Origin of the sequence: Agarivorans sp. QJM3NY_33, from assembly GCF_050870865.2 — a bacterium.
Taxonomy (GTDB): domain Bacteria; phylum Pseudomonadota; class Gammaproteobacteria; order Enterobacterales; family Celerinatantimonadaceae; genus Agarivorans.
Window position 1 is genome coordinate 286,864 of record NZ_CP194039.2, and the last position, 115,343, is coordinate 402,206.

Annotated in this window: 85 protein-coding genes, 3 tRNA genes and 3 pseudogenes (2 of these 91 only partly in view); 43 read left to right on the forward strand and 48 right to left on the reverse strand. The window is 46.0% G+C overall.

The genetic code is table 11. The features are described from left to right. The 3 genes from glnL to glnA form a co-directional block, all read right to left on the reverse strand. On the reverse strand, positions 1 to 1,006 hold the 5' portion of the coding sequence (gene glnL, locus ACRRSY_RS01305) for a nitrogen regulation protein NR(II) (protein WP_432464217.1). 50 nt of this gene lie to the left of the window's left edge; the window shows 1,006 of its 1,056 coding nt (coding positions 1-1,006); the start codon lies at positions 1,004 to 1,006; its stop codon lies off the left edge, out of view. A 76-nt stretch (positions 1,007 to 1,082) separates the two neighbouring features. After that, entirely contained in the window at positions 1,083 to 1,625 is a 543-nt protein-coding gene (locus ACRRSY_RS01310) for a DUF4124 domain-containing protein (RefSeq protein WP_432464218.1), read from the reverse strand. 104 nt (positions 1,626 to 1,729) lie between these two features. Next, positions 1,730 to 3,136, reverse strand: coding sequence for a glutamate--ammonia ligase (gene glnA, locus ACRRSY_RS01315; RefSeq protein ID WP_432455007.1), 1,407 nt, complete (start codon positions 3,134 to 3,136; stop codon positions 1,730 to 1,732). A 340-nt stretch (positions 3,137 to 3,476) separates the two neighbouring features. Between glnA and typA the strand changes: the two genes are divergently transcribed. Further along, complete coding sequence (gene typA / locus ACRRSY_RS01320; RefSeq protein ID WP_432464219.1) at positions 3,477 to 5,300, forward strand: translational GTPase TypA; 1,824 nt, start codon at positions 3,477 to 3,479, stop codon at positions 5,298 to 5,300. Between the two features lie 252 nt (positions 5,301 to 5,552). On the opposite strand, the gene cls is transcribed toward typA, so the two are convergent. Then, positions 5,553 to 7,001, reverse strand: coding sequence for a cardiolipin synthase (gene cls / locus ACRRSY_RS01325; protein WP_432464220.1), 1,449 nt, complete (start codon positions 6,999 to 7,001; stop codon positions 5,553 to 5,555). Between the two features lie 105 nt (positions 7,002 to 7,106). Further along, positions 7,107 to 8,663, reverse strand: a complete 1,557-nt coding sequence (locus ACRRSY_RS01330) for a SulP family inorganic anion transporter (RefSeq protein ID WP_432464221.1) — start codon at positions 8,661 to 8,663, stop codon at positions 7,107 to 7,109. A gap of 194 nt (positions 8,664 to 8,857) precedes the next feature. Between ACRRSY_RS01330 and ACRRSY_RS01335 the strand changes: the two genes are divergently transcribed. Both ACRRSY_RS01335 and dtd read left to right on the forward strand, forming a co-directional pair. Beyond that, complete coding sequence (locus tag ACRRSY_RS01335; RefSeq protein WP_432464222.1) at positions 8,858 to 9,742, forward strand: virulence factor BrkB family protein; 885 nt, start codon at positions 8,858 to 8,860, stop codon at positions 9,740 to 9,742. After that, a complete protein-coding gene (gene dtd, locus ACRRSY_RS01340; protein ID WP_432455002.1) occupies positions 9,739 to 10,176 on the forward strand; it encodes a D-aminoacyl-tRNA deacylase in 438 nt (145 codons plus the stop codon). The genes ACRRSY_RS01335 and dtd overlap by 4 nt, the downstream gene beginning before the upstream one ends. Positions 10,177 to 10,208: 32 nt before the next feature. On the opposite strand, the gene ACRRSY_RS01345 is transcribed toward dtd, so the two are convergent. Then, the gene (locus tag ACRRSY_RS01345; protein ID WP_432464223.1) at positions 10,209 to 11,477 is read right to left on the reverse strand and encodes a hypothetical protein; all 1,269 of its coding nucleotides are present in this window, start codon (positions 11,475 to 11,477) and stop codon (positions 10,209 to 10,211) included. 110 nt (positions 11,478 to 11,587) lie between these two features. Here ACRRSY_RS01345 and ACRRSY_RS01350 point away from each other — a divergent pair, with 110 nt between their 5' ends. The 3 genes from ACRRSY_RS01350 to ACRRSY_RS01360 all read left to right on the forward strand — a co-directional run bounded on the left by ACRRSY_RS01350 (position 11,588) and on the right by ACRRSY_RS01360 (position 14,053). Beyond that, the gene (locus tag ACRRSY_RS01350; RefSeq protein WP_432464224.1) at positions 11,588 to 12,013 is read left to right on the forward strand and encodes a hypothetical protein; all 426 of its coding nucleotides are present in this window, start codon (positions 11,588 to 11,590) and stop codon (positions 12,011 to 12,013) included. Positions 12,014 to 12,094: 81 nt separating this feature from the next. After that, entirely contained in the window at positions 12,095 to 13,027 is a 933-nt protein-coding gene (locus tag ACRRSY_RS01355) for a YiiD C-terminal domain-containing protein (RefSeq protein WP_432454999.1), read from the forward strand. A gap of 90 nt (positions 13,028 to 13,117) precedes the next feature. Beyond that, complete coding sequence (locus ACRRSY_RS01360; protein ID WP_432464225.1) at positions 13,118 to 14,053, forward strand: LysR substrate-binding domain-containing protein; 936 nt, start codon at positions 13,118 to 13,120, stop codon at positions 14,051 to 14,053. 541 nt (positions 14,054 to 14,594) lie between these two features. Here ACRRSY_RS01360 and ACRRSY_RS01365 read toward each other — a convergent pair. From ACRRSY_RS01365 to ACRRSY_RS01410, 10 genes are all read right to left on the reverse strand, one after another. Next, the gene (locus tag ACRRSY_RS01365) at positions 14,595 to 16,859 is read right to left on the reverse strand and encodes a hypothetical protein (protein WP_432464226.1); all 2,265 of its coding nucleotides are present in this window, start codon (positions 16,857 to 16,859) and stop codon (positions 14,595 to 14,597) included. A 128-nt stretch (positions 16,860 to 16,987) separates the two neighbouring features. Next, positions 16,988 to 17,422 (reverse strand): 4-amino-4-deoxy-L-arabinose-phosphoundecaprenol flippase subunit ArnF, encoded by a 435-nt coding sequence (gene arnF, locus ACRRSY_RS01370; protein WP_432454996.1) that lies wholly within the window; start codon positions 17,420 to 17,422, stop codon positions 16,988 to 16,990. Beyond that, entirely contained in the window at positions 17,413 to 17,769 is a 357-nt protein-coding gene (locus tag ACRRSY_RS01375; RefSeq protein WP_432454995.1) for an EamA family transporter, read from the reverse strand. The genes arnF and ACRRSY_RS01375 overlap by 10 nt, the downstream gene beginning before the upstream one ends. Then, positions 17,766 to 19,421: a lipid IV(A) 4-amino-4-deoxy-L-arabinosyltransferase gene (gene arnT, locus ACRRSY_RS01380; protein ID WP_432464227.1), complete on the reverse strand. Its 1,656-nt coding sequence runs from the start codon at positions 19,419 to 19,421 to the stop codon at positions 17,766 to 17,768. Before arnT ends, ACRRSY_RS01375 begins: the two co-directional genes overlap by 4 nt. A gap of 13 nt (positions 19,422 to 19,434) precedes the next feature. After that, entirely contained in the window at positions 19,435 to 20,349 is a 915-nt protein-coding gene (gene arnD / locus ACRRSY_RS01385; RefSeq protein ID WP_432454993.1) for a 4-deoxy-4-formamido-L-arabinose-phosphoundecaprenol deformylase, read from the reverse strand. A gap of 2 nt (positions 20,350 to 20,351) precedes the next feature. After that, entirely contained in the window at positions 20,352 to 22,328 is a 1,977-nt protein-coding gene (gene arnA, locus ACRRSY_RS01390; RefSeq protein ID WP_432464228.1) for a bifunctional UDP-4-amino-4-deoxy-L-arabinose formyltransferase/UDP-glucuronic acid oxidase ArnA, read from the reverse strand. A gap of 39 nt (positions 22,329 to 22,367) precedes the next feature. After that, on the reverse strand, positions 22,368 to 23,366 hold the full coding sequence (gene arnC / locus ACRRSY_RS01395) for an undecaprenyl-phosphate 4-deoxy-4-formamido-L-arabinose transferase (protein ID WP_432464229.1): 999 nt from the start codon (positions 23,364 to 23,366) through the stop codon (positions 22,368 to 22,370). Further along, positions 23,356 to 24,531: a UDP-4-amino-4-deoxy-L-arabinose aminotransferase gene (gene arnB, locus ACRRSY_RS01400; protein WP_432464230.1), complete on the reverse strand. Its 1,176-nt coding sequence runs from the start codon at positions 24,529 to 24,531 to the stop codon at positions 23,356 to 23,358. The genes arnC and arnB overlap by 11 nt, the downstream gene beginning before the upstream one ends. Before the next feature lie 221 nt (positions 24,532 to 24,752). Continuing rightward, complete coding sequence (glpD, locus tag ACRRSY_RS01405; protein ID WP_432460675.1) at positions 24,753 to 26,288, reverse strand: glycerol-3-phosphate dehydrogenase; 1,536 nt, start codon at positions 26,286 to 26,288, stop codon at positions 24,753 to 24,755. Between the two features lie 291 nt (positions 26,289 to 26,579). After that, positions 26,580 to 27,371: a DeoR/GlpR family transcriptional regulator gene (locus tag ACRRSY_RS01410; protein WP_432454988.1), complete on the reverse strand. Its 792-nt coding sequence runs from the start codon at positions 27,369 to 27,371 to the stop codon at positions 26,580 to 26,582. A 203-nt stretch (positions 27,372 to 27,574) separates the two neighbouring features. On the opposite strand from ACRRSY_RS01410, the gene glpK reads away from it, so the two are divergent. Next, positions 27,575 to 29,095, forward strand: a complete 1,521-nt coding sequence (glpK, locus tag ACRRSY_RS01415; RefSeq protein ID WP_432454987.1) for a glycerol kinase GlpK — start codon at positions 27,575 to 27,577, stop codon at positions 29,093 to 29,095. A gap of 59 nt (positions 29,096 to 29,154) precedes the next feature. Here the strand turns inward: glpK and recG are convergent, their stop codons facing one another. Then, positions 29,155 to 31,236: an ATP-dependent DNA helicase RecG gene (recG, locus tag ACRRSY_RS01420; protein ID WP_432464231.1), complete on the reverse strand. Its 2,082-nt coding sequence runs from the start codon at positions 31,234 to 31,236 to the stop codon at positions 29,155 to 29,157. Between the two features lie 196 nt (positions 31,237 to 31,432). Between recG and ACRRSY_RS01425 the strand changes: the two genes are divergently transcribed. The 3 genes from ACRRSY_RS01425 (at position 31,433) to ACRRSY_RS01435 (ending at position 32,873) form a co-directional block, all read left to right on the forward strand. Beyond that, complete coding sequence (locus tag ACRRSY_RS01425; RefSeq protein WP_432464232.1) at positions 31,433 to 31,666, forward strand: zinc ribbon domain-containing protein; 234 nt, start codon at positions 31,433 to 31,435, stop codon at positions 31,664 to 31,666. A 124-nt stretch (positions 31,667 to 31,790) separates the two neighbouring features. Next, entirely contained in the window at positions 31,791 to 32,312 is a 522-nt protein-coding gene (locus ACRRSY_RS01430) for a DUF2058 domain-containing protein (RefSeq protein WP_432464233.1), read from the forward strand. 246 nt (positions 32,313 to 32,558) lie between these two features. Next, complete coding sequence (locus ACRRSY_RS01435) at positions 32,559 to 32,873, forward strand: DUF496 family protein (protein ID WP_432454983.1); 315 nt, start codon at positions 32,559 to 32,561, stop codon at positions 32,871 to 32,873. A 603-nt stretch (positions 32,874 to 33,476) separates the two neighbouring features. Here ACRRSY_RS01435 and pntB read toward each other — a convergent pair. Both pntB and ACRRSY_RS01445 read right to left on the reverse strand, forming a co-directional pair. Further along, the gene (gene pntB, locus ACRRSY_RS01440) at positions 33,477 to 34,874 is read right to left on the reverse strand and encodes a Re/Si-specific NAD(P)(+) transhydrogenase subunit beta (protein ID WP_432460676.1); all 1,398 of its coding nucleotides are present in this window, start codon (positions 34,872 to 34,874) and stop codon (positions 33,477 to 33,479) included. Positions 34,875 to 34,888: 14 nt separating this feature from the next. Further along, positions 34,889 to 36,445, reverse strand: a complete 1,557-nt coding sequence (locus ACRRSY_RS01445; RefSeq protein WP_432464234.1) for a Re/Si-specific NAD(P)(+) transhydrogenase subunit alpha — start codon at positions 36,443 to 36,445, stop codon at positions 34,889 to 34,891. 400 nt (positions 36,446 to 36,845) lie between these two features. Between ACRRSY_RS01445 and ACRRSY_RS01450 the strand changes: the two genes are divergently transcribed. From ACRRSY_RS01450 to ACRRSY_RS01485, 8 genes are all read left to right on the forward strand, one after another. Further along, positions 36,846 to 37,289, forward strand: a complete 444-nt coding sequence (locus tag ACRRSY_RS01450; RefSeq protein WP_432464235.1) for a hypothetical protein — start codon at positions 36,846 to 36,848, stop codon at positions 37,287 to 37,289. Between the two features lie 56 nt (positions 37,290 to 37,345). Continuing rightward, positions 37,346 to 37,507, forward strand: a complete 162-nt coding sequence (locus tag ACRRSY_RS01455) for a hypothetical protein (protein ID WP_432454979.1) — start codon at positions 37,346 to 37,348, stop codon at positions 37,505 to 37,507. A gap of 510 nt (positions 37,508 to 38,017) precedes the next feature. Next, a complete protein-coding gene (locus ACRRSY_RS01460) occupies positions 38,018 to 38,143 on the forward strand; it encodes a hypothetical protein (RefSeq protein WP_432454978.1) in 126 nt (41 codons plus the stop codon). 294 nt (positions 38,144 to 38,437) lie between these two features. Beyond that, positions 38,438 to 38,857, forward strand: a complete 420-nt coding sequence (locus ACRRSY_RS01465) for an Hsp20/alpha crystallin family protein (protein ID WP_432454977.1) — start codon at positions 38,438 to 38,440, stop codon at positions 38,855 to 38,857. A 323-nt stretch (positions 38,858 to 39,180) separates the two neighbouring features. After that, positions 39,181 to 39,438: a GrxA family glutaredoxin gene (locus ACRRSY_RS01470; RefSeq protein ID WP_432464236.1), complete on the forward strand. Its 258-nt coding sequence runs from the start codon at positions 39,181 to 39,183 to the stop codon at positions 39,436 to 39,438. 244 nt (positions 39,439 to 39,682) lie between these two features. Next, complete coding sequence (locus tag ACRRSY_RS01475; RefSeq protein ID WP_432454975.1) at positions 39,683 to 39,880, forward strand: DUF4250 domain-containing protein; 198 nt, start codon at positions 39,683 to 39,685, stop codon at positions 39,878 to 39,880. A gap of 425 nt (positions 39,881 to 40,305) precedes the next feature. Continuing rightward, complete coding sequence (locus ACRRSY_RS01480; RefSeq protein WP_432464237.1) at positions 40,306 to 41,286, forward strand: porin; 981 nt, start codon at positions 40,306 to 40,308, stop codon at positions 41,284 to 41,286. 180 nt (positions 41,287 to 41,466) lie between these two features. Next, positions 41,467 to 43,779 carry a putative bifunctional diguanylate cyclase/phosphodiesterase gene (locus tag ACRRSY_RS01485; RefSeq protein WP_432464238.1) on the forward strand — a complete coding sequence of 771 codons (2,313 nt, stop codon included), beginning with the start codon at positions 41,467 to 41,469 and terminating at the stop codon, positions 43,777 to 43,779. 139 nt (positions 43,780 to 43,918) lie between these two features. Here ACRRSY_RS01485 and argA read toward each other — a convergent pair whose 3' ends face one another. Continuing rightward, on the reverse strand, positions 43,919 to 45,250 hold the full coding sequence (gene argA / locus ACRRSY_RS01490; protein ID WP_432464239.1) for an amino-acid N-acetyltransferase: 1,332 nt from the start codon (positions 45,248 to 45,250) through the stop codon (positions 43,919 to 43,921). A gap of 257 nt (positions 45,251 to 45,507) precedes the next feature. Between argA and ACRRSY_RS01495 the strand changes: the two genes are divergently transcribed. Together ACRRSY_RS01495 and ACRRSY_RS01500 are read left to right on the forward strand one after the other, a co-directional pair. Further along, positions 45,508 to 46,164 (forward strand): TetR/AcrR family transcriptional regulator, encoded by a 657-nt coding sequence (locus ACRRSY_RS01495; protein ID WP_432454971.1) that lies wholly within the window; start codon positions 45,508 to 45,510, stop codon positions 46,162 to 46,164. Positions 46,165 to 46,541: 377 nt separating this feature from the next. Then, positions 46,542 to 47,366 (forward strand): HDOD domain-containing protein, encoded by an 825-nt coding sequence (locus ACRRSY_RS01500; RefSeq protein WP_432464240.1) that lies wholly within the window; start codon positions 46,542 to 46,544, stop codon positions 47,364 to 47,366. Positions 47,367 to 47,436: 70 nt separating this feature from the next. Here the strand turns inward: ACRRSY_RS01500 and ACRRSY_RS01505 are convergent, their stop codons facing one another. From ACRRSY_RS01505 to ACRRSY_RS01520, 4 genes are all read right to left on the reverse strand, one after another. Further along, a complete protein-coding gene (locus ACRRSY_RS01505; RefSeq protein ID WP_432464241.1) occupies positions 47,437 to 50,583 on the reverse strand; it encodes an efflux RND transporter permease subunit in 3,147 nt (1,048 codons plus the stop codon). Between the two features lie 3 nt (positions 50,584 to 50,586). Next, the gene (locus ACRRSY_RS01510) at positions 50,587 to 51,750 is read right to left on the reverse strand and encodes an efflux RND transporter periplasmic adaptor subunit (RefSeq protein ID WP_432460678.1); all 1,164 of its coding nucleotides are present in this window, start codon (positions 51,748 to 51,750) and stop codon (positions 50,587 to 50,589) included. 17 nt (positions 51,751 to 51,767) lie between these two features. After that, entirely contained in the window at positions 51,768 to 53,168 is a 1,401-nt protein-coding gene (locus ACRRSY_RS01515; RefSeq protein ID WP_432464242.1) for a TolC family protein, read from the reverse strand. Positions 53,169 to 53,268: 100 nt separating this feature from the next. Then, a complete protein-coding gene (locus ACRRSY_RS01520; RefSeq protein WP_432464243.1) occupies positions 53,269 to 53,982 on the reverse strand; it encodes a glutamine amidotransferase-related protein in 714 nt (237 codons plus the stop codon). Between the two features lie 135 nt (positions 53,983 to 54,117). Here ACRRSY_RS01520 and ACRRSY_RS01525 point away from each other — a divergent pair, with 135 nt between their 5' ends. Then, the gene (locus ACRRSY_RS01525) at positions 54,118 to 55,614 is read left to right on the forward strand and encodes an aldehyde dehydrogenase (protein WP_432454964.1); all 1,497 of its coding nucleotides are present in this window, start codon (positions 54,118 to 54,120) and stop codon (positions 55,612 to 55,614) included. Here the strand turns inward: ACRRSY_RS01525 and ACRRSY_RS01530 are convergent. Continuing rightward, positions 55,592 to 55,819: a hypothetical protein gene (locus ACRRSY_RS01530; protein WP_432454963.1), complete on the reverse strand. Its 228-nt coding sequence runs from the start codon at positions 55,817 to 55,819 to the stop codon at positions 55,592 to 55,594. The two genes, ACRRSY_RS01525 and ACRRSY_RS01530, sit on opposite strands and share 23 nt — an antisense overlap. Before the next feature lie 719 nt (positions 55,820 to 56,538). Here ACRRSY_RS01530 and ACRRSY_RS01535 point away from each other — a divergent pair. Together ACRRSY_RS01535 and ACRRSY_RS01540 are read left to right on the forward strand one after the other, a co-directional pair. Then, positions 56,539 to 57,639 (forward strand): ISAs1 family transposase, encoded by a 1,101-nt coding sequence (locus ACRRSY_RS01535; RefSeq protein WP_432463064.1) that lies wholly within the window; start codon positions 56,539 to 56,541, stop codon positions 57,637 to 57,639. Further along, positions 57,629 to 58,342, forward strand: a complete 714-nt coding sequence (locus tag ACRRSY_RS01540; protein ID WP_432464244.1) for a hypothetical protein — start codon at positions 57,629 to 57,631, stop codon at positions 58,340 to 58,342. The genes ACRRSY_RS01535 and ACRRSY_RS01540 overlap by 11 nt, the downstream gene beginning before the upstream one ends. A 139-nt stretch (positions 58,343 to 58,481) precedes the next feature. Here ACRRSY_RS01540 and ACRRSY_RS01545 read toward each other — a convergent pair. Beyond that, positions 58,482 to 58,761: pseudogene (locus ACRRSY_RS01545) on the reverse strand (ISAs1 family transposase); the annotation flags it as partial. 424 nt (positions 58,762 to 59,185) lie between these two features. Continuing rightward, positions 59,186 to 60,096 (reverse strand): annotated as a pseudogene (gene speB / locus ACRRSY_RS01550) (agmatinase). A 269-nt stretch (positions 60,097 to 60,365) separates the two neighbouring features. Between speB and ACRRSY_RS01555 the strand changes: the two are divergent. Together ACRRSY_RS01555 and ACRRSY_RS01560 are read left to right on the forward strand one after the other, a co-directional pair. Next, complete coding sequence (locus ACRRSY_RS01555) at positions 60,366 to 61,499, forward strand: efflux RND transporter periplasmic adaptor subunit (protein ID WP_432460684.1); 1,134 nt, start codon at positions 60,366 to 60,368, stop codon at positions 61,497 to 61,499. Positions 61,500 to 61,501: 2 nt separating this feature from the next. After that, positions 61,502 to 64,588, forward strand: a complete 3,087-nt coding sequence (locus tag ACRRSY_RS01560; protein WP_432460685.1) for an efflux RND transporter permease subunit — start codon at positions 61,502 to 61,504, stop codon at positions 64,586 to 64,588. A 108-nt stretch (positions 64,589 to 64,696) separates the two neighbouring features. Here ACRRSY_RS01560 and ACRRSY_RS01565 read toward each other — a convergent pair whose 3' ends face one another. The 7 genes from ACRRSY_RS01565 to ACRRSY_RS01595 form a co-directional block, all read right to left on the reverse strand. Continuing rightward, entirely contained in the window at positions 64,697 to 65,239 is a 543-nt protein-coding gene (locus tag ACRRSY_RS01565) for a cupin domain-containing protein (protein ID WP_432454954.1), read from the reverse strand. A gap of 27 nt (positions 65,240 to 65,266) precedes the next feature. After that, positions 65,267 to 66,112 (reverse strand): ABC transporter permease subunit, encoded by an 846-nt coding sequence (locus ACRRSY_RS01570; protein WP_432454953.1) that lies wholly within the window; start codon positions 66,110 to 66,112, stop codon positions 65,267 to 65,269. Then, on the reverse strand, positions 66,112 to 67,038 hold the full coding sequence (gene potH, locus ACRRSY_RS01575; protein ID WP_432454952.1) for a putrescine ABC transporter permease PotH: 927 nt from the start codon (positions 67,036 to 67,038) through the stop codon (positions 66,112 to 66,114). Before potH ends, ACRRSY_RS01570 begins: the two co-directional genes overlap by 1 nt. Beyond that, a complete protein-coding gene (potG, locus tag ACRRSY_RS01580; RefSeq protein ID WP_432454951.1) occupies positions 67,035 to 68,174 on the reverse strand; it encodes a putrescine ABC transporter ATP-binding subunit PotG in 1,140 nt (379 codons plus the stop codon). The genes potH and potG overlap by 4 nt, the downstream gene beginning before the upstream one ends. A 61-nt stretch (positions 68,175 to 68,235) precedes the next feature. Beyond that, on the reverse strand, positions 68,236 to 69,348 hold the full coding sequence (locus tag ACRRSY_RS01585; RefSeq protein WP_432464245.1) for an extracellular solute-binding protein: 1,113 nt from the start codon (positions 69,346 to 69,348) through the stop codon (positions 68,236 to 68,238). Positions 69,349 to 69,391: 43 nt separating this feature from the next. Next, positions 69,392 to 70,750 carry an aspartate aminotransferase family protein gene (locus tag ACRRSY_RS01590; protein WP_432464246.1) on the reverse strand — a complete coding sequence of 453 codons (1,359 nt, stop codon included), beginning with the start codon at positions 70,748 to 70,750 and terminating at the stop codon, positions 69,392 to 69,394. Between the two features lie 31 nt (positions 70,751 to 70,781). Then, positions 70,782 to 72,116 carry a glutamine synthetase family protein gene (locus ACRRSY_RS01595; RefSeq protein ID WP_432460688.1) on the reverse strand — a complete coding sequence of 445 codons (1,335 nt, stop codon included), beginning with the start codon at positions 72,114 to 72,116 and terminating at the stop codon, positions 70,782 to 70,784. A gap of 233 nt (positions 72,117 to 72,349) precedes the next feature. On the opposite strand from ACRRSY_RS01595, the gene ACRRSY_RS01600 reads away from it, so the two are divergent. From ACRRSY_RS01600 to ACRRSY_RS01610, 3 genes are all read left to right on the forward strand, one after another. Beyond that, positions 72,350 to 73,720 carry a glutamine synthetase family protein gene (locus ACRRSY_RS01600; RefSeq protein WP_432464247.1) on the forward strand — a complete coding sequence of 457 codons (1,371 nt, stop codon included), beginning with the start codon at positions 72,350 to 72,352 and terminating at the stop codon, positions 73,718 to 73,720. A 62-nt stretch (positions 73,721 to 73,782) separates the two neighbouring features. After that, a complete protein-coding gene (locus ACRRSY_RS01605) occupies positions 73,783 to 75,060 on the forward strand; it encodes an NAD(P)/FAD-dependent oxidoreductase (RefSeq protein WP_432464248.1) in 1,278 nt (425 codons plus the stop codon). Positions 75,061 to 75,213: 153 nt separating this feature from the next. Beyond that, positions 75,214 to 76,185: an aldo/keto reductase gene (locus ACRRSY_RS01610; RefSeq protein WP_432460691.1), complete on the forward strand. Its 972-nt coding sequence runs from the start codon at positions 75,214 to 75,216 to the stop codon at positions 76,183 to 76,185. A gap of 19 nt (positions 76,186 to 76,204) precedes the next feature. On the opposite strand, the gene ACRRSY_RS01615 is transcribed toward ACRRSY_RS01610, so the two are convergent. Together ACRRSY_RS01615 and ACRRSY_RS01620 are read right to left on the reverse strand one after the other, a co-directional pair. Continuing rightward, positions 76,205 to 77,545 carry an MATE family efflux transporter gene (locus ACRRSY_RS01615; protein WP_432464249.1) on the reverse strand — a complete coding sequence of 447 codons (1,341 nt, stop codon included), beginning with the start codon at positions 77,543 to 77,545 and terminating at the stop codon, positions 76,205 to 76,207. A gap of 146 nt (positions 77,546 to 77,691) precedes the next feature. Beyond that, positions 77,692 to 78,006: a glucose PTS transporter subunit EIIB gene (locus ACRRSY_RS01620; protein ID WP_432464250.1), complete on the reverse strand. Its 315-nt coding sequence runs from the start codon at positions 78,004 to 78,006 to the stop codon at positions 77,692 to 77,694. Positions 78,007 to 78,285: 279 nt separating this feature from the next. Between ACRRSY_RS01620 and ACRRSY_RS01625 the strand changes: the two genes are divergently transcribed. From ACRRSY_RS01625 to ACRRSY_RS01645, 5 genes are all read left to right on the forward strand, one after another. Continuing rightward, positions 78,286 to 78,362, forward strand: a tRNA-Arg gene (locus ACRRSY_RS01625). A 30-nt stretch (positions 78,363 to 78,392) separates the two neighbouring features. After that, positions 78,393 to 78,468 (forward strand) — tRNA-His (locus tag ACRRSY_RS01630). Between the two features lie 181 nt (positions 78,469 to 78,649). Continuing rightward, positions 78,650 to 78,726 (forward strand) — tRNA-Pro (locus tag ACRRSY_RS01635). A gap of 576 nt (positions 78,727 to 79,302) precedes the next feature. Continuing rightward, positions 79,303 to 80,328 (forward strand): galactose-1-epimerase, encoded by a 1,026-nt coding sequence (gene galM / locus ACRRSY_RS01640; protein ID WP_432460694.1) that lies wholly within the window; start codon positions 79,303 to 79,305, stop codon positions 80,326 to 80,328. A gap of 94 nt (positions 80,329 to 80,422) precedes the next feature. Beyond that, positions 80,423 to 80,968 (forward strand): YSC84-related protein, encoded by a 546-nt coding sequence (locus ACRRSY_RS01645; protein ID WP_432460695.1) that lies wholly within the window; start codon positions 80,423 to 80,425, stop codon positions 80,966 to 80,968. A gap of 142 nt (positions 80,969 to 81,110) precedes the next feature. On the opposite strand, the gene ACRRSY_RS01650 is transcribed toward ACRRSY_RS01645, so the two are convergent. Continuing rightward, entirely contained in the window at positions 81,111 to 81,722 is a 612-nt protein-coding gene (locus tag ACRRSY_RS01650; RefSeq protein ID WP_432460696.1) for a LysE/ArgO family amino acid transporter, read from the reverse strand. Between the two features lie 103 nt (positions 81,723 to 81,825). On the opposite strand from ACRRSY_RS01650, the gene ACRRSY_RS01655 reads away from it, so the two are divergent. Genes ACRRSY_RS01655 through ACRRSY_RS01665 form a run of 3 tightly spaced genes read left to right on the forward strand, consistent with a single transcriptional unit; the run spans position 81,826 to position 85,898 of the window. After that, positions 81,826 to 82,725: a LysR family transcriptional regulator ArgP gene (locus tag ACRRSY_RS01655; RefSeq protein WP_432454936.1), complete on the forward strand. Its 900-nt coding sequence runs from the start codon at positions 81,826 to 81,828 to the stop codon at positions 82,723 to 82,725. 50 nt (positions 82,726 to 82,775) lie between these two features. Beyond that, positions 82,776 to 83,921: a glycerate kinase gene (locus tag ACRRSY_RS01660; RefSeq protein WP_432464251.1), complete on the forward strand. Its 1,146-nt coding sequence runs from the start codon at positions 82,776 to 82,778 to the stop codon at positions 83,919 to 83,921. Between the two features lie 51 nt (positions 83,922 to 83,972). Beyond that, a complete protein-coding gene (locus ACRRSY_RS01665) occupies positions 83,973 to 85,898 on the forward strand; it encodes a DNA topoisomerase III (protein ID WP_432464252.1) in 1,926 nt (641 codons plus the stop codon). Between the two features lie 141 nt (positions 85,899 to 86,039). On the opposite strand, the gene ACRRSY_RS01670 is transcribed toward ACRRSY_RS01665, so the two are convergent. The 6 genes and pseudogenes from ACRRSY_RS01670 to ACRRSY_RS01695 all read right to left on the reverse strand — a co-directional run bounded on the left by ACRRSY_RS01670 (position 86,040) and on the right by ACRRSY_RS01695 (position 97,050). Next, entirely contained in the window at positions 86,040 to 88,208 is a 2,169-nt protein-coding gene (locus tag ACRRSY_RS01670; RefSeq protein ID WP_432460698.1) for a methyl-accepting chemotaxis protein, read from the reverse strand. A gap of 1,378 nt (positions 88,209 to 89,586) precedes the next feature. Next, positions 89,587 to 90,482, reverse strand: a pseudogene (locus tag ACRRSY_RS01675) (IS5 family transposase). Positions 90,483 to 90,832: 350 nt separating this feature from the next. After that, on the reverse strand, positions 90,833 to 92,344 hold the full coding sequence (locus tag ACRRSY_RS01680; protein ID WP_432454931.1) for a CoA-acylating methylmalonate-semialdehyde dehydrogenase: 1,512 nt from the start codon (positions 92,342 to 92,344) through the stop codon (positions 90,833 to 90,835). A gap of 19 nt (positions 92,345 to 92,363) precedes the next feature. Continuing rightward, entirely contained in the window at positions 92,364 to 93,260 is an 897-nt protein-coding gene (iolE, locus tag ACRRSY_RS01685) for a myo-inosose-2 dehydratase (RefSeq protein WP_432454930.1), read from the reverse strand. Between the two features lie 16 nt (positions 93,261 to 93,276). Next, entirely contained in the window at positions 93,277 to 95,130 is a 1,854-nt protein-coding gene (iolD, locus tag ACRRSY_RS01690; RefSeq protein WP_432464253.1) for a 3D-(3,5/4)-trihydroxycyclohexane-1,2-dione acylhydrolase (decyclizing), read from the reverse strand. A gap of 12 nt (positions 95,131 to 95,142) precedes the next feature. Next, on the reverse strand, positions 95,143 to 97,050 hold the full coding sequence (locus ACRRSY_RS01695) for a bifunctional 5-dehydro-2-deoxygluconokinase/5-dehydro-2-deoxyphosphogluconate aldolase (RefSeq protein ID WP_432460701.1): 1,908 nt from the start codon (positions 97,048 to 97,050) through the stop codon (positions 95,143 to 95,145). Positions 97,051 to 97,648: 598 nt separating this feature from the next. On the opposite strand from ACRRSY_RS01695, the gene ACRRSY_RS01700 reads away from it, so the two are divergent. The 4 genes from ACRRSY_RS01700 to ACRRSY_RS01715 all read left to right on the forward strand — a co-directional run bounded on the left by ACRRSY_RS01700 (position 97,649) and on the right by ACRRSY_RS01715 (position 102,446). After that, complete coding sequence (locus tag ACRRSY_RS01700; protein ID WP_432454927.1) at positions 97,649 to 98,656, forward strand: sugar ABC transporter substrate-binding protein; 1,008 nt, start codon at positions 97,649 to 97,651, stop codon at positions 98,654 to 98,656. Between the two features lie 160 nt (positions 98,657 to 98,816). Then, a complete protein-coding gene (locus tag ACRRSY_RS01705; RefSeq protein ID WP_432464254.1) occupies positions 98,817 to 100,310 on the forward strand; it encodes a sugar ABC transporter ATP-binding protein in 1,494 nt (497 codons plus the stop codon). A 58-nt stretch (positions 100,311 to 100,368) separates the two neighbouring features. Beyond that, positions 100,369 to 101,388, forward strand: a complete 1,020-nt coding sequence (locus ACRRSY_RS01710; protein ID WP_432460703.1) for an ABC transporter permease — start codon at positions 100,369 to 100,371, stop codon at positions 101,386 to 101,388. Between the two features lie 230 nt (positions 101,389 to 101,618). After that, positions 101,619 to 102,446 carry a MurR/RpiR family transcriptional regulator gene (locus ACRRSY_RS01715; RefSeq protein WP_432454924.1) on the forward strand — a complete coding sequence of 276 codons (828 nt, stop codon included), beginning with the start codon at positions 101,619 to 101,621 and terminating at the stop codon, positions 102,444 to 102,446. 99 nt (positions 102,447 to 102,545) lie between these two features. Here the strand turns inward: ACRRSY_RS01715 and iolG are convergent, their stop codons facing one another. The 3 genes from iolG to ACRRSY_RS01730 form a co-directional block, all read right to left on the reverse strand. Beyond that, entirely contained in the window at positions 102,546 to 103,529 is a 984-nt protein-coding gene (gene iolG, locus ACRRSY_RS01720; protein WP_432454923.1) for an inositol 2-dehydrogenase, read from the reverse strand. A 118-nt stretch (positions 103,530 to 103,647) separates the two neighbouring features. After that, positions 103,648 to 104,466 carry a 5-deoxy-glucuronate isomerase gene (gene iolB, locus ACRRSY_RS01725; protein WP_432454922.1) on the reverse strand — a complete coding sequence of 273 codons (819 nt, stop codon included), beginning with the start codon at positions 104,464 to 104,466 and terminating at the stop codon, positions 103,648 to 103,650. A 376-nt stretch (positions 104,467 to 104,842) separates the two neighbouring features. Beyond that, positions 104,843 to 107,011, reverse strand: coding sequence for a methyl-accepting chemotaxis protein (locus tag ACRRSY_RS01730; RefSeq protein WP_432464255.1), 2,169 nt, complete (start codon positions 107,009 to 107,011; stop codon positions 104,843 to 104,845). A 1,253-nt stretch (positions 107,012 to 108,264) separates the two neighbouring features. Between ACRRSY_RS01730 and ercA the strand changes: the two genes are divergently transcribed. The 3 genes from ercA to ACRRSY_RS01745 are packed head-to-tail and all read left to right on the forward strand — an operon-like array spanning position 108,265 to position 112,462. Then, complete coding sequence (gene ercA, locus ACRRSY_RS01735; RefSeq protein ID WP_432464256.1) at positions 108,265 to 109,425, forward strand: alcohol dehydrogenase-like regulatory protein ErcA; 1,161 nt, start codon at positions 108,265 to 108,267, stop codon at positions 109,423 to 109,425. A gap of 33 nt (positions 109,426 to 109,458) precedes the next feature. Continuing rightward, the gene (locus ACRRSY_RS01740) at positions 109,459 to 111,153 is read left to right on the forward strand and encodes an ATP-binding protein (protein ID WP_439033343.1); all 1,695 of its coding nucleotides are present in this window, start codon (positions 109,459 to 109,461) and stop codon (positions 111,151 to 111,153) included. Beyond that, positions 111,137 to 112,462 carry a hybrid sensor histidine kinase/response regulator gene (locus ACRRSY_RS01745; RefSeq protein ID WP_432464258.1) on the forward strand — a complete coding sequence of 442 codons (1,326 nt, stop codon included), beginning with the start codon at positions 111,137 to 111,139 and terminating at the stop codon, positions 112,460 to 112,462. The genes ACRRSY_RS01740 and ACRRSY_RS01745 overlap by 17 nt, the downstream gene beginning before the upstream one ends. A gap of 4 nt (positions 112,463 to 112,466) precedes the next feature. Here the strand turns inward: ACRRSY_RS01745 and ACRRSY_RS01750 are convergent, their stop codons facing one another. Both ACRRSY_RS01750 and ACRRSY_RS01755 read right to left on the reverse strand, forming a co-directional pair. Then, the gene (locus tag ACRRSY_RS01750; RefSeq protein WP_432464259.1) at positions 112,467 to 114,203 is read right to left on the reverse strand and encodes an HD domain-containing phosphohydrolase; all 1,737 of its coding nucleotides are present in this window, start codon (positions 114,201 to 114,203) and stop codon (positions 112,467 to 112,469) included. A 403-nt stretch (positions 114,204 to 114,606) separates the two neighbouring features. Then, on the reverse strand, positions 114,607 to 115,343 hold the 3' portion of the coding sequence (locus ACRRSY_RS01755) for a LacI family DNA-binding transcriptional regulator (RefSeq protein WP_432464260.1). Its footprint extends 304 nt past the window's final position; only the last 737 of its 1,041 coding nucleotides appear in the window; its start codon lies beyond the right edge, outside the window — the gene reads right to left on this strand; its stop codon occupies positions 114,607 to 114,609.

A 115,343-nucleotide genomic window follows, 5' to 3' on the forward strand; every position in this document is an offset into this window, starting at 1 on the left:
TTGCGCATTCAATCTTGCCTTTATGTTGATTGATTAAATTTTGTGCGATTGATAAGCCCAAACCAGTGCCGCCTTCTCGTCCCGTGACCATAGGGTAAAATAGGGTGTCGAGAAGTTCGGTTGGTATGCCTGGGCCGTTATCGATGATTTTAATTTCTGCTGCTAATCTAAAGCGCCGGCCCGCAATGGTGGCTTGGTGCGCGGTTCTGGTGATGATATTGATGGTTCCGCCTGCAGAGCCAAGCGCTTGAATTGCATTCTGTACAATATTGAGGAAAGCCTGCAGTAATTGTTCGTGGTCCATTTCAAAATCGGGAATACTTGGGTCGTAATCACGATCGATGGCGATCCCCTCGGGGAGTTCGAAGCCAACTAATTGGCGTACTTTTTCTAATACCGAATGCACATTGTGTAATTCGTGTTGACCGGGACGCTGTGGCCCGAGTAAACGATCAACCAGTTTTCGTAATCGATCCGCTTGCTCGATGATAATGCCAGTGAACTCTTTCAGTTCTGGATTTACCAGTTCTTTTTCCAATAGCTGTGCTGCGCCCCGTAATCCACCTAGTGGATTTTTTATCTCGTGAGCTAAACCGCGCACCAATTCCTTGGCCGCTTGTTGCTGAGCGTGTTGATAAAGTTCCTGTGAGATTTTCTTTTGTTGGCCAATGGCACGCATTTCTAACATTAAGCGATAGGAATGTTGCTCTTGTAATCGGGTCGCCGAGAGCTCAACCAAGGCATGATGGTTATCAAACACCAAGGTGACTTCGTTGTCGGTAAAGCTTTGACCAACCCCGCAGATGCTGCCTAACTTACTTAGGTCTAGTGAGCTGTGTTTAATTTGTAAAGTCAGTGGTTCGTTGATCAGCCGTTTCGCACTTTGCCCGAGTAATTGCTCGGCCGAAGCATTCACATATTGGATATTGAGTTCAGCATCGAGCAACACAATCGCTGTTACCTGATTTTCAAGTACCAAGCGCTCTAGCCCAGAAATCTTCAACACAACTCTCTCCTGAATGGATTGCACCACTTTGGTGCTTCTGCACTAATTTTAACGCTAAATAGCAGAGAATGAGAACTTAGCTTCCCCCTGCTGTAGTGCTTACGCTGCCTGATGTTTTAGCACGGTGCAAAAATATGGTTATTGTTTCGGATGATGCAATAAGCTTGCCCGAACTATCGACTAGCTGCACTTGAATTGTGTGGGCGCCTCGATCAATGTTGGTGAGTTGAAAATGAGCTTGTTTAGATAACTGGCCTTGAGGCAGCTGATCGAGCACTAATTTGTAGCTCATGCTGTTATTTGGTGCGGGTAAGGTAGCGGCTTTGATGGTTATTTTACCTTGATTATCCCTGATTGTTTGTTCATTCAGTGGCTGGCTGATATTTAATTGATATTTGATGGTTTTTTCAGCTTTCTTGACGGCTGCCCGAGGGCTTACCAGTGGCCCTTGAGTTGCTGGAGGGACGGGGTTGACCTCTAATTGAGTGGCACCCGCTTGCGGCTGATCGGAGAAGTGAGTGACACCTTGTGCATCCACCCATTGGTAGACGGTGTTGTTTGCTTGGGCGCTGAACAATATGCAGTGCATCGCTAAAAAGATCGTTAAATATTTACCCATCTTTATTTCCTCTGAGCTAATTAATTAAGGTGGGCAAGATTTACATGAAAAGCAATAAAAAAACCCGCTTAAAAGCGGGTTTTTGAAGCGATTTAACGTTTTGTTTATACGCTGTAGTACAATTCGAACTCAACTGGGTGAGTTGTCATGTTAATGCGTTCAACGTCTGCAGCTTTCAATGCGATGTAAGAATCGATGTAATCATCACTGAATACGCCACCGGCAGTTAAGAATTCGCGGTCAGCATCTAGATTCTTCAGTGCGTCTTCTAACGAAGTTGCAACTTGTGGAATGGCTGCAGCTTCTTCTGCTGGTAGGTCGTACAAATCTTTATCCATAGCATCGCCAGGGTGGATCTTGTTCTTGATCCCGTCAAGGCCAGCCATCAACATTGCAGAGAATGCTAAGTATGGGTTGGCTGATGGGTCAGGGAAGCGAACTTCGATACGACGTGCTTTTGGAGATGGAACCACTGGGATACGAATTGACGCAGAACGGTTACGTGCTGAGTAAGCTAGCATTACAGGGGCTTCAAAACCAGGGACCAAACGTTTGTACGAGTTAGTCGAAGCGTTCGCAAAAGCATTGATTGCTTTCGCGTGTTTGATGATACCGCCAATGTAGAACAATGCAGTTTCAGATAGGCCACCGTATAGGTCACCAGCAAACAAGTTTTCGCCGTCTTTCCAAATAGATTGGTGAACGTGCATACCGCTACCGTTATCACCAACAACAGGCTTAGGCATAAAGGTTGCTGTTTTACCGTAAGCGTGAGCTACGTTGTGGACAACATATTTAAGAACTTGAGTTTCATCGGCTTTTTCAACAATTGAGTTGAATAAAGTTGCGATTTCGTTTTGACCAGCGGTTGCCACTTCGTGGTGATGCGCTTCAACAGTTTGGCCCATTTCTTCAAGTACTAAACACATTGCAGAACGTAGGTCTTGTGAAGAATCGACAGGGGCAACTGGGAAGTAACCACCTTTCACTCCAGGACGGTGACCAGTGTTACCATCTTCGAAGTGCTTGTCTGAGTTCCAAGATGCTTCATCAGCATCAATTTTGTACATAGAACCTGACATGTCAGTTTTGTATTTAACATCATCAAACAAGAAGAACTCTGGTTCTGGACCAAAATAAGCTGCATCTGCAACGCCAGTAGAGCGCATGTAAGCTTCAGCGCGCTTAGCAACTGAACGTGGGTCACGGTCGTAACCTTGCATCGTTGCGGGTTCAAGAATGTCACAACGAAGGTTCAGAGTGTTTTCTTCAGTGAAAGGGTCTAATACGGCGGTAGATGCATCTGGCATCAAAACCATGTCAGATTCGTTAATGCCTTTCCAGCCAGAAATAGAAGAACCATCAAACATTTTACCGTCGGTGAAGAAATCTTCGTCAACCTGGTGAGATGGGATAGATACGTGTTGCTCTTTACCTTTAGTATCAGTAAAGCGTAAGTCAACGAATTTAACTTCTTGCTCTTTAAGCAAAGCTAAAACTTCTGCAGACATGTTTTTAACCTCCGGTGTCATCAAAATTGATGGTTCAAACGATTTAGTAGTATTTATGACGAATTAACGTTGTTGTGTTGCTTCAAGCTAAAATTGTGCCAACACATAAAGCCTTGATATATATGGTGGTACTACGACTAGGCATCAAATTAGTGCAAACTAACGCACCTTGTTGGTGCTATCTTTGTCCATGTTGGTGCATGAGCTTTTGAGCAGATCAATCATACCCTAATTGCTAGTTAGAAAAACCGTGATCAACTTAAAACTATGAGAATTTGTCGTTTATATGTACAATAGCCCACTTTTTGATTTTACCTCATTATATAAAGGGCTAAACGCCGTGCTAGATAAGTTAAGAAACATCGCCATTATTGCTCACGTCGACCATGGGAAAACTACCCTGGTAGACAAGCTATTGCAGCAATCAGGAACTCTAACTACCCGTGGCGATGCTGAAGAGCGAGTCATGGACTCTAACGATATTGAAAAAGAGCGTGGTATTACGATTCTTGCAAAGAATACTGCTATCGAATGGCATGATTACCATATCAATATCGTAGATACTCCTGGACACGCCGACTTTGGCGGCGAAGTAGAACGTGTGATGTCAATGGCTGATTCGGTCTTGCTGTTGGTTGACGCACAAGAAGGCCCAATGCCGCAAACCCGCTTTGTGACTCAAAAAGCTTTTGCTCAAGGCCTGAAGCCAATTTTGGTGATCAATAAAATCGATAAGCCTGGCGCTCGTCCTGATTGGGTGATGGATCAAGTATTTGATTTATTCGATAACCTCGGTGCCACTGATGACCAATTAGACTTTAAAGTTGTTTACGCATCAGCTATCAATGGTTGGGCGACAATGGATTTAGATAATCCATCAGACAATATGGAACCACTGTTCCAAGCGATTGTAGATAACGTTGCACCCCCAGCCGCTGATCCAAACGGCGATTTCCAAATGCAAATCTCTCAGTTGGATTACAACTCTTATGTCGGTGTGATTGGTGTTGGCCGTATCACCCGCGGCAGTGTTGTGCCAAACCAGCAAGTGACCATTATTGGTGCTGATGGTAAGAAACGTAACGGTAAAATAGGCCTCGTGCTAAATTACCTCGGTCTTGAGCGTAAAGAAACTACTCTCGCGGAAGCGGGTAACATTATTGCTATCACCGGTTTAGGCGAGTTAAAAATCTCTGACACCGTTTGTGATACCAATAATGTAGAAGCTTTAACACCTTTAAGCGTAGATGAACCAACGGTGAACATGACCTTCCAAGTGAACAACTCTCCGTTTGCTGGTAAAGAAGGTAAGTTTGTGACCTCTCGAAATATTTTAGAGCGTTTACAAAAAGAAATGGTGCATAACGTTGCATTACGTGTTGAAGAAATGGATGACCCCGATAAGTTCCGCGTATCAGGTCGTGGTGAGCTTCATCTGGGGATCTTGATCGAAAACATGCGTCGTGAAGGCTTTGAACTTGCAGTATCACGTCCAGAAGTAATTCTACGTACCGTTGACGGTAAACTGGAAGAACCCTATGAAACAGTGACCATTGATGTTGAAGAAGCGCATCAAGGCAGTGTTATGGAGCAAATGGGCATTCGTAAGGGTGACCTCACCGATATGGCTCCAGACGGTAAAGGTCGTGTTCGCATGGACTTCCTAATGCCAAGCCGTGGTTTGATGGGTTTCCAAACTGAATTCATGACTCTCACTTCGGGTTCTGGTTTGATTTACCATACTTTCGAGTGTTACGGTCCACACAAAGGCGGCACCATTGGTCAACGTCAAAATGGCGTATTAATCTCCAATGCTAGCGGTAAAGCACTGACTTACTCGTTGTTTAACTTACAAGACCGTGGTCGTTTGTTTGCTAAACATGCTGACGAAGTATACGAAGGTCAGATTGTTGGGATCCATACCCGTGAAAACGACCTAACGGTAAACTGTTTGAAAGGTAAGCAGCTCACCAACGTTCGTTCTTCTGGTACCGATGAAGCTCAAACCCTTACGCCGCCGATCGTGTTAACTCTAGAGCAAGCTTTAGAATTTATTGATGATGATGAACTCGTTGAAGTAACACCAGAGAGTATTCGTATTCGTAAGCGCCACCTTACTGAAAACGATCGTAAGCGTGCAGCTCGGCCACCAAAAGCGCCATAAGCTGTGCTTATGACTTAAAAATTAACAAAGGCAGCGCAAGCTGCCTTTGTTGTTTCTGGAGCCGATTAAATGCAAATGCCTGTTGTATACCAATCTAACTCATTATCTGTTCACTCTTACTGGCCTCAATCACCGCTAACTGCGTGATGTATTTTGTGATTAGAGCCATTAATTACTGCGCTTCATGCCTGGTTATCTGCGGATTTATTCAGCGCAATAAGTAGAGCATATAATTAATCAGCTTGGTATTACTCAAAGCAGGGGACTCACCACGTGTAATAAGTTTTCGATGAGGCGTCGGTAAAGAGGACGTTTACGCCAGGCGATAGGGTCAATTTGGCTGCTCTGATCTAGATAAGCTCGTACAGTCTGATATAAGTTTTGAGCATATTGATGATCATCGATGATGCTGGTGACTTCAAAGTTTAACCAAAGGCTGCGCATGTCTAAGTTAACGCTGCCCACCAGAGCCACTTGTTGGTCGATAAGCAAGCTTTTGGTATGTAACAATCCTCCTTTGAAGCGGTAAATTTTAACGCCAGCATCTAATAATTGCTGGTAAAATGAATGACTGGCATAGCGAACTAAGAAAGAATTATTTCGTGCAGGTAAAATTAGCACCACTTCTACACCGCGATTAGCTGCGCTAACCAAGGCCATTTGTAGACTTTCGTCGGGAACAAAATAGGGGCTGGTCAATATAATTTGCTGTTGTGCGACATACAAAGAAGTCAGCAGCAGTTGGATGATATGGTCTCCAAAGATGCCCGGTCCCGAAGGCATGATTTGCATTGACTGCTGCCCTTTAACTGCAAATGAGGCTTCAAAACTGATGGCCTCAATCAATGGCGTATCGGTTTCCATTTCAAGATCGTAGGCCACTACCGCTTGTAGGTTGATGGCAGCAGGGCCTTCGACGCGTAGCATCAAGTCGACCCATAGCCCAAAGCCACTGGTTTGCTGAAATAACCGAGGGTCCACCAAATTCATTGAACCGGTATAAGCGATTTTCTGATCGAAAGCGGCAATTTTTCGGTGCAAACGTAAGTCGACACGTTGCAGTAACATCCGTATCGGATTGGCGTGCAGCGCTTCCACAACATTGACCCCCGCTTGTGCCAGTTGTTGTCGTTTCACGGAACGCAGAAACTGCCGAGAGCCGACCGAGTCGGCGAGCAGGTAAACGCTGAGTCCTCGGCTTGCTGCAGCGGCTAATGCATCCAGTAAGGGGTCCACTAAACCGCCCTCCTGCACAATGTAAAATTCAAAATAAATACTTTGTTTTGCTTGAGAGGCATCTTCGGTGAGTCGTCGTAAAGTCTCCAGCGAGTCATCTAAATTGGTGAGTTGATTGCCGCCTAGGATCGGTAGGCCTAGCAGTCGTCGGGTGAGTCGATTGAGTGGCTCTGCTTGGGCAGAGCAGGCATGCTCCTGCACATAAGGAGAGCGACTAAATTGATGGATGCTTTGTTTATACTTTACTTCTATTAAGCGTGCGCGTTTCACGCGTAAGCGTCCTAGATAGCGCTCACCAAATAATTGGTAGCAAATAATACCGAGTAGCGGAATTGCGATAATAAGTAGCAGCCAGCTCAGAGTCACACCGACAGGGCGGCGTTTGATCACCACTTGAAAGATCACCGCAATGATCAGCAGGGAATAAATTAGTAGCGCTAAATCAGATAAGACGGTATCTAACAACAGCTTCTCACCCCAGTTCAAATGATAGAGTTTAAAATTAGCATGAATTCAATAAAAAAGCCGCGACCAGAGAGGCGCGGCTTCGGTGAGCGATAATGCTGAGCGTTAACCTAAGGTGTCACTCGCTACTTTATAGCTTGGATCTTCAATCAGATTCACTTCAACCATGCTTCCGGCTTTACTTAATAGCTTACGGCATTCAGGGCTAAGGTGTTTAAGATGCAGCGTTTTACCTGCTTTTTCATAACGTTCGGCCAAGGTATCGATAGCTTCGATAGCTGAGTGGTCACTCACTCGTGATTTAGCGAAATCAATCACGACATCTTTTGGGTCATTCTCGGGATTAAATAGCTCGAGAAAGTTGGCTGTCGAGCCAAAAAATAATGGACCATCTAACAGATAAACTTTGTGTTCTTCATCAACACTCTCGGTGGTGATATAGATGTGTTTGGCATGTTGCCATGCGAAGACCAGCGCCGATACGATCACGCCAATCACTACGGCGATGGCTAAGTCGGTGAATACGGTGACGACCGAGACCAAGACAATCACGAAAAAATCGGCCTTAGGAACTTTATTCATCATTCGTAGACTGGCCCATTCGAAGGTGCCTAATACCACCATGAACATCACCCCAACTAAGGCAGCTAAAGGGATCATTTCAATTAGAGAAGACCCAAATAAAATGAAACAAAGTAGTGCGAGTGCGGCTGTAATCCCAGAGAGACGACCGCGGCCGCCGGAACGAATGTTAATCATGCTTTGGCCTATCATCGCACAACCACCCATCCCGCCAAAGAAGCCTGTGGTCACGTTAGCAACCCCTTGGCCAATACATTCTTTATTACCGTGTCCTCGGGTGCTGGTCATCTCATCAACCACGGTCAGAGTTAATAGTGACTCAATCAGGCCGATCGCTGCGAGTACCACGGCATAGGGCAAGATGATGGTTAAAGTTTCAAGATTCAGCGGAACACTTGGAATGGCAAAGTTGGGTAGGCCACCAGCAATGGTCGCATCAGCGTGTCCGGTCATGCTACGCACAAAATCGACCACCGTACGGGCGTCTAAACCGAGCAGGTGAACCGCTACAGTTACGCCTACAATTGCAACCAGCGAGGCTGGCACTGCATTGCTAAGTTTGGGTAGAAAATGAATTATAGCCATGGTGGCTGCTACTAAAGCTAACATGGTCCACAATTGGGTTCCTTGCATCCATTCTAAGTCACCGAGGGCATTGCTAACTTTAAATTGGCTCAGTTGAGCTAAGAAAATCACAATGGCTAGGCCATTGACGAAGCCTAACATCACTGGATGGGGCACCATCCGGATAAATTTACCTAAATGACATATACCCGCCAGAATTTGCAGTATTCCCATTAATACTACCGTGGCAAACAAGTATTGCACGCCGTGGTCGGCGACCAGTGCAACCATCACCACTGCTAATGCACCTGTAGCACCAGAAATCATTCCGGGTCGGCCACCGATGATTGCAGTAATCAAACCTACCATAAAGGCCGCGTACAAGCCGACGAGGGGCTCGACGCCTGCAACAAAAGCGAAAGCGACCGCTTCGGGGACGAGTGCAAGTGCGACGGTTAAACCTGAGAGCAGGTCATTTTTAACCGTGGCTCCTCTAAATCTTGGAAATTCAAACATGTAGTTAGGATCCGGTGAACAACGAAACGAAATGGGGCAGGATTCTAGCATCAAATGTGATTTAGTTCAAAAAAACATCACCCAAATAAGTATCTATAGTGCTCGATAAAGATACATAAGCCCTTGTTAAACTTGAGTTGCGCCCTTAACTGAGTCATTCTTTGCAAGAATAATTATTTTTGGGGCAAGGGATCATGGCGCAATGGTTAACGGCAAGTCGCTGGCAAGGGCTGTGGGTTGAGGCGCAGGCCTTTAGCGGATTTCTGCTCGAACGGATTAAAGATGGCAAACTGACCATGATCGCCAGTTCTCTCGCCTATGTGACCTTACTCTCTTTAGTGCCTCTGGTTGCAGTGACTTTTTCCATCATCAGCGCCTTTCCGGTGTTTGCTGGTTTTCAACAATTGATCGAAGATTTTGTGTTTAATAATTTCGTTCCCGCCTCTGGCGATGTGGTGCGAGAGAATTTGCGTGGCTTTGTGGATAACGCGTCGAAAATGACCACCGTTGGGATTGTTGCCTTAGCAGTGATCGCACTGATGTTAATTTCCTCCATCGATAAAAGTTTAAATATGATTTGGCGAGTGACGGTTAAGCGTCGCTGGCGCAGCGCCTTTCCTATTTATTGGATGATTTTGACGCTGGGGCCTTTATTGATGGGGGGCAGTTTGGCGCTGAGTTCTTATATTTTCTCGATACAGTTATTTGCCGATGAGACTCTATTGGGGATCTGGAACCAATTGCTACGGGTGGTACCGTTGCTGTTTTCTATTGGAGCCTTTTGTTTGCTTTATTTATTAGTACCGAATAAGCAGATCCGCTTTGTGCACGGTTTTACTGGTGCGGTGGTTGCAGCCTTGTTGTTTGAAGTGTGTAAACGTGGCTTTGCCTTTTACGTTTCGTCTTTTCCTTCCTATCAAGTTATTTATGGCGCACTAGCCAGTATTCCTATCTTGTTTGTTTGGGTTTATTTAAGTTGGATTGTGGTGTTGTTTGGTGCTGAAATTACTGCCGCTTTAGGTGAATTTACTCAGTTGAAAAATTCATCGCCAAATTCTGTTATTGAGGAATCGTCATGATTGCATTGATTCAAAGAGTGCGCCAAGCTAGTGTTAGCATTGAGGGGGAAATGACCGCAAGTATTGGTGCTGGCTTATTAGTATTGCTCGGTGTAGAGCAAGCTGATGATCAGGCCAAAGCAATTAAACTTTGCGAGAAGGTGATTAAATATCGAGTCTTTCGTGACGCTCAGGGGAAAACCAACCTAAATCTACAACAGGCCGGCGGCAGTTTGTTGGTGGTATCGCAATTTACCTTGGTCGCAGAAACCGATAAAGGTTTACGACCGGGATTTTCTAAGGCGGCCACCCCGGATCAAGCTAAATTTCTTTACCAATTTTTCGTGGAGGCTTGCCGGGACCGAGGGCTGGCGACGGAAACGGGCACTTTTGCCGCCGATATGCAGGTTTCCTTGGTCAATGATGGGCCAATGACCTTCTGGTTGCAGGTGTAATTAGGCTGCCACTTGTTGACAGCCTAATCTACTTAATTCACTGCGATGTTATTCATGCTAAATTCACTGTCGTTGAACACTAGCTGACTCTGGTCTCGGCCTGCTTGATGCTCTAAGTAACCCGCCTGACGTAGTGCCAAAATATAGCCAGCCAAGGGGCTGTAGCTAAATAGCTGGTCACTCACATCGATGTTTAGTTTTAAGTCTAAATAACGTAACAGCTGTAAGGGCTTAGATATCTCGGTGAGCTCAAAGGGCAATAGCTTGGCCAGTCCAGAAAGTTGTAGATCGCCCTTTAGTACGGTTTGCGAGTAATTTGAATCGATGTTCACGGCGAGCTGATCAAGCTGCCAGTCGAGTCCCGCTGCGACGACTTGTTGTACCAGTGGATCCAGCGCGCTTGCTTGGGTCTGCTGCTGTTTGAGTTGGCTCAATTGAATTAAACTATCCATTGGCATCCCCCCTAATTGAGAACGTAAGCGCAGTTTCTCCATCGTGAGATGTTGTTCACCTTCTGAAAAATGGAGCTTACCGAGTTCGCCATTAATCCCCAAATAAGCCTTTTGTTGCTGTTCGCTAAATTGGTTGTTGACCTTCAGTTGCTGTAAATCGAAGCTCATATGAGCTTCGGCGAGTTGAAAGCTGAGGCTGGCGACCGACCAGTTAGCTTGCTCGACTAGTGTCCATTGCTGGTGTTGGGTAAAACGTTCACTGAGCTGTATTTGCCCAATCGAGATGAAATCGCCTTGCTGTTGGTGGTCAGTTAAATGCATTCCTTGCCAATCGAGATTCAACTCTCCTTGCTGCATGGCTAAGTCGCTGGTGAGATTAAGCTGTAAAGGGGCTACGTTTAGTTCGACTTGTTGCAAGGTTTGTTGAAAGCCCTCTAGCTTAAATTGCTGGGTCAGTCGTTGTCGGATAATATTTGCCTGCCAACGCCCTTGATGCGCGAAAGGTGCGAGTTGGTAATGTTGCAGTAGCGCTTGATAGTCAGCTTGCTGCGGGTCAAATTGCCATTCTCCAGTTAACCACAGCGGCCAAAAGGTCACTCGTTGTTGAATCACTAGGTTCACGGCTTGGGGAGCTAAACCCAATTGTTGCAAATCGCCTTGAAGTTGCCAGGTTTCGTTCTGCTGCCACCAGTTGCTGTTGTCGATTTGCCGACTCAGTTGCCATTGCTGTTGCTGTGCGAGTTGAGTGAGCCATTGGCTGACTTGCTGCTGATATTGATAATGGCCGAGGCCTTGAGCAAGTCCAAGTAAGCCGAGTAGTAACAGCGCGCAGAGCAATAATTTTTTCATTTCAGCAGGTCCATTGATGGTAACTAGCGATGCAAAGTCTGGTCATTCTATATGGATTTGCTAAGGAATGCTGTAGGCTGAGCTGTGCTTGGATTTGAGGAACTGAGAGTTTGGATGATTTATTTGCGGTGCTTGCTGATCTTTATAGCCCCCTCCAGGCATTACTGTTGCTTACCGCATTTTACGCTAGCCATCGCCTGAATAGGCATTCTTCGGGGGACGTTTGGTGGCGCTTAGGTTTGAGCCTGGGGATGACTTATGGGCTGATGTTGGCTGACAATTATTATTCGTGGTGGCCAAGTCTGGGTCTTGATTACAGTACCCATACCGCCTTGGCCTTTAGTCTTCAAACTGCGTTGGCGCAGCTGTACCCCCGTTGGCGGGGACTGAGTTGGCTGGCCTACGGGGCTTATCTTTGGTTAATGTATCACTTGGCTTATCACAGCCTGATGGATATGTTAACGAGTATGTTGATTGTTGGTTTACTGTTGTATTTAACTGTAAGATGTAAAACTTGGCTTCATTTGACAAAATAGTTAATCATCAATAGTGGTTGGCGCGAGTCGCCGCCTGTGTTTAGCTTACTTGTTGGTTGATAAGCGATAAGGAATGAGTTTATGTATAAGGTCGTTTGCCCAGAAGCTCTCGGTGAAATGGACAAATACTACCAATTTCGCTGGGAAGTATTAAATAAACCCTTACAACTCCCTTTAGGGAGTGAACGTGATGCTTATGATGCGCATAGTATTCACCGGATGATCCATGACCGTAATGGTGAAGCGCTGGCTGTCGGGCGTTTGTTTCTGAGCGACAATAAAGAAGCTCTAATTCGTCATGTGGCGGTTGCTCCTGAACAGCGGAAAACCGGTTTGGGAACGCTATTGATGTTAGCCTTGGAAGCGGCGGCTCACGAAGAGGGGGTGCAGCGTATCGTGGTGAATGCTCGGGGTGAGTCGCAAGCATTCTTCCGTAGTTGTGGTTTTGAGCCGGCAGGGAGCCCAAATTTTGATAAGGTAAAAGTTAAAGTTCAGCAAATGGTGAAAGAGCTTTCTGCTGAGCATCGTTTTGTTCGTCAACCAAAGTTGTGTACAGCCTTACAGCAAATGTTTAATCAGCAGATCCCAATGAGTGAAAAAATGGGCTTGCGTTTACACCAGTATACCGGAAAGCAGCTTACCACCAGGCTCGCGCTGGCGGGTAATAGTAATCCGCATTCGACCATGTTTGCTGGCAGCATCTATAGCCAAGCGGTGTTGTCGGGTTGGGGAATGATTTGGTTAATGTTGGAAGAGCATGGTTTTGCTGGTGATATTGTTTTGGCAAAGGGGGAAATTAAACACCGTAAAGCGATTAGTGACGATGCTCTCGCAACCGTGAATAAGAGTCAAATGAAGGGTAGTTTACTGCCTTTGTTAGACGCTAAAAAATGTAAGATGACGGTCACTGTTGAAGTTTACTGTGAGAAAAAATTGGCCGCTGAATTCAAAGGATTTTACATCATTTTGCCTCGGACCGAGGCAAATCATGAAGCGTCGACGGCTGCGATTTGATGATTGTTCGCTGATTTATTTTTGCTTCGCGGAATTATTGTTATATTAGCTGCGTAAATAGATCTTCATCGATTCATCTGGAAAGCTTATATGCAACATCTTTATCGCTTTAGCCTCAAACAGTTATCGGTTTTTGTCACCATCGCTGAAACTCAAAGTGTGAGTGTGGCGGCACAGCAGCTTGCGATGAGCCAGTCAGCGGCCAGCATGGCATTAAGCCAATTAGAATCAGGTTTGGGGCAACGTTTATTTGAACGTCAAGGGAAGCGCTTACGCTTGAATCATTGGGGCCATTGGTTACGTCCCCGAGCGAAGCGGATATTGATGGAAAGTCAGCATGTGATGCAAGGATTTGCTGGCCAGCAAATTATTAGTGGAGAGTTGGCTGTGGGGGCCAGTCAAACCATTGCTGAGTATTTTCTCGCTCAGATCATTTCTCGTCTCGACCAAGACTATCCGGATTTAGTGATTAGCCCACAGATTAGTAATACCGAATCGGTGCTGGGGGGCTTACTCGATTATCGACTGCAGTTGGGCATGATAGAAGGCCACTGTGTGGATAGCCGGATTGTGCAACAAGTTTGGTGTGAAGATCATCTGGTGGTGGTGGCGGGTCAGCAACACCCACTAGCAACCAAGTCGCAGGTGAACTTAGCCAGCTTAAGTCGGGCCCGTTGGGTATTAAGAGAAGGCGGTTCGGGGACTCGAGAGATCTTTAACGGTGCGATTCATGGCAAAATTACTCGACTGAAGGTATGGCGGGAATACAACCACGTCCCCAGCTTGATTGCATTGGTGGCGAATGGGGCTTACTTAAGTTGTTTGCCCTGGCGTAGCGTTGAGCAGGCAGTGCAGGCGGGCCAGCTTGTGCGCTTAACGACTCCCGATTTAGATATGCGTCGTAGTTTCAATTTTGTGTGGCGTAAAGATAGTAGCCAAAACCCATTGCGTGACTGTTTGATTGAACAGGCGCTGGCCCTAAATACCGGTTCTATTCCACATCCCTCTTTAGATTTACTTAGCTAGGGCTGTACTTGGTTGAGAGGATAGCGACACGGCGGTACTTGTGGCGTTTGGACAAATTGATGTTGTTCTACAAGATAACAGCGTTGCGAACGGTGATGCTCGAGGCTCATCGAAGGGGCACCGCAAGCTTAGCTAGGGTTGTACTTGGTTGAGAGGATAGCGACACGGCTGTACTTGTGGCGTTTGGATAAATTGATGTTTGTTCTACAAGATAACAGCGTTGCGAACGGTGATGCTCGAGGCTCATCGAAGGGGCACCGCAAGCTTGGTTAGGGCTGTACTTGGTCGAGAGGATAGCGACACGGTTGTACTTGTGGTGTTTGGATAAATTGATGTTGTTCTACAAGATAACGGCGTTGCGAACGGTGATGCTCGAGGCTCATCGAAGGGGCACCGCAAGCTTAGCTAGGGCTGTACTTGGTTGAGAGGATAGCGACACGACTGTACTTGTGGCGTTTGGACAAATTGATGTTGTTCTACAAGATAACGGCGTTGCGAACGGTGATGCTCGAGGCTCATCGAAGGGGCACCGCAAGCTTAGCTAGGGCTGTACTTGGTTGAGAGGATAGCGACACGGCTGTACTTGTGGCGTTTGGACAAATTGATGTTGTTCTACAAGATAACGGCGTTGCGAACGATAGTGGTCGAAGCTCATTGTCGGTGCGCTCCAGTGACCATCAATGGTATGCACTAAGCGCCAACAAGGCTGGTCGGCGACCACAAACTGTAAATTGTCGAAGCGTTGAGCGGCTAAATCGATATCACCTTGGAGGGTAAGTTGGTAGCGCAAACCGGGTAAGCGTTGGGGGGCAAAACTTAACTTCCCTTGACCAATGGTGGCGCTAAGCGCCAGATTAGTAAATTGAGTCAAGCCCTTTGGTAAGCTGTTCGGTGCTTGCCAAAAAACAGCGAGTCCGTTGGCAATCAAGGGATTGGGATCTTCGAAGTATTGCCGGGGGCTTTCGATGATTTGGTCAAGGGTGACTTCCAGATCGACACCGGGGAGTTGCAATAACTGACTATGTAAATCGATACTACCGTCGATATTATGATTAAAGTCTTGCAGCTTGCCGTGTAGTTTGCCGCTAAAGGTCAGATCGCCTAATAACTTGAAATCGCGATTATTGGCTAACCTCGCCAATGAGCTTAAGTTGAGTAACAATCCTGAAATTTCAGCTTTCCAAGGTTTGTGCTGTTGATCTAATAAAGCTTGTCCCTGTAATTCAAATTGGCCCAGCGGTAGTTCCCCGTATAAATTGAAATAGCCTAGTTGTTGTTCTGCTCCGACATCCATGCTGACATGGCTCAGCGCGATCCCTCGAAAGGCCAGTTCTGGCGCTTCAATGAATAATTGAGCACTGGGTTGCCAGAGTTGCTCGATATTCTGCCATTGACCATCTTTGAGCAGCGCTAAATGACGTAACTCAACATTTAAGCCTTCAGCCGAGAATGGAAACTGATCCAAATAAGACAGCAGTTTTACCTGTTGTAAATTGACCTGCTCAATATTAAGTTGTTGTAATCGAGGGCTTGTCGTCAGTGCTTGGGAGACTTGTTCAGTAGCATTGTCCTTCGTTTGCATCAGGCTTAGCCAACTAGGTTGAATTGGGATTTCACTATTGCTCAAGGTGAGCTGTTGGATGTTTAGCGCCGCTTGTTGCCAATGGTAGTCTAGCGCTAAGCTCAGTTTTCCTTTAAAGACATCGCTGCGGAAAGCATCGAGGGTAAAGCGCCCTTGAGCGACCGCCCCGCTGGCGGTGAGTTCACTTAATTGAAATTGGTCGAAGGTGACCTCATCAGCGATAAAGGCATAGTTAGCGGTGACTTGCTCTTGCTTGAGAGGCCAGCGGCTGTGAATATTTTCCAACTCACCGGTAAAGTGGTTGAGCACCAGATTATGCCCCGAAACTTGCGTGGCCATACTGATTTTATTGAGCAAGATACTATCGATATCAATTTGCTCAAGCCAACTGAAAGAAGGGAATTGTTGGCCCTGAGTGGATGCTTGGTTGGCTAATGGTGATTTATCTTTAGGCTGAGTAAAGTGCTCGATTCGAGCATTGTTCAATACCAGTTGTTGAACTTGTAAGTGTTTGTTGCTCAGCTCTCCTGAACCATAAAATGAACCTTGCCAGAGGTCGGCTCCAAGATGTGTGATGCTTAGCTTTTGGTTGCTATATTGAAGGTTGAGCTGTGGCAGTTGCACCTCTTGATAGGGGTTGTCCAGCTTTTCGGCACTGGCTTGTAAGCTAAATTGCCAATCGCTGGGGGAAGGATGAGCTAAGTCTACGGCAAAGTCTTCGATGCTTAATTCAAGCTGTTTTAGGTGATAACTTTGTTGGCCTTGTTGCCATAGTACGTCGCTGTCTTTGAGTTGTAATTGTTTGATCTGTAATTGATTTATCCAAAGCAGCGAAAAGTCTTGTTGGGTTGAGTGACCATCCGCGGGCTTGCTTGCTTGCAGCAGCTCGGGCCTCATTGCCAGTTGAGCATTTTCTAGAGTCACTAATTTTAAGCTTAACTGGCCCTTTAGAAGTGGTAGGGCTGCAAGCTCTAGCTGAACGCTTTTCGCCATGAGAGCGGCTTGCTCTGATTTGGCGAGTTCTAGACCGTAGATTTCAATACTCAGCGGATCAGTCAAAGACCAGTTACTACTTTGGTAAGTTAACTGCCAGTCACTTTGTTGATTGAACCAACCCAGGAAATCGCTTTTGTAGCGATCGGGGTGAAAAGAAAACAAGAAAAAGACTGAAGTTGCCAGTATTAGCAATAAAAAAATGGCAAATAAGTCAAGCAGGCGTTTCATGTAGGCAGCGTTTCCTTGCGACTAATTAACGTAATATTAATAAGTTGGCTATGTAGCTACAATACTTGAGTCTGCTTATTATTCATAGCCGCTTAGCCCTAGCTTAACTAAAACTGAGTCTTTAATCGTTAATCACCTTTATCTTTGCGTTTAGAGCTTGGCACAACCAAGGCTATTCCGCATAAGATAAAGACGATGCCAAGCGCTTTTAGCCCGCTAAATGTCTCGTCTATCCAAGGCAGGCTAACAGCCGCTATATAGACCAAGACATAACTTAAACTCAGCAAAGGGTAGGCTAATGACAGGGGGAGATGTCTTAAGGCCATCACCCAGCAACACATCGACAGCCCATAACAGCCAAGTCCAAATATCACCGCGAGTAAGTAGTGGTAGCTCGCGCTGAATAATAAGCCCCATTGCTGCTGAAGCCAAAGCTCGCTCAGTGATGAAAAATGCAGGTTGAGTTGGCTCATGCCCCATTTCATGGCCAGTTGTGCTAATGAAATAAATAGCACACTGAGTAAGGCCAGGCTGAGGTTATATGGGGGCGCTTTTATAGCCATTGACTGGCGCCTCCTAAAATAGCTACGCCGATCACAATCAAGAGCACGCCCCACCACTGGCGAGTATGCACTTGTTCCTTAAAGGCGAACTTGGAGACCAACAACATAATCACAAAGTTGCTGCTGAGCAGCGGATAGGCCACTGAAACATCCCATTGGCTGAGCACGCCTAGCCAGGAGATGGCCCCGAGCGCCAGAAACACGATCCCCAACAATAGCGGTTTTGCCAATAGTTTGCTGCGGATCCCCATATTGGGCTGCGCAACGAATAGTAGCGCGGCTCGTTTCTGCCAGTATTGGCTCAAGGAACTACAGGCGATTGACGTCAGTAATAAAAAAATGCTCACGGCTGACTCGGCAAGGCTTGATAGTAAAGTACAGTGTAGCGGCCGCGTTGAATGCGTTGGTCGGTGGCAGGAAGGGTATCGCCGAAATGGGGTTTATCACGAAAGTAAATCAATACTGGTGCTACTTTACGGTGTTGTTCAATGAATGTCGCTAGCGCAGCACTGGGGACAAACCGTTGCTGTGCATCGGGGTAGCTTAGACCATATTCGAGTTCACCTTTGGCGCTGGTTAAATACACATCACTGCGTTTGAAATACCAATTAAGGGCTGACATGGTATCGGGGTAATCGGCAACCAAAACGGTGTTAGCATCGACCAAGTGTTCAATTTGTTGAACAAATTTGGCCGGCATTTTTGAATAAATACTGAGGTTGGGGAAAGTCGCCCAAGCCAGCATAAATAGCGCCAAGGGCATCAGCATGTAACTGGCTACCTTACCATTTAAACTGTTGGCTTTAACTGCGACGACCGCCATTGCTGACCAAAAGGCGAAGATGCTAAATAGCAGCCAAGGTCGATAGCTTTCATCGGCGTCTAAGGGTAACTTGCCACTGAAATTAAGAATTAAAGTTGCTATTGCCAAGAGTGCGAACAACAGCGCATTTAGCCAGGATCCCCAATTGAGCCCACGACAGGAACGCGCAAAGGCTTGCTGAATGCCAAAGGCAAACAAAATCGCCAAGGGTGCCATAATAGGCAGAATGTAGGTGGCCAATTTACCCTTTGCTAGGGAGAAAAACAGCAAGGGTAATATTGCCCAGAGAAGGGCATAGCGTAACAGGGGAAGATGCATTTGCCCTTTTAAGTGACGCAGTGCGCTGGGGGACCAAAATAGCCAAGGTAATACTCCGGCGGCAACAAAGGGCAAGTAGTACCAAATTGGCGCCGAGTGCTGGGCATTTTCCGCAGCAAAACGCTGAATATGCTCAATCCAAAAAAAGTAATGCCAATAATCGACCTCGGCAGCATGAATGGCCAAGGCCCAAGGGAGGCAAGCCAGCAGTGCCAGTAACATCACCCACCAGCCCCATTTAATAATTTGTTTAAATTGCTGACTCCACAGCATATAAGGCACGACCACCAGCACCGGTAGCGCTAAGGCCAGAAAGCCCTTGGTGAGTACCGCAAAACCACAATATAAACCGGCCAAACCATAATATTTAGCGCGTTGCCGGGTCGTGTCACTGCGGATGGCAAAATAGAAAGCGGTAAAACTGGCGGTGAGCCAAAGGTTTAACATGCTGTCGAGCACACTATAAGTCCCTATCCCAGAGACCATGAACATACTGAGATAGATCCCACTAGCGAGCCAGGCAATTGAGCGTGAAGCAAACCGCCAGAGTAATAACCATAGGCAGAAAGCTGCGCCAAGCGCGCTAAAGGCTGATGAGGCTCGCACTGCAAAATTGTTTTCGCCAAATACCAGCTGCGCCAAAGCGTTCATCCAATAGCCCATCACGGGCTTCTCGAAATAACGTAGACCATTAAAGTGCGGTACGATCCAGTCGCCGGAGGCGACCATTTCTCGTGAGATTTCGGCATAACGTAATTCGTCGGGAGACCAGAGATCGCGCAGCCCTAAAGGCAGTAAATACAGTAGGATAAAGAAAATGGGAACCCAGCTAGATAATTTAAGTTGTGTGTGACGCATGTTTGTTCCTAGCTTAGCTACTGATTGGTCTCACAAGCGAGGCTTGGTGACTCAGCCAGCCCTCACGACCCTCTATTTCAATGTTTAAGATACTGTCCTGCGGCCAAGTCTCGTAATGCTGATCGAGTAGGTCGCTCAGTGGCACAAACTCAATGTTGTGCTGCTTCGCTTGGATCAGCAATTGCTCAAACATTTCCGCACAAACAATGCCTTCCACTTCAGCGTGGATGGTATAAACATTGAGTGCATCCGGTTTAATTTTGTCGAGAATGGCTTGGTTATAGTTATGCTCGTCTACGCCTTCTTGACCGATCAGTTCATCATAGGTGGGTAGTGTCACTGGAATTTGGGGGGCCATGCCCGACTTGGGAACAAAGATCGACTTGCCTCTACAATCACTATTGTAACGAAATGGGAAGGCTTCCTTTTCATCGAGGGTCGTTTCGGTGCAGCGCCAGCCAGCAACGGCGCTGCAGCTGATCTCTTTGCCGATAATATCGGAGAGCATCTGGTAGCCTTTGCTGAGCTCTTTGGCTAACTCGGTGGGTGACATACTGTCGGTTTTCATTTGCCACTTGTGATGATCCCAAGCGTGCAAGCCAATTTCATGGCCAGCCAAATCTGCTTGCTTGATGACTGACGCGAGCTTGTGACCGATCACTGGCCCTGGCCAAAATGTGCCACGCAGAATGATATCCCAGCCATAAAGGCTGGCGGCCTTAGAGCGTAACATCTTCTTTAAGAAGGCTGGACGCAGCAGCCGCCAAATATGGCGGCCCATATTGTCTGGACCAACAGTGAAGAAGAATGAAGACTTAATTTGGTGCTCTTGGAAGATGTCTAATAGCTTGGGTACGCCTAAACGCGTGCCTCGAAAGGTATCAACATCGATCCGTAGGCCAACTTTAATCGTATCTTGGACACTCATGGTTATTCGTCAACAGCCGTTTTTAGGAAGAAATCGAGGGTTTCTTCGATGGTATCTCCCATCTTGATGGTCGGCTCCCAATCGAGTAAACGCTTGGCGTTGCGAATGCTAGGTCGACGGTGCTGAACATCTTGGTAACCATCCCCATAGAAGGTTTTACTTTCGACTAAATGGTAACCCGCAAAAGGAGGGAAGCGATCGCGTAGTGGATGCGCGGCAAATTTTTCAACCAGAGTTTCCGCCATTTGCTTAATACTTGCCTCGTTGTCTGGTGAGCCAATATTAATGATTTGTCCGTCACACAGACCATCCTTATTTTCGATAATCCGAAATAAGGCTTCAATGGCTTCGGAGATATCTGTGAAGCAACGTTTTTGCTCACCGCCATCAATCAATTTAATTGGCGTACCTTCTACTAAGTTTAAGATCAGCTGAGTAATCGCCCGGCTGGAACCCACCCGCGCCGAGTTTAAGCTGTCTAGGCGAGGCCCCATCCAATTAAAGGGACGGAACAGGGTAAACTTCAGGTTGTCTTTTTTACCATAGGCCCAGATCACTCGGTCGAGTAGTTGCTTAGAGGTTGAGTAAATCCATCGTTGACGGTTAATTGGACCGGTAATTAATGGCGAACTATCTTCGTTAAATTCTTCATCGGTACACATACCATACACTTCCGAAGTGGAAGGGAAGATGATGCGTTTGTTGTATTTGACACACTCGCGAACAATTTTGAGATTCTCTTCGAAGTCTAATTCGAATACGCGCAGTGGATTACGGGTGTATTCGATGGGCGTTGCGATGGCGACTAAAGGTAACACGATGTCACACTTCTTAATGTGGTATTCAATCCACTCACTGTGAATGGTGATATCACCTTCGACAAAGTGAAAATCGGGGTGGGTTAAATGTTGTTCTATCTGGTTGGCGCTCATATCCATGGCGTAAATTTCATACTTGCCATCGTCGAGTAAGCGTTTAGTTAAGTGATTACCAATGAAACCATTGGCTCCTAAAATGAGTACTTTTTGCCGTTTTTTGGCGGCGATCAGTGAACTGGCTTGTGGGCCAAAGCGCATGCCTGCGACGAGGTGTAACTCGCTGGCGAGTTGCTGGCCATTGAGATATAAACCCTGTTCACTTTGGCCAGTATTGACTACGATGGAGCCTTGAGTGCAAGCAATGGTTAGTGGCGTGGTCGCGACAATGGTTCCTGGGCTTGCATCATAATCTTGCTCGCTGATGCTGGTGCTCCAAAAAATCACCTTGCGTTCACCTAAGAAGGTAAATGCGCCAGGGTAAGGTTCGGTGACCGCGCGACAAAGATTGAAAATGGTTTGGGCGTTATCGGACCATTTAATTTCACCGTCGGCCGGGGTTCGGCGACCATAACAGCTGGCGAGGCTTTCATCTTGGGGGATTAAGCAATGACTACCCTCGATAATACTGGGCAAGGTTTGTGCGAGCAACTCACCACTGAGTTTGGTGAGTCGTTGGTGCAAAGTGGCAGCCGTGTCATCAGCATCGATGGCCAGTTTATGCTGTGCCACAATGTCGCCAGCGTCTGCTTTTGCGGTCATGGCATGGAGTGTGACTCCGGTTTCGGTTTCGCCATTCACTAGGGCCCAATTTACTGGCGCGCGGCCACGATAAGCCGGAAGTAAAGAACCATGTAAGTTAAAGCCACCTTTGGGCGCAATCTCGAGAAGCGATTGGCTAAGCATTGAACGGTAATAGAACGAGAACATCACATCGGGCTGTAGCGCCTTAATTTTTTCCAGCCATAGCGGGTGATTGACGTCTTCAGGTGCAAATACCGGGATCCCCTGTCGTGCAGCTAATTTGGCGACCGAGTCAAAAAATACATTTTCTTGACTGTCGTCGAGGTGGGTAAAGACTGCGGCAATATTGATCCCCGCATCGAGAAGACTTTGAATGCCAATACAACCAATGTTGTGATAGGCAAATACCACTGCTTTCATGGGTTATTCCTTAGAAGTAATCGCTAAATTTAGTTATTGCTATTGTTTTTTTTGAGTTTCATTGTGGGTCCGCGGCTGCTTAGTCGCTTCACCTAGTAGTACATCTTGCACATAGTAACGTGGTCGGGCTCTCACATCAGAATAGATCCGGCCGATATATTCACCCAGTAAACCAAGGCCTACAAATTGTGCCCCGACAAAAATAAATAGCAGTGCAAATAAGGGGAATACCCCATCTACGCCCCATTCCGCGCCATAGATAAGTCGCATTAATAACAATACCAAGCCAAATAATCCGCCGAGGGTGGCAATGACCCCACCCATAATGCTGAGCATTCTTAACGGTGCGGTGGTCATACTAGTGAGTAAATCAAACATCAAGTTGATTAAGCCCATTACGTTGTACTTCGACTCTCCCTGTTGGCGTTCACTATGCTCTACGTCGATTTCAACGGTGCGTCGAGCAAAACCATTGGCTAAGATGGGAATGAAAGTACTGCGTTCGTGACACTGTAACATTGCATCAACCACATGTCGGCGATAGGCACGCAGCATGCAGCCGTAGTCGTTCATGGCTACGCCAGTAGAGCGTTTGACTATTTTGTTGATCAGCATCGAGGGGTAACGACGAAGTCGGCTATCTTGACGATTTTTACGTACGGTCCCTACCGCATCGTAACCTTCTTCGGCTTTGGCCACCAAGTTAGGAATTTCTTCGGGAGGATTTTGTAAGTCGGCATCTAGTGTGACGATTAGATCACCGCGTACATGCTCAAAGCCCGCCATAATTGCGTTATGTTGTCCATAATTACGGTTGAGGATGACGCCCACCACGTGGCTGCCTTCTTCGGCTGCGGCCGCTTCAATTTGTTCGGCGCTGTTGTCTTTGCTGCCGTCATCGATCAGTAGTAATTCATAGTCCTTGCCCATGCTATCGGCTGCGGCACAGGTGCGCTTAATTAGTTCTGGTAGACTTGCGGCTTCGTTATAAACCGGGATCACAATGGAGACGAAGTGAATCTCTTGCTTATGTTTCATTAGAAGTTCCAATAAAGTGGGTGATGGCGTTTACCACTCGTTCGACATCGCTCAGTTGCATATCGGGGAATAGGGGTAAGGAGCAGATCCGCTGACTGTTAAACTCGGTATTTTGTAGATTAGGGTTTATTTCACCGAAGCGGCTCAGGTAATGGTCTCGATAGTATTTCTGGCTATGGCAGGCTTTGAAGTGAATGCCAGCGCCGATGTTGAGTTGTTTTAATTGGCTAATTAATTGGTCACGGTCAAAGCCACAAAGATGAGGCTCGACTCGGATAATCATCAGATGGCAGCAGTGTTGGTGGTCATATTCGGGGACTTGCAGAGGGCGAATGCCGGGCAGCTCAGCTAACAATTGACGATAATGGGCGACCAGTTTTTGGCGTTGTTGAGTGATCCTTGTTAAACGTTGCATTTGTCCGAGGGCAAGTACAGCGCAGAGATCCGGCATGTTGTATTTGAAGCCGGGTTCGATCACTTCGGCTTGGGGCGCGCGGCCTTGGTTCTCGCGATCAAAGGCGTCAACACCAAGGCCATGAAATTTAAGACGGCGGATCCGTTCTGCCAGCTGCGCATCGTTGGTGGTGAATATCCCACCCTCCGCTGTTGTGACATTTTTAATGGCGTGTAAGGAAAAGATGCAATGTCCTGTTTGACCGATGGGGCGGCCTTTATATTCACAACCGATGGCATGAGCAGCATCTTCAATTAGCGGGATTTGGTAACGCTCTGCCAAGGCATAAATGGCATCCAAATCTAAGGGGGCGCCAGCATAATGCACAGGGATGATCAACTTGGTCTTATCGGTGATAAGGGACTCGATCCGCTCTGCGGTGGTCATCAAGGTATCGGCATCTACATCCACAAAGACTGGTTTGGCTCCGACGAGGGTAATCAGGTTCACCGTCGATACCCAAGTCATGGATGGGGTTATTACTTCATCACCGGGGCCGATCCCTAAAGCGACTAAGCTCAGATGAAGACCCGCCGTCGCACTGCTTAAAGCCACTGCGTGTTGGGCACCAGTATGGGCTTTGATTACGTTTTCGAGCTCAGCATTTTTGGGGCCAGTGGTTATCCATCCCGATTTTAATACCTCAATTACGGCATCGATTTCTGGTTGCTCGATCGCCGGGCGACAAAGAGGTAGAAATTTTTGTTCCATCGGTTTCTCTCTAAGCGTTTTAATATTTTTATTTAACAATTACTGTTAAAACGCAGAAAGTCTAACCGCCTAGCCTGCTTAAAGAAAGCGCCAAAGACTTGCTCAGGCTATTGTTTTGTTAAAAACAATAGCCTGAGCAAGTAATTAAAAGAAAGTTTGCAGCTTGATTAGAAGGTCGATCCTGTGCGGCCGTCTGTTTATAGCATTATTGGGTTTTAACACTACAGTGTGACTACATTTTTAAGGTCGTGATAGGGGACGTTTCGAGACTCTTGTAAATAGTCCGCTAAAGCCTGTTGTTGGTCAGCATTAAGCTGTAAACCCTGTTTGGTGCGTCGCCATAAAATATCTTCGGCGGTGAAGGCCCATTCTTCAGCTTGCAGGTAGTCTACTTCAACTTGGTAGAGCTGGCCGCCAAAGTGTAGGCCTAGACCATGATGTTTTACCGCCGCAAGTAATGTTTGAATTTGGCGACCAAATTGGTGACACCAACGTTCGATTAAGGCTGGGTCGAGCTCTGCCGCGAGCGCTTGTTGTTGTGCGATAAATTCTGCGAGCGGTTGTTCTAATTTGCCGCCAGGTAAGGTCGCTTTACTGGTCCAGGGGGCTCCCATCGCTGATAGGCGAGGGGCCAATAAGGCTAAGGCTGCCTCGGCGAGTTTACGATAGGTGGTGAGCTTACCGCCAAATACAGACAATAGTGGCGCACCTTGTTCGGCTTCGCTGAGTTCTAAGGTGTAATCGCGGGTGACCGCAGAGGGGTCGTCGGATTCATCCTGACACAGTGGGCGCACCCCAGAGAAACTATGGATAACATCGTTGCTGGAAATTTGCTGCTGAAAGTGCTGATTTACCACATCGCACAAGTAACTTATTTCTGATGTGGAAATTGCCACTTTGGCGGGATCGCCGTGATATTCAAGATCGGTGGTGCCTATCAGCGAGTAGTCTTGCTGGTAGGGGATTACAAATACGATCCGTTTATCGCTATTTTGTAAGATGTAGGACTGGCTTTGGGCATGAAGTTTGGGCACCACAATATGGCTGCCCTTGACCAAACGAATACGACGTGGCGGCATGAGGTGCATTGCCTGCTCGATGAATTGTTGTACCCAAGGTCCTGCAGCGTTGACCAGACTATCACAGCGAAGTTGTTGGCGTTGATGGGTATTCTGGTTGAGTACTTCAACCAGCCAGTGCTGTGCTTCGCGTTTTGCCGAAATGACTTGGTGGCGAGGTGCGATATAGGCGCCCTGTTGCTTGGCTAACAGGGCATTACTAACCACTAGGCGGGCATCGTCGACCCAGCAATCGGAATACTCGAAGCCCTTGCTGATGTCGCTTTTTAGCACGCTGTCTTGGCCAAAGTACAAGCCCTTACACGCTGCTAAAGTACTGCGTTTGGCAAGATGATCGTAGAGAAATAAACCCATGCGAATCAATAGCCAAGGGCGAAGATGAGGTCGATGTGGTAGGCGAAAGCGCATCGGCTCAACTAAGTGAGGCGCCATGTTTAATAATACTTCTCGCTCTTTTAATGCTTCGCTTACTAAGCGAAACTCGTAATATTCTAAATAGCGTAGCCCGCCATGAATTAACTTCGAGCTGGCTGAAGAGGTGGCGCTGGCGAGATCATTTTGTTCGAATAAAGCGACTTTGAGGCCACGGCCTGCCGCATCTGCGGCGATACCGACACCATTGATGCCTCCGCCAATCACGATCATCTCATAGTGACTTTCAAGCTCAGTAGTTGGCATGGCTGGCCTCTTGAATGTATTTTCGTTTATGTTCGTTAACGAACATAATAGAACACATTTAGTTTAAAAAACAATCAACAAACGACATTTATTGATTAAATTAAGAACAATTTTATAGATGCTACAGCTTGGGCGCTATCGGAGCAGGAGTGGTGAGATGAGACGCTCGCTTTGCGCGATTGAGGTTCTGGGGATGGCGGACTGCTCCAGTTGAATTTCATGGCTGATAGGCTGCGCTTTTATGCGCCGTATTTAAGCCATGCCGAAAAAGTAGGCAGGGCATCAATAGGGTTAAGTTTCAGCAAGTAAATTAATCGGGTCTGGACATAGCACCAACGGTATTTGTGCTCGCTTTAAGATATCTGCGATGGCTTGTGGCACGGCTCTGTCACTGTAGAACTGGTCTACTTGGGCGATATTGCCGATGTTGATCATCGCATTACGACCAAACTTGCTGTGGTCTGCAGCAAGGATCACCTTGCGTGAGCAAGCGATGATGGCCTGAGTGACCCGTGCCTCATGATAATCAAAATCGAGTAAAGAACCGTCTAAATCAATGCCACTGACGGTGATCAATCCATAGTCGAGACGAAACTGATGGATGAAGTCAGTGGTGGCTTCGCCAACAATCCCTCCATCTTTATTGCGCAGGGTGCCGCCCGCCAGAATGACTTGAAAGTCATCTTTAGACATTAATATGTTTGCCACATGAATGTTGTTGGTGATGATGCGTAAGTCGCGGTGTTTAAGCAGAGCCTTCGCAAGGGTTTCCGAGGTGGTGCCGATGTCTAAAAATAGCGATGCGCCGTTGGGGATCTGTTCGGCGAGTTTACGTGCAATACTTTGTTTTTCTGTCGCTTGTTTAATTTTTCGCTTGGCGTAAGAGTCGTTCACGACGCTGCTACTGAGTAAAGAGGCCCCACCATGATGGCGATGGATGAGTTGTTGCTCGGCTAAGTTATTCAGATCACGGCGAATGGTTTGTGGGCTGACGGCCAGCGATTCAACGAATTGCTCGGTCGCTACAAAACCTTGAGTTTTTAATATTTGCAATATTTGCTGGTGGCGTTGGGTTTGTTTCACGACACGTGCTCTCATTTTCTTAGGAACATGCAGTTTAGCTTTTATTTGTGGCTTTGACGGAACTGCAGCGTTATTTGACTTAAAACTTAGCAATAAATGTAGCGAGTAAATTGAACCGTAGTCACGGAAACTTGCCAAATATCAGCTTAATGTTCGATTTCGAGCATAATATACAAATAATTCCTCAATATAGTGGAGTCTTTATGGAACCGGCACGTTATATCGTGGCTCTCGATCAAGGCACAACCAGTTCTCGGGCGATCATTTTTAATCATCAATCTGAAATTGTGGGTAGTGTACAACGCGAATTTACTCAGTATTTCCCGAAACCAGGCTGGGTAGAGCACAATCCAATGGAGATATGGGCTAGCCAAAGTGCGGCTCTTACTGAGGTGATGGCCAAAACTGGCATCACCAGCGAGCATATCGCCGCGATTGGTATTACCAATCAGCGTGAAACGACCATTGTCTGGGACAAACACAGCGGTCAGCCAGTGTATAACGCGATTGTTTGGCAATGTCGCCGAACCACCGAATTGTGCGAACAATTACGAGAGCAAGGCTGGCAAGACTATGTGCAAGAGAATACCGGTTTGGTATTAGACGCTTACTTCTCTGCTTCAAAGTTGAAATGGATCCTCGATAACGTTGTTGGTGCGAGAGCTAAAGCGGAAGCGGGAGATTTATTGTTTGGGACCGTAGATACTTGGTTACTCTGGAAATTAACTGGTGGGCGAGTGCATGCCACCGATCTGACCAATGCGTCCCGTACCATGTTGTTTAATATTCATAGCTTACAGTGGGATGAGACTTTACTGGCGCTGTTTGATATTCCCAGACAAATGTTACCGGAGCTAAAGTCTTGTTCCGAGATCTATGGAAAAACCAATATTGGGGGGAAGGGAGGAACTCGGATCCCAATCGCCGGGATCGCTGGCGATCAACAGGCTGCTTTATTTGGTCAGCAGTGTTTGCACCAAGGAATGGCCAAAAATACTTACGGGACTGGTTGCTTCTTGTTGATGAACACGGGTGATAAACCGGTGAAGTCGAGTCATGGTTTGCTCACCACCATTGCGATGTCCCTGAATGGTCAATTGAGTTATGCCTTGGAAGGCAGTGTCTTTATGGGGGGAGCTACTATTCAGTGGTTACGTGATGAGTTGGGCTTGATCCGCGAAGCCGCCGATACCGAATATTTTGCTGCTAAGGTCGCTGATACAAATGGCGTTTATTTGGTGCCTGCCTTTGTGGGTTTAGGCGCTCCTTATTGGGATCCACATGCTCGTGGCAGTATTGTCGGTTTAACTCGTGGGGCCAATCGTAACCATATAATTCGAGCAGCACTGGAGTCGATCGCCTATCAAAGCCGTGATTTATTAGATGCGATGCAGGCCGATGCCGGGATCCGTTTACAACAACTGCGAGTGGACGGTGGTGCCGTGGCCAATGATTTCTTATTGCAGTTTCAAGCGGATTTGTTGGCTACGGAGGTATTACGCCCCTCATTGATCGAATCAACCGCTTTAGGTGCGGCTTATCTTGCTGGTTTAGCGGTGGGCTATTGGGATGGCACTGAGAGTTTGGCTGAGATTAACTCGACAGAGCGTTGCTTTACGCCGAATATGCAAGCGCAACAGCGTCAGCAGTTGTATCAAGGCTGGCAGCGGGCAGTAGACAGTTGTCGTTCATTTTCTAATCTAGATGCGGAGCAGCCAGCATAGCGCATATTCTCAGGACATGGTGCGGTATGTCCGAACAGTGATTGTAAGTTTGGCTGTTGTTAGGCTTGGGCAAATTGCTCGCGTTCGGCTAACCAGCGGCTAATGAGTGGCGTAACACTAGCACTGTGTTGTTGCAGTAGTTGTTTGGCGAGGCTTTGCGCCTCGTGAATTAGTGCTTGGTCTCTGACTAAGTCGGCGATTTTGAACTCGGCAAGGCCAGTTTGTTTGGTGCCGAGTAGTTCACCGGGGCCTCGTAATTCCATGTCTCGCTGAGCGATCACGAAGCCATCGGTACTGTCGCGTAAAACACTTAAGCGCGCGCTTGAAGTCTTTGAGAGCGGACTGTGGTACATCAATACGCAGTGACTTTCTACCTCACCTCGTCCCACCCGGCCACGAAGTTGATGTAATTGTGCTAAACCCAGTCGTTCTGGGTTTTCAATAATCATCAGACTGGAGTTTGGCACATCGACACCGACTTCAATGACCGTGGTTGCGACGAGTAGATCGAGTTGGTGGTTTTTAAATTGCGCCATCACCCATTGCTTTTCTTGGGCTTTCATTCGTCCATGTACCAGCCCAATACGCAGATCCGGTAATTGTTTTTGTAGGGTTTCGGCGGTGTCTTCGGCAGCTTGACACTGTAATACTTCCGATTCTTCAATTAAGGTACAGACCCAATAGGCTTGACGACCATCTTTGTGGCAGGCTTGGTAGACTCGCTCAATCACCTGTTCCCGCCGAGTATCGGGCAGTGCTACAGTGGTTATGGGAGTCCGCCCCGGCGGTAATTCATCGATGATCGAAAGCTCTAAATCGGCATAGGCAGTCATCGCTAAAGTTCGCGGAATTGGAGTGGCGGTCATAATTAACTGGTGAGGTAGGGTATTGCTGCCTTCGATAGCTGCACCTTTTTCCCGTAGTGCCATCCGTTGATGCACCCCAAAGCGGTGTTGCTCATCAATAATCACCAAAGCCAGTTTGTGGAACTGGACTTGTTCTTGGAAAATCGCATGGGTGCCCACCACCATTTGCGCTTCGCCTGAGGCGATCTCGGCGAGTGCTTGTTGGCGTGCCTTGCCCTTTTGTTTTCCAGCGAGCCAGGCCAGCTTAATACCTAAGGGCTCGAACCAGCCTTGAAAGTTAAGCGCATGTTGCTCTGCCAATATTTCGGTGGGAGCCATGAGAGCCACTTGGTAGCCATTGCCCAAGGCCTGTATGGCTGCCATCGCTGCGACCAGTGTTTTACCACTACCCACATCACCTTGCACTAGGCGCATCATCGCATGGGCTTGTTGGGTATCTTGCTTTATTTCGGCGGTGACCTTCTGCTGGGCCCGAGTGGGTTTGAAAGGCAGCGCGCTTAGAAATTGTTGTTCGAGTTGGCTCACCAAGGGTAGGGCAATAGCCGCTTGGCGTTGCTGTTGTTGGCGTAGCTTAAGCATGCTGAGCTGGTGAGCGGCCAATTCCTCTATAATTAAGCGTTGCTGGGCCGGATGACGGCCTTCTTCCAATAGACTGAGTTGGCAATCTGGTTCCGGGCGGTGTAATAGCTTTAAGGCCTGGTTCATGTCTAAACCGTGCGGGCGCAGGTGGCTGGGGAGCCAGTCGACCAGCGGATATTGTTCTAGTAAGGCGAAGGCCTGCTCGCTAAGTTTACGTAGATTGAGTTGCTTGAGTCCTTCGGTGGTTGGGTAGACAGGAGTGAGTTTTTCTTCAACTAAGGGGGCGCTAACATCGCTCACAATGCTGTATTCGGGATGAATCATCTCCCAACCGTGCTTGCCGCGTTTCACTTCACCAAAGCAGCGCATCCATAAACCCTGTTGCATGGCTGCTTGCTGGGCGTTATTGAAGTTAAAAAAACGTAAGGTGATACTGCCACTGCCATCATTGATGCGACAGGTGAGCATACGGCGACGTGCATAGATTAATTCGGTTTTAGTGATCTCGCCATGAACAGAAACATGGCTGCCATGCAATAAGTCGTGAATAGGCCAAATATGGGTGCGATCTTCGTAGCGCAGGGGTAAATGGGTGAGCAAATCACCGACGCTACGAATCTCCAATCGTAATAACTTTTCGGCGAGTCTATCGCCAACACCTTTCAGGGCCGTTACAGGCAGGCTGCTAAGTTCCACGGGAAACCACTGTAAATATGATCATGTAAGAAGTATATATGAATTTTCTCATGAATATTACTTGCTTGCTCAACTTGCTTGCTCAACTTGCTTGCTGCTCGCTTAAGTATTGTAGAGGTTTAATATTTGCCAAGATCATATTTACCAATAATGGCATATGCTATATATTGGCGAAAAAATTCAACAGGAGTCGATTATGAGTGCGAATAATGACTGTCCCGATTGTGGGAAAGCGCTGGACTGGGATGGGCAATACTATTGCGCAAGTTGTCAACAGCATTATCAGAAGCTGGCCTATTGCCCAGACTGTGACGCAGCGTTAGAAAAGCTAGCAGCCTGTGGGGCTGCCAGTTATTTCTGTAATTCTAGCTCTTGTAATGAACTTAAGTCGAAATCAAGAGCCAGAGTTGAATTTAAGCCGATCGCCTAAAGCCGATAGCTTGTTTGGTTTAAGTGACTTCAAGGTTCAATTTACAAGTGGCTTGGCGTATCATTCAGGCCTACGGCGGTACCGCCATTTTTAATTCCAACTTAGTGAAGGTAGTTCAGTTCTCATGGCCAAATTATCACTGCAAGAGCAAATGCTTAAAGCAGGTTTAGTTGACAAGAAAAAAGCTAAGAAAGTCGGTAAAACCAATAAGAAATCACGCACTTTGGCTAAAGAAGTGAAAGCTGCCGCTGAACAAGTCAAAATAGAACAACAGCAACGGGATGCCGAATTAGCTCAGCAGCAAAATGCTGAAAAAGCAAAAAAAGCGGTTGCCGCACAAATTAAACAGCTGATCGAAATGAATATGATTGATCGGAAGCGCGGAGACGAAGGCTATAACTTTACTCACAACGGGGTGATTAAAAAGATTTTTGTCACCGAAGAGTTGCGCAAGCAGCTGAGTAATGGTCGCTTAGCCATTGTGACTTTGGGTGAGGCATACGAAGTGGTACCGACGATCGTGGCTGAAAAGGTTGCCCAGCGTGATGAAAACGTAGTGGTGCTGATCAACGATCCTAGTCAGGATGTGATTGACGAAGATGATCCTTACGCCGATTACCAAGTGCCTGACGACTTGATGTGGTAAGCCAAATATAGCGCCTTGAGGAGCTTTATTTTTATTTGTAACGGATGATATTGCGCTCAGGTAGCGACATTGGACTGGTTTGTGTGGTTAATCAGGGCCACCTATCAGATGATTCAGCACTGGTATTATTTTGATCTAGCTAAAGTCGAATAGACTTTTGTTGAAATAAACGTTGCTGAAAAAACTTAAGCGGGTAAGTTAGGCTTAGAGTGTGCATTTGTGAATTCTCACCACTTAGGAGTAGTAATGGAAAACAAAAATGTAGAAAACGTAGCGCTGGTTTTGGAGTTTGTTTCTATGAGTCGTCGACGTAACAAATTGAAGCGTGAAATGGCCGATGTGGACAAAAAAATTCGCGATAACCGCAAACGGGTTGAGTTACTCGATAACCTAAGTAACTACATTCAAGCGGGTATGAGTGTCGAAGAAATTAAATTGATTATTGAAAATATGCGTGGCGACTATGAAGATCGCGTGGATGAATATACGATCAAAAATGCTGAATTGTCGACAGAACGTCGTGTATTAGCGCAAAAGCTGAAAGAAACTAAATTCTCATAAGTTCTATTTTGGTGATTGGCTTGATGTGATTGATTGGAAGCTCCCTCGGGAGCTTTTTTGTTATGGTTTGGGGGGCTTATTTCGCATTAGTTCTTATGGTGCGTTTGGGTTTCACCTTGACGGCGATACACGAAGCTTTGCTGGTTAAAGCTTCGTACACAGAACAAAGGTCACCCCGTATTCCCTTAAATCTTGCGTTTCTCATCAACCAACGCGCCTAAGGAAACTTGCTACGCCCAAGTCGTCTGCTCCCTAGTACTCCACTTCATCGCTGATTGACTGCGATACTCCGTGGGCATGATGGTGATTAAAGAGTGAAGTGAAAGCCTTCGCTTGATGAGTTGAATTGGATCAGCGTTAAAATCAGGCCTTATAGGTTGCGCTTTGCATTGCTCTAATTTAGCGGAGTAAAGCTTAATGCTGTCCTTTAGCTTCCTGTCTAGCGAAGATTCATAATTATCGGATATTTCTTCGTAAAATATTTGAATCCTTTGGCTGAAAATTTCAAACCAAACGATAATGATTGAATCATGAACAGTGTTTGATTTGACAATCAAAAAAGCCGCTCTAGGAGCGGCTTTGTTTCATCAACACATTATCTGCTTAGATATGAGAAAGGATCTTCTGTACCGTTTCTTTAGCATCCCCAAACAACATGTCGGTGTTCTCTTTAAAGAATAATGGATTTTGTACACCCGCATAACCGGTGGCCATTGAACGTTTAAATACTACCACCTTCTTGGCATCCCATACTTCCAGTACTGGCATACCTGCAATTGGGCTACCAGGCTCCTTCGCAGCAGGATTCACTGTATCGTTGGCACCAATCACTAAAACGACGTCGGTAGCGGCGAAGTCTTCGTTAATTTCATCCATTTCCATCACGATGTCGTAAGGGACTTTGGCTTCGGCTAACAACACATTCATATGGCCCGGTAAACGACCAGCAACGGGGTGGATCGCAAAGCGAACCTTAATGCCTTTCGCTCGTAATTGCTTAGTAATTTCAGCCACCGGATATTGTGCTTGTGCGACGGCCATGCCGTAACCTGGAGCAATAATGACCTCGTTGGCTTCTTTCAGCATTTCGGCGACGTCTTCGGCCTGAACTTCGGTATGCTCGCCTTGGTCTACATCGGCAACCACGGTGCCGCCTTCGGTGCCAAAACCACCTAAGATCACGCTCACAAATGAGCGGTTCATCGCCTTACACATGATGTAAGACAGGATTGCACCAGAGCTACCCACCAAAGCACCGGTGACGATCAATAGGTCGTTGCCGAGCATGAAACCTGCGGCGGCTGCAGCCCAACCAGAGTAGGAATTGAGCATTGAAACCACGACTGGCATATCTGCACCACCAATCGCCGACACTAAGTTATAACCAAATACAAAGGCAATGAGGGTCATGAACACCAGCGCCCACATTGACTCTGAGTCCATGAAGATACTACCTAGGTAGATTGAGACCACAATCATGCCTAAGTTTAACCAGTGTGCGCCTGGTAGCGCTTTAGGGGCACTACTGATCAAACCGCGAAGTTTACCAAAGGCAACCACTGAACCGGTAAAGGTGACCGCGCCAATGAAAATGCCAAGGAAAACTTCAACGTCGTGGATTGATTTGGCGACAGGGTCGATCAGGCCTGTGACTGTGTCAATTAACGAGCTGTGGTCGATAGCGCTGGAAAAGCCAACTAATACCGCAGCCATACCTACGAAGCTGTGCAAGATGGCAACCAGCTCTGGCATTTCGGTCATTTCAACTTTAAGCGCTAAGCGTATACCAATGGCCGCACCAATCGCCATGGCGATGGTGATAATCCAACTTCCACCGGTAACTTGGGTACTGGCGAGGGTCGCGAGTACCGCGATTACCATCCCTACGATGCCAAAGATGTTGCCGCGTTGAGCGGTTTCTTGCTTACTGAGGCCTGCCAGGCTGAAAATAAATAATAAGGCAGCGACTAAATAAGCGGCTGATACAATACCTTGAGACATGTGACTATTTCTCCTTAGACGTCTTTACGGAACATTTTCAGCATCCGCTGAGTCACAGTAAAACCACCAGCAATATTGATGCTGGCAATCAGTATGGCAATGCCTGAAAGTAGTAAAACTACCCATGAGGTATCGGCTTTCATTTGCACCAAGGCACCCACAATAATAATACCGCTAATGGCGTTGGTGACACTCATTAGAGGCGTATGTAGTGCATGGCTTACATTCCATACCACGTAGTAACCCACCACACAGGCCAGCATAAACACCGTGAAATGTTGTAGGAAGTCACTTGGAGCAGCATCGGCTATCCAAGCAAACGCCGCCGCTCCGGCAGCTGCAATCAATGGCTTAAGCCATGGCTTGTTGGGTTTCTCTTCAACTGCTTCGACTACGGGAGTCGGTTCGGCAGCTTTCGGTTGAGCGCTGACTTGAATGGCTGGCGGTGGGAAGGTAATCTCACCGTCTTTCACTGAAGTAACACCACGTAGTACTTCGTCTTCGAAGTTGATGTTAATTTCGCCGTTTTTCTCTGGGCTTAATAGCTTGAGTAAGTTGACTAAGTTGGTGCCGTATAGCTGGCTAGCTTGTGCCGGTAGGCGACGCGAAATATCGGTTAGGCCAATGATCGTCACACCGTGTTTTACTGCAATTTCACCGGGTTCGGTTAATTCACAGTTCCCGCCAGTCGCAGCCGCTAAGTCGACAATTACACTGCCGGGCTTCATTAACTCAACCATGTCGGCCAAAATAAGTTTCGGTGCAGGGCGTCCGGGGATTAAAGCCGTGGTAATGATGATATCTACGTCTTTGGCCTGTTCACGGAATAGGGCCATTTCGGCTTCGATGAAGGCGGCGCTCATTTCTTTAGCGTAACCGTCACCACTGCCAGTGTCTTCTTCTTCGTATTCAAGTTCGAGGAATTCGGCGCCCATCGAATTGATCTGCTCTTTCACCTCAGGACGGGTGTCGAAGGCACGTACAATCGCTCCTAGACTACCTGCTGTGCCGATGGCGGCCAAGCCCGCGACGCCAGCACCAATAATTAGTACCTTTGCAGGGGGAACCTTACCTGCGGCGGTGATTTGACCGGTAAAAAAACGACCAAAATGGTTGGCCGCTTCGATGACTGCGCGATAACCATCAACGTTGGCCAACGAGCTACGAGCATCAAGAGATTGAGCGCGAGATATCCGTGGCACCATGTCCATCGCCAGCAGGTTTACTTTTGCGGCTTTAAATTTCTCAAGTAACTCTGGATTTTGGGCTGGCCAAGCAAAGCTCGCTAAGGTTGCGCCTTCCTTTAATAGGGCAATTTCATCGGTGCTGTTATCACTGCCATCAAGCGGAGCGTTCACCTTAAACACCAAGTCAGCTTGAAAAGCTTGCTCTGTGCTTACAATTTCTGCGCCTGCTTCTATATAGGCCTCGTCATTAAAGCTGGCTGCTGTTCCAGCGCCGCTTTCCACTGCCACAGAAAAGCCAAGTTTTAATAGCTGTTCCACGGTTTTTGGGGTGGCGGCTACCCGGCTCTCCTGGTCGAAGATCTCCTTAGGTATTCCGATTTGCATAGTGTGTTCCTGCTAATGGTTGTTTTGTAGAGTTGCGATTTAACAACATCTTTTTACTTATTGAATAAATGTTAGCGATTGCCAAATGGTGAATTTTATCCATTTGGTCTGATATGAAAGAAAACTACGGGCCAACAGTCAAGTAACTTCGCACAAAACTTGAAGTTAGTGCCAATGGTAGACGCTCTTTTGTAACAAACAAGGTTTTAGGTGTTATCTGGAGGTTACATTAGGTTGCGGAAATGTAATGCGAGCAGCGTGCTGGCATGAAAATAGCACTAATCAGTAGCGTCAACTATTCTTAAGTATAGGTATTAGCCTCTTGGTGATGAGTCGTTGGTTAAGCATTGCATAAGAATAGTCAGTTGTTGAATGTTTAATTCACGGGGGAGAGCTGGTTATGGGTATTATATTATCGATATTAATAGCGGTATTATTGTGGGCTAGTAACTTACAGGCTCAATCTAAAGTTGGGTTTGATTTTAGTCTCGAAAATCAATTGAAACAGCCGCCATCTACTGGTGATTTATTTAGCAATATTAACTGGTTACAAGAGCAACAAAGGGTCGCATTTCGAACTAATAAAGTCTTGGAACCGAGTCAGGATTATCAACAAAAAGCCTTATTACAGTACCAACAAGTGCCGCAATGGCGCTCTAGTTGGCGTGGAGGCGTACGCTGGCAAGCTCAGCAAAATTTGCTCTTTAAAGTGAAAGGGAACCGTATATCGGGTCACTTAAGCTTGCCAACTCGAATGCTATGTGCAATTTGCAAAACGCATTTAGAGACGACAGTTTGGAAAGATGGTTATGTCCAACTACAGTTGAAATCTTATTTCGAATAAGCTTTCTACCGCATTCCCAAGTCGATATAATAGCAACAAAAAATAAGGGGGATCCTGTGGGCTATTTGCTGTTGGCCTTATTGCTAGTTGTTGTACTTCCTTTGGTGAGTTTTTTACTGGGTTATATCGAAATATATATCAATTATGGTGCCTCCGTGTCAGCGGTTATTTTGGCGCTATGGTTACTGATGGATATTACTCGTATGAAAAAGCGTTAGCCCTTTTGGTTAGGGGCTTACAGCAGAACTTTGTTAAAGCCTTATTTGTTAGTAACGATTTTTGTGAATATCTATTCACGCCTCATCTGCTTATTGTATTCTCACAGTAAGTGATTGATTCAATTGTTCTTATTTTTATCATCATGATTTCATTTCCGCAGTGTTTGCTGTTGTTGTGCTTGGCACTGCCGGAGTGGGCGTTTCTGGTCGATTTACACTTTACCCAGTATTTCTAATGCTTTGTTTTTATTGGGTATTTTTTTATTTCTGGTTTTGGGCAAATTGAAGCCTATTAAATTAGCACTTCACATTTTGGAAAAAAACCTATAGATTAGTCCCCGCAAGACTGAGCTAGATCAAGAAATCATAAGCAAAGGAAGCGCTTTTCATTTTATTTCTTGTGTAATTTTTATTCACTAGCTAGCCTTACTTTCGCAAGTGGCAATAACGAAGAATGAACCGAAAATTTGTCTTTTTACACTTGTAATAACTTTAGGAGGTATATCCATCATGGAACAAGAACAGCAACCAACGATGCGTTGTTTTGCCACGGGCAAGGGCTTTTTTGTCCGCCTGCCCATCACTGAAGAAATGGAAGCAAAAGAATGCGACTCAGATGTTGAAGCGGCCGAGTAAACTACTTTGGTAGTTGCCTTTTAACTCGTGACTTAATATAACGCTATTCACATCAAAAACCGCTAGGCTAATCCCTAGCGGTTTTTTTTATCTCTTGTTTGCAAGCGAACGCCTCTCTGGATCATTGGCATAAACCGTACCGATTACTCTCTCTTGGTGACCTTGTCTCTGCACAACTTGCGGCATATCAAATCTGACTATTTTGCAAGATCTATGGCCTATCTAAAATTAGCGTAATGGACTAGATTTAAACTATGGATCGGTTCTGTTAATCGTGTGACTAAGGAGGTTGACATGAAACTCGTTCCTAGAGACCGCTGGTTTGATTCTGACCATTTTTGGAATGAGCTTGTCGGGTCTGATTTTTTTAATAGTCGAGATGGGTTTTTTGAACCGCGTGTCGATATCATCGACAAAGATGATAGTTATTTGTTTGTGGCTGAGTTACCCGGCGTCGCGAAAGACGACATTGATGTTGACTTAGAGGGTGGTGTGTTGACTATCCAAGCGAAGATAGCTGAACAGCATCAATCTGATGTCGATAACGTATTGCGTAAGGAACGTCGCTCCGGTTTTTTTAGTCGCAGTATCAATGTCGGGAAGTCTATTCAGGCAGATCAAATAAGCGCCGAGTTAGTCAATGGTTTATTGATGCTCAGAGCACCCAAAGTCCAATTAGAGGAGGCAGAAAAACATAAAATCAAGATCCGTTAGTCTAGCCTTGGCGTTTAATCGCTAACCAATAGGTGTTTACCCAACGCCCAAATTAAACCAAGTCTCGTGCTTGGTTTAATTATATAGGCCTAGGCTTATTACACGGAGGCTTTTGTTGGCAGTACTTTTTGTAGTGGCACACTAGATTTTAGTCTCGCTCAAATATACGTCAGCTTGAATGACTTCTTCGCCTTAAGTATTTGCCATAAAGTGAGATCGTTGCTTTGATAGCCGTGACCTATCACTGTAAAAGTAAGATACAATTTTTATTTATGTTTGAGCCGTTATAGTATGATTGCATCTTGTTCTCATGGAGTTTAACAATGTTTGCTGTAATTTTTGGTCGTCCAGGTTGCCCTTTTTGTGTTCGTGCTAAACAGATTGCTGAACAACTTAGTGAAAAACATGAAGATTATAAATTTCGTTATATCGATATTCATGCCGAAGGGATTTCTAAAGCAGACTTAGAAAAAACGGTTGGTAAACCTGTAGAAACCGTGCCGCAGATCTTTGTTGATGAAAAGCATGTTGGCGGTTGTAATGAATATGAAGCTCTCATGCGCGAACAGTTTGAGTTTTAAAGCTAAGTTTGAAGCCAGAGGCCACTCTGGCTGTTAGCCATAAGCCTGTTATGGACACACGGTGCAGATCATTTTGAACAGTATTTAATAACAGTCGGCTTCGTTAATCATGGCTTAAGGGCTTGTTTGCCCCTTCTTATTCGCTTGTTCTCGCTCAAATCCTATAATTTTTTACTTGTTCAGCATCAATTGTTTTATTTTTGGCTAAGCTCAAACAGAGAGGTACGTTGCGAAAAAGGAGCCGATGATGGACGCCAGTTATTTGCTTAACTTAGATGCGAGTATTTTGTTGGGCATCGTGAATGAAAAATTACGTTTGGAATGTCATAGTTTAGAAGACCTTACCTTAACCTTGGGTTGTGAGGAGCGCTCTTTGTCGCGCCGCTTAGAAAGTATTGGTTATCACTATGATGCGATCAGTAATCAATTTAAGGCGATTTAATTCGTCCTATTGAGTGGTTTAGTGGACCATCGCCTATTGAGTCGTTAACCGTGACGACTCGAAGGCCCTGCTGCGCTGAATCGTTGTTTTCCCTTCTTGGAACTAAAGTTCGATGGCGAGTGATGTGGAGATTGAAACTGCAGAGAATCAAATCTGATTTTCTGCTTTAATTTTATAGCCGCAGTGTTTGTTATTCGCTTCAAAATTAGGCATTCACGATGGTTTTCCGTTGACTGGCGTTATCCACCTAGTCATTTTTAAACCTGGATTTCCAATAAAGTTTATTATTATCAATTACTTACATTTATCCATGAATGGTTCCTATGTCATAAATCTTTAATTTTTCAGTCACCTGCCTGTCATCCGTCAACCCTAATATTTGCTCAACTTTTAGTTGATGTAGTTCACATTTTTTAGGGAATAAAATGAAAAAGCTAACTCTTATTGCACTTGCGGTTGCTGCCGCTGCTGGTTCTGCTAACGCTGCTAAAGTATACGAAGATGATACGCATGCGGTCGATATTTATGGTCGTGTATATGCGGGTTACATCTCGGGTAGCGAAAATTCAGATATCGGCCAAGATGGTGAAAATGATTCCTATGTTCGCTTCGGGGCGAAATTAAAATCGGCCATGACCAGCAATTTGAATGCCATTGCTCGTTACGAATTACAGCATGACATTACCGATGGCGATGCCACCGATGATAAAAATGGCAATATTAAAACACGCCTAGCTTACGTGGGCTTGGGGGGTGACTTTGGTAAAGTCACATACGGTCGTCAAAAAGATGCTTTAGACCCTATCTCTGGTGATATCACCGATGTATCTTTTACGAACCAATATGGTTACGTAAACAATGGTGGTAAGCGTTTAAGCAATGTCCTGAAGTACCAAGGTAATTTCGCTAATATAAACATCGCTGCCGATTATCAACTTAAAAATAATGACTCTCAATCGGATGATATTAAAGCCGACTCATCTTATGGCGCGTCTTTGGTTTATAACTCTGATTTTGGCCTAAATGTTGGTGCTGGTTATCGTGCGCAAAACAACAGCGCCGATGGCGTAAAAGATGGTTCTTTATGGATTATTGGTGCTGATTATTCAATTGCTAATGCTTATATGATGGCGGCCTACAGCGAACGTGAAGCTTATCGTGGTAAAGATGATAAGTTTAAAGCAACAGAAGCCGCATTGGGTTACAAATTTACCAAGGCATTACGCGCCCAAGTGGTTTATCAAAACGATAAGAATGATACCAAGAATAAAGATGCAAAAGATCGGGTGATGCTTGAAGGTCGTTACGACTTAACCAAGCAAGCACGTGTTGTTGCTGCTTACGCGCTTGATCAAATCGACGGTGCAGATGATGAGTTTACTTTAGCGGTACGTTACGACTTCTAAAGGTTTGTTCTTGCTAGATTAGCAATATAATAAACGACCTTTTCCTGTTTACTTCTCAAGGCTCCTCTTAAGGAGCCTTTTTTTGTTTTTTAGCGATAGCACACAAGTAAAATAATGTTGAATTAGTGAAGGGATCGGGTAAGGTAAATTTGTCATTAATTAGTATATTGGGAAATGGGATTGCTTAGTTCAGTCGGTTTATGGATAAAGGCTTGGCTGTTGCTTGACGATAGTGAGCAAGTCCATCCAGTGATTGAAAATTGGAAAATTAGCGCACTTCGGATCATTTTGCTCGCTTGTCTGATTCTTACTGCTGCGATTGTCGTTGATAGTTCTCGTGTGGCTTATGCCCTTGGCTATTATCATATTTTTGTCATTACTCTATTTTTCTATACCTTGCTTATCCTGCAGTTAATATGTAGTTGGCGTTATTATCATCAAGTTTCGTGGCTGTTATTACTGACTATTGGCCTTTCTGGAATATGTATTCATCTATTTATTTCTGATCCCCATTTGGTGTTATTCGGGTCTATCGTGGTTTATTCGTTACCGATGGTGGCCTTGGTTTTATTGGGGATGCGAGCAGCGATAGCTTGTATGCTATTTAATCTATTTCCTTTATATATCTCTGCCGAAGGGATTACGTTTTACCAATGGCTTCCTTTTGATATAGTTTTAGAAAATACCAATTGGTATTTAAATAGCTTGATTTTTTTGGTGTTTAACATCTGTTTACCTTTAGCGGCTGCTCGAACCATTGCCGCCGCAGCTAAGCTTGGCAAGCAACAGAGATTTAAAAATGAAGCTTTATCGATGCATCATGATCTATACCGCTCCTTGTTTGCCGATGCCGCAAATGCGCATATTATGTTGGATCGACATTGTTGCTTGGTCGACTTCAACCAGGTGGCCAGTCGTTTATTTAAGCTGAACAGCGAGCAGATAAAGAAAAGTGAAACCATTAGCCGCTTGTTACCCCAGCTCAATATGGCAAATAAACGAGGCATTATTCATCTTAGTCAAGCAGGGTCTGATATCACGTTACGTTATAGCGTGAAAAGTATGTCGCGTAAGTATTATAGTTTGGTGAGTTTTGAAGATGTATCGAGCCAAATTGCCCTCACTAAACAGTTAGAGTCGGAACAAAAAAATAGCGAGCAAATGAAGTCTTTGGATGCCTATTCTGGCTTACCCAATAGTATGTGGTTTCGGCAGCATATCGAGCGATTAATTGAACGTTACACCACCGGCTTATCGATCGTGGTGGTTGAGTTGGCCAATAGCCAATATATTAAGCAAAAATGTGGCTCAACAGGTGTATCTTTAGCCTTGCAGACCTTAGCTAAAACTATACGTCAATTACCTATTGCCCCCATGGCTGTGGCGCGGGTGGGCGAATTTAGTTTGGGTTTTATTTGCATTGGCGATAGTCAGCAGCAAATTGTAAACAAGATGAATCTACATCACCAAAGTTTGTGTGCCAGTTTTATGTTCGAGGACAAGCCAATTAAGTTTGAGGTGAAGTGTGGTATTGCTCTGATGCCACAGCATGGGCAAACACCGAACGAGCTAATTAGCGCGGCCATTTACGCTTCATCCAACGCGTTTCCTAAACATGCTTGTGTGTTTAACCCTCAGGAAATGAATTTGTTTTTTGCGCGTCAGGAAATCGCTGATGTATTGGCGGATATGCTTCAGAGTGAGCAACAGCAGCTGTACTTAGTCTATCAAGCGAAGGTTAATCAACGCGGCGAGCTGATTGGTTTGGAAGCCTTGTTACGTTGGACTTCACCGCAATTAGGCCCGGTATCGCCAGCGGTGTTTATTCCGATTGCTGAAGAGCGCGGTTTGGTGGTCGCTGTTACTCGTTGGGTCATCGAACGAAGCTGCAAACAGATCCGGGAATGGCTGGATAAGGGCTTAACGCCAGTATCGGTGGCAATCAATCTTTCGGCGGTAGATTTAGAACAAGCTGATTTTGTAACTTTTTTATTGAACCGTTTGACTAAGTATAAGATCCATCCGCGCTTTATTGAACTCGAATTAACTGAGTCTGCCTTAGGTATGAGTACCAAGCGAGCCAGCGAAGTGGTTGAGGTGCTATATAACTGGGGATTCACCATTACTATTGATGATTTTGGTAGCGGCTATTCTAATCTGTCACGCTTGGTTCTTTTTCCAGTGACTCGCTTGAAAATTGACCGACAGTTTGTCGTTAATATTCATCAAAATAGCAAACACGCACAAATGGTCAAAACTATTATTGCCATGTGTGACAGCCTCGATATTGAGGTATTAGCGGAAGGGATTGAGCTAAGAGCGCAACTCGACCAATTGCTGCATTTAGGTTGTCAGCAGTTTCAAGGTTTTGGCTTTGCTAAGCCTTGTTTGCCTGAGCATGTTGAAAAATGGTTAGCCTCGCCAGCCACGGAGTTGAAGTTTAATCCGGTCGAGCTGCTTGTGCAGCAGCCAATAATAGGCGAGAAAGTCTAACCTTGGGATTTGTTGTGCTTCTGTGGTTCATTTATGGCTGCAGCTCGAGTATTCATTCATCGCGGTGAAAGAGCGGGCGTTTGATGTTCTAAGTCAATACCGCTCAATTTTCCTTGAGCGGTATTTACCCGGTGTGTGATTAAGCGGTAATGTCCATCAATAAAATCTTAGAACGGCGTTGCAAATTATAGATAGCCTGTTTTTCTGCGGGTAGGTCGCTGAAATCGGCAGGCGAAAATCCACGCTCTCTAAACCAGTGAATACTTTTGGTGGTGAGTACAAACAATTGATTTAAGCCTTTGCTTCTCGCCCGCTTAATAATAGCTTGGAGCAAGCGGTCGCCGCGGCTAGATTGACGATATTGTGGATGGCTCACCAGACAAGCAAGCTCTCCCATACTCTCGCCAGCAAACAAATATAGCGCAGCACAGCCGATAATCATGCCATCGCGTTCAACAATGGTGAAACGCTCTATTTCCATTTCTAATAATTCTCTAGAGCGCCTTACCAATATACCTTGTTCTTCTAAGGGGCGGATCAGTTCGATAATACCATTAATGTCATCCAGCTTTGCTTCGCGAACTCGCTCGTAACTGTATTGGACCAATTGAGTTCCACTGCCATCTCGAGTGTACAATTCGTTTAATAGCGAGCCATCTTGTTGATAGCTGACCAGATGACAACGTTGGATCCCTCGGTCACTGCAGCGAATGGCTGCCGCTAAATAACGAAGTGTGTCTTTATCTGTTGCTTTGAGAAACGCCTCAGAACACATCAGTTGATTGGCGGCATCGGGAAGTAGCTCACTCACTAGCTGGCCGTCTTCGTCATGGATCCCTTGTTCTGGACAGAAATAGATGACTTTATCGGCGTTTAAGGCGACCGCGATTTCAGTGGTGATATCTTCAGAGCAAATATTAAACAACTCGCCAGTAACCGAGACTCCCAGCGGTGACACCATGAGAATTTCACCATGATCGAGCTGGCGCCTAATGCTTTGATGGTTAATTCGTCTAACCTTACCAGTATGCAGGAAGTCGATGCCGTCTTCTACGCCGATCGGTTGTGCGACCACAAAGTTACCACGAACCACATTAATGTGTGCTTGATGTAAAGGTGAGTTAACCAAGCCCATCGATAATTGCGCTTCGATGTCCATTTGGATCTGACCGACCGCCTGCTTAATGATGTCAAGGCTGCGCTCATCGGTGATACGCTGCTCGCCTGCAAACTCACAACTGTGGTGATGTGCTTGGATTAATGCGTCGATTTGCGGGCGTGCGCCACACACCAGAACGATTTTCACGCCAAGGGTTTTGAGCAGAGCAATGTCTTGAATAATATTGCTAAAGTTGGCACTGCTGCTGGCTTCACCACTGAGCATGATGACAAAGGTTTTACCGCGATGGGCATTGATATATGGGGCTGATTGGCGAAACCAGCTAACTAAATCTTCGGCCGAGTGGTCCAATGTATTCTCCGCGAATAGCTATTTATAAAATTCGATTAAAAAATCAAATATATAGTTATTGTTGCATATATGCGTACATTGTCGAGAATAAAGTTTGTCAATTTTACTAAACTTATCTCGCAATGAGTTAAATCACGGTTGTTTCGTAAGGCGAGGTGGAGTATAAGCTGCTGTAAATATTTTAAGGAATATTTCATTTAATCTTAATTTTAATTTTGTCAGGCGTTGAGCTGTTTTTATAGAAGAAAGAGGTAATTATGGAAAACTATGTCGTTCCTGAGCATTTGGCGATGCGTAAGCAGCCACGCCAAGAGCGTACTAGACGACTAGTCGAGCACATTTTAGATAGCACATTAACGCTAATTAGAGAGCAAGGCATGGCTGCGGTGAATACTAATTTAATTGCTCAGCATGCAGAGATTGACATTGCCTCTTTATATCGTTTTTTTCTGAATAAAGAGTCGATCTTTTTTGCTTTAGCTCATCGATGGTTTGATAAGGTGCTGGTGGTGCTTGATGAAACTAATTTTCATTTGGCTTCCGGCGGTATTAAAGATTACTCAGATAGTGGTCAGCGTCGCGTGAATGAGTTGCCAGAGACGGCTGTGATGTTAGTCAGCTTTCATGAATTATTTACCCACGATAATGACTTCAAGGCGCTAGAGGACTGGTATCGGGGAATTATGATTACTCAGGCAAAACAATCTTTTGTCGAAAAAGGGTCCGCTTGGGATGATGAAGCGCTGACTAGCGTGTGTATCTATTTCTATAACTTTACGCGAAACTTCATGGCAGGCACCATTGGCATGAGTCGGCAAGAACACTTACAACAATTTAACTGGTTTCAGGTGATGTTAGATAAAATTCGTTTGATGGTATTGCAGGATCCTGTTCCGGCGAGCTTCTTACGTTAAGGTGTTATTAATCATTTGGTTTTGCGGAACGCTGGGATATTCTTGGGAATCGACCAGTTGTTCAGCGCCTAAACAATCTAGCCAATGGCTGTAGTCTAAAGTTCTGTTTTCTATAATTAAATTTGTAAGTCGTTGATCTGACAAATGTTGTGACGCGAGCTTATCCTTGGCCCAAGCTTTCCTGTCATTTTGTGCAATAATCACTATGTTTTCCATATTTATCAGGTCAAACTAGCTGTTGATATAATGTTCAGTTTGGGTCAATTTAACAATTTGAACCTTCGCTAGCTTACAGATTGTGAATTAGGGCTTAATATTTGAGTCATCGGGGTGTGAAAGCAGGGCGCGCTTCACACTTATTTTTGGGAGAGCCATACATGGAACTGGAAGCCTTTTTCCAGCAAGTAAAGAAACTGCCAGTGATGCCGCAAATCATGCAGGAATTGCTGATGAGCATTAACGATGAAAATGTCGACTTGCATCATTTGGGAAGGAAGCTTGCGACCGATCAATCCCTCGGGGCGAATGTATTAAAGATGGCTAACTCGGTCGCCTTCCGCGGGATCAAGCAAATTGATTCAATTGAGGCTGCTGCCATTCGCTTGGGCTTAAAAAGGGTTCGCTCGTTAGTGGTTGCGGCGGGACTGAACGGCATGATGCCGCATAAAAATTTCGATCAAAAACAGTTTTGGACACAGGCGATGTACGTAGCGATGCTGGCTCAAGCCCTCGCTAAATGTACCGATGTTGATCCAGATACAGCCTTCACCTGTGGCATGCTACATAATTTTGGTGAGCTGATGATTGCCATTGCGACTCCCGAAGAAGCGGGCCTGATTGAGCTGAGTTTAGAATCGGGAGAAACTCGGGTATCGGCGCAGCGCCAAACTCTCGGTTTAGATTATGCCCAGATCGGTGGTGAATTGGCGCAGCGTTGGAACTTCTCTCCGGTGATTACCGATGCCATCGAACAGCAGTTGAATCCGGTGGATTTTGATCCAGTATCAAAACCAGCGGTGTTGATCCGTTTAGCTATTTTTGCTCATCATGCCCTTGATGCCGGTTTAAGTGCTGAGTTGGTCGCGAATAATTTGCCAGCACCGCTTTGTGAGTTAATCGCACTGAATAAGAGTAAGGCACCTCGCTTGCTTGAAGAGGCCACCGAGCAAGCTCATCATGCGGTGACCATGAGTAACATCTAAGAGCATAATTGTCGCGAGCCCGGTTTGCTTGATTGCTCAACTTTGTGTGCGTGGGCTGGTACGCCGTAGATTAATTCTTTGGTTTTTCGAAACCAGCCAGCCACCACCTTTTGGCCTTCGTTCCTGCCTGACGAGCATCTTCGAGTAACAAATAATTTACTGGTACGATCAATAGAGTCACGATGGTGGCAAAAATAATCCCAAAACCAAGTGAGACAGCCATTGGAATTAAAAACTGTGCTTGAGTACTCTTCTCGAAAATCAGAGGCATTAAACCAGCAAAGGTGGTTAACGAGGTGAGGATTACAGCTCTAAAGCGAGCAACCCCAGCCTTAGTGACCGCACTGAACAAGTCGATTCCCTTGGCTCGTTGCTGGTTAATGTAGTCGACTAGCACAAGGCTGTCGTTGACTACAACGCCGGTTAAAGCCAGCATGCCCATCATGCTCATAACCGTTAGCGACATACCCATGATCATGTGGCCGAGTACCGCGCCGACTAAACCAAAGGGGATGATCGACATCACCACCAGTGGTTGCAAATATGATCGGAAAGGAATGGCGAGTAGTCCATAAATTACAAATAGCACAAATGCTAAGCCAATCGCCAGACTGGTAAAGGATTCGCGCTGTTCTTTGGCTTCACCTTCTAAACTGAAGTTAACCTCTGGATAGCTGGCAAGTGTTTGAGTGAGCCATTGTTGGAGCTCGCTCTTAATCACTTCGATGTTGGCTTGCTGTTTGTTGACGTCGGCGCGAATATTTTGGGTACGCAAGCGATCGATCCGGGTAATCGTGGCTGGGCTTTGTGAAGGGCGCAATGTGGCAACTTCATCGAAGGGCAGTTCAGCGCCGCTGGCTGTTCTAATTAGCATTTTATTGAGATTATATTGCGAGTGACGCTCATCCGCTGGATAACGGACATAAACTTTGACATCTTCACGTCCTCGCTGGATCCGCTGTACCTGATAGCCAAAAAAGGCACTCCTCACTTGTTGGGCGAGCTCGTTTAAGCTTAAACCTAAGGCTTGTGCTTGTGGCTTTATGTTTAGTTGTAGTTCTTGTTTGCCGTTGGCTAGACTATCTTCAACATCAAATACCGCAGGATATTCGGCTAATTTTTTTCTAGTCAGTTCGGCAACTTGTGACATGGCCGAAAAGTCATTGCTACTCAACTGAATGTCTAAAGGTGAGCCGCCTCGGCCGATTTCAGCTCGGAAGGTAAGGCTCTCTGCTCCGGGAAGTGGGCCGATGAGTTGCCGCCACTGACGCACTAAATCGGCGCTGGTGACTGGGTTGGTTCTGCTCTCGGGGGGTTCAATTTCAAACATTACACGGCCAGTATTGCTTTGGCCGCTACCAGAGCCGCCGCTAGAGCCACTAGTGGCTAAAATGTTGAGAATGATGCTCTCGCCACTTTCTGAGTCTCGGTATTGATCTTGTAACTGACGGGCGGCCTCAAAGATCCGTTGAATATAATTATCGGTGATATTAAAGCTTGTGCCTGCTGGTAGTACTAAGCTGGCCCGTGCCGTTTCGCTTGGCACTCTTGGAAAGAAAACAAAGCGTACCCAGCCAGAGGTTGCTAAGGATAGCACGACTAAGAAGATGCTGATGGCGAGACTGAGGGTTAATAAACGGCGGGATAGTGCACGTTTCAAGAGTGGCTGATAGAAGCGTAAAATTGCATTTTCAAAGCCATCGGCGATGGCATGTTGCCAGCGATTAAAGCGGCTAGAATGATTCTTATTGAGTGGTTTGAGGTGCTTCAGGTGGGCTGGTAAAATTAGTTTTGATTCGATCAAAGAGAACAACAAGACCGGGATCACAATCATTGGGATTTGCGCAAATATCTTGCCTCGAACCCCATCAATCATCAGGAGTGGCAGGAAGGCGGCAACTGTAGTTAAGACGCCAAAGGTCACTGGAACTGCGACTTCTTGGGTCCCCTTAATCGCTGCATATAGTGGTTCTTCGCCAGCTTTAAGGTGAGTATAAATATTCTCCCCAGTGACGATGGCATCGTCGACCAAAATTCCCAGTACCATGATGAAGGCAAATAACGAGATGATGTTGATGGTGACATCGAGGGTAGGCATCACCAGTAAACCGCCCATAAAGCTTAGCGGAATGCCAACACAGACCCATACTGCAATGGCCGGACGTAAGAAAATAGCAAGCAGTAAGGCGACCAATAAACAGCCTTGCAGGGCGCTGTTCTTGAGCGTATTGAGACGGGCTTTTACCACGCTGGAGCGGTCGCGCCAATAATTGACCGATACCCCTGTGGGCAATTGACTCTGTTTTTCAAGGATGTAGTTTTTCACAGCGTCAGCCACGACAATGGCGCTTTGATCGCCGACTCGATAGACTTCAATCATCACTGCGGGTTGTTTATTAAATCGATTCACAATCGGTGTTTCTTCGAAACCATCCACCACTGTGGCGATATCAGCGAGTTTAATACGAGTACCATCGGCTTGACTGATGATTAATAAATTCGCGAACTCTTCGCCAATGTAAGCTTGGCCTTTAGTGCGCAGTAAAATTTCCCCTCCCTGTGTTTTTACCGAGCCTGCAGAAAGATCTAAGGAGGCGAGTCGAATGGATTCGGCGACCTTACTTAGGCTTAAGCCATATTCACGCAGCTTTCTTTCGGAGACTTCGATAGAAATTTCGTAGGGGGCGACCGCATCCAGTTCCACCTGACTTAGTTCCGGGAGTTGCAATAGTTCATCACGGATCTGTTCCGCCAGTAGCCGCAGTTCTTTGGTTTGAAGGGCACCAGAAACAGCTACCGAGATGGTTTCACGTTTGCGCTGACTGAGGCTGACGACAGGGCGCTCGGCATCACTCGGGAAGGTATTAATTGCGTCGATCCGAGATTTAATGTCGTCCATCACATCACGAGTGACGTAGTGAGGATTTACTTCGGCACTGACGCGCGCGGCACCTTCCTGAGATATCGAGGATATTTGGTCAATGCCTTCGATATCGCTGATCGCTTCTTCAATGCGGATCGCTAAACTTTGTTCACTTTCTTCGGGACTTGACCCGGGCAAGGCGATACTCACGTTCACCATATCCAGCTCAAATTCAGGAAATACCTCCAAAGGTAAACGGTAGCGGGCGGAGTATAAACCCAAGCCGACAATCAGCACCATCAACAGGTTGGCGGCTACGTGGTTACGGGCGAACCAAGCAATTAGACCATGCATCGCTTAGTCTCCTATGACTCTAGCTGGGGTGCCACTGATCACCCTGCCTAGCGGGGTGGTGACTAACGTTTGACCAGGATTTAAGCCGCCATCGATGATATAACTTTGTGGATCTTGCCAGATCAGTGAGACTTTTTTACGCTGTAATAAACCATTTTCCAGGATGACTACCTGCTGGTCTGGATATAAGGCGCTACGAGGGATCACATAGACTTGTTTTAAGGTTTTCCCTTGAATATTGGCGCTGACAAATTGACCGATTTTTAGAGGCGGTTTATTTTCATTGTTGGGTCCGTAGGGGTCGTCGATTTTTGCCACTAAGTAAAGTTGGCGGCTGGTGCTATTGAGTGCTGCCTCGCTACGTTCGATTTGAGCTCGCCATTGGTATTGTTGCGTTCCTAATTGAGTATAAAGCTTGACCAAGGGTTTGCTGATGCTGCTGTGACTTTGGCGAAAGTTCTCGGGAATGTTCAGTACCGCTTGATCGCTTAAGCTAAGCGGTAAACGCAGTTCTAGGTAGTCGATGGCATAGCTGCTTGCCAGTTGTTTGCCGCTGCTCACGTATTCACCAAGCTCGACATTCTTGTCGATCACCCGTCCCGCGTAAGGGGCTCGGATCACGGTCCGTTCTAGTTCCAATTTGGCTTTACTTAACTTGGCTTGAGCAGAGGCTAAAGCGGCTTGTTTGGCGGCGAGTTGTGGTTTGCGTAAAACCAAATCGTTGGCTGGTTTACCTTTCCCTAAACGCTGCCAATCGCGTAATGCTTGGACGACTTTGGCTTGCTCTTCGGCGAGTTGTAGTTGCGTGGTTTGTAGTTCGGCAGCGGCAATGGTGATCGCATTTTGGTAATCTCGCTGATCTATTTTGAGTAATTGTTCGCCTTTTTTAAAAAACTCCCCTTCCCGAAAATTATCGGAAACATTGGTGATGGTACCCGCCACCTGAGCGATCAACTTGGTTTCAGTATGGGCTTGAATACTACCATAGGAGGCAATCCATACCTGATAATCCTGCGGTTGCAAGCGGCTGACTTCTACTGCTAATTTGGTTTGTTGTTGGACAGTTTTTTTCTGAGCTTGTGGTTTGTTTTGTTTAATATACTGGCTAAGCAAAATACCCAAGATGATGATCAGTACTGGCAAGCTAAGTCGTAGTAATTTGGCCATATTGGCAGTACTCCTGGTTAACGTAAGTCGTCTGAGGAAAAGGTCTGGCGGCGGGTTTGTGAATGATTGAGGTCGCCGCCTAAGGCGAGGTAGAGTTCAATACGATTTTGTAACTGCGAATTGAGTGCACTAATTGCGCTGCTACGGGCGTCGAAGGCACGCCGCTGCGATTCCAGTACCGTCACGTATTCATTGAGGCCTGCCAGATAACCTTCGAAGGCTAACGTCTCGGCTTGCATCGAATCCTCCGCTGCGGCAGCCAGCAATTGAGCACTTTGATAGAGACTTGGTTCCAAGCTGAGGCTGTTTTCCACTTCGGCAAAACTATTCAATATTTTCTCTAAGTAAGACTGATTCAAAGCTTGCGCCTTGGCATATTGTTGCAGTTGTATATTTTTCCGTTGGCCAGCATCAAAAATGGGGGCTGTCAGGCCTGCAAACAGCGACCAAATAAGTGACTCGCCATTCACTAATTGCTGCAATTGTGGGCTTTGACTCCCGCCGCTGGCGGTGAGTTTTAGGCTGGGGAAGCGATCTCGATAAGCCGCATAAACGCGCAGATCGGCGGCAGCCAATTGATACTGCGCAGCTTTCAAATCATGACGACGTAGTAACAGTTCGGAGGGTAAACCTGCAGGCATCGCTGGTAGTGCTTCGGCCAGTTCGCCTTGCACTTTGATGCTGCCACTTGGGTAGCGACCGAGTAGTAATTCCAGTTGGCGCTGGGCTTTGAGTAATTGTTGTTGGCGGTTATTTTGCTGTACTTGAGCTGCACTTAAGTCGGCACGGGCGAGGTAGACGTCGAGCGCACTGTTGAGGCCGCTTTGGTAGTTTTCTTGAATGATTTGCAAGTTAGCACCAAGGTTTTCGTAACGTTGATTCACCAAGGCGAGTTGCATTTGTGCTTCAATAAGGCTGTACCACTGCTTTGCGGTGGTCGCTGCTAAACTAATTTGTGCCTGTTGCCATTGCTCAAAGCTGACCTTAGCATCCAGAATAGCGGCTTGTTGGCGCGCATCGAGCTTTGCTAACCAATCGATTTCCCAATTGAAGTTAAGTCCCAGTTTAAATTGAGCATTGCTGGCTGCATCAGTACCACTGCGTTGTCCTGAAATAAAAGCTTCAATATTGGGCCATTGCTGAGCTTGTTGAATTTGGATCTGGTAGAGCTGTTGATCGAGGGCATAGCCGCTTTGCTGTAAATTGGGATTATTCTGAAAGGCTTCTTTGAGCAAGTTTTGTAGCGGTGCCGGGAGCGCTTGTTCAAAATGATGATCGGCAAAGGTTCCTTGCCGATAATGGCTACTCCAGTGACTGTTGGCCACCTGAGGAGCCTGCTGAGGTGGCGATGCCTTAAGGCTACAGCCGAATAACACTGTGCTTGCCAAGATTGGCCAGATCCATAAAAGCCGCAGCATCTTATTCCTTGTGACTTAACTATCCATTTATTAAGTGCTATTTAACGTGGCTAGCTGGCTTATGTCGAGTGTTGTCGCATAAATTTTACGACTATTTGCGCTAGCACTTAGCATGGCGATACATTTGTAATATCCAATTAAACACTAAATCGGCATCAAGCGCTTGCTGTAGGCTCTGCTTGGCGCAGCTAAAGGCTTCGGGAGACAATAACTGCTGTCGTTTGTCGATCAGCGCCTCAGCGTAGCCATATTCAAACTCTGGATGACCTTGAATTGCCAATATATGCTGCCCAATCTGAAACATAAAGTTAGGGCAAAAATCACTGCTGGCTAAGCGTTCGGCATGTTCGGGAAGTTGCAGCACTTGGTCTTGATGGCTGACTAAGATATGTAGTCGTTCTGGAGCCGTTTGTTGTTCAGCCCAAGACGGAGCCTTGATGAGTTGATTATTCGCAACGCCTAAGCCCCAGCCTTTGTCTGACTTAGCGACTTCGCCACCCAAAGCGCGCGCGATCAGTTGGTGACCGAAACAGATACCAGCTAAGGGCGCCTGTACTTGCTCACACTCTTGCACCCAGCGAATTAACGCGTTGATCCAAAGGTCTTGGTCATAGGCATTATGACGGCTCCCGGTAATCAGATAGCCGTCGAAATCAGTCAAAGAGGGCAGCTGTTGCTCTAAGGCATTGAATACTTCAAAAGTTAAACTGGCGTCTTGGGCACCGAGGTGGGCAATAAACATATCAGAATATTCACCGTAGTGCTTGGCTAAATTGGAGTCAACTTTGTCGCAATTAATAATGGCTATATGCATGTTACCAGTCCAATGGTTAATTTAAATTTAAAAGTTCGCTGTTAAATAAATCGTATCAAGTCTGGAATAATATGCAATATTTGTGTAGTTTTGTTAATTATTAAACAACGAATGATGATTTAGCCCGGAGGGAACATGGCTCAGTATGATTTGCAGTATTGGCAGAAACAGGCACTCGAATTAGATTTTCCAACACAAGCATTTATCAACGGAAAGTTTGTCGACGCGCAATCAGGAAAAACGTTTACGAGCATTAATCCGGCCAATGGTCAGCCCTTAGCTGAGGTGGCCGAATGTGATGCCGCCGATGTGGAACTGGCGGTGAGCGCCGCTCGAAAGGCTTTTAGCAGTGGTTCTTGGTCGGGTAAGGCCCCATCCGAGCGCAAGCAAGTGATGCAAACCTTTGCTCAATTAATTGAACAACATCAGCAGCAGTTAGCATTGTTAGAAAGCTTAGATATGGGTAAGCCAATTGGCGATGCTTTATCTTACGATGCCACGGCAACCGCCCGCTGTATCGCTTGGAATGCTGAGGCTATTGATAAGATTTATGATGAAGTGGCCCCCGTCACCTCAGACGCTTTGGCCCTGGTCACCCGTGAAGCTTTGGGTGTGGTTGCCGCGATTGTGCCGTGGAACTTCCCTTTGGTGATGGCCTCATGGAAGCTTGGACCGGCATTGGCTACGGGCAATTCGGTGATCTTGAAGCCTTCTGAAAAATCACCATTGAGTGCATTATTTTTGGCAAAATTAGCTCAGCAAGCTGGGATCCCCGATGGCGTCTTTAATGTATTGCCCGGTTATGGTCATACTGCAGGACAAGCGCTGGCCTTGCATATGGATGTGGATTGCATCACCTTTACTGGCTCTACCGGCGTGGGTAAAAAACTGGTGGAGTTCTCAGGACAATCGAATTTGAAGCGGGCCTTCATGGAATGTGGTGGCAAAAGCCCTAATCTGGTGTGTGCCGATGCGGCAGACTTGGACAAGGTAGCCGAAACTGCGGTGGGATCGATATTCTATAACCAAGGTGAAGTCTGTACCGCTGCTTCGCGCTTGCTGGTTCATCGCAGCATTCACCAACAGTTGATTGAGAAAATGCTGCCTTTAGTTGAGCAATGGCAACCGGGTCATCCGCTGGATCCAAACACCAGTATGGGCGCAATGGTTGATCAAACCCAGATGCAACGGGTATTAGCGTTTATTGAAGGCGCGAAAGCTCAAGGTGCTAAATTGTTATGTGGTGGCGAGCAGGCGCTGCAAGAAACTGGTGGTTATTATGTGCAGCCCACTATTTTTGATGATGTAGCGGCTGACTTAGATATTGTGAAGCAGGAAATATTTGGTCCAGTGCTGGTGGTGCAAGTATTTGATGATTTGGAGCAGGGCATTGCACTGGCCAATGATACCGATTTTGGCTTGGCTGCTGCAGTATGGACCGCCGATCTGAATACTGCAGTGCGTACCTCTCGCGCTTTACGAGCCGGAACGGTATTTGTGAATAACTGGGACGGCGGGGATATGACCATGCCCTTTGGTGGTTTTAAACAATCCGGCAATGGACGTGACAAGTCATTGCACGCGCTTGAAAAATATACCGAACTTAAATCTACTTGGATTGATCTGACTTAAGTTCTAATGAGCCTGAGTTGCCCGACTCGAGAGAGTCGGGCGTTTCAATAAAATGATCTAAAATGAACTGCTGGTCGAGCGGATTCAAGTCGAAACGAAAAGCCACCTCGTTTAGCGAACGATAATCATGGCAATGGTGTTCTCCGATGTACTTCACCGCACGGATCAGATCTGTTCCTTTGGGCAATAAGCAGCAATCACTCATGTTAGGCACCTCTCTAACAACCGCTTTAAGTATAGTTTGTTACTTCTATTTATGTTTTGTGGTTAAATTTTGTTTGATGTTGATGTTGATGTTGATGTTGATGTTGATGTGTTTTGTTTGCGGCGAAAATCGTGGGTTATTGTGGCAATTTGTCATCGAATAAGGCAGCAAGTAACTGCTACGCAGCCTTGCCAGTCGTTTTGAGTGGTTTTTTAAGCGAGCGCCGGAAGATAAGATAGTTTGATCGCTAGGGTAGCGATTTAAAGTAACGCTGACCACTTTTATTATTTTTGTTAATACGGGTTCACATGGTGACCCTGAAGGGCCATATTCAACGAGAGAGACCATTAGCGGTCCAGAAACAATTCAGGGGAGCTGTAGTGATGGCGAGTTCACGGAACATGAATTAAACACACTCAACGTCACGCAAGTTCTTAGCTTGCCGCCAAGAGGGAATAGTAGCAGGTCTCTTGCTATTTACTCGAAAACAAAACATCGAAAATTTACAAAATACAATTCTGACAGAACCAAACCGAAGTTGTACCATTATGAATATACGGATTGGAAACCATCCCTTATTGTTAATGTGGTTAATTTTACTTTAACACTTGTTTTCAAAATCCCTAAACTTCCAGACCTTAGTGTTGCCGTCAGGGCGGGATCGCACTTTGTTAACAGATATGATCTAATACCTCTAAACCCTAAGCTACATAGTTATTTTGAACATAATTGAACATTTATCAGTCGTCGAGGATACTCGATCTGACATCAATCAAAAGCATGACCTTATTGACGTGATTTTCCTTGTTATCAGTGCTATCGCATCAGGATGTGAAGGCTGGCAAGACATTGAATATTATGGAGAAGAGAAGTTGGGCTGGCTGAGGAAATATAGACCATTTGAACACGGGATCCCAAGACGACACACGATTGCACGCATTTTGCGTTCTGTTGTCGCGGAGTCTTTGCTTGAGGCATTAGCTCTGTGGATTAACGAGCAGCGAACGAATCAAAACAGAGCCATCATCGCATTTGACGGAAAAGTACTGCGTGGTTCGTACCGAAATAACAAGAAAACAGCATTACAATTGGTTACAGCCTATGATACTGAACGTGGTCTCGTTCTGAGTCAGAAACCGACAGCGAACAAGAACGGCGAGATTAGCGTTGTGCGCCAAATGCTTGATGTTATTAACGTAAAAGGCTGTGTTGTCACCGTTGATGCTCTACATTGTCAGCGCGATACACTAGAGAAAATCGCAGAAAAGAAGGCTCATGTTGTCGTTCAAGTAAAAAACAACCAACCAAAGTTGAGAGCGGCTGTTGTTGAGCAGTTTCAAGCCGTCTTTGATGCTGGTAAAGAGAAGGTCGTCACTGAAATTAAAGAAAAACACCATGGTCGTAGCGAAGAGCGATACGTCTTTCAACTAAAGGCCAAGTTGCCCGAAGAGTTAGCAAAGAAATGGCCAACGGTAAGAAGCATCATAGCAGTGGAACGCCACCGCGTGATAAATGGGAAAGGCACTGTAGATACCTCGTATTACATAAGCTCAATGTCACCGAATCACAAATTGTTAGGCCACTATATTCGTCAGCATTGGCGAATTGAAAACAGCCAGCATTACGTATTAGATGTTGTTTTTAAAGAGGATAACTCTCGCATTACTTTAGACGGAGCGGTGGAAAACATAGCTCTATTTAGACGTTTTGTGATGAACATGCTCAAACAATGCGATTGTGGAGCGCCAAGTCACAAAGTGAAGTTGAAGAAAGCGGGATGGAGCGACGATTATCGGGCACGAGTCTTCTTTGGGTTATAAATCCATCAAAGTATGCTCCCGCCCTGGTGTTGCCGTTGGTCTACCTGACTTTATTGGTTTCCGTAAAAAGTATACGTGGAGATATAAAGTTATTACAGAATTTGACGAGACTGAACATTACGTAGGGGGGACTTATATAGGTTCAACTATGGAAAACAAATATTCTCGTGAAGTTCCTGAACATTTAGAGTCTGTCAATATGGTGTTTGTGGGGGAGGAGGCTGTAGTGCGTTTTAAAATATTACTAGTACTTTGTGTATTATTAAGTTTCATTTTATCTTTGTTTTTTTTCCCTGTTTCGGATGTTGGACTAGAATTTGAAAGTGGTGAGTGGATCGCGCTTAAAAGAAAAGATGTGATGGATGATAAAACCTACTATGCTGCGTTTAATATAAGCAAGGTTGATTTAATTAATAAAGAATTCACTTATGATTGGATTATACCTAAGTGTGTTGATACTCCTGTTGATGATTTTGATGAGCGGTGTTTTACATTGGGAAGTTCGACGGATAGTATGGTCGGTGAATCCATTTTGTCTTTTGAAGGGTTTTTCTCTGGCATTGCTTATAACGGTAAAGATTGGAAATTATTAGTCGAAACTAAGCATGACATCAGAGACTATTATGCTGTTGGTGTAAAGACCAAGGTTTGGGGAAGCTATATTGACATGAGGGGCTTTATTATAGAATCAGCTTTTAACTGAAAATATGAGGCCGTTTAGCTTAAAGATATAAATAAGAAACAGTACCCCCATTCTAACTGGCGATAAATTAACCAGCGATCTGCGGTTAGTTTGTTTTCATTATACATTGTAGTGGCCAGGGCCTTCGCATGAATGCTTAAGATTCAGCTTTGAGCATGTTTAGCGCCTTGTGTCTTAATATCGCCCAGTTTTCCGTAGCATTCTCTCGGTAAATCGGTAAATCTGGCACGTATCCTCTCGCATTGTCACATCTAACACCCAGTGAATGGACTCAATGCCCCTGTGGACTCTGATAGCATTGCTAGCTTGTTCTGGCGTCACCACTGCTGAACTGATGTAATAACGATACTCCAGCTCTGCTTTTTCCCCATGGCCGTGCGGTAGTGCTCGACCATCAGGATGTTGGTCAACCCATTCCAATTATAAGCTGGTTTTTCGGGAGATTGCTGAGACTTGTCGTAACACAATGGGGTATGGGTATGTCAGCTTTCGCTTGCCCCCCTAGTTTCATTATCGCGGAGTTGCGCAGGCGCGCTTGGCGCTGAGCTAGGAAGGGTAAAGATAATGCGGGGCGAGCTTTCTTTTTGCTTGGTCAAGCTTTGGTCGTTAAAGCTTAATGAGGTCGCCAAGAGGCGAAACTCGAGATAGCAGCCAATAAACAAGGGGAATTTTGGCCTTGCGGCTTACGATGTGCTTGCTATAAATGGTGGACTCATTCACTACAGATTTTTTGTTTATTGGGTCTGTCACCTAGGTGATTTCCCAATTCATATGAATGAGTTGGCAGGAAAGCTTCATTAATAAAGGCGTAGATTTGCACCTTGAATGTGTTTGGGTAAATCTTTAGCGGGGTCTCACGGCCCATAGATGCAATAGCTCTAGGCCGATAGTGGCTGCAGCAAGTGCGGTTACATCACTTTGATCGTAGGCGGGCGCAACTTCCACCACATCCATTCCAACCAGATTGATGCCTTGCAAGCCCCTTAGTATTTGCAAGATCCGATTACTGCTTAAACCGCCGCAGACTGGGGTACCAGTGCCGGGGGCGTAAGCCGGGTCAAGACAGTCGATGTCGAAACTGATGTAGACGGGGTGGTTGGCCACTCGTTGGCGAATTTGTTGAATCATTAGCTCAAGACTTAAGTTATTAGCTTGATCGGCATCAATCACCATGAAGGGATGATTATCCCGTTCGTAATCGGTACGAATACCTAATTGTAAGGAATGCTCTGGGTCAATGAGCCCTTCCTTCGGTGCATGATAGAACATAGTGCCATGGTCGTAGTGACTGCCCTGGCTATAGGTATCGGTGTGTGCGTCAAAATGCAGTAAGGCGAGTTTACCGTGGTGTTTGGCGTGGGCTCGTAATAGCGGTAGGGTCCGCCGCCCAGACTTAACATGGTTTTTCCTGCTTCGAGTAGCTGCTTGGCATAACTTTCTAAGCGCTGGGTAAACTGTTGCTGTTCACCGCAATCAAATACGAGGTCACCAGCATCGATCATTGTTAATTGTTCGAATAATTTAAAATGCCACGGCCAACGGGTTTCTTCCCAAGCCAAGTTGACCGAGGCGCGACGCACTGCATCGGGACCAAGCCTGGCGCCGGGGCGACCCGTGGTGGCTAAATCGAAGGGCAGACCAGTGACCACCACATCGGCATTACTCTGAGCTGGTTTATGATCCAAAGCTTGGCGCAGAAACGTGCTGGCATTGGAATATAAGGAATAGTCGGGGTGGTCTGCGAGGGTACTCATGGCTTTCCTTAAAGGAATATATTATTTGCTGGTAATTTTCTATGAGCGCTAGGTGAACTACAAGTGTTTATATTGGATTGTTCCAAGGCGGGGTGCCCTTTGGCTATGTTACTTACAGCTTTGTTATGATTTATCACTTATTATAGCGAGCGATTACTCGGTAGAGGAGCGGTTTGCCGCTAGAATCAACAAACCGACTCTAGACAGTGAACCACAGTCTTTCTACACTGAGTAATGTATTTATCACTTTAGTCACACGGAACGTTACTATGCTTAGGTCGTTATTTTCATTAAATTTTTCAATTCTACCTTGGCTAGCCTTGTTGGCTGTGACAAGTGCCGTGACCTTGCCTGCATATGCGCAGGGTAGTGAATCCCTCCCCCAAGATGAACAACATGTCGCACCGGTGAAGTCGTTTCCCCCGCAGCGAGTTGAGCATTATGCGATTGAGCGGCGCTTTGTGGGGCAGGTGATCGCCAAGCAGCGTGCAGACCTCGGGTTTGAGCTCGCGGGTAAAATTTCGAAAATCTTTGTCGATGAAGGGGATCGGGTTGAGCAAGGTGCTATCTTGATGCAGCTCGATACTGAATTACTAGAGATTGAGTTCATCGATTTACAGGCTCAATTACAACAAGTCGCCGCCGATGCCGCCTTAGTCAAAGCCAATTTAAAACGAGTGAAGTCGCTCAAAAGTGATGGTTACGCCTCCGCTCAGAGTGTTGATGAATTGGTTGCACAACAAAAATCGCTCAAAGCCAATAAGGCAAGAATTGATGCTTCAATTAAAGCCAACCGAACTCGCATTGAAAAATCTACTTTAATCGCCCCCTATACTGGCATCGTTGATAGTCGAACCGTGTCCGAGGGCGCGGTGGTGGGCGCTTCTCAGCCAGTTTTAACGGTGTTACAGCTGGGCGGCAATGAAGTGATCGTTGGTGTACCGGTGCGCTTATTAGCGCAAGTAGATTTGGCTAAACCTAGTTCTGTCACTGTGGCTAAACATGATTATTCAGTGGAGTTAGTGGCTTCTGGTGGACAAGTTGATCCAGTTTCCCGCACCGTTCAATTGCGTTTTGCGCTCCCTGAAGATGATCGCTTGGTGAGTGGGCAATTAGCTTATTTGCATGTGGTTGAAAGCGTTGAACAGCCGGGCTATTGGGTGCCGGTCAGTGCGATTGTTGATGGTATCCGTGGCTTATGGAATGTGTATGCGATTGTTGAGCAAAGTAATGGTGAATTTGTATTAGAGCGGCGCGATGTAAGCGTTCACTATGCGACCCAAGAGCAAGCTTTTGTGACTGGCGCCTTACAACCCGGAGAGTCGATTGTAGCGACCGGGATGCATCGCTATGTCCCGGGGCAACGAGTTCTACCCAGCTCATTTGTTGATGAGGCTAAATAATCATGATTGCCGCCATTTATAACAACGGACGTTTAATTGCGCTGCTGATTGCGTTGATTGTGGTTTCGGGGATTGGTGCGATTAGCACTTTACCGCGCAGCGAAGATCCTAAAATTACTAGTCGTTTTGCTAGTATTATTACCCAGTACCCGGGGGCTTCGGCAGAGCGAGTGGAAGCCTTAGTGACCGAACTCATCGAAAATAAAATTAGAAAATTGCCAGAAATAAAACTAGTGCAATCTTCTTCTCGACCTGGTTTCTCGGTGCTACAGGTGGAATTGAAAGACCAAGTGATGGAAGTTGTACCTGTATGGGCGCGGGTTCGTGATTTGGTTAGTGAATTGGCACCACAGTTACCGCTTGGTAGTTCGACTCCGCTGGTGGATGAAGACCGAGGCTATGCTTTTACCACTTTAATTGCACTGCGCTGGCAGGGGAAAAGTGAATCTGATTTAGCAATATTGGGGCGTTATGCGAAAGAATTACAGAACCGTTTGCGTAATATTGCGGGGACCGATTTTGTCGATGTGCAGGGGAATGGTGAAGAAGAAATTCTGGTCGAAATAGACCCCTATCAAGCTAGCGCTATCGGACTGAGTACCGAGCAAGTGTCGCAAATGATTGCTGCCGCTGATGCGAAAGTGTCGGCTGGTGAATTGACCAATAACAATACCCTGATGCAACTTGAGCTGGAAGGTGAGCTCGATTCTTTAGAGCGGATCCGCAGCATCCCTGTCGGCGCGAGCGCGAATGGCTTTGTTTATCACTTAGGCGATTTGGCGGAGGTGAGTCGACAGCTGAAATCCCCGCCGGAGCAAATTGCTGTGGTGGAACGCCAAGATGCGGTGGTGATCGGTGTTCGGATGTTGTCTGAATATCGGGTGGATCGGTGGAGCTCTCGAGTCAATCTGGCCTTGGAGGAATTTCAGCAGATACTACCAAGCAATGTAAGCGCCGAGGTTATTTTTGAGCAAGATGGCTATACCTCGACTCGTTTAGGGGAGTTGGTGATTAATGTATTGATCGGTTTTGCTATTATTGTGGTGGTTCTTTTACTTACCCTCGGTTGGCGTTCGGCCCTTATTGTTGGTTTATCTTTACCGCTCACGGTGATGTTTACCCTTGCGTGCATGAAATTCTACGGCTTGCCAATTCATCAAATGTCAGTAACCGGTTTGGTGGTTGCTCTGGGGATCATGGTTGATAATGCCATTGTTATGGCCGATACCGTTGCGCAAAAGCGCCAGCAAGGTAAATCGGGTTTACAGGCGGTAAAAGAATCGCTTAACCATCTTTGGCTGCCTTTACTTGGTTCCACCTTAACCACCATTTTGGCCTTTTTGCCCATCGTATTAATGCCGGGACCCGCCGGAGAATTTGTGAGTGGCATTGCCTTAAGCGTGATCTTCTCACTAATTGGCTCTTATTTTATTTCTCACACTTTAGTGGCCAGCTTTTCCGGACATTTTCTACCTTCTCATCAAAGTGCTGACCATTGGTATAATAAAGGGGTTCAGTTTGCTTGGTTAAGTAGAGCCTTTCAGGCCCTTTTACATGGCTGTTTGCGTTTTCCTAAATTGACTTTATTACTGGTTTCAGCCTTGCCTATTTATGGCTTTTACAGCGCTGGCGGTTTGACTGAGCAATTCTTCCCACCGTCTGATCGCGATATGTTTCAGATAGAGGTGTACATGGCACCACAGTCCAGCATTTATGCCACCGAGCATTTAACCGAGCAGTTAACTGAACATATGTATGCCAAGGACGGGATCAAATCTGTGAGTTGGTTTGTGGGGAATAATGCACCGTCGTTTTACTACAACTTAATGCCGCGTCAATTAGGGGCAAAAAACTATGCCCAAGCAATGATTAAAACCGATGATTTTCGTGCGGCCAATCGTTTGATCCCGCTCTTACAAGAAGAGTTTGATGCACAGTACCCACAAGCGCAAATTTTGGTACGCAAGTTAGAACAGGGGCCTCCTTTTAATGCTCCGATTGAATTGCGTGTATTTGGTCCCAATTTAGACCAACTTAAAGAATTGGGTGATCACTATCGGCGGATCCTCTCCGAGGTGCCAAACGTGACTCATACTCGTGCAACGTTGCTGGCCGGAACACCTAAGGTATGGCTTAAAGTCGATGAAGAAGCCTCGCGTTTAAGTGGCATGACCTTAACCCAAATAGCCAGTCAGCTACAAGCTAGCTTGCAAGGACTAATTAATGGCAGTGTTTTGGAGGGCAGTGAGTCCTTACCGGTAAGAATTCGTTTAGCCGATGAGCAGCGTAAAGAATTAGAAAATCTAGGCGATATTACTTTAACTAGTGAGATGGCTGGCAATATCCCTTTAGCTTCCCTAGCTGAGCTGGAAATTCGCCCAACTCGGGGTGAAGTGCCTCGACGCGACGGACGGCGGGTGAATGTGGTAGAAGGTTATTTACGCACCGATGTACTGCCCGAGGAAGTATTAGAAGCATTTAAGGCGAGGTTAGCGCAGGAGCAGGTCTTATTGCCCGTTGGTTATAGCTTAGAGTTTGGTGGGGAAGGTGCTGAGCGTAACGAAGCGGTTAATAACTTGCTCGCAAGTGTAGGTATTATCGCGGTGTTGTTGGTGACGGTGGTGGTTTTGTCATTTAACTCTTTCAGGTTGAGTTTTTTGATTATGGTGACAGCGATTCAAGCCGCAGGTTTGGGGCTGTTAAGTGTGTTCTTGGGCGGTTATCCTTTTGGCTTTACGGTTATTATTGGTTTATTAGGACTGATCGGTTTGGCGATTAATGCTGCTATTGTGATTGTGGCGGAACTGAAATCGGATGCTAAGGCCTGTGATGGCGATGCTGAAGCAATTTGTTTCGGGGTTCTCAGTTGTACTCGACATATTAGCTCGACCACCATTACAACGGTTGGTGGCTTTCTTCCTTTGATTTTAGAAGGGGGAGGCTTTTGGCCACCCTTCGCGGTTGCGATTGCTGGCGGCACGGTACTGACTACCATGTTGTCATTCTTTTTTGTACCCGTGGTATTTTCTATGATCGCCAAGGGAAAACGTAAGATCCCTTCCGTGGGTGAACCAACTATTGCCCATTAGTCTTGATTTGGATTAGGCTGTGATTGCTTCGATTTAGCCCGCATGAGAAGGGCTTTTCACAAATAACAAAGCCGCTATATAGCGGCTTTGTTATGAGAGGGCTTCGGGTTAAAAAGTGGGTGGGGTGGCGGCACTAATCAGTTCACACACCTCTTTGCTTTTATTGCGAAAACGATGTGGTTTGCGGGTTTCAAAATAGTAGGAGTCACCAGCTTTGAGAACCTTAGATTTGCTACCCACGGTGATTTCGATTTCACCACGGATAATAATGCCACCTTCTTCCCCTTCGTGTTGAATAAACTCGGTGCCAGTATCTGCACCTGCTGGATAGATCTCGCGTAAAATCGCTAGTTGTCGGCCAGTGTGTTTGCTCCCGACCAGTAGCATTTTAACTTTCCCATCCCCCAGATCCGTGAGTTCTTCAGCACTATAAAAAATCTTATCTTCGCTTTCCATTTCTAAGGTAAAGAATTCACCCATTGAAATCGGAATAGCGTCGAGGATTTTTTTTAGCGAACCCACTGAAGGATTCACTTGGTTTTGCTCAATTTGTGAAATCATGCTGTTGGTGACACCGCTTAATTTGGCTAATTCCCGCTGGGAAATCCCACGCATTAAGCGGATGCTTTTCAATCGTTTTCCAACATCCATTATAGCTTGTTCCTTGGTTGGTACCGATTAAGCACTGTTGCTCGCTCTCAAGTCGAGCAAACGACGTTTCTCGGCTCTGGCCATAATCCACCAGGCAATAAGAGTAGCGACAGATACTACACCAATAATCAGGGTAGCAAGTGCATTAATTTTGGGACTTACCCCTAATCTTACACTAGAAAACACCACCATCGGTAAGGTGGTTGCACTCGGGCCCGACACAAAGCTGGCAATAACTAAGTCGTCGAGCGACAAGGTGAAGGCGAGTAACCAACCAGCCACAATCGCTGGAAAAATCGTTGGCAGAGTAATCAAAAAGAATACTTTCAACGGCGTTGCGCCTAAATCCATGGCAGCTTCTTCGATGCTTTGATCGAGCTCCCGTAGCCGAGAGCTTACCACCACCGACACATAGGCAGTACAGAAGGTGACGTGAGCAATCCAAATGGTGAGCATGCCACGGTGACTAAATAGGTCGAATACCTGACTCAAAGCAATGAACAGCAATAACAAACTTAAACCAGTAATCACCTCGGGCATTACTAAGGGGGCGGTAATCATAAATGCGAAGCTGGTTTCACCTTTAAAGTTACCGAAACGGGTCATCGCAAAAGCGGCCATGGTACCAAGCACCACTGCTGCGCTCGCGGATAACACGCCAATGGTTAAACTTAGACTGATGCCATGCATTAGCAAGTCATCTTGGAAGAGTGCGCCGTACCACTTGGTGGAAAAGCCACTCCAGACCGTAACCAAGCGGTTGGCGTTAAATGAGTAAATGATTAGGCTAAGAATTGGCAGGTAGAGAAAGGCTAAACCAACACTTAAAATGGCCCATTTCCACTTGCTTTTGTAAACCGGAATCGCGTTCATTAGCCGGCCTCCATTTCACGTTTCTGATAACGATAAAAGAATAATATTGGCACCATTAGCAACAGTAGCATCACCGATGCAACTGCCGAAGCGACTGGCCAATCTCGATTGTTAAAGAACTCTTGCCATAAAATTTTGCCGATCAAGATCGAATCTGGCCCACCGAGTAATTCTGGGATCACAAATTCACCAACTGCAGGGATGAACACTAACATTGAGCCGGCAACAATGCCCGACTTGGTCAATGGTAATAGGACTTTAAATAATACCGTGGCGGTCGAGGCACCTAAGTCTCTGGCGGCTTCGATGAGCGAGTAGTCGACTCGCATTAATGCGGTATAAAGTGGCAAAATCATAAACGGAAGATAGGTATAGACAATACCGATGTAGACCGCGGTATCGGTGTGCAATATGCGTAAGGGTTCATCGATTATACCGGTGTACAGCAGAATATTATTCAGGAAACCATTGTTTTTTAAAATCCCGATCCAAGCATAAACTCGGATCAGAAAGCTGGTCCATGAAGGTAAAATAATCAACATTAACAAGATATTGCGATTCGCTGGATTGGAGTGAACAATCGCCCACGCCATCGGAAAACCAATGATCAAACACAGCAGGGTGGAAATGCCTGCAATTTTTACAGATTGCAGATAGGAGCTTAAATAAAGGCCATCATTGACTAAATAGAAATAGTTACCGACATTGAGCAATATTTGGACCTGCTCATCGACCATCGTCACCAGTTGGCTATAAGGTGGGATCGCGATCATCGCCTCGGAAAAACTAATTTTAAAGACGATGAAAAATGGCAGTAAGAAAAATAGGAATAACCAAAAATAAGGCACGGCCAAGACCATGCAGCGACCTTTGGGAATCAATCGAGCGATACGTTGTCTGGTTTTGGAGGTGGCTAAAGTACTCATATTTTCAGTACCACGCAGCTGTCTGCCTGCCAACATAGATACACTGGGTCATTCCAAGTGGGCATATTGTTACGATGGCGACTGCTATTTGGCATCGCGGCGGTCACTCGTTTACCGCTAGCAAGACGCACATAATATATGGATTGGTTGCCGAGATAGGCGATGTCTTCGACCTTACCCTGACAAAGATTGTTGCTGCGCCCTTTGAGAGTCTTAAAAATACTTATTTTCTCGGGACGAACCGCAATCATGAAAGGCACGCCGGGCGCTGCCGATACCCCATGGTTGAGATGAATTGGGAAACCTAAGTCGGGACAATCGATCACCGCACTATCATTTTCGTTATTGCTGACTACGCCTTCAAAGATGTTTACCGAACCAATAAATTCGGCGCTGAAACGAGAATTTGGATACTCGTAAATTTCTTCCGGTTCACCGACCTGAATAAATTGTCCGCGGTTCATAATGGCGACGCGACTGGCCATGGTCATGGCTTCTTCTTGGTCGTGAGTCACCATCACACAGGTTGCGCCTACTTTTTCAAGAATATCAACTACTTCAAGTTGCATTTGGCCACGTAGTTTTTTATCTAGCGCACCCATCGGTTCGTCGAGTAATAACAGCTTGGGGCGTTTCGCCAGACTGCGGGCGAGCGCCACCCGTTGTCGCTGACCGCCGGAAAGTTGATGGGGTTTACGTTTGGCGTAAGCCGTCATATGCACCAGTTCTAGCATGTTGACGACAGTGTCTCTGATTTCAGTTTTCGAGAGCTTGTCTTGTTTGAGACCAAAGGCAATATTCTGTTCTACGCTCATGTGCGGAAATAAGGCATAGGACTGAAACATCATGTTGACAGGGCGTTGATGCGGCGGCACGTTAATTAATTCCTGGCCATCAAGAATAATCTTGCCTGCATTCGGCTGTTCAAAGCCGGCTAACATCCGAAGTAGCGTTGATTTACCACAGCCTGAAGCACCGAGTAGCGCGAAAATTTCACCTTTATTAATGGTTAGACTTACGTTATCGACGGCAATCGCGCCATCATAGTTTCTACTGATGTTTTCAATATGTAATAAGGGTTGTGGCGCCGGTGCATCTTTCACCGGCTCTACAGAAATATCTGGTACCGCCGCCATTGCGGATCCTCCATTAAGATATAAAAGCGCGCTTGCCACCCAACGGTGGCAAGCGTATTACTTAGTTTTGTAGAAATTTAGTCCAAGAACGAGTCAGAGTTCGAGACACTTTCGGTGGCATAACTTTCGAACCGTAGAGCTTAGCTAAAGTCTCATCGCTTGGATAGATCCCTGGATGTGAAGTTATTTCTGGATCAACAAATTCTTTCGATGCAGGGGTTGGATTAGCGTACCAAACAAAGTTAGAGACCTCTGCAATCACCTTAGGCCGTAATAGATAGTTAATGAAGGCGTAGGCGTTCTCTTTGTGCGGTGCATCGGCTGGAATCGCCATTAGGTCAAACCAAGCCAAGGTACCTTCTTTGGGGATCTCATATTTTACATTGATGCCGTTGTCCGCTTCTGCTGCGCGATCCGAGGCTTGCAAGATATCACCCGACCAACCGATGGCCACACAAATATCACCATTGGCTAAATCGTTGATGAATTGCGAAGAGTGGAAATAAGTCACATAAGGACGTATTGATTTCAGTAGCTTATAGGCTTCCGAATTCTCTTTGTACTCTTTAATGTCGGTCGAATTTGGATCTTTACCGAGATAATGCAAGGCTGCACCATAAATTTCGGTGGGCGCATTGAGGAAAGCCACGCCACATTGTGACAGCTTCTCCATATACTCTGGTTTAAAGACTAAGTCCCAGCTGTTCACTGGGGCGTCATCACCTAATACCTGTTTTACTTTATCGACGTTATAACCAATACCAGTGGTTCCCCAAAGGTAAGGGACGGCATAGAGGTTTCCTGGGTCAGAAGTGTCACTCAACATGCTCATAATCTTCGGATCGAGGTTGCTGTAGTTACTGAGCTTGCTTTTATCCAATTTCATAAACGCACCAGCCTGTGCTTGGCGGGCGAGAAAGTCTGAAGAGGGAACCACAATATCAAAGCCGGTTGAACCAGATAGTATTTTTGCCTCTAATACTTCGTTTGAGTCAAATACATCGTAGACTACTTTAATGCCAGTTTCGGCCTCAAAATTAGCGATGGTATCTTCGGCAATATAGTCAGACCAGTTGTACACATTCAGGACTTTATCTTCTGCGGCCTGCACGTTTATGGCGGTGGCAGCTAAAATCGAAGCAAGCGTTAGCTTCACTGTTGCTTTGTTCATCATTGTTCTCCAATTCCTTGAGGTGATTCTCGTACTGCTTCCCGGATTAACTCAATGCTCGTAGAGTGTCATCCAAACTTTGTTTCGCCAGTGTGATTAACTGATCTATTTGTGATTTTGTTATTATGAGTGGCGGCGAAATGATCATCGTTTCGCCGCAAGCACGCATGATTAAACCATTGTTTATACAAAAGTCTCTACATACTGTGCCTGCATTTAAGTGTTTAGCAAAGCGTTGCTTGGTGGTTTTGTCGGCGACTAATTCTAAGGCGCCTACTAGGCCCTTACTGCGGGCTTCTCCAACAATTGGGTGCTCAGCTAATTCCTGCCAACGTTTGGCTAGATAGGGCGCGGTTTCTTCACGTACCGTCTGAATAATGTTCTCCTGTTGCAGGATGCGAATATTTTCCAGTGCGACCGCACAGGCGGCGGGATGGCCGGAGTAGGTGAAACCATGGGCAAACTCTTGGTCAGCTTCGGTTAGTATCTGGGCAACGTCATCAGACACCATCACCGCACCTAGCGGTAGATAGCCGGAGGTAATCCCTTTCGCCATACACATCAAATCCGGTTTAATATTAAAGGTTTGACTGGCAAACCATTCACCGGTGCGACCAAAGCCACATATCACTTCGTCAACGATCAATAAGATATCGTATTGATCGCAGATCCGTTGAATCTCGGGCCAATAGCTGTCGGGAGGAATAATCACCCCCCCCGCACCTTGGATTGGTTCGGCAATAAAGGCGGCGACTTTGTCTTCACCTAATTCGAGGATCTTTTGCTCTAACTGACGCGCTCGCTCTAGGCCAAACTGCTCTGGGTCTTGGCCTTGGCCTTCGGTAAACCAATAAGGTTGGTCGATGTGGCAAATATTCGGTAGCGGCAGACCGCCTTGCGCATGCATAAAGTTCATCCCACCAAGGCTGGCACCAGCCATGGTACTACCGTGGTAAGCATTATTACGGCTAATAATTTCTAGCTTTTCGGGTTGACCTTTACTCGCCCAGTAATGACGAACCATTCGCACTACCGTGTCGTTACACTCAGAGCCAGAGCCTGTGAAAAAAGCGTGATTTAGCCCTTCCGGGGTGAGTTCGGCCAATACCGTTGCTAATTCGACCGCTGGTTTATGAGTGGTTTGAAAAAATAGATTGTAATAAGGAAGTTGCTGCATTTGTTTGGCGGCGGCATCGACCAGTTCTTGGCGACCGTAGCCCAAATTCACACACCACAAGCCAGCCATCGCATCGAGCAGTTTATTCCCTTCACTGTCGTATACATAAATTCCGTCACCACGCTCAATCACCTTTGCGCCTTTGGCATTTAGCTCTTTAAAATTAGTAAAAGGGTGCAAGCAATGCGCGCTGTCTTGTTGCTGGATTGTCAAAGTTGCTGTGTTCATTTGGCCTCCTGTGGCTGATTGAATGAATGGCTTAGACGTTGAGTAATAAAAACTCTCGTTCCCAAGAACTAATAACTTTGAAAAATGTTTGATATTCTTTGCGTTTTACCGCGACATAACAGCCAATAAAACGCTCACCCAAAATTTCTTTCAGTTCATCACATTGTTCCAGTTCGACCAAGGCAGCTTCTAAATTCCCTGGCAGAGTGTAGCGATCTTCACTGACGTCACCGACTTCTTGCGCCGAAGGTTTGAGTTTTTTCTTCATGCCGATATAACCACAAGCCAAAGTTAAGGCCATGGCTAAATAAGGGTTGGCATCGGCCCCTGCAAAGCGGTTTTCGACTCGGCGATTACGCGCTCCGGAGAGTGGCACTCGCAAGCCCACGGTGCGGTTGTCAATTCCCCACTGCAGGTTGATCGGTGCTGAATCGCCAAACATGAGTCGGCGATAACTGTTTACGTTGGGCGCATAGAAGGCAATGCTGGCAGGGGTGAACTGTTGTAAACCTGCGATATAACTTAAAAATAAATCGCTGTTGCTACCATCGCTGTTGGCAAATAAGTTATTGCCATCCATATCTTCCAAACTTTGGTGGATATGCATCGCACTGCCAGGTTCTTCTTCCATTGGCTTCGCCATGAAGGTGGCATAGGTATCGTGTTGCAATGCGGCTTCGCGCATGGTGCGTTTAAATAAAAATACTTGGTCACAGGCCAAAACGGGTTCGCCGTGATCGAAATTGATTTCCATTTGTGCGGCACCAGACTCGTGTACCAAGGTGTCCACTTCGATCCCTTGTGCTTCGCAATAGTCATACATATCTTCGAATAAGGGGTCAAATTCGTTTACGGCATCGATGCTAAAGGATTGGCGAGCTGTTTCAGGACGGCCATTACGACCGATTGGTGGTTCGAGAGGATAATCCCAATCGAGATTCTTTTTGACTAAGAAAAATTCTAGTTCGGGCGCTACAATTGGCTTCCAACCTTCTTTTTCATAGAGGGCTAGCACTTTTTTGAGAACCGAACGAGGTGCCATATCAACTAATTCGCCGTTGCTTTTGTAGCAATCATGAATTAACTGAGCGGTTGGCTCTTTAGCCCAAGGAACAAAACGCAGGCTATCGCAGTCCGGCTCTAAGCTCATGTCTTTTTCGGTCCAATCAAACAATTCTACATCGTCGTCAGGCCAGTCCCCGGTAACCGTTTGGTAAAAGATCGACTCTGGTAGTCGCATCCCTCCTTCTTTCAGGTATTTATTTGCGGGGATAATTTTCCCTCTCGCATTCCCCGTAATATCGGGAATTAGACACTCAACCTCGGTTATCCGGTTTTCTGCAAACCACTTCCTGACCTTATCCATAATCACCTGTCATCGTCTGTTTAGTAAAACGTGGCAAAAACACTTGCTGTTGGATTTTTGCTCCGTGCTAATAAGATTTGTCATGAAATGGGATGAATGTCAACCTAGTGTTAAATAAAAACTAAATTTATCGGTTTTTATTGCCGATCCAGCAAAAAAGTTTGCATTATAATTAACACTGTGGTGTAAATTTAAAAGATATAAGGGATGCTTTTATCAGGGGACTGTTAATTATGTTGAAACACCAACCGCAAACGCAGCGAATTACGCGGGTTGAACAAGTACAAAAATTTCTTGACGCTCACCCTCGTTTAGAAAGTATCGATTTGATGCTTTCAGATATGAATGGGGTGATCCGTGGTAAGCGTATTGAACCTGCTTCATTGCTGAAGATTGCCAACGAAGGTATGTGTTTACCCGCTTCGGTTTTTGCCTTGGATATTTGTGGGGAAACGGTTGAAGAAACTGGTTTGGGGTTTATGCAGGGAGATGGTGATCGAATATGCCAGTTGTTGCCGCATAGTTTAAGTTTGGTCCCCTGGAAGGAAAGTTCAGCACAGGCCTTATTGACGATGTATGAGGTGGATGGTCGTCCATTTTTTGCAGATCCTCGTCAGCTATTAAGTAAAACCTTAGCAGGATTACATCAGCAACAATGCTATCCCTGTGTTGCTATCGAATGGGAATTCTATCTACTCGACGCGCAAGCCGATACCGAACAGCCGCTACCCCCTCTGTTACCGTTGTCTCAACAACGGATGGAGCAAACTCAAGTATACTCATTGGATGAATTAGACGAATTCGCTGCGTTTATCAAAGATATTCAAGCCTACTGTCATACCCAAAATATCCCGAGTGATAACGTCATCGCCGAATATGCTCCCGGTCAATTTGAAGTCACTTTACAGCATCAGACTGATCCTTTGCTGGCTTGTGATCAAGCGATCCTCTTAAAGCGTGCCATTAAGGCGGTGGCCAAAGAGCATGGTTATGTGGCAACCTTCATGGCAAAACCCTACGCTGAGCATTCGGGCAATGGTTGCCATGTGCATATCAGTATGTTGGACGACGCAGGGAATAACCGCTTTGCAGAAGACCAGGTTTTGCTGGAGCAGGCTTTGGCCGGGCTATTAGAAACCATGCCACAGGCGATTGCCTTGCTGGCCCCTAATGCAAATTCTTATCGTCGCTTTCAACCCGACATGTTTGTTCCATTAAAGGCGACTTGGGGCTGGGATAACCGAACCGTGGCGCTACGCATCCCCTCGGGAACCAAAGCCAACACTCGGATTGAACATCGGGTTTCTGGCGCAGATTGTAATCCGTACATTGTGGTGGCCGCATTATTTGCGGGTATTCAGCACGGCATTGAACAGCAATTGGTTTGTCCTGCGGCAGTTACCGGTGATGCGACCTATGTAGACGCCTGCGAATTACCCACGTCTTGGGAGCAGGCCTTACAAGTATTTTATCAGTCGACTCTCTGGGACTTGCTGGGAGAAGATTTTAGCCACGTTTACCACGCCAATAAACTCAATGAATGGCAACGTTTTGAGGCACAGGTGACGCCGTTGGAGCAGCAATGGTATCAGCAAATGGTATAAATTCCAGATTCAAGCTGAGGCAAGGATAGCAACGCTTTCGTAATGACATCAAAGGTGAGTAAATGAAACAGCAACATGCTAATTCGTATTATGCGGCGAGTGCAAATTTGCAACTCGATTATCCGCAATTAGCGGGTGATCATCAGGCCGATATTTGCGTTGTCGGTGCCGGTATCACCGGCGCGACTACGGCCCTAGAGTTAGCCGAGAAAGGTTATAAGGTGATCTTACTTGAGGGCGAGCGCGTCGCTTGGGGCGCCTCTGGACGCAGTGGAGGGCAGGCGATTTTTGGATGGGCCGCCGAGCAATCCACCTTGGAAAAAATGATGGGTAAAGACGATGCCAAGAAGATGTGGGATCTGTCGGTCGAATCGCTTGCCGTGACTAAACAAAACATTGCCAAGTATAACATTGATTGTGACTGGCAAGATGGGCAAAGCCATGTCGCGATTAAGCCTCGCCATGTGAAAGAGCTGAAAGCTTGGCAGGCCCAGCTCAGAGATGATTATGGTTACCAGGGCTTGCAATATTGGGAGCAGGATCAGCTTAAAGAGCAACTGGCGAGTCCGCGCTACTTGGGGGCTTTATTCGATCCTAATAGTGGTCACTTACATCCGCTCAATTATACTCTTGGTTTGGTCAAAGCTGCCGAATTAGCGGGTGTATCAGTTTACGAGGCAAGTAAAGTCACTAAGATTGAACACGGGACTAAAGTGACTTTAAGTACCGCTCAGGGGAAAGTGACTTGTTCTCATGTGGTGCTTGCCTGCAACGCTTACATGGAAGGTCTGAATAGCAAGCTGGAAAGTAGAGTGATGCCAGTGGGTACTTATATTTGTGCCACTAAACCGCTTGGCGAGGAACGCATTCGTAGCTTGATTAAAAATAATATGGCGGTGTGTGATATTAATTTCGTGCTCGACTATTATCGCTGTTCGGCTGACCACCGGATGTTATTTGGTGGCCGAGTGAGTTATTCCGGAGTGCAGCCACGAGATTTAGCGAAAACCATGAAACAACGCATGGACTGGGTATTTCCGCAGTTGGCTAATGAGCCAGTGGAATTTGCTTGGGGCGGTAATGTCGGCATTACCATCAACCGTGCACCGCACTTTGGCAAGCTTGCGCCAAATGTGTATTTTGCTCAGGGTTTCTCTGGACATGGTATTGCGGCCACTGGCTTGGCTGGCAAACTGATGGCGGAGTCGATTATGGCAACTTCGGAACGTTTTGATATCTTCGATAAGATCCCGCATATGCCTTTCCCTGGTGGTCGTTTACTGCGCACTCCTGCGCTGGTAATGGCGATGACCTACTATCGCTTACGCGATTTATTATAGTGAGCGCTTGAGCGCTGCAGCTTAGCCGCTTGCAGCGCTGACTTTCTCGGCACTCGCCGCGAATTCATGGCTGACACAAAAATCAAATCTTAGTCTTCAAATACAACAACTATCGCTATAATGAGGCCAATTATTACCCATTAGGATTTGGTTATGGCAGCATTAGCAATTCATCAATTCTTCCCTCAGGCGAGTCAATTAGTTTACGGTTGTATGGGTCTTGGCGGCAGCTGGGATGCTACGCCTTATGGCCCTGAACATCTGGCGCAGGCGCATGCGGCCGTTGATGCCGCCTTAGAAATTGGCATTAACTATTTCGATCATGCCGACATTTACACTCTGGGTAAGGCCGAGCAAGTATTTGGTCAGGTTCTGGCTGAGCGTTCGCAGTTGCGCCAACAGATTATTTTGCAAACCAAATGTGCGATCCGTTTTGCCGATGAGCAATGGTGTGGGCGTTACGATTGGTCAGCGGATTATATTCGACAGAGCGTCGAAGCATCGCTCAAGCGCCTACAAACTGAATATATCGACGTGTTGATGCTACACCGCCCCGACCCTCTGGCGGAAATGGATGAAGTGGCCGCGACTCTGCAGCAGCTTAAAGAGAGCGGTAAGGTGCGGCAGTTTGCGGTATCGAATATGAGCGGTGCACAAATCGCTTACCTGCAAGCTGCGCTAGGCTTTCCTCTGGTGGCAAATCAGCTGGAGCTGAGTTTAACGAAGTTAGATTGGCTGAATCATAGTGTGGCAGTGAATGATGAGCAGGTCAGAGGCCATAGTTTTACTGCTGGCACCATAGAATATTGCGCTATCAACAAGCTGCAAGTGCAGGCCTGGGGCAGTTTATGTCGCGGTTTATTTAGTGGCGCCGATCTTTCGCAAGCCAGTCAGGCGCAGCGCGATACGGCAGCTTTAGTGCGCCAGTATGCCGAACAATATGGTTGCTCGCCCGAGGCCATGGTTCTTGCTTGGTTAATGCGCCATCCGGCAGCGATTCAGCCTGTGATTGGCAGTACCCATGTGGGTCGGATCCGCGCTTGTGCCGATGCGACTAAGGTTCAGCTGAGTCGTGAACAATGGTATCAACTGTTTGTAACTTCGCGAGGCCAAGCTCTGCCTTAGCCGATTTGCTTGGCTGATATCATTGAAGCAAGGCTGATGAGGCTGCCTGCTTGAGCCGGACTAATAATTGGTATAAGCCATAAGCGATCGGTAGGCTTAATAGCGCCGTGGAAAGCGGCATGATTAACCAAATCCCCGTCACCCCAAAGCTTGTGGGAAGCAATAGCATGAAGGGGAGTTGGATCACCATGTTGGCTAATGAGATCAGGTTGGCGCGATTTGCTTTATTGATGGCTTGATAAACCATGGCGGAGGTGAAAATTAGGCCGTCGAGAGGCATGGCCCACAAATGTAGGCGGATCCCAGCCACGGTGGCTTGGCGTAGCGCGGGGTCATCCTGGTTGAAAATCCCGACACTCAATTCGCTAAATAGATTCATCAACAACACCGCGAGTAAACCAGAACCAATGATAATGCTAAAGCCGAGCTGCATGATTTTGAGCATGTTGTGATAGCGTTGTGCACCATAGTTGTAGGAGAGCAGCGGCTGCATGCCATTGGCAAAACCTTCAGCGATAAAGTAATAGATGACACTGAGGTAAAGCACAATGGCATAGGCACCAGTCTCGGTGACTGTGCCATAACGTAGAAATAGCCAATTATGAACTACGGTAATAAAGGCAGTATATAGCGCGGTTAAGAAACTACTGAAGCCAAGGTTGGTAATACGTACCAGTTCACGAGGCTGTAATACAAATCCGCGCCATTGGAAGTGCAGTTCACTAAGATCCGACAGAAAATAGGCGAGAGCCAATGTGATTACCAACGCCTGTGCGCCAAGCGTGGCATAGGCGGCTCCCGCGAGCCCCCAATCAAAGCAAACAATCAACAGATAATCCAACAGGATGTTCGTTAAGGCGCCAAGTATCATCAGTAAGGTAGCCAAATTTGGCGAATGATCGTTGCGTATCAAAATGGGTAAGGCTGTACTGCCTAGTACAATTAACGAGCCTTGGCCCATAATGCTAAGGTAGTGCTCGCCCATCCGTGTAATTTCTGCCTCCGCCCCTTGCAGGGTAATAGGGCTGATCCCCAGCACCGCTAATACGCTGCATATGACAGCGGCAAGCAATAGCAGCATCAGCAGGGCATGGCTGAGTAACTGTTGAGCGCGTCGTTGTTCGCCTTGACCGCAGGCGATCGATATTAAACTCCCTGCTCCTACGCCCACCATTAAGCCAAATCCACTAACCACAAAAATGAGCGGCCAAACGAGATTAATAGCGGCTAAACCAGAGGCCCCCAGTACCTGACCAATAAACATGCCGTCTACGATTAGATAAATCCCGTTGACGACCATGGCGACGACCGAGGGGATCGAGTAGCGCCAGAACTGCTGGTGGATATTGGACTGAAGCATCAGTTGTTATACCGTGTAATCGTGACCGCCGGTGTGGACTTGGTGGTGTCCTCTTGGATGTTTATGCGACGTTCAAAGGTTTTAAAAGCGAACTCATCATCGGTGTTCAATTTGCGCAGGTATATGCTATTGTTTTTTAAGCTGATTTAGCTTGATTCTGCAACTAATTGTTGCTCCAGTTGCTGCGAATAAGCGTTGGCTTTTAAACCGTAAATAATTTGTAGGTTATTTTGATCGAGGATTACCACGCCGATGGCGCCTTGTATTTTTAATTTGCTTGAGTCCACTAAGCTCATATCTTTGATGCATAGGCGCAAGCGGGTGGTGCAAGCCATGGTCGAGATGATGTTGTTTAAGCCTCCAACGGCTTGAACAATTAATGCAAGTTCTTCATCCAGATTGGGATTGATACTGGTGAGGGTGGAAAGTAATGAACGTATTTTTTGCAACAGTGTTTTCATTTGCTAATCACTCGCTCCGAATTGATGCCTACCCATACAGCAGTTGGTGTGAAAGAAAGTGATCGTATCTTAGCCTATTTGATCATCAGGTCATATGTCTCGAGCTATAAAATCAAAGCTTATTCTCTGTCGTTTAGTGAGCATTTCTGCGGTGGTTTCTGGTACGCATCGTCAGGTTTTTTAAAGGATTGGCTAAAAATTCTTCGATTGGCAGTTTTTTTATAAAATGTCTGGACAGAGGGCAGCGAACACCCTAACATACGCCTCCGCCAGCATTGAGCACCCGTAGCTCAGCTGGATAGAGCGTCGCCCTCCGGAGGCGAAGGTCACAGGTTCGACTCCTGTCGGGTGCGCCATTTCGAAGGAAGATGCTCTGGTACTCAGTGGTGGGTATAGCTCAGTTGGTAGAGCCCCGGATTGTGATTCCGGTTGTCGTGGGTTCAAACCCCATTACTCACCCCATTATTTAGGTGTAGCGAATTTCGTTGCGACCGAAACAGGCAAAGTTAAGCCTTGGGATAATTTTCTGAAATTAGCTAAAATAAATGATAGAAAAAGCGCGCTTGGTAGCGCATCGTCGCGAAGCTCATTAAGAGTGGGACCAGAGCTTTGGTTTCTGGTTAAATATCAAGCACAAAATTATCGGTGATTAGCGCAGCTTGGTAGCGCATCTGGTTTGGGACCAGAGGGTCGGGAGTTCGAATCTCTCATCACCGACCACCTTCATAAAAGCCCCGTCAGCAATGACGGGGCTTTTTTGCTAATTACGACAATGTATTCGCATACGGAGGCGAAATCCCTGAACTGTTAACTGAAAGCATGCGAGCTCGATGCTCATCTTATACCAATCTAACTCATTATCTGGTCATTCTTGCTCGCCTAAATCACCGCTAACTGATTGATGTATATTGTAATTAGATCCACTGGTTACTGCACTTTGCACTTCTTGCCTGATTATCGGCAGATTTATTCTGCGCAATAAGCTGCACATATAATTAATCAGATTGGTATTGCTCATTAGAATAGAGAATTATGTAGTTTGTTCCATTATCTATAAATATTTATGGCATCATTAGGTGACAAAAAAGTTATTAAGGTGCTTTGATAAGGCGATATGGCTCACAAAATGATGGCTAAATGATTGATGTTTTTAGAACTATGCTAGCTTTGTTGGTCAAATCCACTATCGTGTCATGATTAGGCGCCTCGGCTCTATTTGCTTCTACAAATAGCGCATCGTAAGTTTCGGGCTGCGTTCACGATTCATTTATTTTAAAAATCATTGAGGAGTTGTATATGTCTTCTAGTCAGAATTCTTTGGGGAAAACGTTTACCCTTAAGAATGCTCAAGGCAGTGTGGCTATCATACTGACATGGGGGGCAACCCTTGCCAGTTTAAAAATCAGGCTCAGTAGCGGTGAGTTAAGGGAGGTGGTGTTAGGTTGTGACAGCCTACAAAATTATCAGCAGCAAGGCGCTTATTTAGGCGCAACTGTGGGGCGCTATGCAAATCGAATTAAGCTGGCAAAAATCAATCATCAGGGGCAATCATATGCGTTAACGGCGAATCAAGGGCCGCATCAGTTACATGGGGCCAACGATTTGAGTCATCGTGATTGGCAGGGTGAGCAGTTGGCTGACAATAAGGCTCGTTTTAGTATTTTCTCGGCCGATGGAGAACAAGGCTACCCGGGTAACATGACCGCACAAGTGACCTACACCCTTGACGAAGAAAATCAGTTGCAACTAGATTACAGCGCTGAAGTCGACCAAGCCTGCCCTGTAAACCTTACTGATCATAGCTATTTTAATCTTAACGCTGAGCAAAGTAATATTTTGCAACATCATTTATTTATTGCCGCTGATTACTATCTTCCAGTGGATGCCGAAGGTATTCCTGTCGATGGCTTAAAAGAGGTGGCTGGTAGTGGTTTTGATTTTCGGCAAGCAAAGTCGATTGCCGCCGACTTGAATAAAGATCCAGATCAGCTGCTGGTTGGCGGCTATGACCATAGCTATTTATTGCAGTCTTCGGTGCTAAAAGAGGGAGGGGCTGTGGCTCGTTTAATTGCTGATGATGGCTCTTTGGCTTTGGAAGTCTATACTAATAAACCAGCAATCCAGTTATATACAGGAAATTTTTTAAGCGGTAACCCGGCACGTGATGGCAAGAGTTATGTTGCACATAGCGGGGTAGCTTTGGAAACTCAGTTTCTTCCTGATTCGCCTAACCGTTCCGATTGGCCGCATCAAAGCTGTTGGTTAAATGCAGGCGAAAAATATGCTTACCAAACTTGTTATCGACTATATCAACCCAGCTGAATAGCTGTGTGTTGAATAAAAATAAACAGGATGTCGATATACTAGAACATGGTGTATGCTGCTGATTGGTTCATTAGCTTAAAGGTGTTTCAACATGAAGAAGTGGTGGGTAATGTGTATCGGTATATTCGCGCTGAGTTTTCCAGCGATGGCGGATGATTACCAAGCAACTATTCAGGATTTTAAAAAATCCGATAGAACAACTTCATTTTTTAACAATGCCTATGGCTATGCGGTATTTCCAACCATTGGCAAGGGAGGCATTGGCATTGGTGGTGCTTATGGTGAAGGAAAAGTCTATCGCGGTGGTCAAACAACAGGCACCGTAAAAATGGGCCAAGTTACCATTGGATTTCAACTCGGTGGTCAAGCGTTTAGCCAAATTGTGTTTTTGCAAGACAAGCGGGCGTACGACGAATTTACCAGCGGTAGTTTTGAGTTTGGCGCGCAAGCCAGTGCCGTCGCGCTAACCCTTGGCGCATCGGCGCAAGCAGGTACTTCTGGTACTGGCGCAGCAGCAGGTAGTGAACAAGCCAAGGCCAATTATGTGAGTGGCTATGCGGTGTTTACCTTGGCAAAAGGTGGCTTAATGTATGAAGCGGCTATCGGCGGACAGAAGTTTAGTTTTACGGCAAACTAAGCGCAGCTTATTTATTTGAACTAGCGGGCCCAAGGGCCCGTTTTTTATGGGTGTTGTCGGACGTTTTTGCTCAAATTTGAGTGACTTTTCGGCTTTCAGTGCTCAGAGCACGAAACCAAAACGATTATTCTCATGATGCTGTCTACGCAAATACAAACTTAAGCAGGTAGAAAGCCAAGCCAAACATCATTAGGCCGATCAGGCAATTAATCAGCTGCTGGGCACGCGGTTTTGCAAGTATTGGTGCCAGCTTTGCCCCGAGTAAGGCGAGGCTGAAGAACCAAGCGAAAGAGGCACTGACCCCGCCAGCAACAAACATCGGGCGTTGTTCTGCGCTGATATTAGCGGCAAATCCACCCAAGATCACAATAGTATCGATGTAGACGTGGGGGTTTAAAAAGGTGAAGGCGCAGCAGGCGAGAATGATTGCTTTTAACTCATGTTTTGCTTCGCCCTGGTTTAAGCTATCTTCGGCTTGGTAGGCGCTGCGTAAACACTGGTAGCCGTAGACTAGCATGAATACCGCGCCCAAAATGCTAATGCTATAAAGCAGCCAAGGGTAAGCGTTAAAGAGTTGAGCTCCGCCCCAAACCCCAAGGCTCATAAAAAAAATGTCGGCAAACGAGCACATAGTGGCCACCAAGATATGATGGCGTCGGCGGATCCCTTGATTTAATACGAAGGCATTTTGCATGCCGATAGGCATGATCAGGCTGGCCATGAGGGTGAGTCCGGTAAAGTAAGTGCTGAACATGTATTGCCTTGCGTTATTAAAATATTACAGGACTATAACCAGCGCATCTGCTTTAATATAGCTAATAATTTTAATGGATAATTAAAATATCTAATGAGAGTAAATGGCTTCTACTGATTTTGATTACAAGCTGCTAAAAGCTTTGGATGCGGTCGTCCTGGAGCAGAGTTTTGAGCGGGCTGCGCAGCGTCTACACCTCACTCAGTCGGCGGTTTCGCAGCGGATTAAGTTATTGGAAAGTCAGCTGGGGCAACCGTTGTTGATCCGTGCTCAACCCTTACAACCCACGGCTTTAGGTCAACAACTATTAGGCCACTATCAACGAGTATTACAGCTTGAAACCGAATTAAGCCAACAGCTCAAGGTGGACGAGCAGGTTTTTCAGGCTATGCCTTTAGCGGTGAATGCCGATAGCCTGGCCAGTTGGTTAATTCCCGCCTTAAGACCTTTGTTGCAACGTACCCAAATCGAGCTAAATTTATATGTAGAAGATGAATCGCGCACTTGGCAAAGGATGCGTAGTGGCGAAGCGCTCGCCTGTATTACCAGCAAGGCGCAAGCAATCGCTGGAAGTGAAAGCCACTTTTTAGGGTATATGGAATATCTATGTGTGGCGACTCCCGATTTTATTCAACGTTATTTTTCCGATGGGGTTGATCAGCGTAGTCTTAGTCAGGCTCCAGCCATGTCTTTTGATCAACATGACGATATGCATATCCAGTTTTTGTTAGAGCACTTTGCTTTGCATCCAGGACAATATCCTTGCCATACGGTGCGTTCGTCGGAAGCGTTTATCGAGCTAGCACTGGCTGGTGGTGCCTATAGTTTGAATCCGCGCTTGCAGATGGAGCAACACCTTGCGGCGGGGCGTTTAGTCAACATTTTGCCCGACTTTCAGCTTAGGGTACCGCTATACTGGCATCATTGGCAATTAGCGGGTAAGTTAATGAGACAGCTAAGTGAACAGATCCGTGCCTACACTCAGACTTGTTTACCACAATAGGGTTAGAGACTGGGTTTGAGCATTAATTTGTAACTGAACAAGGAAAGCCGATGAAGATAGTAATTGCGCCTGATTCGTTTAAAGAAAGCCTGAGTGCCATGGAAGCGGCAGAGATGATTGAGCAAGGTTTTAAAGAGATTTTCCCTAATGCCGACTATCTGAAAGTGCCGCTTGCCGATGGTGGCGAAGGCACCGTGCAGGCGATGGTTGATGCCACAGGCGGACAAATCATGCCTGTTTTGGTGTCGGGTCCGCGTGGCAATCCGGTTGAGGCTTTCTTTGGCGTATTGGGTGATAAGCAGACCGCGGTGATTGAGATGGCTGCAGCCTCGGGTCTGCATCTGGTGGATCATGCGCTGCGTGACCCACGTAAGACTTCCAGCTATGGTACTGGAGAGCTGATTAGCGCCGCCCTCGATGCTGGTGCTACCAAGTTGATTATTGGTTTGGGTGGTAGTGCCACAAACGACGCTGGGGTGGGCATGCTACAAGCTTTGGGCGCTAATTTTCGCGACCGTTTTAACAAACCCTTAAAGCGTGGTGGTGGTGAGCTGATTGATCTCGCCAGCATCGACATTTCTGGTTTCGATCCCCGTTTGGCTAAGGTTGAAATAGAGGTGGCCTGTGATGTCGATAATCCACTCTGTGGTGAACATGGCGCCAGTGCTATTTTTGGCCCGCAGAAAGGTGCAACGCCAGAGGTTGTCAAGCAGCTTGATGCCGCCTTAGGTCGTTTTGCGGCAGTGGTGTTTAGTGAGTTTGGCATCGATATTATGCACACCGCTGGTAGTGGCGCTGCAGGCGGTATGGGGGCGGGATTGTTGGCCTTTATGCAAGCTCAGCTGCGTCCAGGGGTACAAATCGTGACCGAAGCTGTGGACTTAGCCAGTGCCATGGAAGGTGCTGATTTATTGATTACCGGTGAGGGGCGGATCGACAGTCAAACCATCGCGGGTAAAACCCCCTATGGTGCGGCGCAAATTGCGATGCAGTACCAGGTGCCGGTGATCGCCTTGGCTGGCGCGATGCTGCCCGGCTACGAAGTGGTGCATGAACATGGTATTAATGCGGTATTTTCCATCGTTCCGGGTACTTGTAGTTTGCCGCAAGCACTTGCCGAGGCGGAATCCAACCTCTATGTATCTGCTCGTAACGTGGCTGCGACGCTGAGGCTGAGTCAACAAATGTTTGGCTAAGTGGCTGGTATTGGCTACAATAACTGTATAAACAAACAGGTGTTGTAGCCCTTGCGTCTCTATATTGCAGAAAAACCCAGCCTCGCCCGCGCGATTGCTGCGGTATTACCCAAGCCTCAGCAAAAGCTAAATGGTTATATTCAGCTCGCCAACGGCGATTGTGTGACTTGGTGTATTGGCCATTTGTTGGAACAGGCAGAACCGGAGCACTACGATGCTCGTTTTAAGCAATGGCGTTTGGAGCATTTACCAATCTTTCCCGAGCAGTGGCACTGGCAAGCGAAATCGAAAACGGCGGCGCAACTGCGAGTGATTAAGGGCTTGATTAAACAGGCTGGTGAGTTGGTGCATGCTGGTGACCCCGATCGCGAAGGTCAGTTGTTGGTGGATTTAGTCATTGAGCACTGTAAGGCGAAGGTGGCTCTGAAGAAGTCCTGCCAACGTTTACTGTTAAGCGACTTAAACCCTGCTGCGGTGAGTCGTGCCTTGAAACAACTAAAATTCAATCAAGAATTTGCCGCGCTCTCGACCTCGGCCTTAGCCCGTTCACGCGCCGATTGGTTGTATGGCATTAACTTAACTCGTGCCTATACCTTAAAAGGGCAACAGCAGGGCTACGGCGGGGTGCTGTCGGTGGGTCGAGTGCAAACTCCAATTTTAGGTTTGGTGGTGAGGCGTGATCAGGACATTGCAAATTTTGTGAGTCGTCCTTTTTATCAAGTGGAGGCGAAGCTGCGCACCGAAAGCGGTGAGTTATTCAGCGCCTTTTGGCAGCCCAGCGAAGCCTGTAAACCCTATCAAGACGAAGAAGGACGTGTGCTCAGTCGTCCCCTTGCCGAGCATGTGGCGAAGCGGATCAGCGCTCAGACTGCCTTCTTGCAAAGTTTAAAGCAGCAAGATAAACAACAAGCGCCGCCCTTGCCTTACAATCTTTCAAGTTTACAGATCGACGCCGCGAAGCGTTACGGCTATAGCGCTAAACAAGTTCTCGATATCTGTCAAAACTTATATGAACGGCATACGCTGATTACCTATCCTCGCTCCGATAGCCGCTATTTACCCAGGCAACATCATGCTGACGCACCCAAGGTATTGGCGGCGATTAAAAATAATAGCAGTGACTTGGCCGATGCGGTTGACGATGCGGTGCCTCGTCGTCAAAGCAAAGCCTGGAATGACGCCAAGGTGGATGCGCATCACGCCATCATTCCCACCGAAAAGCGCTATCTGGCGCAAAATCTTGGCGAGGCAGAGCGACGGGTATATCAATTGATTGCGCGTCAATATATTGCTCAGTTTTACCCTCACTATCGTTATGCCCATAGCGAAGCGCTGATTCAGATTGCTGATGGGATGTTTAAAGCCAGCGCCAATCAGCTGCTAGAGCTTGGTTGGAAGAGTCTCTTTCCCAAGAAAAAAAATACTGAAGATGAGCTGTTATTACCGCCCTTAACTCAGGGGCAAGCGCTGCACTGTATCGAGGGTGTGGTGCTCGATAAACAAACGCAGCCGCCTAAGGCTTACACTGATGCTAGCCTACTGGCGGCGATGACCGGAATTGCGCGGTATGTGCAAGATCCGGCCTTAAAAGCAGTGCTCAAAGAAACCGATGGTTTAGGTACTGAAGCGACTCGGGCGGGAATTATTGAACTGTTATTTAAGCGCGGTTTTTTACAGCGTCAGGCTAAACAAATTCATGCCAGCGACAGTGGCAAGGCTCTGGTTATGGCTTTGCCTGAGTTATGTACCTGGCCGGATATGACAGCTCATTGGGAAATGCAGCTCAATGGTATTAGCCAACGTAGTCAAAGTTATCAGGGCTTTATGCAAGGTATGCAAGCGCAGTTAAGTGATTTGGTTAAGCACAGTGCCAGCATTAATGCGCAAGCCTTTGTCGGCTTAGTCAAACCCGCAGCTAAAGGAGCGGCTAGAAGGGGAAAGCGAAGCCATTACCGGAAGAAGGTGGCGGCAAAATGAGTTTACAATTGAGCTCTTGTTACACTGATGGTGATGTGAAAACTAGCTCTTTCGTGGAGGACGTTAGCTTGTGGGAGCTTTGTTTGGCAAATAAAATGGCCAATACTGATGGTTGGCCATTTTATTCTCTTACACCATAAATTAAGACTTGAGTTTAAATTGCTGAATTAGATTATTCAGTTCTCGAGATTCGCTAGAGAGTTCGTTGGATGCATTGGCACAACTCTCCGAATTATTGCTATTTTGATGGGTTACCTCGTCGATTTGATTAATCCCCAGACTGACTTGCTCGGCGCCTGAGGCCTGCTCGTTGGCCGCTTGGGCAATTTCATTCACCAATACCGCCACTTCGCCAGCATCTTTTACAATTGCATCTAAGGCGCTGCCAGTTTGATGAGACAGTTCAATCCCGCGCTGGGTGTGTTTGGCTGAAGTATCGATTAATATCGCGGTTTGTTGTACCGCTTCGGCACTACGTGCGGCCAGCTTACGCACTTCGTCTGCGACCACCGCAAATCCTCGTCCCTGCTCGCCCGCTCGCGCAGCTTCAATGGCCGCATTTAAGGCCAGCAAATTGGTTTGTTCTGCAATTGACTCGATGGTGTCGATGATGTTGTTGATCTCATTGCCTGAGTTTTCGATGTCTTTCATGGCACCTTGTAGCTCGGTCATCAGTTGGTTGCCAGAGCTGGCTGAGTTAACCGATTGCACTGACAGTTGATTGGCTCGGTCCGCGTTGCCTGAACTTTGACGGATTTGAGCAGCAATTTCGGTGATTGTGGCGCTAATTTCGGTGACCGCAGAGGCGGATTGTGTAGCGCCACTGGCTAAATCATGACTCAGATCTGAAACTTTACCGGCATTGTCGCCAATGACTTCAGAACGTTGTCGGATCTGACCTACCAGTTGGTTCAGGTCACCGACCATTTGCACTAAAGCCTTACCTAATTGGTCTTGCTCAGAAGCGAGTGTGACCTCGAGATCTAAGTCACCTTTGGCAATTCGCTCAGCGATTACCACCTGGTGTTGCAAACTATCGGCCATGTTATCGAGGGCCATCGACAGCTGGCCAGTTTCATCGGCACTGTTAAAATTTAAGCGCTGCTTAAAGTTACCTTTGGCAATCGACTGAGCCATTTCAACGGCTTTTAAGATCGGTTGAGTCAATTTTTTCGCCATAGCAATCAGGACGAAGATGGCAAGTAGTGAAATGATTAAACCCGCGCCGACTTGCCAATTTATATCGCTGAGGTTGTTATCGGAAAGCGTTTTGGATAGCGCATGAACCTCGGCCAACACCAAGTCTTTGTCGATGGTGATTACGATAGCCCATTGAACGCCAGTTTGGCCTAAGGTAATCGGCGCATAGACTTGTAAGCTATTATCCGCTTCGATTGTATTAATGGTTAACTTACCGGATTGGATGGTTGAGATAACTTGTTGGCTATTCAGGCCTGAAACATTGGAGATCGATTGACCAACGTACTTTGGCTGACGACTGTTGGCAATAAATAAGCCCTGTGCGGAAATAATCGAAACCTTGGAATTTCCTTGATAAATCTGTTTGGAGACTTGTTCGCTAAGCTGTTGCACAAAGCTCAAGTCGTAGTCTGCGCCAACTACGCCAAGAAATTGGCCATTAGCGCTGATTGGTACCGACAGCGTCGCGAGCCAGATATTTTTGCCCTGTACGATGTAAGGTAATGGTGCGGTGACCGTTTCATGGCGTTGATTTTTGGGCACCTGATACCAAGCGCCTTTGACGACGCCATTAGGATGTTGGGCTAGCGAATCGTATTCAACCAAGGATTGAATCTCAGTTTTGCCAGAATGATCACGGGTCCAATAAGGGGTGAAGCGTCCAGTTTGAGCGTTGTTACCGTCTTTCCCATTTTTAAATAACTGATCGTTTCCATCAAATGCATTGGGCTCCCAGCAACTATAAGTACCATTTAAGTCGGGGTTACTTTTTAAGACTTCCAATAATATGTCGTTAAATACGGGGCGATCTATGGTGGTGGTGTGATGAGACATATCATCGGATTTAGCGGCAGAGGCGGCGTTCGCTAAAGCCCTAGCTGCGCTTAATCCTTCTTCTAAGCGGCGGCTGACTGATTCCGCATAGTTTGATGCCGTTGCGCCGAGCTGCTTTAGGGCGGCATCTTCCACTAAGGCTGAGACTTTTTTTGATACCAATTGCTGAGATGAAGATGCTGAATAGACACTCAGTGCGACTAAGATCCCTGCCGAGATTAATAAGCAGGAACCAGCAACGAGTGCAATTTTTGATTGAATCGATTGTAATTTCATAAAAAAATAGCCTATATCCATGATCAATAATAAACCGAATATGCGTGCGGTTTAATCCATTTAATTAAAGCTGTGGGCTTTAAGCCTATTGGTCTTTCGTGATCCATTTTTGTTCGAGATAAGAGCGATTTCATCACTCAGATGAGTATGCCTAGAGTTCAGTCAGTATTGCTCAAGCCTTTCTTTATAAGAAAGGTGTAACGCAACTTCTTGTCGAACTTTAGCTAGTGTTTATCGTTACTTTAGAAGGCTTTACAGAGCTTACTGGATGGCCTAACTATGCCTTTAACAACGCAACAATTTACAAAGATAAATAGACCTAGTCATAAGCTTCGTTTGGTGTACTTTGCTTAGCCGAATGAGTAAATTAACGTCAGGTTTACTTCAGGTAGTCGAACTCCTGTTCGCTTATTTATTGAGCCCAGAATATCCATGATTGATAGGCCCTCCTTATTTTTGATTAATGTCCATATTTATTTAAGTAAATATACTTTTAGTCGGCGGCTACAAAATAAATTAAATTTTTTATATCTTTTTGTGGATGAATTTATTGTATTTATCTCGCCTTGTAATCAAATCACCTAATATTTCGAATATTCCCTATGAACGATGATAATAATTTTTGGCTTATATATTTGGGTGAATCGGTTCATCATTTGGTAATGAACGTTTTATAGCTTGATAAATGTAGAAGCTAAGTATCTTAACAAAAACCAAAATATTAATGATTTTAACTATATCTATTTTTTTTTAACTCGCCAACCCCCCTCTTCGTTTCTAAGTACGCCTATCTTTGCTTTTCATCAGCGGCCTTAACTTATTTGTATAGAAAACACATAATTAATGACGATTTTGTTTTTATAATGAAGTGGATAATAGGCATCAAGCAAGTTAAATCAGGCTTGATTTATAATTATTGAGTCAAGTTAATTTTAATGTAATTCATTGTTTTTGTTTGATTTTTTATTTATTTGTAATTGATTTTTTTAATCGTTACATTAATTTATTCGCGTGGAAGTATTCTTTCACTTGTATGCTGCACTTAGTTTATATAAATATATAATGTAAACTTATCGATACAGGTGAGTTGCTAGTTAATTGTTTTTACTAGTTCTTGTGAGTGCTCGAATGATTTTTTATTTGCTGTTTGTTTTATTTTTAGTTCGGTTTATAGGTTTTTAATTTCTTACTGGTTGGTATTTAATTGTTGGATCTAATTTCGCTATTGAATCTAAATTGACTGCGTTGTTTCCTAAAATAATTTATCACTATCAGATGCATCTAAATGACGCTGAATCCTCACTCTCATTGGCCACTTCAGTGGCGTTGTTGGTCAACTCCCAGCTTAAGGCGCAGCCATCCTAGGCTGTTCCGCTATTTAGCCAGTTACCTGACGAACAGGCATATCTAGACTCGTCATTCTGTTTACCGCCCCTACACTTGCCATCATTTCTCCCACTTGCGTATTGTAATGACACAAGCTCTGTTTTCCACTTAGCAGCCGTGTGTAACGGTGCATCGCCGTCTCGGATAATGAGCGCTCATAGTAGCCCGATTGGTTTTTCCACTCTTCAGCATTTCATTCTTTAGCGCTTTAAGCTCTTGACTACAAGGGGGGGCTTTCTTCCCTGCAACTGGCGTTTTTGCTTGCGGGATGGCAGGAATAACGCCTTTGCGTTTCAATCGCGTATAACAGTGCTTGGTCGCATCGACACCATCTGCTGAGACTTGGATTATTTTACGACGAAGCGGATTTGAGAGTGTCGATAAACGTTGCCATCATGCTCTGAATTGAGCGAAGCCACCATGCTCACCACTTGATGTGTATCTGCATCGACAGCAAGATGAACTTTACGCCATATTCGGCGCTTTTCCTTTCCATGCTTGCGAACCCTCGATTCGCCTTCAGCAAACACTTTTAGGTCCGTTGAATCAATCACGAGGAGGTTAATTGGGCCTCTATTGCGTCAGCGATAGCTCACATTCACCGTTTTTGTTGGTTTACGAATACAGCTGTAGTCAGGTGATTGAAGGTCGACATTCATCAGTAGGAATATAGAGTTGATAAGGCCTACCAAGGTGCCAAGCGGAAGCTTAAACATAGTTTCTATCATCAGTGCATGCCGTGCCGATGGCGGTATTACTATCGGTGTCGCCGCGATCTCGACGACCAGTTGCGTGTTGACTCATTCAGCCAACAGTAATTAAACCTCACTAGGTTAAGGCCATGTTGTATTGCTTCCAGTTAATGATGTTGCTTTTTACTTTGTCTATGGCACGACCTAAATGTAGCGGCTTAACGATCAGATCGCGGAAAGCCCGAAAGGTTCATTCTAATTTAGGCAACAACGCCGTTTGTCATCTCTGGCTAGGATTTGACTGGTCGATCGATATTAGGCTGGTTGATTTTGAAGAATTATCAGTTGAGACTGTCTTTGATGTAGGGAGCATAAACCGACACAGGCGTGATATGAAACCTGCTGAACGGCAGTGTATGCGTCGTCTGGTTTTGGCCTCCTTTTACGTTATCCATCAGTTAAAAGTGATGGGCATTTCTCTTCGGCTACCGATAAAAATACCCGGTAAACCGGGTATTGATGAGTCGTGGACGACAGCTTGGTTCACTAATCCATGGTTGGCATTACAAACGTGCTGCTATGTTGCTCTAAACGGACGCTAGTTGGCCAACGACTGGTAACTGTTTTCATACGGGTATAAAAGCGCACTCCGTCGTTGCCGTGGACATTGAGCGGCCCAAAAATAGAGCGCTTCCAGCCCCCGAAACTGTGGAAGGCCATCGGTACTGGAATGGGCACATTCACGCCGATCATCCCGACTTGAACATCTTCACTAAACTGACGGGCGGTCTCACCATCACGGGTAAAGATAGCGGTGCCATTGCCGTACTCATGACGATTGATTAGGGCCAGAGCAGTGTCGTAATCGCTGACACGCACAATTGCCAGTACCGGACCAAAAATTTCTTCTTGATAGAGGGTCATCTCCGGGGTGACCTGATCGATCAGAGTTGGGCCCACAAAATAACCAGCCTCGTGACCAGCTACGCTGAAGTTTCGACCGTCTACCACAATGCTTGCCCCTTGGCTTTCCCCTGAGCTGATATATTGATAGATCTTCTGCTTATGTGGTTCGGAAATCACCGGCCCCATGTCGTTTTCTGGTCCATCGACAATGCCCGGTCCAACTCGCATCTGGGCGATTTTATGTTGCAGGTTTTCAAGCAAGGCATCACCAATTTCATCGCCAACTACAACCGCCACTGACAGGGCCATGCAGCGCTCACCTGCGGCGCCAAAAGCGGCTCCCATGATGGCACTCGCTGCCATTTCCAAATCGGCATCGGGCATCAAGATACAGTGATTTTTGGCGCCGCCTAAGGCCTGACAACGTTTACCATGGGCAGATGCGGTAGCGTAAATATATTCGGCTATCGGGGTGGAACCAACAAAGCTGACCGCTTGCACGCGAGGGTCGCTTAATAGCACATCGACCGCTTGTTTATCGCCGTTGACTACATTAAACACGCCATCGGGGAGTCCCGCCTCTTTGAGCAGTTCTGCCATGATCAGGCTGAGTGAGGGATCTTTTTCCGAAGGCTTTAGTACAAAGCTATTACCGGTTGCCAGTGCGATCGGGAACATCCACATCGGCACCATTGCGGGGAAGTTGAATGGTGTAATCCCGACGCAAACTCCCAGCGGCTGCATTAAGGAATGACTATCCACACCCGTTCCGACATTGGCAGAGTGTTCGCCTTTTTGTAAATGTGGAATACCACAAGCAAATTCAACCACCTCTAAACCCCGAGTGACTTCGCCGACGGCATCGGAGTATATTTTACCGTGTTCATTGGAGATCACGCGAGCTAGGCGATCGATGTTTTGTTCCAGTAAGCCTTTAAATTTGAACATCACTCGAGAGCGTTTTAAAGGCGAAGTTTTGGCCCACGCAGGAAAGGCATTTTCGGCAGCGGCAATCGCTTCTCTAGTTTCTTCCGCACTGCTTAAGGCGACTTGTTTAGTCTGCTCGCCAGTCGCGGGATTGTAGATAGCAGCCAAGCGCTGACTGCGAGTTTCACGGATTTGACCGTGGATAAAATTCTGAACGGTTTCCATTATTAATCCTTAGTTGGCCCTAGTGATTGAATAAGCCAGCATCAGCGGCCATTTGATTGAGATTTTTGTAACCCAACTTGGCGTAGGTGAGGGGATGCGCAATGGCAGGATCTTGTTCTGCTTCGACCACCAGCCAGCCTTGATATTGATGTGCAGCCAAGACTTGCAGAATCGGCGGATAGTCCACACCACCGTCTCCAGGAACGGTAAAAACACCATCTAGGACCGCGTCAAGAAAGCTGGTTTTACGGTTTTTAACATCAGCGAGGATATCCAGACGAATGTCTTTGGTATGGACATGATTGATCCGATGGGCCCATTTTTTAGCGACTTTCAGCGGGTCGTCACCAGCAAACACAAGATGACCAGTATCCAGCAATAAGCCGACTTCATCCCCGGTGTGTTGCATTAGTTGGTCGATATCTGCGGCTGATTCAATCACCGTTCCCATATGATGGTGATAGGCAACCTGAACCCCCTGGCTTCGGGTGTAGCGTGCAAATTCGGTGAGCTTCTTACCATAGTCCTGCCATTGCTCGGCTGGGAATTGCGGACGAAGGTGGACTGGGGTGTCCTGTTTACCGTGGATACAGTGGGTGACCTCGGCAAATACCATCACCTTGGCTCCGAGTTCGCGAAGTAAGGTGAGATGGTCTTGAACTGCCTCAATTTCTTGCTCCACGCTACGGCTTAGCAGCTCTCCCGAATACCACCCCGAGACTAATTGAAGCTGGTGTTGAGCAAGAATGGGGCCTAATACACTGGCTTCACGAGGGAATTTATTTCCCAACTCAAATCCACTGAAACCAGCTAATACACCTTCTGAGAGGCAAGTTTCTAAGGGGGTTTCGGCACCTAAAGACGGTAGATCATCATTGGTCCAGGTGAGTGGGTTAATTCCAATTTGTACGGTCATTATTGCTGCCCTCCTATTAAATTATTTGACGTTGTTTTGCTGCTTCATAGCGTTGACGTGCGGCGCGAACGGGTTCGCGAACCGAGACTTCCGGTATCGCCACTTCCCACCAGGAACCGCCCGATTCCGTGGTGCTAAGTGGATCGGTGTCCAAGCTAATCACATAGCTAATGGGAGAAGCCTTCGCGCGCTGTAAAGCTTGTTCAAGCGCTGAAATGTTGGTCACTTGCTCAGCCTGTGCACCTAACGAACGGGCATGCGCCGCAAAATCGGTTTTTGGGGCACCCTGTTCGACGCTATTACAATCTTGCAGTAGATTATTAAACCCGGCGCCGCCACAAGCTTGTTGTAAACGGTTGATACAGCCATAACCGCGATTATCAAGAACCACAATAATCAGCTTCTGCCCCAGCATCACCGAAGTGGCAATTTCAGAATTAAGCATTAGGTAAGAGCCGTCGCCGACCATCACAAAGATTTCCGATTCTGGTTTTGCCATTTTAACCCCAAGACCCCCGGCAATTTCGTAGCCCATACAAGAGAAGCCATATTCGAGGTGATAACCTTTGTCGTAGCGGGTACGCCATAGCTTATGCAGTTCACCGGGTAAGCCACCGGCGGCACATACCACGATATCTTGCTCGTCAGCGCTGCGGTTCACCGCCCCAATCACTTCTGCATCGGTAGGCAGAGAGCTGTGGCGATCGGTCATGGCAATCGATACGGTTTGATTCCATTGCTGACGGTACTGTTCGGCTTGGTCGCGCCAGTCGGCAGTGCTGCTCCAACCGTCTAATGTCGTTTGTAGCAGCGGTAGAACCCGTTTAGCATCTGCAACCAAGGCTTGGCTGTAATGTTTGCTGGCGTCGAAGCCGTTGATATTAATGGATATGATGCGAGCATCGGCCTTGAACAAGGCCCGCGAACTAGAGGTGAAGTCTTGCAAACGGGTGCCAACAGCAATCACCACGTCGGCTTCTTTGGCCAGGTGGTTGACGGCTTCGGAACCAGTGACGCCAATCGACCCCAGGTTGCAGACGTGATCCCAAGGTAAAGCACCCTTACCTGCCTGGGTTTCACCAACTGGCAGCTGATAAGCTTCGACAAAGGCTTTAAATTCGGCGGTGGCTTCGGAGTAGTGAATCCCTCCTCCTGCGATCACCAGTGGTTGCTTGGCCTGTTGTAGCAACGCCACTGCTTGGGCTAGTTCAAATTCGTCGGCTCCCATGCGGCGAACATGATGAATTTTCTCGGCAAAGAAATGCTCGGGGTAGTCAAAGGCCATGGTTTGTACATCTTGTGGTAGCGCCAAGGTGACTGGTCCACATTCGACCGGATCGGTGAGTACTCGCATCGCTTGCGGTAAGCTGTTGAGCAATTGTTCTGGCCGGGTGATGCGATCGAAAAAACGACTGACCGGTTTGAAGCAATCGTTGGGCGTGATGGTGGCATCGCTCCAGTTTTCGATTTGCTGTAATACCGGATCGGGTTCGCGAGTGGCAAAGGTATCACCCGGTAACAGTAAAATCGGCAGCCGATTTACATGGGCGAGAGCGGCTGCGGTGACCATATTCAGAGCCCCTGGACCGACCGAACTGGTTGCGGCCATCATGCGTCGGCGATTATTCGCTTTAGCAAAAGCGATGGCACTGTGAGCCATCGCCTGTTCATTATGGGCTCGATAAGTTGGTAAGCTGTCGTTGACGTGATACAGGGCTTCGCCTAGTCCGGCGACATTACCGTGGCCAAAAATGGCAAATACCCCGTGGAAAATCGCTTGAATTTCACCGTCAATCTCAACTTTCTGTGCCTGCATAAACTTCACCAAGGCTTGAGCCATGGTTAAACGCACGGTTTTTGCTGTTGTCATCTGAATTTCCTCTTAGCCGCGTTCACGCCACATGCGTATTAGGCTATGGTAATTGCGTTTGATCTGTTGGTTCAGTTGTTGGGCGCCAATTTCCCCCGCCAGCCAAGCTTGTGCAGGCTTGCCAAAAATGGTGCGCCCCACCGCAAAGCCTTTAACTAGTTTGCTGGGTGCGGCTTGATTAAAGCCTGCTCGTAATTCTTCTTCGGGTGCATCTAGACCAAGTAGGACCACCCCGTGACAGTGGGGATCGCGTTCTGCGATGAGCGTTTCAATTTGTCGCCAGCTATCGCTTTGCATGGGTGGAAGTTTCCACCAATCTGGTTTCACCCCCAAATTATAGAAGCGCTGCATGGCGCGCAGGTACAGCGAGTCGTTACGAGCCATATCGGCGGGTAGAATGACTTCTAACAGCATTTCATGGCCCGATTGACAACAGGCGGCGTACACCTCTTGGATCTGCTTCTCCTGTGCGAGGCGCAGTGGGTGGGCATCTTCTGGATGAAAGAACACTAAACATTTTACGATGTGCTCCAGCGGCCATTCGATGAGTTGTGAACCAATATTGCCGTGTTCCATCGCCAGTGGTCGTGAACCTGGAAGCTCTACCGGTCTGGCAATCCACCAGTCGCTTCCGGTGACTTCATTTAATACCCTTTGACCAAAGCGGCTATCACATAGAATGCCTGCTTTTCCTTGTAGCTCTGCTTCTGCGGTAACTTCTTGGCAAGCTTTAAAAATCAATTGCTTTAGGGGAGCAATAAGGCTGAGGTCGGCACCTGCTTCACGCGCCATTTCGACAAACTGGATCCGGTGATCAAAGGCCAATATGCATAACTCTCCCCAGCTTCTATCGCGGGTAGTGACGCGGTGGAGATGGTTTAAGTGTGGATCTAAATCTGGACGTGGCACTACTGCGGCACGCGACAGATAATCATCGAGCTCTTCTTTACTAGGCATCGCTGGCGCGCAACCGTGGCGTGACACCACTAAGGCACCGCAGGCATTGGCGTAAGCGCCCGCTTGTTGCCAGCTTTCATCATTTAGGTAACCGCGTAATAAGCCGGACATAAAGGCATCGCCAGCGCCAAGTACGTTTAATACATCCACTTGTACGCCTAAGGCGTTAATACCTGCATCTAGATTGTTGGGGATAGCTTCGGTAAATATTGAGCACCCCAAGGTTCCGCGTTTGCAAACAAGCGTTGCATTGGATACTTCACGGACGCTTGTTAACGCGTTAAGGGTGTCGGTTGACCCTCCGGCAATATGGATCTCTTCCTCTGTCCCGACAATCAGGTCGAATAAACCTAATACCTCTTGTAATTGGCGGGTAACTTCCGTTGATTGGATAAAGCGTGTCTCTCCATCACCCAGTGATGTAAGGCCCCAAAGCACCGGTCGATAATCAATATCCAGTGCGGTTTTTACGCCGTGTTTACGCGCATATTTGAGAGCGGTTATTACGGCTTCGCGTGTGTTTGGGTGAGACAGGTGAGTCCCGGTAATTGCTAAGCATCGGGCGGAGGCAATATAGCCTTCGTCGACATCATCTGCACGAATCGCCATATCGGCGCAGTTGTCACGATAGAAAATGAGCGGGAAGGTGTCTTCATCTTTAATACCCAAAATAACTAGTGCTGTGAGGCGTTCTTTATCGGTGATAAGGTGACTGGTATCAACGCCCACACGCTGTAGTTCTTCACGTAAGAAACGTCCCATGTGTTCATCACCAACCCGTGCGAACATTGAAGACTTCAGTCCTTGGCGGGCGGTCCCATAGGCGACATTCCCGGAAGATCCGCCTAAGTATTTGGAAAAAGAGCCCATATCTTCCAAACGTGCGCCTATTTGTTGACCATAGAAGTCAACCGCCACTCGCCCCATACAAATCAGATCAAGCTTCTTATCAAGAGCCTTCATTGTTTCGTCACTCCTTAAAAACGTGTTGGTTTCTCACCTAGGATACTTAGCTAGCATCCGCTTTATCTTACACCTTACGTGAAATATACGTTTCGAATCAAAATTAAATCGAAATATTTAATCTGAAGTGTGATCGGTGATCTGTTTTTCGTTCATTACCATAAAATCGAAGGGCAAATGATTTCATTTCTGACTCGCAATTATCGCCTAAAACGAGACTTTAATAAGTGGAATGAAAATTCCACAAAGATTTATCGGTAACAATAATAAATCCTCGCAATTACCATTTACAACTTTAAATGAATGTAAAACAATTAGTTAGCCATTATTTTTAGAATGGAATATAAATTTCAATGAGACCAGCTTAACACTTTTAACAATTAAGAAACATTGGGGCTGGTTATATTTACAACATCATTTTATAGTTCAATACCAAGGGCAAATAATTACTATTCAAGACTTTCGGCAAGGCTTTTACTAGCTTATACGCCATAAGAATTGAAATTTTTGTATGAAATACAGGACGTTTTATCGTTCAATGTGAAATGAAAATTTCATTTTGAGTCCTGATGGTTGATCAATAACAAAGGAGATATTCATGCCATCATTTAAACAATACCTCACCCGGGGGCTTAGTCCCGTGAGACAACTCATGACAATGAGCTTCTCTATGCTTAAAGGTGTTTTGGTTGTCGCAGGCTTTTTGCTGCTGACGGCTTGTGGTCAAGAAGAGGCGAAAAGTGATGTCACCCGGATCGGTGTGGCGATCCCTAATTTTGACGATACCTTCATGGTGTATATGAAAGATGCCATGGACAAATATGCAAAGCAGCAAAATGGAAAAGTTGAACTGTTGTTTGTTGATGCGAAGGAAGACACCGCCAAACAATTGGGTCAGGTTGAAAACTTTATTGTTCAGAAAATGGATGCGATTGTCTTAGTGCCAGTGAACACCGAAGCAACGCAGCCGATGACTGATAGCATCGTGAAGGCGGGTATTAAACTGGTTTATTTGAATCGTCGTCCTTCTTACCTCCCGCAAGGAGTGTCTTATGTGGGATCCGAAGAGTTGAAGTTTGGTGAAACTCAAGCAGCCTATGCCGCGAAAGCTAAAGAAGGTGGCAATGTTGGGATCTTAATGGGGATGTTGACTCAAGAAGCGGCGATTATGCGAACCAAGGGTGTCGAAGATTATTTCGCCGATAAACCTAAGTTTAAGGTGGTACGTAAACAAACCGGTTTATGGCAGCGTACCCAAGGGATGTCGGTCATGGAAAACTGGCTGAATTCTGGCGATAAGCTCGACATCATTTTAGCCAACAATGATGACATGGCTTTGGGTGCCATTCAGGCCTTGCAAGCCGCCGGTAAACTTGATGACACACTAGTGGTTGGTGTTGATGCAACACCCGATGGTTTGACGGCGGTTAAAAGTGGTGCGTTGAATGCCACGGTATTCCAAGACGGTTCGGGTCAAGCCCGTGCGGCGATTGATACTGCGGTTGATGCTGTAAAAGGGAAACCGCATGAGCAGATTACTTGGATCCCAGCAGAACTCGTCACCAAAGATAATTTGGCTGCCTTTGAAGCCAAACATAAAAGCTAAATTGTGCGTCGCAAACGCTCACGTGATACCAATCTAGACAAGCCAATGTTTAAAGCGCGCAGCGGCTTGTTTAGCTTGGTCACACGCTAGTCATTTATGTTGTGGCTCTATCCCATGTTTCTATAGTTGCTGTGGTGGAGCCCTTTGGGGAGTATTCAATATGAGTCAAGTTTTACTCGAAATGCGTGGTATCACCAAGAGTTTTCCGGGTGTCAAAGCATTAGACAATGTTCGGTTAACCTTAAGAGAAGGTCGCGTTATGGCCTTGATGGGAGAAAATGGCGCTGGTAAATCCACACTGATGAAGGTGATGTTTGGTATTTATCAACGCGATAGTGGCAACATTTTTTATCGAGGAAAAGCGGTTGAATTTTCTGGGGCTAAAGATGCCTTAGAAGCTGGGGTTTCGATGATTCATCAGGAGTTATCGCCGATCCTCCACCGTAGTATTGCTGAAAACATATGGTTAGGACGGGAGCCGTTAAAAGGCCCGTTAAAATTGATTGACCATCCAAAAATGTATCGTGATACAGAAGCCTTGTTGGAAAAACTCGATCTTCATTTAGATCCAAGAACGCCGATGGTCGATCTGACGGTGGCCACCATACAAATGGTGGAGATTGCCAAGGCCATTTCCTACAACTCAGAGATTATCATTATGGATGAACCGACTTCGGCGCTGACCGATAAAGAAGTCGCTCACCTATTTAAGATCATCGATATGCTGAAGTCTCGAGCTTGTGCGGTGGTTTATATTAGCCACAAAATGGATGAGATTTTTCGTATTTGCGATGATATCACGGTGTTTCGTGACGGGTGCTTTATCGGTGAACGCGAGGCCAAAGACACGAATAATGACGAATTGGTGCAAATGATGGTGGGGCGAGATCTGGGGGATGTTTTTCCACCACCAACCGCTAAACCGGGCAAAACTCGCTTAGAAGTGCGTGATCTGACGGTTAAAGGTTCATTTGAGAATGTTAGCTTTGATCTTCGTGAGGGAGAGATCCTCGGGATCGCAGGATTAGTTGGCGCGGGACGAACCGAGCTAATTGAAACCTTGTTTGGGGTGCGTCAAAAAGATGCGGGCTTGATTCGTATCAATGGCAACGAGGTGGATATTAAAACACCGCAAGATGCGATTCGCCATAAAATGGCATTTTTGACCGAAGATCGACGCCAATCGGGCTTGTACCTGATGCTGGATATCTTTGCCAATACCTCGATTGCCCACCTCGATGCCTACCGTAACAAAGTAGTGAATGTCTTAGATGTTCGGAAAATGCGTACCGATAGTGCCGAGCACTGTAAGAAGCTCAAGGTTAAAACCCCTGATATGCATGAAACCATCGATAACCTCAGTGGTGGAAATCAACAAAAAGTATTGCTGGCGCGTTGGATGCTGACCAAGCCGGACATTTTGTTTCTTGATGAACCGACTCGCGGTATCGATGTTGGTGCGAAATCAGAAATTTACAAATTAATGCGCTTACTAACGGGAATGGGGAAGAGTCTGGTGATGATCTCATCCGAACTGCCAGAAGTGATGGGGATGAGTGATCATATTCTGGTGATGCATGAAGGTCAGCTTAAAGGTGCCGTCGCAGGATCTGATGCCTCCCAACAAAAAATTATGACGATGGCGCTGAGCTAGCTTTCAGAGTGTGAAAAGAAAGCTAAGTAGCTAGAAAAACTATTTAAGGAATAGAGTGATGATTGCGAAACTGCTTAAGGCGAGCCCCAGTGTTGAGGCGTCGAACAACAATATGAAACGTTTTGTTTCTAAGTACGCGATTTATGTCGTCTTTGTCGCCATGTGTATCGTGATGTCGATTTTATCACCGGTGTTTCTTTCGGTTGCTAATTTATTGAACGTTGCGACTCAGATGGCCAGTGTTGGTCTGTTGGCCTTGGGTGTGACAATTATTATTATCACCCGCGGCATCGACCTTTCTTCGGGATCTGTTTTGGCGGTGGCTGCGGTGGTGTCTGCCAGTATGGCGCAAACTATCGATTGGGGGATGCGGATGTATCCTAATATGCCGGAACTGCCGGTTATTGTTCCAATTCTAGCGGCATTAGCGGTCGGCGCAGTGTGTGGTTACATTAATGGTGCCTTGATTGCCTATACCAGGCTCCCGCCCTTTATTGCGACTTTGGGGATGATGATCGTTGCTCGTGGCGCTGCGCTGTTGTATTCCGATGGCCGCCCGATTAGCAGCCTGACAAGTTCCTACCAATGGATTGGCCAGGGGAATATTCTAGGGATCCCGGTACCGATCCTGATTTTCATTGCACTTGCAGTGTTATCCTACATTTTGTTGAACTATACCCGATTTGGTAAGTACGCTTACGCGATTGGTGGCAACGAGACTGCCGCTTATGTATCGGGTATTAATGTCACAAAGTACAAGATTTTGGTGTATACCTATGCCGGCACGCTGGCAGGGATTGCGGCTTTGATCCTCTCTGCTCGCATTAACTCGGGTCAACCGGGTTTAGGGGTGATGTACGAGCTAGACGCGATTGCGGCTGCGACGGTTGGTGGTGTTTCTCATGCCGGTGGTATTGGTACTATTCAGGGAACTATTATCGGAACCATGATAATGGGGGTTTTACAAAACGGTCTCGACTTGCTGAATATCTCCGCATATTGGCAGCAAATTGTTAAAGGCTTGGTGATCATTGGTGCCGTTATGTTTGATATGAAACGTCACCGTAAGGGACACTAAGTTCTGTCGGTATCTAAGTGAGATGATGTAGGATCAGTTTGATGGCAATGATCCTACATTCGTTCCGATAATCGATAATTGAGCTGCTATTCTATTCAGTCTCATCGCTCTCTTTGTTGTTTCAATCCATTTCTTATATCAAACACATTTCGAAACAAAAATTTCATTTACTTTTGGTATACGGTATATTTACGGAAAATGTATTTCAATTTTTAGTTCAGGAGAGTCTAATGAAAGCTGCCGATTCGCTGAGTGAACTGCAGGAACATATTCGTCATAATTACGCGGATCTGAGTAAACGTCTCCAGCAAGTTGCTAAGTATATCCTTGATAATTCGAATAGTGTTGCCTTTGATACGGTGGCTGTCATTGCGCAGCAAGCGGAAGTGCCGCCATCTACACTGATTCGGTTTGCCAATGCCTTTGGTTTTAGTGGTTTTAACGATATGAAACAGTTGTTTCGTCGTAATTTAGTTGAAGAGACAACCAGTTATACCGATCGGGCGCGTTTATATAAACAGCTGGAAAGTGACCCGTTACCACCGGAAACGCCGAAGGGGATTTTGGAAGAATTCGCCCGGGCAAACTGTCAGGCGATGAATCACTTAGTGTCGCAAATTTCCGAAGAAAATCTGCAGCAGGCGGTTGATATCTTACAGCGTGCGGAAAATATCTATCTGATTGGTCTACGTCGTTCGTTTAACGTGGCTTCTTATTTGACTTATGCTTTCCGGCATCTCAATAAACGGGCATTTTTAATCGATGGCTTGGGGGGGATGTTTAAAGAACAATTGAGTATGATTGGCCCAAAAGACGCCGTGGTGGCGATTAGTTTTAGTCCTTACGCTCAAGAAACGGTGATGCTGAGTGAAGTTGCATCTAAAGCGGGGGCACAGCAAATTGTGATTACCGATAGTCAGATCAGCCCTTTGGCCTCATTTAGTGATGTCTGTTTTGTGGTGAAAGAAGCTAAAGTTGATGCGTTTCGTTCTCAATCTGCATCGCTTTGTTTGGCGCAAACACTGGCGGTTTCAATGGCCTTTGAAGAGCGAGAGTAAAGTGATTGAGAGAACAAGCAAAGCCGTGTACGCGGCTTTGCTTGTTTTTATCAACAGAAAAAATTGTTTGAATCTCAAGCCTTGTCTGGTAGGAGGCGCTTATAGGGCCACAGTCATACCTGACTTGAGCGATAGTAAAGCGGCATCTGCCATTTTTAGTGCCAATTCCCCATCATCGCCTGAACATTCTGGGCTTGCGCCATTCAGCACATCCACAAAGTGTTGCCACTCTGCAATGTAAGCGTCCTTATAGCGTTCAAGAAAGAAAAGCATCGGTTTTGCTGCATGTTGCCCGGTATGTGTCCACTGGCTCACCAGACTTTCTCGTTGGTTTTCGGCTTGAAGCATCCCGAGTTCGCCATGTAACTCGAGTCGCTGATCGTAGCCATAGCCTGAGCGACGGCTATTTTGGATTACCGCCATGGCTCCCGAGGGGAAATTGAGGATCAGTACCGCAGTATCGATATCACCCGCTTCACCAATCGCAGGATCGACTTTACAGCTACCATGCGCTGAAATTGACAGCGGGTCTTCCCCGAGAATAAAACGGGCCATATCCAAATCATGAATCGTCATGTCTCGGAAGATGCCGCCAGACACTTGACTATATTCGGCTGGTGGTGGCTCAGGATCCCGCGAGGTAATCGTGAGGGTGGCTGGTGCGCCAATCGCGCCTTGGTCCAACTGCTGTTTTAATGCCCGAAATTGAGGATCGTAGCGGCGGTTAAAGCCTACTAGGATCGGTACTTGATGGGTTTTCACTACGGCCAGGCAATCGCGGACACGGCTGATATCTAAGTCAATCGGTTTCTCACAGAAGATCGCTTTCCCTGCTTTGGCGGCAAGTTCTATTAAATCGGCGTGGGTGTCTGTTGCTGAACAAATACATACGCCATGGATCTGCTCATCTTGCATGGCTAGTTCAAGAGTCTGACGTTGCGCGCCATACTGCTGGCAGAGTTGCTCGGCATTCACATCATAGGGGTCGATCACCGAATACAAGCGTGTTTGTGGATGATTGGCAATATTGACAGCATGGACTTGTCCAATCCGTCCTGCACCGAACAGTGCGATATTAAACATGTTGTGCTCCTTACGGGTGTGACAGAAGAAAACCCACCGTTGAACATAATTGAGCGGGCTTACGTTTGGGTAATGGGGGCCTTACATAAATTAATTGAAGCTTCATTGTCGCCTCGAGTTATGCGCTGACATAGCTTGCAGAGTTAATCCAAGCGTGATCTTTTTCCCATGCAAATAACCATTTTCGAGTGGGTCCTGCCATTACATTTAAGTAGTAACTGTTATAGCCAGCAATTGTCGCTACCGGATGATAACCCTTGGGCACCATCACCACGTCTTTGTCATAGACTGCCATAGATTCATCGAGCTCACGATCATCGGTGTAAACTCGTTGCATGCAAAAGCCTTGCGGTGGATTGAGGCGGTGATAGTAGGTTTCTTCCAAATAGGTTTCGTTAGGCTCGGCATCTTGATCGTGCTTATGGCTGGGATACGAACTGGTACAACCTTCTTCGGTGTAAACTTCTACCACTAGCAGGCTATCGGCTTCTTTGCTATCGGGGAGAATATTGTGAACATAACGTTGATTTCTGCCTTGGCCTCGATGCTCTGCATCAATATGCGCTGGTGTGATCAGTCGTGTTGGATAATTTCCTTTTCCGGGTGCTTCGCAGACAGCCAACTCAAGCTTGCTATTCGCAACAATGGTCACCGCTTCGTTGATAGCGACATAGACAGCATAGGGTTTTTTCTTTTCAAAGGGACTCATTCGGTCGCCAATATTAGCGAAGGTTTGTTGTGGGGTTTTGATGGTTGCTCGCCCAGAGACCAACACCAAACATTTTTCATTGTCGCTTGCGTCTAGGGTAAACGATTCACCCCGTTGCCGTTCATAGACTTTAAAACCAACATATTGCCAACCTGCCGATTGGGGGGTGATCTCTTGGACTAATCCTTGATTGTTGTGGGGTTGATATTTAGATAACAAGCGAGGCATAAGTGAATACTCCATCGATTAAGATAAAATGTATTTTTCATTACTCTAGCTATATGGAATTAAAATTTCATTGTTAATTTTGTATTTGATGATTTTTTGTGGACTATTTAACAAGTTTTAAACAAAGCCACCACATTTGTTAGCGCCGACTTGATTGGCGATTGCTTGAAGCGCATCTATCGATGGTTGGTGTAAACAACGAAGGATGGGCTAGCGGCATAGTGCTGTTTAAGGCGCGGTATGAATTGGCGGCTTTGACCATCGATTAAACTCAGGGAATTGACAGGAGAATATTAAACCATGGACAGGAAGTTACATTGAGGCTGAGCAAGCCACCTTGTATAACAGCTGGCTTGTTGCGTATTCGTTTCGTTGTTTAGCGCTTTAATTTAAATTGGCGAAGCAGATTATTTAGCTCTTGAGATTCCTTTGAAAGCTCAGTGGCTGCGCTGGCACAGCTTTCAGAGTTATTACCGTTTTGATGAGTCACCTCGTCAATTTGGTTAATTCCTAAGCTCACCTGCTCTGAACCTGAGGCTTGTTCATTGGATGCTTGTGCAATGTCATTGACTAATATCGCCACTTCACCGGCATCTTTTACAATGGCGTCCAAAGCTGAGCCCGTTTGATGGGACAATTCAATACCTCTCTGAGTATGCTTGGCAGAGGTGTCAATCAGGACTGAGGTTTGTTGAACCGCTTCGGCACTACGCGCGGCTAGTTTACGAACTTCGTCAGCCACCACCGAAAATCCTCGTCCATAATCCCCTGCTCTGGCTGCTTCTATCGCTGCATTCAAAGCCAATAGGTTAGTTTGTTCTGCGATAGATTCAATGGTGTCGATAATATTGTTAATTTCGTGTCCTGAGCTCTCGATATCTTTCATCGCAGTTTGTAGTTCTTCCATTAACTGGTTTCCGATGCTCGCAGAGCTGGCGGACTGAACTGACAATTGATTCGCCTTGTTGGCATTTTCAGAACTGAGACGAATTTGGCTGGCTATTTCGGTGATAGTGGCGCTAATTTCGGTAACCGCTGAGGCCGATTGAGTCGCTCCGCTGGCGAGATCGTGGCTTAGATCAGAGACCTTACCTGCATTGTTGCCAATTACTTCTGAGCGTTGTCGGATTTGACCGACCAGTTGATTTAAGTCGCCAACCATCTGCGAGAGTGCTTTGCCTAGTTGATCTTGATCGGAAGCAAGAGTGACTTCTAAGTTTAAGTCGCCTTTAGCGATTCGTTCGGCAATCACCACTTGTTTTTGTAAGCTATCGGCCATGTTATCAAGCGCATGCGATAACTGACCTACTTCATCGGTACTGTTAAAATTAAGTCGATTGTTAAACTGTCCCTTGGCAATCGACTGTGCCATTTCTACGGCTTTTAAAATGGGTTTAGTGAGGTTTTTCGCCATACTGAGCAAGACCATAATCGCAAAAATAGAGATCACTAGGCCAGCGCCAATTTGCCAATTAATCGCACTGCTATTGTTCTCTGAAAGTTCTTTGGATAACTGGTTTACTTCTGCCAACACTAAGTCTTTATCAATGGTAATGACGATGGCCCATTGTTCTCCTGTTTGTCCTAGTGTAATAGGGGCATACACTTGCAGCGTATGATCCGCCTCAACAGTATTAATGGCTAGTTTTCCAGCCTTAATGGTTGAGATGACTGCAGCGCTATTGATGCTTGAAACGTTGGCGATCGAGTTGCCGACGTTATTGGGCTGAGCACTGTTGGAAATATAGAGGCCTTGAGCGGAGATAATTGCCACTTTAGACCGTCCTTGATAGATCTCTGCAGCGACTTGTTCACTGAGTTGTTGCACAAAGGCTAAGTCGTAATCCGCTCCAACGACCCCATAAAATTGGCCGTTGGCAATGATTGGCACCGATAGAGTGGCCAGCCAGATATTCTTGCCCTGTACAATGTAGGGCAGGGGAGCGGTTACGGTTTCATGCCGTTCATTTTTGGGAACCTGATACCATGCGCCTTTAATGACGCCATTGGGATGTGGTTCTGTAGAATCGTATTCAACCAAGGCTTGTACCTCGGTTCTTCCGGAACTATTTCGAGTCCAATAAGGTGTGAAGCGGCCAGTTTGTGGATTATTGCCGTCGCGGTCAACTCTAAACAGTTGATCTTTGCCATCAAAAGCATCTGGATTCCAACAACTATAGGCACCGTTCAAATCGGCATTACTTTTGAGGACTTCGAGGAGCATGTTATTAAAAACCGTGCGATTTAGGGTGGTGGTGTTATTTGCAAGGTCATAATTTTTTGCGGCTGAGGCTGCTTTGGCTAAGGCCCTAGCAGAACTTAATCCATCTTCTAAGCGTCGACTCACCGATGCCGCATAGGTAGAAGCTGTTGCTCCAAGATGTTTTAAGGCGGTATCTTCGACTAAGGTGGAAGCTTTGGTTGAGACGAATCGTTGCGATGATGCGGCAGAATAGACACTCAATGCAACTAAAACGCTGGCGGTGACGAGTAGGCAGGAGCCTGCGACGAGTGTTATTTTGGCTTGAATTGACTGTAGTTTCATGACGCGCTGCCCTATGCCTATGATTCGTGACTGGCTAAAAAACCGAGTGATTTAATGATGAAAGTTGAGGGTTCATTCATCATAGAGTTATTTTGTTTCATTCTTCGATGAATGAATAAACGCTATATAATCTCTAGTTCGCCGAGTCATTTAGTATAAATTTTGTCTGCGAGCTAAACCCCAGATATTTTTGACTTATGCATATTCTCTGTTCCTATATACGAATTATTTTATGAGAATCGAAAATGATTTATTCATAAAATAACTCTCATTGCTGGGGTATATACTATGAACTTCATTGTTTACTTTACTAGTTTCACACCTTTGAATTTCTATATGATTTACAGATGTACGTACTACTTACATTTTCATTATCTGCGTTAATTCCCTGTGCTTATCGGTAGGGAAGACGCTTACGATCAATTAAACTATAGTCGCTTAACTTAATTAACAGATTACGTATTATTAGGTTGGGTTCTACTACTGCTTCAATTATATTTATAGTTCGGGGTTTTAAATTTACAAATAAATTGAACTTAGCTTAAGTATTTGTAAAACAATGGTTATATTGCATATTCTATTTGTTTGGATGCGGTTCAAATTTTTTAGGAATAATAAAATATATTTTTTTGGATGAGCACCATTGCTGATGATATTTCTAGTTGATGAATAATAGGAGATCGTTTGGTTTAGATGGTGACTTGGTTAACGCTGAAATAGCAGGAACTTTTTTTATTATGGGGTATTGATAAGCATTGTCTCCAGTGTTTAAAGCTAAGTTGAACCCCATCTTTGGCCATGGCCGATTGAATATTCAATTTTAGTCATTGTTTTCTAACGATTTTAGATTCAAGTTTCTACTTTATAATTGCATTTTATTAGCCATCTATTTTTGTTTTTATATTCAATGACTCGCTTTTAATCACTATTACCCTACACTGGATTATATAGTAGCTTATCAAGATTAGATGTTTGAATCGGACCTAGGCTCGTTGGTCTTTAGTTGTCACTTTTTCAAGCTGTGGTGGCGAATCAAGGCCGATCATGTGAAATGTAGCAATCGACATGAATGAAGGGTAACCCAGTATAAAGAACAATGCTCTACCGAAGGTTCGACTAAAAGTTTTTAAGCTTTGTTGAGAGGGATTTACTTGGCTGATTAACTAGACACCGTTCTTGCCGCGAGTAAGTTATTTTTATTTCACACTAAATAGATCACCAAAGATCAATCGTCTCTAGTGAGGGAGACAGGAATGCCCAATTTACTTAACTTACGGAAATTTGTTGCACCGGAGATTATTTTTGGTGCAGGAGCAAGGATGTTAGTTGGCAAATATGCACAGCAATTTTCGGTGGAAAAGGCACTGTTGGTGACGGACCCTGGGGTCATCGCAGCCGGTTGGCTGGAAGATGTACAACAGAGTTTGCAACAAAATGGAATTGCTTACCACGTGTTTGCCGATGTTTCGGCGAACCCTCGCTCGACTGAGGTGATGTTGGGCGCAGAGGTCTATCACCAGCATAGCTGCAATATTATTATCGCAATTGGCGGTGGGAGTCCAATGGATTGCGCTAAGGGTATTGGTATCGTGGTCACCAATAATCTAGATATCCTCAAATTTGAGGGGGTTGATAAAATTCAGTTACCAGTCCCGCCCCTTATCTTCATCCCTACAACTGCAGGTTCGTCTGCCGATGTTTCACAGTTTTGTATTATTGCCAATCAACAGGAGCGGGTGAAGATTGCGATTATCAGTAAATCAATCGTGCCCGATGTTTCACTGATTGACACTGAAACCACCCTTACCATGGATCCTTATTTGACCGCTTGTACTGGCATTGATGCGCTGGTTCATGCCATTGAGGCCTTTGTATCTACCGGTAGTGGGGTATTGACTGACATGTATGCACTAGAAGCGATCAAGTTGATTAGGCAGCATTTACCTGGATTAATTAAGGATCCGACCAATGTTGCTTTAAAAGAAAATATTATGTTAGCCAGTATGAAATCGGGTCTGGCTTTTTCGAATGCTATTTTGGGCGCGGTGCATGCGATGGCGCATAGCTTAGGCGGGTATCTTGATCTCGCGCATGGAGAGTGTAATGCGATGCTGCTAGAACATGTCATCAATTATAATTTTGACAGTGCTGTTGATCGATATAAACCTGTCGCAGAAGCGATGGGAATAGAGATGAAGGGTTTAACGAGTAACGCGATAAAGCATCAACTGATTGCTTCGATAGAGACCTTAAAAAAAGAGGTTGGCATTATGAATCAGTTACGGCAAAAAGGAGTGCATGCCAGCGACATTCCTATATTGTCAAAAAAAGCGGTTCAGGATGCTTGTTTAATCACCAATCCCCGTAAAGCGACCGCAGAGGATATTAAAATCATATTTGAAGAAGCGATGTGATTTTTCTACTCAATTTTATTTGGTTAGGACCTGATGATGGCGCTTGAAAAGGGTAATAAAGCAGATATGGCTCAACTCTTATCGGAGAGTCAGGAGCAGTTACAAGATATTATTGGATTGGGTAAATTTTCTTTTCAGAAAAGTTATTACCCCGAACTTCAAAAAAAAATAAAGGAATTGAAGTTAGAGAAAGATAAGTATCAGCGAATTTTCGCCGATGCGCTCAATGGTATTTTTCAAGTCGAGCTGACCGGCCGTATTATTATTGCCAATCCCGCCATGGTGCGGATATGCGCGTATTGTTCACTTGAGCAGATCAGTGCTATTTCTGACATCAGAACTCAGTTGTTTGCCAAGCCAGAACATTACGACGAATTGATAAGTAAATTACAGGATTGTGGATCTATCATCGCTTTCGAGACTCAATTCAAACAATATAATCAAGTGATAATCGACGTTTCGCTCAATGCATCACTTCAAACGGGGGAAATGGGACCATTTATTGAATGTATTGTTCAAAATATAACCAAGCGAAAACAAGCAGAAGCGTCGTTGAAGGAAGCTCGTAATTATATTACTAATATTATCGACTCTATGCCTTCGGTATTAATTGGGGTTGACCTTCAAGGGAAGGTGAGCCAATGGAATCGTGAGGCACACCGGGTTACTGGGCTTAGTGCAACCGAAGCTCTTGGTCAATCACTGATTCGAGTTTTTCCTAGACTCGCAGATGAAGTGGTCAATATTAACGCGGCAATAGAAACACGACAAAAAAAACTAAGGCTTAAGAAACCTTATTTGCTGGATGGGCAAACTCGTTATGAAAACCTCACGATTTATCCCCTAGTTTCTCATGAGGACAAAGGAGCGGTGGTGAGATTGGATGATGTTAGCGAAACGGTCCGCTTAGAAGAACTGATCGTCCAAAGTGAAAAAATGCTTTCTGTCGGCGGTTTGGCTGCAGGTATGGCGCATGAGATAAATAATCCATTGGCTGGCATGATGCAAACGGCCAATGTGATGGCTAACCGCTTATCCAATAAAACGCTAGCTGCGAATATTAAAGCTGCAGAAGCCGCTGGGCTTGATTTCGAAGCATTATGTCGCTTTATGGAACAGCGTGGTGTGTTAAGGATGATTGAGACCATTAATCAGTCTGGTCAGCGGATCGCAGATCTTGTTGATAATATGCTGAGCTTTTCTCGCAAGAGCGATCTTGCTTTCTCCAATTATGATATGGCCGAGTTGTTAGATAAAACCCTAGAGCTCGCCGCAACAGATTATGATCTGAAAAAACAGTACGATTTTAAAAAAATTAATATCATCAAACAATATGCGAATGATTTACCCTTGGTTTCTTGTGAAGCGAGTAAAATCCAGCAGGTGATGTTGAATATATTGCGTAACGCAGCCCATGCCATGCAACAAGCACAAGTGAAAGCGCCGAGGCTTTGCTTGTTTATTAGCTATGAAGCCGATTCAGATAGTGTGCTAATCAAGATTGGAGATAATGGTCCAGGTATGGATGAGGCCATCCGAGGGCGTGTATTTGAACCGTTTTATACTACCAAGCCTGAGGGGACGGGTTTGGGCTTGAGTATCTCTTATTTTATTATTGCAGAGCATCATGGTGGAGAGCTTAGAGTGCAGTCAACGCCGGGTGGGGGAAGTCAATTTGTGATTCGACTACCGGTTGCGAAAGGTGGGGTTTATGACTCAAGTCACTGAGCTCAATCCTGACATCACGATCTTGGTTGTCGATGATGAAAAAGTGATTCGTCAGAGCATCGCTGACCAGCTCGAAGATCTCGGTTATCGCGTATTACTTGCTGAGCATGGTCGTGATGGATTGCAACTAATGGAGATGGAGCGTCCTGATGTGGTGTTGACCGATTTGCGGATGTCGGTAATGGGAGGATTGGAAATGATTCAAGTCGCCAGTCAACAATACCCAAATATCGCCATAATTGTTATTTCCGGTGCGGGACAGTTAGCGGATGCGGTCGCCGCATTACGCTTTGGTGCATACGATTATCTGATTAAGCCTGTGAATGATCTTGGCATATTGGAACACACCATCAATAAGGCTTTGGAAAAAGTCAGATTATTAACTGAAAATGAAGACTATAAAAAACATTTAGAGCAGTTAGTTGATGAACGTACGCTCGCCTTGGCCAAAGCGAATCAAGCACTGAGTTTACATAAGATCCAGCTTGAGCAGCTGGTAGAGGTTCGAACCTCGGAATTGCAACAGTCTTATCAACATCTGCAACAGACCCAGAATCAGCTGATAGAATCGGCAAAAATGGCATCTTTAGGAGGCTTGGTTGCTGGGGTTGCTCATGAAATTAATACCCCTATTGGGATCTGCGTGACCGCAGCCTCTTTTCTTCAAGGCGAAATTGAGCAACTAAAAATAAAGCTTGATGATCGCCGCGTATCTCGCCGCGATGTCAACCAACTGATCGAGGGTATTTTAGAATCGAGCGATCTATTAAGTAACAACATTAAGCGAGCTTCCGATTTAGTCACGGGCTTTAAACAGCTTGCAGTTGATGTCTCGGGTGAAGAGCTGAGTCGCTTCAATCTTTATAGCTACATCGGTGAAGTGATACAGTATTTGCATACTGAGTTTAAGCATTCTCAACATCAGATTGAACTTAGTGGCACTCATCAATTGATTGTCGAAAGTTTTCCAGGAGCTATTTTACAAGTAATTAGCGAGTTAGTGGGGAATTCCTTATGTCATGCCTTTACGGATTTAAAGCCGGGTCATATTTATATTAGTATTCGTCGTGAAGGAGAGATGGCGACGATTAACTATAGTGATGATGGCATTGGTATGGATGAGGCGACGATGGCTAAAATATATGAGCCGTTTTTTACGACTCGACGTTATGCTGGGAGCCGAGGTTTAGGCATGCACCTGCTTTATAATCAAGTGTCGCAGATCCTACAAGGAAAAATTCGTTGTAGTAGTATTACAGGGAAAGGGACCCGATTTAAGATTATTTTTCCGCTGAAGGCGATGCCTTAATGCCTTAGTCGGGATATAGATTTCGTATCGACACAAATTCATCAATGTTCTCTAGAAAAAGATCAATCAAGTTTGGGTCAAATTGTGCACCTTTACTTTGTTCGAAATACTCGATGACTTGTTCGAGAGGCCAGGCATCTTTATAGCAACGTTGGCTTTTTAATGCGTCGAATACATCAGCAATCGCCGTAATTCTGGAGTAAATATGGATCTTTTCTCCTGACTTTTTATGTGGATAACCGTTGCCATTCCAATGTTCGTGATGTTCTAGCGCGACAATGGCCGCCAACGCAATGATATCGCCATCGTCATTATGTAGCAGTTGGTAGCCAATTTGGGTATGGGTCTCCATTAATGATCTTTCTTCAGCGCTGAGCCGCCCAGGTTTATTTAAAATCGCTTCTGGAATGCCAATTTTTCCTACATCGTGCATCGGGCTAATAATTTCTAATACTTCGCAATCTCTGGCCGAAAGCCCTATCAGTTTACCGAGGTGAGCCGAAAGTTTGGCCACTCGCTTCACATGGTTGCCTGTTTCCCCCGAGCGGGTTTCAATCGAGTTACCTAGCACATGAATTAATTTCTTTTGGATCTGCAGTGTTTGGCTTTGTAGGTTAACGATCTGCTTATCTTTTTTACTCATTTCTTGGCGACGTTTAAGCAGATAACTGAGTAGCACAATCACTAAAATGAGAGCAAAGATAATGCTACCCGCGATAAAAAACAGCAGGTGATTGCGTTCCCAAAATGAAATCGGTCGACCGATTACCTTTGAGTTTGTTGGCAATAATGATTCGTCGATTTGGTATTTTTTTAAGGCGTGGTATTGAAATACTGGCGCTTGATCGGAGTTTACTTCGATGGGGGTCTTAACTGGTTTTGGCAATTGTCGCCCCAAAATATCCAGCATTTGCACGCCTTGCTTGTAAGAGCCGTTGACGTAGCCACCTAATACATCTCCTTTGAGGTAAAAGTTCCAAAGTACAAATATAGGGGCTTTGCTAGCTGCGGATAGTTCTAGTGCGGTCTTGGTATAGCCATGATAAATGTTGTTGCTCACTTCGGTATTATAGTGAGTTAATAACACTGCATCATCAGGGGATATCTGAGCGAGAATATTGCTAGTTTGTTGCAGCGTTTTATCCCTTATTTCGACTAATTTTAAGTTGGGTAAGTCTTTTAAGGCAGTCATTATGCGCGTTCTTAATAGCTCAGAGGAAACCCCGGAATCAGCCAGATAATAAAGTTGTTTCAACTTAGGCCTGAGTCTAATAATGAGTGCTAAATTTTCTTGAATATTGTCGAGTTCAAAAAGGACGGTACCTTTGTTTGTGGTCGGGCTGAGAGTGGCTTCGAAATCACCAATGCCTGCCGCAACGGTGGGTAGATTTTTCAGATTGGGAATATCTAAACGCTTGAAAAAGCGAAGGGCGTTATCGTCGGTAAGCAGTACTCCGTCAAAATGATAATTTTGGTACTTTATTGCCAGATATTCTTTTAGTTTCTGATAGTAGGCTTGGGAGTATAAACGTTTACTATCGATATACTCGACGGATAGCTTAAGTGGGTGGGTTGCAGCATCGGCTGCGTCTCTAATGCCTCGTTGAAATTCTCGGGTCCATTCATAATCTGAGTCATAAGAATGTAATACCAGAATGTGCTGTTTTCCTTCTGCGGCGTAGCTGGTTGGGCAGGCAAGACAGAGAGTCAGTAGCAAACAATAGCGCAGAAGCTCCTTCACTTAAGTTGTCTCCTTATAACTTAGTGTGGTCAATGAAAGGCACATAGGTGCTGATTCAGCAGTGCATATGACTAATGCCTCACTCAGCGAATCAATATCCCTGAAAATGGGAGCTTTGTCTCTAGTTAACGGTTTACTGATTAAAATCGACAGTTTTCATGTGTGAACAAGACTGACGATTTGTATTATCAATTTAATATCTCAGTATAAATCGACTTGAGCAAGCTATTTTTAACTGAAGACGAAAAGCTATATCAAAGTCTTACAATTTTTGCAGTCATTTGTTATTTATGACTTAAAATGAGTTCTCTTCTCAGCGTGAAGGTTACAATTTTATTCAAATGGATGACACATTAGGGGTAATCGTTTTCCTTCTTGTTGGCTTTACGCCGGATTGAAACGTCTATTTAGACTCATTACTTTTGTTTTTCAAAAAACTATCACGCCAAATAAATTGAAAACCAACGATCACTGATTTACTCACGCACCGCCCTTCGAACCGTTCAAGCAGCAGTGATACTGCCGTTTCTCCCATATCGTGGGGGTAGAGTCGTAAGGTGGATAAACTGGGATGTAGATGTTCTGCACTTGGGATGTCATTAATGCTAATCACTTGAATATCTTCAGGAATCCTTATTCCATGTTGATGAATCGCCTTAATCGCGCCCATTGCGACAATATCGGTTGCAGCAAATAGTATATCGGGCGCCGTACAATTTCTTAACATTTTGTTCATACCATCAAAACCAGAGTCGATACAAAAGCGTTCACTGACGATGCAGCGTGCGGCATCGTAGAGCCCTTGTTGTTGGGTTAAAGCTCTAAAAACTTGGAGTCGCTCATCTTGATTACCAATAAAGGCTGGCCGTTGCGTGCCATTTTTCAGCATGGTGTTGACCACGAATTCAGCAGCTTTGGTTCGATCACATAAGACCGTATCGACATTTAATGCGTTGGGGGAATAATCAACGCAGACCAACTGGGCATTAAGCGACAATATATAGTCGATCTCTGCATCGGTGAAATTACCGACACAAATCACGCCATTTGACTGGCTCAATTCCCGTTCATGCTTCGATAAGTCTTTTTTAAATACTCGTTTAAGCGTGATGTCATGCATTTGGCATTTGTGTTCTAGAC

Coding starts and splice junctions, on each gene's coding strand:
- ACRRSY_RS01310 (WP_432464218.1), bottom strand. CDS start 1,625: ATGGGTAAATATTTAACGATCTTTTTAGCGATGCACTGCATATTGTTC.
- glnA (WP_432455007.1), bottom strand. CDS start 3,136: ATGTCTGCAGAAGTTTTAGCTTTGCTTAAAGAGCAAGAAGTTAAATTC.
- ACRRSY_RS01330 (WP_432464221.1), bottom strand. CDS start 8,663: ATGTTTGAATTTCCAAGATTTAGAGGAGCCACGGTTAAAAATGACCTG.
- ACRRSY_RS01335 (WP_432464222.1), top strand. CDS start 8,858: ATGGCGCAATGGTTAACGGCAAGTCGCTGGCAAGGGCTGTGGGTTGAG.
- dtd (WP_432455002.1), top strand. CDS start 9,739: ATGATTGCATTGATTCAAAGAGTGCGCCAAGCTAGTGTTAGCATTGAG.
- ACRRSY_RS01345 (WP_432464223.1), bottom strand. CDS start 11,477: ATGAAAAAATTATTGCTCTGCGCGCTGTTACTACTCGGCTTACTTGGA.
- ACRRSY_RS01355 (WP_432454999.1), top strand. CDS start 12,095: ATGTATAAGGTCGTTTGCCCAGAAGCTCTCGGTGAAATGGACAAATAC.
- ACRRSY_RS01360 (WP_432464225.1), top strand. CDS start 13,118: ATGCAACATCTTTATCGCTTTAGCCTCAAACAGTTATCGGTTTTTGTC.
- ACRRSY_RS01365 (WP_432464226.1), bottom strand. CDS start 16,859: ATGAAACGCCTGCTTGACTTATTTGCCATTTTTTTATTGCTAATACTG.
- arnF (WP_432454996.1), bottom strand. CDS start 17,422: ATGGCTATAAAAGCGCCCCCATATAACCTCAGCCTGGCCTTACTCAGT.
- arnT (WP_432464227.1), bottom strand. CDS start 19,421: ATGCGTCACACACAACTTAAATTATCTAGCTGGGTTCCCATTTTCTTT.
- arnD (WP_432454993.1), bottom strand. CDS start 20,349: ATGAGTGTCCAAGATACGATTAAAGTTGGCCTACGGATCGATGTTGAT.
- arnA (WP_432464228.1), bottom strand. CDS start 22,328: ATGAAAGCAGTGGTATTTGCCTATCACAACATTGGTTGTATTGGCATT.
- arnC (WP_432464229.1), bottom strand. CDS start 23,366: ATGAAACATAAGCAAGAGATTCACTTCGTCTCCATTGTGATCCCGGTT.
- arnB (WP_432464230.1), bottom strand. CDS start 24,531: ATGGAACAAAAATTTCTACCTCTTTGTCGCCCGGCGATCGAGCAACCA.
- glpD (WP_432460675.1), bottom strand. CDS start 26,288: ATGCCAACTACTGAGCTTGAAAGTCACTATGAGATGATCGTGATTGGC.
- glpK (WP_432454987.1), top strand. CDS start 27,575: ATGGAACCGGCACGTTATATCGTGGCTCTCGATCAAGGCACAACCAGT.
- ACRRSY_RS01425 (WP_432464232.1), top strand. CDS start 31,433: ATGAGTGCGAATAATGACTGTCCCGATTGTGGGAAAGCGCTGGACTGG.
- ACRRSY_RS01430 (WP_432464233.1), top strand. CDS start 31,791: ATGGCCAAATTATCACTGCAAGAGCAAATGCTTAAAGCAGGTTTAGTT.
- ACRRSY_RS01435 (WP_432454983.1), top strand. CDS start 32,559: ATGGAAAACAAAAATGTAGAAAACGTAGCGCTGGTTTTGGAGTTTGTT.
- pntB (WP_432460676.1), bottom strand. CDS start 34,874: ATGTCTCAAGGTATTGTATCAGCCGCTTATTTAGTCGCTGCCTTATTA.
- ACRRSY_RS01445 (WP_432464234.1), bottom strand. CDS start 36,445: ATGCAAATCGGAATACCTAAGGAGATCTTCGACCAGGAGAGCCGGGTA.
- ACRRSY_RS01450 (WP_432464235.1), top strand. CDS start 36,846: ATGGGTATTATATTATCGATATTAATAGCGGTATTATTGTGGGCTAGT.
- ACRRSY_RS01460 (WP_432454978.1), top strand. CDS start 38,018: ATGGAACAAGAACAGCAACCAACGATGCGTTGTTTTGCCACGGGCAAG.
- ACRRSY_RS01465 (WP_432454977.1), top strand. CDS start 38,438: ATGAAACTCGTTCCTAGAGACCGCTGGTTTGATTCTGACCATTTTTGG.
- ACRRSY_RS01470 (WP_432464236.1), top strand. CDS start 39,181: ATGTTTGCTGTAATTTTTGGTCGTCCAGGTTGCCCTTTTTGTGTTCGT.
- ACRRSY_RS01475 (WP_432454975.1), top strand. CDS start 39,683: ATGATGGACGCCAGTTATTTGCTTAACTTAGATGCGAGTATTTTGTTG.
- ACRRSY_RS01480 (WP_432464237.1), top strand. CDS start 40,306: ATGAAAAAGCTAACTCTTATTGCACTTGCGGTTGCTGCCGCTGCTGGT.
- ACRRSY_RS01495 (WP_432454971.1), top strand. CDS start 45,508: ATGGAAAACTATGTCGTTCCTGAGCATTTGGCGATGCGTAAGCAGCCA.
- ACRRSY_RS01500 (WP_432464240.1), top strand. CDS start 46,542: ATGGAACTGGAAGCCTTTTTCCAGCAAGTAAAGAAACTGCCAGTGATG.
- ACRRSY_RS01505 (WP_432464241.1), bottom strand. CDS start 50,583: ATGCATGGTCTAATTGCTTGGTTCGCCCGTAACCACGTAGCCGCCAAC.
- ACRRSY_RS01510 (WP_432460678.1), bottom strand. CDS start 51,750: ATGGCCAAATTACTACGACTTAGCTTGCCAGTACTGATCATCATCTTG.
- ACRRSY_RS01515 (WP_432464242.1), bottom strand. CDS start 53,168: ATGCTGCGGCTTTTATGGATCTGGCCAATCTTGGCAAGCACAGTGTTA.
- ACRRSY_RS01520 (WP_432464243.1), bottom strand. CDS start 53,982: ATGCATATAGCCATTATTAATTGCGACAAAGTTGACTCCAATTTAGCC.
- ACRRSY_RS01525 (WP_432454964.1), top strand. CDS start 54,118: ATGGCTCAGTATGATTTGCAGTATTGGCAGAAACAGGCACTCGAATTA.
- ACRRSY_RS01530 (WP_432454963.1), bottom strand. CDS start 55,819: ATGAGTGATTGCTGCTTATTGCCCAAAGGAACAGATCTGATCCGTGCG.
- ACRRSY_RS01555 (WP_432460684.1), top strand. CDS start 60,366: ATGCTTAGGTCGTTATTTTCATTAAATTTTTCAATTCTACCTTGGCTA.
- ACRRSY_RS01560 (WP_432460685.1), top strand. CDS start 61,502: ATGATTGCCGCCATTTATAACAACGGACGTTTAATTGCGCTGCTGATT.
- ACRRSY_RS01565 (WP_432454954.1), bottom strand. CDS start 65,239: ATGGATGTTGGAAAACGATTGAAAAGCATCCGCTTAATGCGTGGGATT.
- ACRRSY_RS01570 (WP_432454953.1), bottom strand. CDS start 66,112: ATGAACGCGATTCCGGTTTACAAAAGCAAGTGGAAATGGGCCATTTTA.
- potH (WP_432454952.1), bottom strand. CDS start 67,038: ATGAGTACTTTAGCCACCTCCAAAACCAGACAACGTATCGCTCGATTG.
- potG (WP_432454951.1), bottom strand. CDS start 68,174: ATGGCGGCGGTACCAGATATTTCTGTAGAGCCGGTGAAAGATGCACCG.
- ACRRSY_RS01585 (WP_432464245.1), bottom strand. CDS start 69,348: ATGATGAACAAAGCAACAGTGAAGCTAACGCTTGCTTCGATTTTAGCT.
- ACRRSY_RS01590 (WP_432464246.1), bottom strand. CDS start 70,750: ATGAACACAGCAACTTTGACAATCCAGCAACAAGACAGCGCGCATTGC.
- ACRRSY_RS01595 (WP_432460688.1), bottom strand. CDS start 72,116: ATGGATAAGGTCAGGAAGTGGTTTGCAGAAAACCGGATAACCGAGGTT.
- ACRRSY_RS01600 (WP_432464247.1), top strand. CDS start 72,350: ATGTTGAAACACCAACCGCAAACGCAGCGAATTACGCGGGTTGAACAA.
- ACRRSY_RS01605 (WP_432464248.1), top strand. CDS start 73,783: ATGAAACAGCAACATGCTAATTCGTATTATGCGGCGAGTGCAAATTTG.
- ACRRSY_RS01610 (WP_432460691.1), top strand. CDS start 75,214: ATGGCAGCATTAGCAATTCATCAATTCTTCCCTCAGGCGAGTCAATTA.
- ACRRSY_RS01615 (WP_432464249.1), bottom strand. CDS start 77,545: ATGCTTCAGTCCAATATCCACCAGCAGTTCTGGCGCTACTCGATCCCC.
- ACRRSY_RS01620 (WP_432464250.1), bottom strand. CDS start 78,006: ATGAAAACACTGTTGCAAAAAATACGTTCATTACTTTCCACCCTCACC.
- galM (WP_432460694.1), top strand. CDS start 79,303: ATGTCTTCTAGTCAGAATTCTTTGGGGAAAACGTTTACCCTTAAGAAT.
- ACRRSY_RS01645 (WP_432460695.1), top strand. CDS start 80,423: ATGAAGAAGTGGTGGGTAATGTGTATCGGTATATTCGCGCTGAGTTTT.
- ACRRSY_RS01650 (WP_432460696.1), bottom strand. CDS start 81,722: ATGTTCAGCACTTACTTTACCGGACTCACCCTCATGGCCAGCCTGATC.
- ACRRSY_RS01655 (WP_432454936.1), top strand. CDS start 81,826: ATGGCTTCTACTGATTTTGATTACAAGCTGCTAAAAGCTTTGGATGCG.
- ACRRSY_RS01660 (WP_432464251.1), top strand. CDS start 82,776: ATGAAGATAGTAATTGCGCCTGATTCGTTTAAAGAAAGCCTGAGTGCC.
- ACRRSY_RS01670 (WP_432460698.1), bottom strand. CDS start 88,208: ATGAAATTACAATCGATTCAATCAAAAATTGCACTCGTTGCTGGTTCC.
- ACRRSY_RS01680 (WP_432454931.1), bottom strand. CDS start 92,344: ATGGAAACCGTTCAGAATTTTATCCACGGTCAAATCCGTGAAACTCGC.
- iolE (WP_432454930.1), bottom strand. CDS start 93,260: ATGACCGTACAAATTGGAATTAACCCACTCACCTGGACCAATGATGAT.
- iolD (WP_432464253.1), bottom strand. CDS start 95,130: ATGACAACAGCAAAAACCGTGCGTTTAACCATGGCTCAAGCCTTGGTG.
- ACRRSY_RS01695 (WP_432460701.1), bottom strand. CDS start 97,050: ATGAAGGCTCTTGATAAGAAGCTTGATCTGATTTGTATGGGGCGAGTG.
- ACRRSY_RS01700 (WP_432454927.1), top strand. CDS start 97,649: ATGCCATCATTTAAACAATACCTCACCCGGGGGCTTAGTCCCGTGAGA.
- ACRRSY_RS01705 (WP_432464254.1), top strand. CDS start 98,817: ATGAGTCAAGTTTTACTCGAAATGCGTGGTATCACCAAGAGTTTTCCG.
- ACRRSY_RS01710 (WP_432460703.1), top strand. CDS start 100,369: ATGATTGCGAAACTGCTTAAGGCGAGCCCCAGTGTTGAGGCGTCGAAC.
- ACRRSY_RS01715 (WP_432454924.1), top strand. CDS start 101,619: ATGAAAGCTGCCGATTCGCTGAGTGAACTGCAGGAACATATTCGTCAT.
- iolG (WP_432454923.1), bottom strand. CDS start 103,529: ATGTTTAATATCGCACTGTTCGGTGCAGGACGGATTGGACAAGTCCAT.
- iolB (WP_432454922.1), bottom strand. CDS start 104,466: ATGCCTCGCTTGTTATCTAAATATCAACCCCACAACAATCAAGGATTA.
- ACRRSY_RS01730 (WP_432464255.1), bottom strand. CDS start 107,011: ATGAAACTACAGTCAATTCAAGCCAAAATAACACTCGTCGCAGGCTCC.
- ercA (WP_432464256.1), top strand. CDS start 108,265: ATGCCCAATTTACTTAACTTACGGAAATTTGTTGCACCGGAGATTATT.
- ACRRSY_RS01740 (WP_439033343.1), top strand. CDS start 109,459: ATGATGGCGCTTGAAAAGGGTAATAAAGCAGATATGGCTCAACTCTTA.
- ACRRSY_RS01745 (WP_432464258.1), top strand. CDS start 111,137: ATGACTCAAGTCACTGAGCTCAATCCTGACATCACGATCTTGGTTGTC.